Genomic DNA, 97,492 nt, shown 5'->3' with positions numbered 1-97,492 from the left:
TGTCTGCGGTGGCTAAGCGCGTCGATGACACCCAGACCAGCCTCGGCAATACCAATGCCATGGTGAACAGGACTTCCGAGGCTGTGACCGACCTGAACAATGTGGCAAGTGCCTCGGAAGTGGTCAGAGTGCAGATCACAGCAAATGGCATCCGTCATGCTGCCGGGTTTGCTGTCGGCATCGAAAACAAAGGCGGCGTGGTCCAATCGACGTTCGCAATACTGGCGAGCCGCTTCGCAATACTCAGCCCCTCGGGCGATAGCCTCTCGGCACCGTTTGCGGTACTGGGCAACCAGACGTTCATCGCCGACGCCTACATTCGCGATGCCAGCATCACCAACGCCAAGATCGCGGATGCCAGTATCAGCAATGCCAAGATTGCAGATGCCTCGATCTCTGCTGCCAAGATCGGCGTGGCTGAAATAGACACGCTGCGTATTCGAGGTAACGCGGTGACTGTCCCTATCAGCTATAGCATCGGCGGCTCTGTAACTGGAGCTGGTCGGGGTCAGTGGATGGACATACTCAATGTGTCCATTCCCATGGATACGGCTGGTTATGTGTTTGTGACGTTCAACTGTGGCCAGTTCTACACAAGTGGTGTGAGGACCTCGGAGTTCACATTGGAGATAAGCGGTGTGACTCTTATGTTCTCCGGGGGTGCAGCGATAGAGACCACGCCTTCTTTATCAGGTGCTCTTGCGGTAGGGCCGGGCGTGCACGCGGTCAAGGTCAGATGGTATGGGGACGACCAAACTGTGAGCTTGGCCAACAGGACTATCTTTGTGATGGGAGCCAAACGATGAGCATGCCTGCAACATTCATCACCTACACCCCCTCGGGGGAGATCACCAGCGTGCTCAGCTGTGATGCTGTGATCGCGCCCCAGATTATCAAGGCCAACACGTCGCTGCCCTTCGTGCAAATCGTGGCTCCGGTCAGCCCGGAAGCGTACTACGCCCCCGGCGGAGTTCTCACGGCTCGCCCGGCCAGCACGGCCCACCTGGTGGGCGATCTCCTCAAGGGGGTGCCCGCTGGGGCGGTCGTGGTCATAGAAGGGCAGGAGTACACGGCGGACGGTACCGACATCGTGCTCGAGTTTGAGCACCCAGGCATCTATCTCATCAAGGTCGACGCATTCCCACAAAAAACCTGGGAGGGAGAGTTCATTGAAGATCAGGCATAGCAGCTGCCACCAGCAGCGGCGCCGGGAGGAATACCCTCCCGTTGAGGAGCAGCTGGACATGCTCTGGCACGCGATGGATCAAGGAGAGATCCCCAAGGCAGAGCCGTTCTACACGACCCTGCAGCAGGTCAAGCAGCAATACCCGAAGAACTGAACGCAACAACCACCTATGCCCGCTCTTGCGGGTTTATTTTTGTCTGGAGAAAACCCAATGCCTTATATCGCCATCAACGTCAGCAACGGCTACGACGTCACCAACTCGGTCCGCTACGCCACCCAGGAGGAGGCTGATGCTCGGGCCCGCGAGATCCTGACCCAGTCCCCTGGCGCCCAGGTTTACACCGCCCAGGTGCTGAAGGAGTACACGGCCAAGGTATCGATCACGGCAAAGGAGCCAGCCGAGCCGGCGCCGACCGACGAGACCGACACCGCCGCCTGACGGCCCGCTGCACCCACCAAGCCCGCCGCGCGCGGGCTTTTTCATTCCTGGAGAAAACCCATGACCGCACGCGGTGTACGCAACAACAACCCCGGAAACATCGACTTCAACCCCCGCAACGCCTGGGTCGGCCAGTTGGGCCTGGAGGAGGGCGTGCCCAAGCCGCGCTTCGCCCGCTTCGACTCCCCGGATAACGGCATCCGTGCCCTGGGCAAGCTGCTGATCAACTACCGCGGCAAGGACGGCATGCCCGGTGTCGGCGGCAAGGGCATCGATACCGTGCTCGAGACCATCAACCGCTGGGCGCCGAGCACCGAGAACGACACCCAGGCCTATGCGCGCGCGGTGGCCACCCGCATCGGCGTGCACCCCACGGCGCCGATCGACATCAGGAACCCGGCCACGCTGCGCGGAATGGTGCTGGGCATCATCGTCCATGAGAACGGCGGCAACCCGTACTCGGCGGCGGTAATCGACGAAGGCGTGCGGCGGGCGCTGGCATGACCTGGCCGGTGCGGCTGGGCCTGCTGGCCCTGGTGCTGGCGTCGTACTGGGGCGCCTACCAGCACGGCCGGACGGTGGAGCGCAGCCAGGCCCTGGCCGCATCGGCGGAGCGCGACAGCGGCGACCGCCTGGCCGAGGCCCTGGGCCAGCGCGATGCCCGCGAGGAAGAACAACGACGCGTCCAGGCGCAGGAGGAGGCGAGAGCCCATGCACACGAACAACACCAGGTGGCTGACGCTGGCGCTGCTGGCGCCGATGCTGCTGGCCAGCGGCTGCAGCACGACGCCGCCCAGCTCGCCGCCACCGTCAGTTGTGCCGGCCCGGATCCCGCCGCTATCGCCCGAGGCCAGGCAGCCACCCGCGCCGCCATGGTGCTCTCCGACCTGCTCGCACGGGCTGATGCTCGAGCGGGAGAGCTGGCGAAAGCGTATGACCAGGCCCGAATAGCAGGGCTGCAATGCGCTCAGGAGTACGACGGGCTTGGCAGTGGGACGGCTCGCTTGAAGCAGTGACTCTGCTAGCCTAGGTCCTATATGTGAACCCTGGGGCCTTCTCCTGTCATGAAAAAGACGTTCAATGGTCTGGTGCTGGCTGGTGAGAGCCTGATCCGCTGTGCGCTCATCGCTACCCGAGAGGTCAGAGCAGCCGAGGCCGCCGGCGCCTTGCCTGAAGAAGTCGCTCGCCTGCAGCTACTGGCAGATTCAGCTTATGAGGCGGCGGCCGGTTACCAATACCATGCGGCCGGGCTAGGTAAAACGACAATCCACTGACGGAGCAGGATCATGGGAGCAGGCAAGCAGGTTATGCCGGATCACCCTCTGTACCTCCAGGCCAAGGACGCCCATCGGGACTACCTGGAGGCGAAGGAGGGTGGAGAACCAGCGGCCACGGTCGAAAGGCTGCGGCTGGTCTATGAGGCGCAGATTAAGGCTGCGACTGACTATCACCTTCACGCTGGGACACCTACATTGTCTTTTCAATGAAGATCCAGTGGGTACAGCGCCCTCACGGTGTTCTATGGCCTTCCAGTGTCAGCTACGTCCGCGCAAGATAGTTGGCGAAAGCCTACTATGCTGCCAGAATAGGAGGCTTGACATGTGAGCGATCCTGTGGGGCTGCTCAGATCAATCGTGCATGCATATGGCTGGTTATAAATAGGAATATTATGTTCAGGGATTTCACGCATTTCGCATATCAATTGGCGTTTTTTACGGAAAAATGCTCGATACCTGCTGATGAATTTAGCGTGGACTGTAGGAAAAAGTTGAGTATTGGTAGTACTAATCCTACATTTATTCCGGATTTTCCTGGTCTCGCAGATGAGGTCCCCAGGTTACAAATCCAAAGTGATGTTGGTTACACTGTAACCCTAAGTAATGTAAGGGTCGATATTATAGTCGATCTTCCCTTTGGATTGAATGAGGCGGAAAGAAACAGGTTTTTAAGTAATGCTAAGATTTTGGCGGAAATCCTTGGGGGACATGAGTTCAAATTTTCTAGAATAGGCCTGGTCAAAAGATATTTGAAGACTATGGATAATCCTGGGCAATTCATCTCCCAGCACTTTGGTGGGCATGGTGGTCCTAGGGTTTACGATTTTTCGGTTAATGCAGTGGCGGAAACTGACTTACTTGGTCAGAGATGTAATAATGTGTTCAACTTTAGTGCTGCTACAATTAGAGGTACGGAGAAGGGTGTTGTTGCTTATCGTGATTTGAATACGGTTACTGGGCAAAAAGACCTATCATTGGATAGCGTTTTGGAATTCATAGTCGCTGCTGAAGTTGAGTTAAGCATTGAAAGTTTGGCGCGTTTTGTTGAGTCTTGATTATGAGAAGTTCTACCACAGGAAGTGATGCTTATACGACAGGGTCCTATACTACAGTATCTTCTGGTACAGGTTCTTCAACATTTAGTCCGGATGTTATAAGTCCGGTAAATAACACAGTGAGCACTGATGCTGGTGCTGTCAAGCCTGATGACTTAATGAAGTCTGTGGCCAAGGTTGCTGCCGCTAATGCTGAGCGTGTACTGAATGAGCGATTGACTTCCGCCAATCAGATGCAGGTAAGAGTATCTGACATGTTGAAAGAGGGAACTGACATGTTAAAGAACTCCAAGGCTTTGCTAGATGAGATAAATAATGGGTTGAGTAAGTCTACTGAAATGCAGGGTAGGCTGGAGGCTGATATTTCAAATATAAAAGGCAGTGCGGTTTCTGCTTTGTCAATATTTGTTTCTTTCTTTGCCTTCATTACTGTCTCGATTAATGTCTTTTCAAAAGCTGAGAGTGTAGTTTCTGCGTCGGCGCTGCTGTTGATATTTTGGTGTTTGCTGGTAGGGTTTAATGTGGTTATTGGTTGGCAATTTAATACTTTAAAAAATACCGGCATTGCATGGTTTTTACTGATGTTCGTTTCTGCATTATCAGTATTCGCTGTAATAGGAATGTACCATTTTTCTCCAGAAATGTTGAAGTTAACGAAAGCTGTTATTCAAAAGTGAGATATTAGCGCTGATGAAAACCTGAATGCTTGGTATGAAGTCGGAGTGGCATCGCTGGCTACCTAGAGGTGCTAAGGTGCTCGATTCTCCGTCAAAATAAAATCGACAAGTTATCCTTCAGTTCGATGGGATACCCAGCATAATGGCGTGAACAGATCGTGAATTACGCCATCTGCTGGCGTGTACTTCTGGTAGCTTTTTGAGACAAAAGTGAACGGCTGCGGGCGGCTCAACTTGTTGATTTTACTGGGTTTTTATCGTGACAGCTATGATTTAGGTTCCAGCGGCGCAAGCTGTAAGAGTTCGAGTCTCTTCGTCCGCACCATGTAAGTGCCTGATTTATAACAAGTTTTTCTCAGAGACCTGCCATTTGGGAGCGTTTTTGGGAGCAAATTGGGAATTTCAGGTAAAAAAAGGGCAGCCCATGAGGCTGCCTTTTTCGTTTCTGACGTCATGTAACGGCTGCTGATGCGAGGCTTGTAGCGAATCTCACATCCTACCGTTGCCGACTTCAGCCGCCGTCGAGCTTCAACGCGTGCTCGAGCATTCCCACCATCTGTGATGCGGTTCATGAGGTGGTCTCTGGTGTGCCAGTCTGGTCCGATCCCTTTCACGACCCCATGCGTGTGACCCACTAGGCTGACGCCGGCGGCTGCGGCTGCGGCTGCGGCTGCAGCATCGACGGAGACCGCCGCTTCGCCCGCGATCTGCTGGTTGCCGATCTGCGTGAACTTTACCCGTCTGGGTGTAATCGCCCTCATGGAAAATCGGGCCGGTAATACGGATACCGCCCGTTCTGGTCAGCCGGGTGGTGCCGCCGTTGGGCAGCACGGCATTGAGGTGATGAGCCATGCTGTCATATTCGATCACCGCGCCATCGCGGTAGGTGCGTCAGTGCAGGCCGGTGCGCTCGCCGTTGGCAGGGATGGCGTCGCTGAACAGGCCGGTCACGGCCACGCCATTGGCCAGTTGGCCGCTGGGGGTGAGCAGTAGCACCTGCTCACCTTCGGTCGGTGGATCCCATGGCTGGTCGGCGCCGGCGCGATCCGCGATCCAAGGCAGCCAGGCCGTGGTGAGGCTACCCGTACGAACTTTGACCCTGGGCGGCTGATGTTGCACCTCGGCGACAATGCCAAAGCGGATCAGGTTTTCCAGGAGGCGATGGAGTTTGGAAAGTTCGGTCATGGGGCTGATGATCGTGATCGGCGCGATCCTTTACAGCCTGATTGACCTGTGTGGACGTGAGCTGCAGGGCCTCAGGATTCAGCAGGTTCATCCTTGGCGGCGGGGATTTCGTTTTTCTTGAATTGTTTCCAGACATCGCCATCGAAAAACGTCATCGAGACGATCTGTTTCTGCAGCAGACTGATGGTGAACAGACTGCCGATTTCATCGGGCCTGCTGCTTTTCCCGATGCACCGATCTTCAGAGCCGTTACCCATCCCCGCGACATTGGCTTGCTCGACCTTGATGGCTTCGTAGACTTTTTCGTACGGGGTGGTGAATTCCACCGTGAGCCGGTCCTTGTCTCGAAAACCGCTGTAGATAGGGATGATCGAGAAGCCTTCGTCGATGTTGGAATCGTGGTCTTGGAGGTTGCCGAAGTTCTTGACCCAGCCGATGTAGACCTTGCGATCGTCCATGCTGAACATGTACAGCCGCCTCTTGGACAGCGAATCCAGCAGCTGCGCCTGGTGAGTGCTGGTGGGCAGCATGGTCTTGAGGATGAACAGGCGGGTCAGGTAGTCGGTTTTCAGGCCATGGCGGTAGCGCGTGATCTTGAAGCGGATCTGGGCCGCCAGGTAGGCATACGGCGGCCCGAGGACGATCGCCAAAATCAACGTCGTGAACATGTGCTTTTCGGCTTCCTTGGCGAAGCCGCGTTGGGCCAGCAGGTCGGCCAGCCCCCAGAATCCGCCGCTCGCCCATTCCAGCAGAAAGACTGCAATGATCCACGGTAGCGTCAGCACGATGCCGCGCATCGCGATGTGCAGGTACAGCGACTGACCCTCATACTTGGCAATGAGGGTCTTGTCGTAGAAGTTGTATTTGCAGTAGATGAAACCGCAGATGAGGATCGGAAGGACGAGAAGAAAACCCATGCGCTACCTGGTGATGCCGATCAATGAGAGTTCGAGATGGCAGCCTTGGCAACCTGGCAGGCTTTGGCGAATTCGGCATCACGAAGCGTGCTGAGGGTCGAAATCGAGACCGCGCCATGGTCGCTGACCTGCACCTGTTCGGCGACTTCGTTGAGCTGTCTGGCGATGGCCAACGACTCTTCGGACGGTTTCCAGACCGCTTGCAAAAGGGTTTCCCACACAGTTTTGTCGCTCATGCTAGAACTCCTCTGTTTCAGGCCTGGCCTGAAGGTCTGGCCTGAAGGTCTGCCGTTATATTAGCAGATGGGTGTCGAACAACGGCCAAGGCGAGCGGAGGGTAGCATACCCTGCACCCCCAAATAGACAGGTGATTCAGCAAGGTGTTGCGGATCGTTTCCAGCTCTTGGTCGGTGAAACCCAGCAACATTCGCCGCGCGTACTCCACCGGCGGCGCACCGCGTTGCGCACGGTCTCGCCAGCCTTGCTGGTGAACCTTGGTGATACGGGCGACTTGGCCGGTGAAGCCAACGGTCGCGCCCGCTGTGTCACCTCGCGCTTTCAGATGGGCTGCTGGAGCGTACCTGGCGCAAGGACTACGCCAATCACGGTGAAGCGATCAGGGATGTCACGGACTATATCGTGAGGTTTTACAACCAGAACCGACTGCACTCAACACTGGGCTATCTGCCGCCCAACCAGTACGAACGGCAAATGGCCTGAAAATCACCGATTGCGGTGTCTGGAAAAAGTTGACCAGCCCATCTGCCCTTGGGTCGGCAACCTGCACAATTTCGTTGATGCCCCCTTGCACTTCCGTGCGGCTGGTGGCAGTATTTCCCCACTCCTAGAGATCCGCCTCCATGCGGTTCATCAAAAAAACCGGCCGCCGAGCCGGTTTTTTTGTGCCTGCAAAACATCGCGCTCTACCGTCCTGCGCAATCCCCGTGTACACATCCGCTCCGACACTGTCAGGCCCGCCGGGCTATCGCAGTGCGTCGCCGTACGCGCTCGTCCTTCCCTCATGCAAGGTTGCACACCATGCTCAACGACTACCGTTGCGGCCATTGCGGCCGCCTGCTCGCCCGGGTGGGCGAGTTCACCGAGTTCCAGATCAAGTGTTCCCGCTGCCGGACCTTGAATCATGCGAAGGCCTCGAGCCTTGAGCCAGCGCCATCGAGCGCAGACGGAGCAGCCCGACTGCCCCTGACCACTCATCTATTCGAGGTAATACCCCATGGCTAATTCCAGCACCGGTCTCAACACCCTGACCAACATTCCCCTGTTGGGGATCAACCTGGGCTCCCATGCCAACGCACGGCAGATCGTGCCGGACGAGGCGGGCACCCATTACTTCTGGCCGACGCGCGACACCATCAGGTTGTGGGTCAAGCAGCGTGGCGTGCGTCTGATTCGCTTCCCGTTCGAGGTGCAGCGTGCCATCAACCTGTCCCATGAAGGCCTGCCTGGGCAGGGCGCCAGCCTGGACACCACCTTCGTCAGCAAATGGAAGGAAATGCTGGGCTGGATCCGCGAGGACTCCAATGGCGAGGCGAAGATCATCCCGGACCCTCACCACTACATGCGCCTGATGCGCTATGAAACGGCCAATGGTGCCTTGACCGGGCGCCTGCTGCCGGCCAATCAGGCCGGTAACCAGGGCAATCGGTGGAAGGCCACCGAGCCTGTCCTGATCAATGACAGCAACAGCATCAGTGGCGCGGCCTGGTCTGCCGTGCACCTGGCCAACTTCCACCAGAAGCTGGTGCAGGCGTGCGACGACCCGATGGTGCTGGGTTGGGGGCTGGGCAATGAACCCTACGCCCAAACCCTCCCTGGTGCCACGGACTACATCACGGTCGAGGACATGAAAACGCTGTACATCAACACCATGAACACCGTGTTGAGAAACCTGCGCAACAGCTCGCGCAAGCCTGTCTTCATCTGCGGTCTGCAATACGCCAGCGCGCGAAACTGGGAGAAATACTCCGGTGACCTGCAGGCGCGCATCGTCGATCCGGCCAATGCCATCGTGTGGGAGGTGCACGGTTATGGTGACGTCAATGACAGCTCCAGTGGCGCCTATGAGGGCGACAACACGAAGATCGCGGCCAACGTGTTCACCGAAAAAGTGTTCGGCCCGATGTTCACCTATGCCAGCGACCACAACATGGCGCTGTTCATCGGTGAGGTGGGTATCCCCAGTACCGACGCAGGTCGTACGGCCCTGAAGAACCTGCTGGACGTGCTCAAGGTGCAGAAGGTGCCTGCCACGCTGTGGATCACCGGTCCCGGCTCGGATACCGAGAAGATGAGCCTCGAGCGGGCCGATCAGGCGGCGACGGTCGCTCTGGTCACGCCGTACTTCTCCCAGCGCTTGAGTCACTGGAACTACTCGGCCTCGTAAAAGAGTAGGCGGAGCACCCTGATCAGGGGTGTTCCGCCCGCTGATCGGGCGCGCATCATCGATCCTTTTGCCCAGCACACCCGCGTCGATGCGGCGTGTGCTGGGCAAAGGCATCGACGTGGCCTGGCTGGCGCGTGGATGAAGTCGCATCGTCAGGGCCCGGCAGCCCGGCGAAGCGCTCGGACAGCCAGGCGTGCAGGCGCGTCACCGTGGGCGAGAGCTGCTTGCGATGCGGGCAGACCAGGCTCAAGGGCAGGGCGGGGCCTGGGTGGTCCGACATGAGCAGCACCAGGCGCCCGGCCAGTACGTCGTCGCTGACGTCCAGCCAGGACTTGTAGGTGATGCCTTCGCCAGCGACGGCCCAGCGCCGGGCGACGTCGGCGTCGTCGCTCAGCAGGGTGCCGCCGACCTGTACCGTCTCCGCGCCCAATCGCCACTTGTCGTAGAGGCGGCCCTGCTGCATGTACAGCAGGCACTGGTGGTCGCGCAAATCCTCGGGCGCATGCGGCTGCCCGTGGCGCGCCAGGTAATGTGGCGAGGCCACCAGCACCTTGCGGTTGCGCGGCGCCAGGGGCAGCGCGACATAGGAGGCATCGACGTCCAGGCCATAGCGAATGGCGATGTCCACGGGATCGCGGAACAGGTCCACGCGCTGGTCCGACAGCAAGAACCTGAGATGCAGCAGGGGGTGCTCGCGGCGAAAGTCCGTGAGCCAGGGCAGCAGCAGGTTGCGTCCCAGGTCGGAGGGCGCAGACAGTTGCAGGGTGCCTTGCAGCTGCGCCGGATCGCGTCGCAGGTCGTCGCGCCCGCGCTGGAGGGCCTCGAGCGCCGTAAGGGCCGAAGGCAGGTACTGTTCACCCTCGGCGGTCAGGCGCAGGCTGCGGGTGGTGCGGGCGAACAATCGTACATCCAGTTCGCGCTCCAGGCGCTTGACCGCTTCGGCCGCTTGGCCAGGCAGCAAGCCGGCCTCCAGCGCTGCTGCCGTGAAGCTGCCGAGCGCGGCGCTGCGAACGAAGATTTCCAGATCGTTGAAGCGGATCATTGTCATTCCCGGTGTGAAAGTGTTTGCGCCTCTGGCGCCTGTTTGACGAGCGACCTGGCAGTCATACTGCGTGGGTCAATCACATCACATTCAGCGACGAGTGCCTATGAAAGCCATCAGTTTCACCCAGCACGGCCTGCCCATCGAAGACCCTGAAGCTCTGCAGGACATTACGCTGCCCATGCCGACACCTGGCCCACGCGATGTGCTGGTCGAAGTGAGCGCGGTGGCGGTCAACCCGGTGGACACCAAGGTGCGGGCCGGTACTTTCACTCAAGAGCCCAAAATACTTGGCTGGGACGCGGCGGGCATCGTGCGTGAGGTCGGCGCCGAGGTGACCCTGTTCGTGCCGGGCGATGCCGTCTACTACGCAGGCTCGATCGCCCGTCCCGGCAGCTACAGCCAGTACCATGTGGTCGACGAGCGCATCGTCGGGCATCAGCCGCGTACCCTCGGCGCTGCCGAAGCCGCCGCGCTGCCACTGACCTCGATCACCGCCTGGGAGTTGCTGTTCGATCGCCTGGGCGTCGCCGAGGGCGGTGGGGAAGGGGATGTCCTGTTGATCATGGGCGCCGGCGGTGGCGTCGGTTCGATGCTGGTGCAACTGGCCCGACAGCTGACCCAGCTGACGGTCGTCGGGACGGCGTCGCGTCCACAGACCACCGAGTGGGTCCGCGAGCTGGGCGCCCACCACGTGATCGACCATGGCCAACCCCTGCTTCCCCAATTGCAGGCGCTGGGCATCGAGCACGTCAGTCACGTCGCGAGCCTGACCCATACCGACTACTACCTGCCGCAACTGATCGAGGCACTGCGCCCACAAGGTCGACTCGCAGTGATCGATGACCCGCAGGTGCTGGATGTCATGCCGCTCAAGCGCAAGTCGCTGTCGCTGCACTGGGAGCTGATGTTCACCCGCTCGCTGTTCGAGACGCCGGACATGATCCAGCAGCATCATCTGCTCGAGCGCGTGGCACAGCTGATCGATCAGGGTATCCTGCGCACAACGCTGGGCGAGCACTTCGGTGCCATCAATGCCGCCAACATGCGCCGCGCCCATGCGGTACTGGAAAGCGGCAAAGCGCGCGGCAAAATCGTGCTCGAAGGTTTCTGAGTCCAGAATGCGGCCTGGCTGGCGCCCTCGGCTCCGTCAGGTCTCACCTCGCTCGGCCCATAGAATCGAAGGAGTCTGCATGACCGAACACACCTCATCCATCGTGCTGCTGGCCACGCTCACGGCCAAGGCCGGACAGGCCGACGCACTCAAGGCCGCCTTGCTGGCGCTGGTCGAGCCGACCCGCGCCGAGCCCGGCAACCTGGATTACATGCTGTTCGAACGCCAGGATGTACCTGGCTGTTTCTACATGCGCGAGGCTTTCCTGCATCAGGAGGCCTTCGACGCGCACGTGGCCTCCGAGCATTTCCAGCGGTTTCTTGGGTGCAGTGAGGCGTTGCTGGCGGAGCCGCCGCACTTGGCCTTCCTGAATCCCGTGTCGTCACCGGTTCCCGCGCGTCCATGAAGACGGCGAATCTGTCGGTGCGACCTGCGGCTGCGAGCGTGTTCCCATGACCTTCATCATCGTTCTCTTGGCAGCCCTGGCGTTCGCGCTGGTGTGGTGGGGGCTCGCCGCGTCGCTGCGCCGGTCCGGGCGAGGGTTCGTCAGGCGTCATGTGATGGGCTGCCTGGCGGGTTGGATGGTGGCGTTTCTCGTGCTCGGGGTGGCCAGTCACCTGGGGGTGCTGGTGCTAGAGCCACCGGCTGTCGAAGCGTCCGGCCCCGAGGCTCCCTGAGGCTCGACGGCAGCCGCGCGAGCTGCCCCTTGCCAGCGGCCTGGAAACTGATAGATTCCGACCGTTTGAAATGCCGGCCCCAGGCCGGCCACAGGGGACTCACATGGACATCACTCAAGACACCAAGGCCTTGGCACTGCGCCGCTTCGCCGAAGCCCATCCCCAGTTGCGCGAGGAGATCGCCCAGTTGGACGCCCAAGAGCAGGCTCAGCAGATCGAATGGGCCTTCGAGGATGCTGCGGCCGAGCAGGGGCTGGAGCCGTGGGAACTGACCCTGCAACTGATCGCAGAATCGCCCGAGCAGCTGCAGGCCCTGCGCCTGAGCGTGCACCGTGAGGTGGCCGAGGCCCTGGGTGTCGACTGGGAAGCCTACTGCGAAGCCAATGACCTGGACTCGGTGGCGCCCTGACAGAACGGCCCGTCAGGACGACCTGTTCTGGGCGGGGCTGGCAAATGACTTCCCATGCGTTTCCTGTCGTTTCGGATGGGGTGACTTCTGGTTCGCGAGTCACTAGAATGCCTGCCCTTGATTCTGGAGTCGGGCTATCGCCGGCTAACGTCTGTGCAACGAGGAATATCCATGCAAGTTTCTGTTGAAAACACGTCTGCGCTCGAGCGCCGCATGACCATCGGCGTGCCTGCCGAGCGCATCGAGACCGAAGTCAACAAGCGTCTGCAGCAGACTGCCCGTCGCGCCAAGGTGCCTGGTTTCCGTCCAGGCAAGGTGCCGATGAGCGTGATTCGTCAGCGTTACGAAGAGGCCGCGCGCCAGGAAGCCCTGGGCGACCTGATCCAGGCCACCTTCTACGAAGCCGTGGTCGAGCAGAAGCTCAACCCCGCCGGCGCACCTGCCGTCGAGCCCAAGGTCTTCGAGAAAGGCAAGGACCTGGAATACATTGCCACCTTCGAAGTGTTCCCCGAGTTCACCGTTGCCGGTTTCGACTCCATCAACGTCGAGCGCCTCGAGGCCGAAGTGGCTGACGCTGACCTGGACAACATGCTCGAAGTGCTGCGCAAGCAGAACGTGCGCTTCGAAGCGGTCGAGCGCGAAGCGCAGAGCGAAGACCAGCTGAACATCGATTTCGTCGGCAAGGTCGACGGTGAGGCCTTCGCCGGTGGTTCGGCCACCGGTACCCAGCTGGTGCTGGGTTCGGGCCGCATGATCCCAGGCTTCGAAGACGGCCTGGTCGGCGCCAAGGCCGGTGAAGAGCGCGTGCTGAACGTGACCTTCCCCGAGGACTACCAGAACCTCGACCTGGCCGGCAAGGCTGCCGAATTCACCGTCAAGGTCAACAGCGTCTCCGCCCCTCAGCTGCCTGAGCTGAACGAAGCCTTCTTCGCCCAGTTCGGCATCAAGGAATCGTCCCTGGAAGGCTTCCGCGCCGAAGTTCGCAAGAACATGGAGCGTGAGCTGCGTCAGGCGATCAAGACCAAGGTCAAGAACCAGGTCATGGACGGCTTGCTGGCCGCCAACCCGGTCGACGTACCGAAGGCGCTGCTGGAGAACGAAGTCAACCGTCTGCGCGTGCAGGCCGTTCAACAGTTCGGTGGCAACATCAAGCCTGAGCAACTGCCGGCTGAACTGTTCGAAGAGCAGGCCAAGCGCCGCGTGGTCCTGGGCCTGATCGTCGCCGAAGTGGTCAAGCAGTTCGAGCTCAAGCCTGACGACGTTCGCGTGCGCGCCATGATCGAAGAGATGGCTTCGGCCTATCAGGAACCAGAGCAGGTCATCGCCTGGTACTACAAGAACGACCAGCAGATGAACGAAGTCCGCTCGGTTGTGCTTGAAGAGCAAGTTGTAGATACTGTCCTGCAGAAAGCTACTGTGACCGACAAGTCGGTCTCGTACGAGGAAGCCGTCAAACCAGCACAGGCACCTGCCGACGCTGAGTGATCGCCTTCTTTGTAGGAAGTCCACACAAGCCAGCCTTCGCGCTGGCTTGTGTGTTTTCAAGCCATGACTATTTGGGAGCGAGCGCAGGACATGTCCCGCAATTCTTACATTCAGCAGAGTTCTGACATCCAGGCCGCCGGCGGCCTGGTCCCGATGGTTGTCGAGCAATCCGCTCGTGGCGAGCGCGCCTACGACATCTACTCGCGCCTGTTGAAGGAGCGAGTGATCTTCCTGGTCGGCCCGGTCGAAGACTACATGGCCAACCTGGTGGTGGCGCAGTTGCTGTTCCTTGAGGCGGAAAACCCGGACAAGGATATCCATCTGTACATCAACTCGCCGGGCGGTTCGGTGACCGCAGGCATGTCGATCTACGACACCATGCAGTTCATCAAGCCTGACGTCTCCACCATCTGCATCGGCCAGGCCTGCAGCATGGGCGCCTTCCTGCTGGCGGCCGGTGCCAAGGGCAAGCGTCACTGCCTGCCCAACTCGCGGGTGATGATCCACCAGCCCCTGGGCGGTTTCCAGGGCCAGGCCACCGACATCGAGATCCATGCCCAGGAAATCCTCTCGATCAAGGCGCGCTTGAACGAGCTGCTGGCCTATCACACCGGCCAGGACCTGGAGACCATCAAGCGCGACACCGAGCGTGACAACTTCATGAGCGCCCAGCGCGCTGCCGAGTACGGCCTGGTCGACTCGGTGTACGACAAGCGACTGCTGGCATCCTGATCCCGGATGTCGGAGCGGGCAGGCGGTCCTCGCCTGCCTGCGGACTTGAAAAAGCCCGCAATTGCCTTCATCTTGTGTTGCAAGCCTACCGGATTGGATCGATCGAATGACTGACACCCGTAACGGCGAGGACAACGGCAAATTGCTCTATTGCTCCTTCTGCGGCAAAAGCCAGCACGAAGTACGCAAACTGATTGCCGGGCCCTCGGTATTTATCTGCGACGAGTGCGTCGACCTGTGCAATGACATCATCCGCGAGGAGGTGCAGGAAGCCCAGGCCGAGAGCAGCGCGCATAAATTGCCTTCGCCGAAAGAAATCAGCTCCATCCTGGACCAGTACGTCATTGGTCAGGAGCGAGCGAAGAAGGTGCTTGCCGTAGCGGTGTACAACCACTACAAGCGCCTGAACCAGCGTGACAAGAAAGGTGACGAGGTCGAACTCGGCAAGAGCAACATCCTGCTCGTGGGGCCTACTGGCTCAGGCAAGACGCTGCTGGCCGAGACCCTCGCGCGCCTGCTGAACGTGCCGTTCACCATCGCCGACGCCACGACCCTCACCGAAGCGGGCTACGTGGGCGAAGACGTCGAGAACATCATCCAGAAGCTGCTGCAGAAGTGCGACTACGACGTCGAGAAAGCCCAGATGGGCATCGTCTACATCGACGAGATCGACAAGATCTCGCGCAAGTCGGACAACCCGTCCATCACCCGCGACGTGTCGGGGGAAGGCGTGCAGCAGGCGCTGTTGAAGCTGATCGAAGGCACCGTAGCGTCCGTACCGCCGCAAGGCGGTCGCAAGCACCCGCAGCAGGAGTTCCTGCAGGTCGATACGCGCAACATCCTGTTCATCTGCGGCGGTGCGTTCTCAGGCCTGGAGAAAGTCGTCCAGAACCGTTCTGCCAAGGGTGGCATCGGTTTCGGCGCCGAGGTGCGCAGCAAGGAAGACGGCAAGAAGGTCGGTGAGTCGCTGCGTGAAGTCGAGCCCGACGATCTGGTGAAGTTCGGCCTGATCCCCGAGTTCGTGGGTCGCCTGCCGGTCCTGGCCACCCTCGACGAACTCGACGAGGCTGCCCTGATGCAGATCCTCACCGAGCCGAAGAACGCGCTGACCAAGCAGTACGCCAAGCTGTTCGAAATGGAAAGCGTCGATCTGGAGTTCCGCAGCGATGCCCTCAAGGCCGTCGCGCGCAAGGCTCTGGAGCGCAAGACCGGCGCACGTGGCCTGCGCTCGATCCTCGAAGGCATTCTGCTCGACACCATGTACGAGATTCCTTCGCAGAAGGATGTCAGCAAGGTGGTGATCGACGAGAGCGTCATCGAAGGCACCTCGCAGCCGCTGCTGATCTACGAGAACAGCGAAGCGCCTGCCAAGGCGGCACCAGACGCCTGAGTTCGTTGCATGCAGTGATAAAAAAGGGGCCTTCGGGCCCCTTTCTGCATTTCCTGACCAGAACGCTTGTAATTTTGCAGGGCTACCCCCACATTAGCCCCAAGCATCATTTCCACCGGATTCCGGCCGCAAGGCCGCTGTAGAGGCGCACTCATGAAGACAACCCTCGACTTGCCTCTCTTGCCATTGCGCGATGTCGTCGTGTATCCGCACATGGTCATCCCGCTGTTCGTGGGGCGCGAGAAGTCCATCGAAGCCCTCGAGGCGGCGATGACGGGCGAGAAGCAGATCCTGCTGCTCGCTCAGAAGAACCCTGCCGACGATGATCCGGGCGAAGACGCCTTGTACCGTGTGGGTACCGTCGCCACGGTCCTGCAATTGCTGAAATTGCCCGACGGCACTGTCAAGGTGCTGGTCGAAGGCGAGCAGCGTGGCGCCGTGGAGCGCTTCACCGAAGTGGACGATCACATCCGTGCCCAGGTCAGCCTGATCGACGAAAGCGAGGCTGCCGAGCGTGAATCGGAAGTCTTCGTGCGCACCTTGCTGTCGCAGTTCGAACAGTACGTCCAGTTGGGCAAGAAGGTACCTGCCGAGGTCCTCTCTTCGCTCAACAGCATCGATGAACCAGGCCGGTTGGTCGATACCATGGCCGCGCACATGGCATTGAAGATCGAGCAGAAGCAAGAGATCCTCGAAATCGTCGACCTGTCCACCCGGGTCGAGCACGTGCTCGCGCTGCTGGATGCCGAAATCGATCTGCTGCAGGTCGAGAAGCGCATCCGCGGCCGCGTCAAGAAGCAGATGGAGCGCAGCCAGCGCGAGTACTACCTGAATGAACAGATGAAGGCCATTCAGAAAGAGCTCGGCGATGGTGACGAAGGTCACAACGAAATCGACGAGCTCAAGAAGCGCATCGAAGCGGCCGGCCTGCCTAAGGACGCCTTGGCCAAGGCCCAGGCCGAGCTGAACAAGCTCAAGCAGATGTCGCCGATGTCCGCCGAGGCGACCGTGGTGCGTTCGTACCTCGACTGGTTGGTACAGGTGCCGTGGAAGGCTCAGAGCAAGGTGCGCCTGGACCTGACCCGTGCCGAAGAGATTCTCGATGCCGACCACTACGGCCTCGAAGAGGTCAAGGATCGCATCCTCGAATACCTTGCCGTGCAAAAGCGCGTGAAGAAGATCCGTGGGCCGGTGCTGTGCCTGGTCGGTCCGCCTGGCGTAGGCAAGACGTCGCTGGCCGAATCCATCGCGACCGCCACCAACCGCAAGTTCGTGCGCATGGCGCTGGGCGGCGTGCGTGACGAAGCCGAGATCCGTGGTCACCGCCGTACCTACATCGGTTCGATGCCGGGCCGTCTGATCCAGAAGATGACCAAGGTCGGCGTGCGCAATCCGCTGTTCCTGCTCGACGAAATCGACAAGATGGGCAGCGACATGCGCGGTGATCCGGCGTCGGCGCTGCTCGAAGTGCTCGATCCCGAACAGAACCACAACTTCAACGATCACTACCTGGAGGTCGATTACGACCTGTCGGATGTGATGTTCCTCTGCACCTCGAACTCGATGAACATCCCGCCGGCGCTGCTCGATCGGATGGAAATCATCCGTCTGCCGGGCTACACCGAAGACGAGAAGATCAACATCGCGGTCAAGTACCTGGTGCCCAAGCAGGTCAAGGCCAATGGTTTGAAGCCGGCCGAGCTGAGCATCGACACGACGGCGATCCGCGACATTATCCGCTACTACACCCGTGAAGCAGGCGTGCGTGGGCTGGAGCGCCAGATCGCCAAGGTCTGCCGCAAGGTCGTCAAGGAACACGCCGGGCAGAAGCAGGTCAACGTCACCGTCACCGGCGAGCAGCTCGAGCACCTGCTGGGCGTGCGCAAGTTCCGTTACGGGTTGGCCGAGCAGCAGGACCAGATCGGTCAGGTCACCGGTCTGGCCTGGACCCAGGTAGGCGGCGAGTTGCTGACCATCGAGTCGGTGGTCATCCCAGGCAAGGGCCAGCTGATCAAGACCGGTTCGCTGGGCGACGTGATGGTCGAATCGATCACCGCCGCGCAGACCGTGGTCCGCAGCCGGGCGCGCAGCCTCGGTATCCCCAGCGACTTCCACGAAAAGCATGACGTGCACATCCACATGCCCGAAGGGGCAACGCCGAAGGATGGCCCCAGTGCCGGTATCGGCATGTGCACGGCACTGGTGTCGGCGCTGACCCAGATTCCCGTGCGCGCCGACGTGGCCATGACCGGGGAAATCACCCTGCGCGGCCAGGTGCTGGCCATTGGCGGTTTGAAGGAAAAGCTGCTGGCAGCGCACCGCGGTGGCATCAAGACGGTGATCATTCCCGAGGAGAACGTGCGCGATCTCAAGGAAATCCCGGAAAACATCAAGGCCGATCTGCAGATCAAACCGGTCAAATGGATTGACGAAGTCCTGCAAATTGCGCTGCAATACGCGCCCGAGCCGTTGCCGGACGTGGCTCCCGAGATTGTCGCGAAAGACGAAAAGCGCGACAGCGATGCTAAGGAACGCGTCAGCACGCATTGATAAAGCTTCGAGCCGGATGACCTTCCCTGTGGCGAACCGCCCAGGTCGAAGAAGTGACATTTCAGTGTTCCAGGGTCATCCGGCGTCCGTGTATTCCATGCTTTCTTTACATACTTAGAAACATACTCATTAGAGAGATAAAGGGGATTTAGAGTGAATAAGTCGGAACTGATTGACGCTATCGCCGCCTCCGCTGATATTCCGAAAGCCGTCGCCGGTCGCGCATTGGACGCGGTCATTGACTCGGTCACCGGTGCCCTGAAACAAGGCGACGACGTCGTCCTGGTGGGCTTCGGCACCTTCTCCGTCAAGGAGCGTGCAGAGCGTACCGGCCGTAACCCGCAGACCGGCAAGGCGATCAAGATCTCCGCTGCCAAGGTGCCAGGCTTCAAGGCGGGCAAGGGTCTGAAAGACGCCGTCAACTGAGCCACGCCGCTCAAGGGGCCTGACCCGATCAGGCCCTGTCGCGATGCCACTCGGAGCATGATGCCGGGTAGCGCGCACGCTTCGAGAAGGCGCATCTTCGGATGCGCCTTTCTTCTATCAGGACTTTACCTTCACTCCACGGTCGTCAACGCAGTGGAACGGCCGTTTTGGGGGACGCATGCTGCAGAATATCAGGGACAATTCACAAGGTTGGATTGCCAAGGCCATCATCGGTCTCATCGTGGTGCTGATGGCACTGACCGGGTTCGATGCCATCTTCCAGGCCACCAACCACAGCCAGGATGCTGCCAAGGTAAATGGCGACACCATCAGCCAGAACGCACTCAGCCAGGCAGCCGACATCCAGCGTCGGCAGCTGATGCAACGCATGGGCAAGGACTTCGATCCGGCTCTGCTGGACGAAAAGCTGCTCCGTGAAGCCTCCCTCAAGGGGCTGATCGAACGCACGCTGCTGCTGCAAGGCGCACGCGACGCCGGGTTCTCCTTCACCGACGCAGCGCTCGATCAGGTCATCCTGCAAATGCCCGAATTCCAGGCCAACGGTGTCTTTAGTGCGGAGCTGTTCGACCAGTTCGTCCGCCGTCTGGGCTACACGCGCATGCAGTTCCGCCAGATGCTGGCCGAAGAGCTGCTGATCGGTCAGCTGCGCGGTGGGTTCGTCGCCACCAGTTTCGCGACTGCACCGCAGGTGGACGCGTTCGCACGCCTGGAGAACCAGACGCGCGATTTCGCCTCCGTGACCTTCAAGGCCGATCCTGCTGCCGTGCAGGTATCGGACGAGCAGATCAAGGCCCACTACGATCAGCACGCCAAGGAGTTCATGACGCCCGACCAGGTGGTGATCGACTACATCGAGCTGAAGAAGTCGGCCTACTTCGACCAGGTCAAGGTCGACGAAGACCAGCTCAAGGCCGCGTACGAGAAAGAAGTCGCCAACCTGGCCGAACAGCGCCACGCCGCCCACATCCTGATCGAAGTCAACGACAAGGTCAGCGACGAACAGGCCAAGGCGCGCGCCGAAGAGATCGCCGAACGCTTGAACAAGGGCGAGGACTTCGCCGCCCTGGCCAAGGAGTACTCTCAGGATCCGGGCTCGGCCAACAATGGGGGCGACCTGGGTCTGGCCGGTCCGGGCGTCTACGATCCTGCCTTCGAGGATGCGCTGTACAAGCTGTCCGACAACCAGGTCTCGGCGCCTGTGCGCACCAGCTTCGGCTACCACCTGATCAAGCTGCTGGGTGTCGAGGCGCCGGACGTGCCGACCTTCGCCAGCCTGCGTGACAAGCTGACCCGTGACTTGAAGTCCCAGCAGGTCGAGCAGCGTTTCGTCGAAGCGACCAAGCAGTTGGAAGACTCGGCGTTCGAGTCGTCCGACCTGGGCCAGCCTGCCCAGGACCTGGGCCTGAAAGTCCAGACGTCCGCGCCGTTCGGTCGCGAAGGCGGCGACGGCATCACGGCGAACCGTCAAGTGGTGCAAGCGGCCTTCAGCGAAGAAGTGTTGCAGGAAGGCAGCAACAGCAACGCCATCGAGCTGGACCCGGAAACGGTCCTGGTGCTGCGGGTCAAGGAGCACCGCAAGCCGGAGCAACTGCCGCTGGAGCAAGTCGCTGGCAACATTCGCGACCGCCTGGCCAAGGAGCAGGCGATCGCCGACCTCAAGAGCAAGGCCGATGCCCTGGTCAAAGGGTTGCGCGACGGTTCGATCAAGGCCGACGCGCCGCTCGAAGGGCAGACCTGGAGCGTGCGTGAAGCGGTCACGCGTAACCAGGAAGGCATCGACCCTGTCGAGCTGCAGGCGGTCTTCCGTCTGGCCAAGCCACAGGACAAGGCGAAGGCGGTCTTCGGCAGTGTCGTGCTCAACGACGGTCGCCTGGCCGTGTTGCAGCTCAAGGGTGTCAACGAAGGCGCTGCACCGACCGAGGCCGAGAAGACGCAGATGCGTCGTATCCTGGCTTCGCGTGCCGGTGAGCAGGACTTCGCGGCCTACCTCAAGCAGCTGGAAGCCAAGGCGGATATCAAGCGTTATTGAAACCGCGTTGTGACTGACTCAGGCCGCTCATGCGGCCTGAGTCGTTTCTGCCGTCAGTGCTGGGGACGTTCATGGGCATCCAGGCTGTCACGGGCGATCTGCCGGCCGAGGGCGATCAGCTCCGGTGCCTTGTAGAACTCGAAGAAGCGACAGACACGCCGGGGCACGTCGATCACCACGTCAGGCGGATAGCCGGCCATCTTGTACTGCGCCAGCGACGTTTGCATGACCTCGAAGCTCTGGTTGATCAAGTCCAGCAGGGAAGCCGGCCCCACGGCATCGACGACGAACGACCCAGTGGCCGACTTGGGCGCGCCTCGGTCGTCGCCGCTCGACGTCCGTGTGGCGACCCGACCTTCGGCCAGCCAGGGGTTGGTCGCTGCCAGGCCTTCGGCGATGATCTCGCGCTCGATCTGGATCAACTGCTCGGCCGGTTTGCGCCGGAAGGGCAGACGCGCGCCCAGCGACGTGACCAGGCTGTCGAAGCGTTGCCTGAAAGCCGCCGGTCGTTCGATGACCGGCAGTTGATAGGACGTGGGGTGGGTCGCGTTCAGATTGACAGCCACGATCAGGTCGCAATGGCTCGATACCACCGGCACGATGGGCAAAGGGTTGAGGATACCGCCATCGACCAGTACGCGGTTGCCCTGCACGACGGGTGTGAACAGGCTGGGGATCGCGGCTGAAGCGCGCATGGCCTGGTGCAGGCAGCCTTCCTGGAACCAGACTTCCTGTTGATGGGTCAGGTCGGTGGCCACGGCGGTGTAGGGGATGCGCAACTGTTCGATGTCGAGCTCGCCGACGATCTTGCGAATCTGGCCGAACACCTTGTCGCCGCGGATCGCGCCGAGACGAAAGCTCACGTCCACCAGGCGCAGCACGTCCAGGTAGTCCAGGCTTTCGATCCACTGCCTGTAGACATCGAGCTTGCCCGCTGCATAGATACCGCCGACGACGGCCCCCATCGAGCACCCGGCGATGCAGGCGATCTCATAGCCGCGTCGTTCGAGTTCTTCGATGACGCCTATATGGGCATACCCCCGGGCACCGCCAGACCCCAATACCAGTGCTACACGTTTGCCCATGTCCGCTCCCCACCCTGGTGTTTTTATGCACAATGCACCGCCGGTCGAGGCGCTTCAATCCCGATGTGTCTCAGCCTGTGAAAAGGCACTTTCCCGGCCTGTGGCCGTCGAACAGCCATCCACCCCAGACACCCGAGGACCCACCCATGAAAGCCTGGATCTGCTTGCCGCTGCTGGCCTTGGCACTGACCGGATGTGCCGGCAAGACGGCATACCGTGACAGTTGCGCCACCCAATTGGATGCGGCTTGGAAAGAGCTCGACATCGCCAAGGCCGAAGGGCTGGCGGGCACGGTCAGCTACTCCAAGGCGCTGTCGCTGTTGACCGGGGCCAAGACCCAGCAACAGTTCGAAGCCTTCCGCGGTTGTTCGCGCAAGGCCGAGAAGGCGCGTTTCTACATCCGTGAGTCCCGTGCAGGGCGTTGAGCCCAGGAGAGAATGCCATGTCTGCGATGCTCGATCATGTAGTGGCCCGTGTGCTTGCCGTGCACGTGCGCCTGCACGCCTGCCGGCAGCGTCTGCGCGCCGATACCGACAGCGAAGCCCTGCACGACCTGCGCACCAGCGTGCGTCGCCTGCGCAGCCTGTTGCGTCCCTTGCGTGGCTTGCCAGGTGTGCAGGAGTTGGAAGACGCTGCCAAGGCGCTGGGGACGTTGACGACGCCGCTGCGTGACCGCGAAGTGATGGGCGCAGAACTCATCGAACGAGGGCATCTGGCCGCCGGGCAGCGCCGCCTGGAGGGCAGGGCGCGGACATTCGCCAGCGTCGCCGACAGCGCGCCGTTGACGCGCACGCTGGCGATTCTGGATGCCTTTCCAGGTTTCCTGCGTGCCGCAGACCGTGAAGGCGTGGTCAGTGGCCTGCATCGACGGGTGGATGAGCGTCTGCGCAAGCAATGGCGCAAGCTCGAGAACGCCGTGCAGGATCCTGCCCATGATCGGCACCGCGTGCGCTTGTTGATCAAGCGGGTACGCTACGCCGAAGAGGCCTACCCGCAACTCGACCATGCAGGCAACGCACTGCGCCGTCTGCTCAAGCAGGGACAGCAGGATCTGGGGGAGTGGCACGATCGCGTGCAGTGGTTGCTCCAGGCAGACCAGCAGGCTGACCTGACGATGCTCAAGGCAGATTGGCAGCAGGAGCTGGAAGCGGCGCAACGGCGCGCGGATAAGACACTGATGCGCTTGGGCAAGGCCCTGAAAAAGCGTTGAGCGCAGCCAGCGGTTACCCTGGCTAGGCAGCTATCGGCACGCTACGGATGAGCGCCTCGGTCAGATGAGTGCTCAGCGGCGCTGCAGGGCCCAGCCAGCGCCCAGAGTGATCGCGCCCAGTGCCCCTTGCGAGGCGTCCATTCCCAATAGGCCGCTGAGGGCTAGCAGCGCACCGATCACGAACAGGGGCACGGCGATCTGGTGGGGGGCAGGGCTGACTGCCTCAGGTCGTGAATCCAGGCGTGCGTGCCAGCCGGCAAGTTCGAGCAGTCGTTTGGTCATGGGCATCTCCTCAAGGTTACCTGTTCAGCCTAGTGCGGTGCCTTGAGTCAGGCCAATCGAGCGTGGCTATGGCCGTTATAGGGTGAGTCGGCCGATGGCCTGGTGCAGCGTGCCGGCCAGGTCGGCCAGCGCCACGCTGTCGGTGGTCGAGGTGGTGGCCTGGCGCGTCGTGTCTTCGGTCACGTCACGGATACTGACCACCGCACGGTTCATCTCTTCTGCGGCCTGGCTCTGCTGCGCGGCGGCCACCGCGATCTGCGTGGTGTTCTCGCGCATCTGGGCCACGGCCCCGGCGATCTGGGCGAGGGCCGAACTGGCGTCCTGCGCCTGACGCACGCAGTCGTCCGCCTTGAGCGAGCTTTCCTGCATGAATTCCACCGCATCGCGTGTGCCTGCCTGCAGGGTGAACACCATGCCGGTGATCTGGTCGGTCGAGGCTTGCACACGTTTGGCCAGGTGGCGCACTTCGTCGGCCACCACGGCGAACCCACGCCCCAGGTCGCCTGCGCGTGCGGCCTCGATGGCAGCATTGAGCGCCAGTAGGTTGGTCTGTTCGGCGATGCTGTGGATGACGCTGACCACACCGTTGATCGTCTGGCTGTCATCGGCCAGTCGTCGAATCGTCTCGGCGGTCTGCTGCACACCGCTGGACAAGCCGGCGATCGCATCCTGCACACTGTCCACCACGGCCTTGCCGTTGACTGCCAGGGTATCGGTGGACTGCGACAGATCGCGGGTGGCCCCGGCATGCTCGGCAATGTGATGCACGGTCGCGGACATCTGATTGATGGCAGTGGCTGCCTGGTCGGTTTCGCCCTGTTGCCCCAACATGCCCCGACGCACCTCCACCATGCTGTCCGCGAGCCGCCTGGCGTTGGCGTCCAGTTCGCGTGCGGTGTGCGCGACGGTGCCGACCACCTGGTGATAGCTCGCCTGCATGGCATTGAAGGCCGCAGCCATCTGCCCGATCTCGTCACCGCCCGCCACCGGCACGCGTGCGCTCAAATCGCCCGTGTGCTGGGCCTGCAGCATGACGGCCTTGAGCGTGTCGAGTCGCCCGAGCAGGAAGCGGATCAGCAGTTGCGAAGCGGCGAGCATGACCAGCATCAGCAGGGTGACACACAGCGCATACTGCCCGGCGCGCGCCATCAGCAACTGACGCAGGCTCGGTACGTCGGCCAGCCAGGCTTGACAGCGTTCGTCCTGACACGTCACATAGGCGCCGACGTGCGGGTGGTTGCCCAGTACCCAGGCGCTGGGCAGCGTGACCCAGCCTTGTGCGGCAGTGGGCAACGCCAGTGTGCGCCCGGCCAGCGTCGGGGTTTCGCCTGTCGTCCAGACGACCCGACCGTGCTGCTCGGGCAGTGGCTGACCACGGGGCCATTGGCTCGCCAGCTCGGCCTGGGCATGCAGCGCCTGACGCAGCGAATCGATACGGCCTTGCTGCTCGGTATGGAGCGCGAACAGCACCAGCAGCAGCGTGGTAAAGAACGCCACCGCGTTGACGGCCCAGAATTTGTATTTCAAGGAAAGGTTGTCGAGCCGGACACGCATGGCAGGGGGTCTCTGAAGTGACGACAAGAGTATGGGCAAGGTGCCATCATCTTGCCCAAGCCCTGCGCCCTGGGCGTTGACCTGAATCAATCGATAGCCGGCAGCCCAAAGAAGGCGCGGGCACACGCGGTGCTCCGTTGGGCCAGTCGGGCAGGGGATTCACCTCGGTGACGCGCCACTTCATTGAGCACCTCCGGGAGAAAGGCCGGCTCGTTGCGTCCATGCTTGGGCTTGGGGCGCAGGCTGCGTGGCAGCAGGTAAGGCGCATCGCTTTCCAGCATTAACCGATCCTGGGGAATACTGCCGACCAACGGGTGCAGGTGCGTGCCACGGCGCTCGTCGCAGATCCACCCAGTGAGGCCGATGTGCAGGTCCAGGTCCAGGTAGGCGAACAGCGCCTGCCGCTCTCCGGTGAAGCAATGCACCACGGCGGCCGGCAGGTGGTCGCGATAGGCCTTCAGGATCGCCAGCATCCGTGCGCTGGCATCGCGTTCATGCAGGAAAACCGGCAAGCCCAGCGCCACTGCCAAGGCCAGTTGGGCTTCGAAGGCTTTCTCCTGCTGTGGCCGCGGTGAAAAGTCGCGGTTGAAGTCCAGGCCGCATTCACCGACCGCCTTGACCCTGTCGTGCTGCAGCAGTGCCCGCAGTCGACGCTCGCTGTCGACCGTCCACTCGCTGGCCTCATGGGGGTGGACCCCTGCCGTGGCGAACAGCCGTTGGCCGGTCTCGTCCCAGCGTTCGCACAAGGCCAGCGACTGTTCGCTGACCGGAAGGCTCGTCCCCGTCACGACCATTTGTACCACGCCCGCGTCGAGCGCCCGCTCCAGTACCTCGGCGTGGCGATCATCGAAGCTGCTGTGGGTAAGGTTGACGCCGATGTCGATCAGTTGCATGAATCCAGGCCTTTGAGAAGAAAAATGCGTGCGGGAACCGCGTTAGGCTAAGCCGCAAAGGGGCTTGTCGACAACCTGCGGACCCCGCCGCACACCTTCCCAGTGACGCACCGCGTGTCGGGTAACCTGAACCCGTGGGTGCAGATCCTCGAACTTGCTGGCATTGCCGAGGTCTCTTAGCCTTCATTCGACGACAATGGTCGCTTATGTCCGGGAGTTCGCGCCGCTGGACCTGTGAGTCACCTGCCACTGCCCTGCGAGGCGGTGTGTTCGCCGTGCTCATGGCGCTGATGGCGTTCCCTGCGCTGGCCCAAGTCAGTGGTCCTGCTCAGCACGCGACGCCCACCAAGGCGCGTGACCTGAAACAGGTGCAGACGAGCCAGGTCTTGCGTGTGCTGGTGAACCAGAGCCGCAACAGTTCAGGCCAGGTCAAGGGCGAGCCCGTGGGGGTCGAGTACCATCGGCTGCGTGCACTGGAGCACTACCTCAACGCGCGTCAGCCGGCAGGCCGTCCCGTCCACGTGAAAGTCATTCCGCGTGCCAAGGAGCAGCTGCTGGCTGCCCTGAAGCGCGGCGAGGGCGATCTGGCCGCGCCGGGTGAACTGCTCGATCCCACCCTGAGCCAAGGCCTTGCCGCGACGGTGCCTGTGACCGACGGGGTGATCTTGCAACTGGTCGGGCGCAAGGGTGGGCGCAGCTTCACACGTCTGGATCAGCTGTCGGGCAAGACCATCGCCTTGACCACCGGCAGTGCGGCAGGTCCCGTCCTGCGCGCGATCAACCAGGACCTTGCCAGGCGCAAGCGCGCACCCATCAAGGTCGAATGGGTCGACCCGAGCCTGGCGGTGGAGGATGTGCTGGAAATGGTTCAGGCGGGCATCTACCCGTTGACCATCGTCGAGCGCCCCATCGCGCAGCGGTGGGCACGGGTGATGCCTCGCCTGCGCCTGAACGGACGGCTGAAACTGGCGCCACCGCGCGCCATGCGCTGGTACGTGCGCCAGGATGCACCTGCCCTGCAGGCGGCGGTCGACGGCTTTCTGAAGGGCTACCAACCGCCCAAGAACCGGGATGCGTTGTTCGAGCGTCTGTACAAGCGCCAGTACCGTGTGCACGACCCACTGGCCCAGCGCCGTCGGCTGGAGACGGTACGTCCGGTGTTGCAGAAGCATGCGGCCGCCCAGGACATGGACTGGCTGAACCTGGCCGCCCTGGCCTTCAAGGAATCGACCCTCAACCCCGCCGCACAAGGGTCCGGGGGCGCCCATGGCCTGATGCAGATCACGCCGTCCGCCGCGCGACGGGTAGGGGTGCGCGACACCGCCACGGTGGATGGCAACGTCAAGGCCAGTGCGCGCTACCTCGCGTTGCTGCAGCGCACGTTCTTCTCCAGCAAACAGCTCAACGAGCGCGAGCGCATGGCCTTCACCCTGGCGGCCTACAACCTGGGTCCTGAGCGCGTCCAGGCCATGCGCGCCGAAGCGCGCCGGCGTGGGCTCAATGGCAACCAGTGGTTCTTCCAGACCGAGCGCATCGCCATGGAGCAGGTCGGCATGGGGCCGGTCAACTTCGTCAACAGCATCAACAAGTACTACCTCGCCTTCGATCGCGAGCGCTCCTCGCTCGAGCGCACCGTGCGCCGCTGAGTCAAGGCTTGTAAACCGTCGCAGGTCGCTCTAGCATAGCGATCGCGCCGATTTAAACAGCTACTTGCGGGGCGCGGGACACGCCACGTGCCAGTCCGAAATACCGCTAAAGCGCTGGTTCGGTGACGCCTCCCACCGCTGCCCAGCGAGATTGGCGAGGCGGAGAACGCATCATGAGTCATTCATCCAGCTGCCCACGCACCAGCGTCTGCCTGAGCCCCCTGGCCAAGGCCTCTCCCACGCGCACCCCACGTATCCTGTTGGGCGGCCATCACCAGCCGACCTTGCTGCGCCACCTCGACGGTCTGTCCCGGCGCAAGGGCCAGGCACGGGCGTTCCTGATCCAGTTCGCCGACGTCGGGCAGGACTTGTCCAGCCATGCGGACGATCAGTTCGACCTGGCGGTGGTGCAGGCGCCCGTGGGCCGCGAGGCCGGCGAGATCATCGGTCACCTGACCCGTATCGCGCGGCAAGGGTTGATCACCCGCGGCTGAGCCCGGTCGCGACTGTAAGGAGCCCTGTGTGAGCACCAACATCATCACCACCGCCGGTCATCTGGCCCTCAAGCAGGAGCTCGACCACCTGTGGCGCGTGTACCGCCCCGAGATCACCCAGAAGGTGGCCTGGGCCGCCTCGCTGGGCGATCGCAGCGAGAACGCCGACTACCAGTACAACAAGAAGCTGCTGCGCGAGATCGACCGCCGGGTGCGCTACCTGCGCAAGCGCCTGGAAGACGTCAAGGTGGTCGCCTACGCGCCGGAGCAGGAAGGCAAGGTCTACTTCGGCGCCTGGGTTGAGATCGAGAATGACGAGGGGCAGATCCTGACCTTTCGTGTCGTCGGCTACGACGAGATCCACGGGCGTAACGACTACATCTCCATCGACTCGCCCATGGCCCGTGCGCTGCTCAAGAAAGGGGTGGACGATGAAGTGGTGGTGCAGACCCCGACCGGGGAGGCGACTTGGTACGTCAATCGGATCTGGTACGACGTGCCATGAAGCGACGGTGATGCACACTGGGCCTCGGCGCCCAGCGTGCAGAGGGCTGGCGTCGCCCCTCAGGATTCTCGCAAGACGGTCAAGGGGCTGGCCGTCAATGCCCGTCGCGTGCCCACGATGCCCGCGGCGCCGACCAGAAGCGCACCGAACAGCGGCAGCGCCAGCAACCCCGGGTGCGGTGCCCAGGGCAGGGCGAAGGCGAAGCGGTACAGCACCAGGGTGATCAACTCGCAGCCGAGCGCCGCCAGCAGGCCGCTCACGGCGCCCAATAGTCCGAACTCGATGCGCCGAGCGGTCACCAGCAGCGTGCGTCTGGCGCCCAGAGCGCGCAGCAGGGCGCCCTGGCGAATGCGTTCGTCCAAGGTCGCTTGCAGGCCCGCGAACAGCACGGCCAGCCCGGCCGCCAGGACGAACAACAGGACGAACTCCACGGCCAGCGTCACCTGCTTGAGGATGCTGCGCAACTGCTCGAGCAAGGCATCGACTTGCAACAGCGTGACCGCCGGGAAGGCGCGCGACAGCGTCACCACGGCCTGATCGTGCCCGGGCGCCAGGTGGAAGCTGGTGAGGTAGGTGGCAGGCAGCCCTTGCAGGGTGTCGGGCTGGAAGATCATGTAGAAGTTGGGCTGGAAGTTGTCCCAATGCACCGAGCGCATGCTGCTGACCTGGGCCTGGCGCAGCTCGCCACCGATGTCGAAGCGCAGCACGTCGCCCAGCTTCAGCGCCAGGCTGCGGGCCAGTTCGGCTTCCACCGACACGCCAGGCACCGCGCCAGGCATCGGCGCGGCCTGCCACCACTGGCCTTCGGTCACTTCATTGCCGGCGGGCAGGTCGGCGGACCAGGTCAGGCTCAGATCGCGTTGGACGGCACGTCCGCCCGTGGAGTCCTCGGCCACGCGTTCGCGTACCGGCTGATCGTTGATAGCCACCAGGCGTCCCGGCATGACCGGGTAGAGCGGGGCAGCCGTGGCGCCGATGGAGGCCAGGTGCCGGACGAAGGGTTCGCGCTCTTCCGGCAGGATGTTCAGCGCGAAATGGTTCGGTGCGTCTTCAGGCAACTGCGCCTGCCAGTTGTCGAGCAACTCGCCACGCAGCAAGGCGACCAGGGCCATGGCCATCAGGATCAATCCGAAGGCCAGGGCTTGTCCGGCGGCCGACAGGGGGTGGCGCAGCAACTGGCCCAGGCCCAGTCGCCAGGCCAGCGGCGCATCGCCTAGCAGGCGACGTACACCGCGCAAGCCCAGCAGGAGCAGCCCACCGAGCAGCCCTGCCGCGACCAGGCCGCCCCCTAGCAGCGCGAACGTGAGCAGCAGGTCGAGGCTCAGCCGCCACATGATCAGGCCCAGGGCCAGCAGCGCCGTGCCGTACACCAGCCAACTGCTGACCGGCACCGGCAGCAGGTCACGGCGCAGCACGCGCAGGGGCGGGACGCGGCCCAGGGCAGCCAGGGGCGGCAGGGCGAACCCCGCCAACGCCACCAGCCCCGTGCCCATGCCTGCCAGGGCAGGGGCCAGGCCACCGGCCGGTACGTCAGGCGGCAACAGCCCTTGCAGCAATCGGAACAGTCCCAGTTGCGCCAACCAGCCGAGGAGGGCGCCTGTACACGCCGCCACCAGACCCAGCACGGCCAACTGCAGGCAGAACAGGCTCAACGCCTCACGACGCGAGAGCCCCAGGCAACGCAGCAGGGCACTGGCGTCGAGTCGTCGCGCCGCATAGCGGCTGGCCGACAGGGCGACGGCCACGCCTGCCAGCAAGACCGCCACCAGGCTGGCCATGTTCAGGTAGCGCTCGGCCTTGCCCAGGGCGCCGCCGATCTGCTGATTGCCATCGCGCGTATCGCGCAGGCGCTGGTTGGCGCCCAAGGTCGGTTCGAGCTGGGTACGGTACTGGCTCAGCGCCGTTGGGTCGCCACGCCACAAGTCACGGTAGGTCACACGGCTTCCGGGCTGGATCACGCCCGTGGCCTCGAGGTCCTTCAGATTGATCAGTACGCGTGGCGTCAAGCTATAGAAGTTGCCTGCGCGATCCGGCTCGTAGGTCAGGACCCGCGCAATGCGCAGCGTCTTCTGGCCAACGTCGATGCGCTCGCCGATGGCCAGGTCCAGGGCCGCCAGGAGACGGGCTTCCACCCACGCTTCGCCCGGCGCCGGGCCGCCCCCCGGCGTCTCCGGCGCATAGGGCGCTGCAGCACTGCGCACCTGGCCACGTAACGGGTAGGCTTCATCGACGGCCTTGATGCTGGACAGCTGAATACCCTGGTCCGAGGCCACCACGCTGGCGAACTCGACCACCTGGGCAGCGGTCAGGCCCGACGCACGCCCGATGCCCTGCTGTGTCTGCGTCGCTGGCGAAGACCCTTGCAGCACCAGGTCGGCCCCCAGAAACTCGGTGGCGCGCAGTTGCATGGCGCCATTGAGGCGCGCGCCGAAGTAACCGATGGCGGTGCTGGCGGCGACGGCCACCAGCAAGGCGAAGAACAGCACGCGGACCTCATGGGTGCGCGCATCGCGCCAGACCTGGCGCAGGGCCAGGCGGCACAGTCGAGAAAACGGAACCCCGCTCATCGTGGCGCCTGCTCGGTGACCAGTTGGCCGCCTTCCAGACGAATCGAGCGTCGGCAGCGTTGCGCCAGCCGCCCGTCATGGGTGACCAGCACCAGGGTCGTGCCGCGCTCCTGGTTGAGCTCGAACAACAAGTCGCTGATGCGTTCGCCCGTCTGGCTGTCCAGATTGCCGGTCGGCTCATCGGCGAACAGCACCGAGGGCTGTGCCGCGAAGGCCCGTGCAATCGCCACCCGTTGCTGTTCGCCTCCCGACAGTTGGCGGGGCGAGTGGGTCAGACGCTGCCCCAGGCCGACGCGCTCGAGCAAGGCGCGGGCCTGTTCGCGTGCGTCGCTGCGGCCTTCGAGCTCCATGGGCAGCATGACGTTCTCCAGCGCGTCGAGGCTGTCGAGCAACTGGAACGACTGGAACACGAAGCCGACATGCTCGGCACGCACCTTGGCCCGCTGGTCCTCGTCGAGCGGCCCCAGGTCATGACCGGCCAGCACCACCGTGCCGCTCGTTGGCTGGTCGAGGCCGGCCAGCAGCCCGAGGAGCGTGGATTTGCCCGAGCCCGAGGCCCCGACGATGGCCAGGCTGTCGCCCTGGTCGAGCGACAGGGACAGCGCGTGCAGAATGGTGAGGTCGCCTTCCGCGCTGGGGACCACTTTGCTAAGGTGCTGGGCAACGAGAATGCTGGGGACCATGGAGATTCCAATGCGAAGGTGGTGGATGAGTATCGGTCTTGCAGCGTGCTGCCTGGCCCAGAGCGCGATGGCCGGCACCGTCCTGGTGGTCGGTGACAGCATCAGTGCCGGCTTCGGCCTGGATCCTGAACACGGTTGGGTGTCCCTGTTGCGACAGCGGGTGCAGGCCGAGGGTTTCAAGGACCAGGTGGTCAATGCCTCGATCAGCGGTGACACCAGCGCTGGCGGGCAAGCGCGTCTGCCAGCCCTGCTGTCCAGGCATGCGCCGACCCTGGTGGTGGTGGAACTGGGCGGCAACGATGGCCTGCGTGGGCAGCCGCCCCGGCAGCTGGAGAAGAACCTGGGCCACATGATCGATGCGGCACGTGCCGCGGGCGCCAAGGTGGTGCTGCTCGGCATGCGTCTGCCGCCCAACTATGGCGTGCGTTATACCACGGCCTTCGCACGGGTCTACGAGGACCTGGCCCGGCAGAAATCGGTACCGCTGGTGCCGTTCTTCCTGGAAGGGGTCGGCGGGGTGCCGAGCCTGATGCAGGCCGATGGGATTCATCCTGCCCAGGGCGCTCAGCAGCGGCTGCTGGAAAACGCCTGGCCGGTGATAAAACCGCTGCTCTGACGCTTTTATCGGGGGCGGCTTTCGGCTAATGTGGCGCCCCCCGCTCTGGAACACCTTGATGCCGCGCCCTGCCTGGTCCCTTCATGCCTACCAGTTGATCGAGCCTGACGATCAGCTCGACCTGTTCGCTTGTCAGGAAGTGCGCGTGCACCTCATCGCTCGCCAGCTGGAACTGGGTGCACCGGTCGACCGTACGTTATGTGGAGGGCTGCTGCCAGCGCAGCCGCGTTGGTCGTCCGTCCCCCCGACGGTACACCGTGACAGCCGCCTGTGTCCGCTGTGCAAGGCCATTCTTGACGCCCAGCGGCGAGGCACGCGACCCGTCTGGCCGGAACTCTGACCGCCGTTGATCATCTCAATGGCTAACCTGGCCGTGTTCCATGCCGAGGGCTTGTACGCCGGTATACAATCGACGCTCTTGCCCTCCCTGACGAAGGATTTACCGGATGTTGCAGCAATTTCCCGCCGTCGCGCGTTGCCTCTCCCTGGCCGCCTTGCTGGCCACAGGACCTGCGGTGGCGTTGGAGTTACCGCTGCCGCCGCCTGGTGAGGACATCGTCGGCCAGGTCCAGGTGATCAAGGCCAAATACGAAGACACGTTCGCCGACCTTGGGACGGCCAATGACCTGGGCTACCTGGAAATGATCGCGGCCAACCCGGGCGTGGACCCCTGGTTGCCGGGCGCCGGCACTGAAATCGTGTTGCCGACGCGTTTCATCCTGCCTCCAGGGCCACGGGAGGGCATCGTGATCAACCTGGCCGAGTACCGTATGTACTACTTCCCCAAGGACGAGCCCGTCGTGCACACCTACCCGCTGGGGATCGGGCGCGAAGGATGGGGCTCGCCGATCGCGACGACCAAGATTATCGCCAAGACGCCCAATCCGACCTGGACCCCACCGGCCTCGATTCGCGCCGAACATGCCGCCGACGGCGATATCCTGCCGGCCGTGGTGCCGGCAGGACCCGACAATCCGCTCGGACCGTTCAAGTTCACCCTCGGGTTACCCGGTTACTTGATCCACGGTTCCAACAAGAAGTTTGGCATCGGCATGCGCACCAGCCATGGCTGTTTCCGCATGTTCAATAATAATGTACTGGAACTTTCCGAACGCGTACCGGTCGGCACGCCGGTGCGTATCATCAATGAGCCTTACAAGTTCGGCAAGCATGCAGGCGCCGTGTACCTGGAAGCGCACACGCCGCTGGATGACCATGGCGATCCTTCGGTCGTCGACACGCACACGGCATTGGTCAACACCTTGCTCAAACGTGACGACCTGACCCAGCACGTACGCATGGACTGGGACAAGGTGAGGGACGTGCTGGCTGCCGAAGATGGTCTGCCGGTCGAGATCGCCACACCCCTCGATGCCTCGCAGTCGACGGCGAAGGTATCGGACATACCTGACGAGCTACGCTGAAGGCGGTGTCGGTCCCTGGCGCTTGTCGGCGTGTGAACAGGTCGGCAAGCGATCCCAGTCGGCATGGCCTGGTCGAACGAGCCCAGGCCCGCCATGAAAAAAGGCCGGCCCCCTGTGGGGGTCGGCCTTTTTTCAATCCCTGAGGATGCTTACTTGCGGCTGGCTTTGTCCAGCATGCGCAGGGCGCGCTCGTTGGCTTCGTCAGCGGTCTGCTGAGCTTTCTGAGCAGCAGCCATGGCGTCGTCGGCTTTGCGGTAGGCTTCGTCGGCACGTGCCTGGGCGCGAGCGGCAGCGTCTTCGGTAGCGGTCAGGCGGGCTTCGCTTTCTTTGGTGTGGCTGCTGCTGCAACCGGTTGCCAGGACGGCGGCCAGAGCCAGAGCAGAGAATTTCAGAGCATTGTTCATCGTGTTCCCCTCAAGGACTTTAATCTAGTAAGTAGCCATCTCTCGCAAAAGAGAAACTGGCCGTCGTACATACTACTCATTACTTGTAGTAAGTAAACGGACATTGCGCAAGAAATGTGAAAAAAAGGGTATGTCCTCCAAGGCCTGTGTCGGTCACTCTTGGGGTGCCATGGTCGACGTCAAAAGCGTGCATAAAAACGCAACTTTTCCTGGAACCAACTTGCTCATTTCATGTCGGGTTTTGTTGGTCTTCCTACTGTCACTTTCTTTTCGTCTACATGGCCTGTTGATCGCACGGCTGACGTCATTCTGTCATTTCGAGAGGTTGCCGCTTGAGCAACCTCGTCCCACGCGCTTACTATCAGGAAAGCTTGCCCACTGCTGCTGGAACGACGCCTGTACGAAGCGTGATTTCCCGAGTGTGGTGCAGGTCGAATGCACAGTCGATCAAGAAAAGGTCTAGGCAAGGGCCTACTAGGAGTTGCAATGAACGAAGCGCTGACCATTCACCATGACCAGGCCGGTCATCAATTCGAAACCAGCGTGGACGGTCATCGTGCCTACCTGACGTACATGGACCTGGGCAAGCAGACCTTGGACATCTACCGGACCTTCGTGCCCAACGCGTTGCGCGGACGCGGCATCGCAGCGGCCCTCACCGAGCAGGCGTTGGCCTACGCCGAGCAGATGGGTTACACCGTCATTCCTTCGTGTTCGTACGTCGAGCGATACATGGAGCGGCATCAGCGCCAGGTGCACAAGACCTGATCGGCGCTGGCGTGACCTGAGCGTCCTCCAAGGCGCCCGGCAGGGCCGGACGCCTTCGCGCTCATCGGTATCAATCACTCACCGCGCTGACGATGCGGCAGTACATCCTTGAGCTTGTCGCGCATGCTGCGCAAGGCTTTTTCCGTCGCGGACCAGTCGATGCAGGCATCGGTCACCGACACGCCATACTGGAGCTCGGACAGGTCCTTGGGGATCGACTGGCAGCCCCAGTTCAGGTGACTTTCGACCATCAAGCCGATGATCGACCGATTGCCTTCGACGATCTGGTTGGCCACGTTGTCCATGACCAGTGGCTGCAAGGCCGGGTCTTTGTTGGAGTTGGCGTGGCTGCAGTCGACCATGATGTTGGCCTTGATCCTGGCCTTGGCCAGGTCCTGCTCGCACAGGGCGACGCTGACCGAATCGTAGTTGGGCTTGCCATTGCCGCCACGCAGCACCACGTGCCCGTAGGCGTTGCCCTTGGTGGTGACGATCGAGACGCCACCTTCCTGGTTGATGCCCAGGAAACGGTGCGGTTTGGAGACCGACTGCAAGGCGTTGATCGCCACGGTCAGGCCGCCGTCGGTGCCGTTCTTGAAGCCCACCGCCGAAGACAGACCCGAGGCCATCTCACGGTGCGTCTGCGATTCGGTGGTGCGGGCGCCGATGGCCGACCAGCTGATCAGGTCCTGCAGGTACTGCGGCGAGATCGGGTCAAGCGCTTCGGTGGCGGTCGGCAGACCTTTCTCGGCCAGGTCGAGCAACAGCTTGCGTCCGATGTGCAGGCCGTCCTGGATCTTGAACGAGTCATCCAGGTACGGGTCGTTGATCAGGCCTTTCCAGCCGACGGTGGTGCGCGGCTTCTCGAAGTACACACGCATCACCAGGTACAGCGTGTCGGATACCTCGTCGGCCAGCACTTTCAAACGTTCGGCGTACTCGTGCGCCGCGTCGATGTCGTGGATGGAGCAAGGGCCCACGACCACGAACAGGCGATGATCCTTGCCGTCCAGAATGTTGCGCACCACGTCGCGACCGGCCGTCACGGTCTGCAAGGCGCTGGCGCTGAGGGGGAGCTCCCGCTTGAGCTGATCGGGGGTGATCAGCGTCTCGTTGGAAGCGACGTTAAGGTCATCGATCGGTAAATCAGCCATCGTGTTACTCGTCAGGTCACGGGCGTCGGCCGCCAGCAAACCCCGTGCGGCCCAGCCGCTGGATTGTTCGAGGCGGGGAGCCGAACCTTATCGCGTTATACAGGGCGGAACAATGCTTCCAGGCACGGCGGCTGCGTTTTAGACGCATGGCCTTGCAGGCCTTGGCAGCCCGATCACTGCCTGGGAGCTACCCGCGTAACGTTCGGCGTGCATTGCCTGGCACGCGCATGCCGACAGGCCAAATGTCGACCCTGCGTCTACGCTCAAGCGTGCCCTGCCCAAGCGGCAGTCGAGGAGGTCGCATGGTCCGCTCCCTGCTGTACGCTACCGACCTGGGGGCTTACGCGCCCCTGGTGCTGCAACACGCACTGGCCCTGGCACGTGCATTCCAGGCCGAGTTGCATGTGGTTCATGTGGTGGAACCGATGGGGCGGTTCGCCGAGTCGCTGTTGCAGAGTTATCTGGATGAGCGCACCTTGGATCGGCTGCACAGCCAAGGCGTCGGTGTGGTCATGGCGAACATCGAGCAACAGGTGCTGGACACCTTCCGGCAGGAACTGGGCGAGACGGCCGACCTGGCGTTGATCAGGGCCGTGCGAGTGCGGCAGGGCGATCCGGCCCATGTCATTCTCGATCAGGTTCAACGTCTTGGCGTCGATCTGCTGGTGTTCGGCAGTCATGCCCAGCGCGACGATGGCGACGTTCCGGTCGGACGGACAGCTGCCCGGCTGGTGCAGCTGTCGCCCGTGCCGGTGTACATGGCGCCGCTGATGCGCCAGGTCGACCGTCGCATGGACCCACATGAACCGCCTGCTTCGCCGCCGACAAGAAAATAGTTCTATGTTGGCAGCGTTATCCCCTAATATGGTTATAAATCGTTGCCGGCAGCACGGCGGAGCACCGCCGATCCGAGGGATCTCTATGAAGCTTCAACAATTGCGCTACATTTGGGAAGTGGCGCATCACGACCTCAACGTCTCCGCGACTGCGCAGAGTCTCTATACCTCTCAGCCGGGCATCAGCAAGCAGATCCGTCTGCTCGAGGATGAACTGGGGGTGGAAGTGTTCGCGCGCAGCGGCAAGCACCTGACACGGGTCACGCCGGCCGGTGAACGCATCATCACCACGGCAGGCGAAATCCTGCGCAAGGTCGAAAGCATCAAGCAGATCGCCCAGGAGTTCTCCAACGAGAAGAAAGGCACGCTGTCCATCGCCACCACCCACACCCAGGCGCGCTATGCGTTGCCGTCGGTGATCAGTGGTTTCATCAAGCAATACCCGGACGTGGCGCTGCACATGCATCAGGGCTCGCCCATGCAGATCGCCGAAATGGCCGCCGATGGCACCGTGGATTTCGCCATCGCCACCGAAGGGCTGGAGTTGTTCGGCGACCTGATCATGATGCCGTGCTACACGTGGAATCGCTGCGTGGTGGTGCCGCAAGGGCATCCGCTGGCCAAGCTGCCGAAGCTGACCCTGGAGGCCGTGGCCGAGTACCCGATCGTGACCTACGTGTTCGGCTTCACTGGGCGTTCCAAGCTGGACGAAGCGTTCAGCCACCGAGGGCTGACGCCGAAAGTGGTGTTCACTGCCGCTGATGCCGACGTGATCAAGACTTACGTGCGTCTGGGGCTGGGCGTGGGCATCGTGGCCGGCATGGCCGTCGACGCCAAGCTCGACAGCGACCTGGTGGCCCTGGATGCGAGCGAACTGTTCGAGCCGAGCGTCACCAAGATCGGCTTCCGTCGCGGCACTTTCCTGCGTGGCTTCATGTGCGATTTCATCGAGACGTTCGCCCCGCACCTGACCCGCGAGGTCATGGCCAAGGCGATCCAGTGCCATAACAAGCAGGAGCTGGAGGCGCTGTTCGCGGGGGTGGAGTTGCCGGTGCATTGAGAGGGGCAGGCTAGACGCCGTGAGCTGTCGGGGCTGAACCCGCTAGGCGACAAGGGGGGCTTGTAGGGCTGATTTCATGGGCCCTGCGGGCCCAATCGCGGCCGGTCCGGCGCCCCGGCAGGGGCCGCTCCACCTGTACCGCATCGCCGATCTGCCAGCGTAGCGCAGTCTTTTGCAAGAGCGGCCCCTGCCGGGTGCCGGACCGGCCGCGCTGGGCCGCAAAGCGGCCCTGAACATCGCAACATCAGCACGGCACTCTGAACCTTCCAAAACCTCTCCACCCAATGCCGCTTGCCGCTTGCCGTCAGCTCCTGGCAATCAGGTTGCCCGCATGCAACCCGCACTCTTTCTGCGTCGACTCCTCCCACCACCAGCGGCCTTCACGCTCGTGCTGGTTGGGCAGCACGGGGCGGGTGCACGGCTCGCAGCCGATGCTGATGAAGCCCCGCTCATGCAGGCTGTTGTAGGGCAGCTCGAGCATGCGGATGTAACCCCAGACCTCGGCACTGGTCATCTGTGCCAGGGGGTTGAACTTGTACAGCGTGCGCTCGGGGGTGGAAAACGCCGCGTCGATCTCGATCACCGGCACATGGCTGCGGGTGCCAGGACTCTGGTCGCGGCGCTGCCCGGTCGCCCAGGCGCTGACGGTGGACAGCTTGCGGCGCAGAGGCTCGATCTTGCGGATCCCGCAGCATTCCCCGTGGCCATCGCGGTAGAAGCTGAACAGCCCCTTTTCCTTGACGAAGGGATCGAGCACGGCGCGGTCCGGGCTCAGGATATCGATGGACAACGCGTACTGCTCGCGAACCTGATCGATGAAGCGGTAGGTTTCCGGGTGCAGTCGACCGGTATCCAGGCTGAACACCTTGACCTGTTTGTTGAGTTTCCAGGCCATGTCGAGCAGCACCACATCTTCGGCGCCGCTGAAGGAGATCCACAGGTTGTCACCGAAATGCTCGAAGGCGAGCTTGAGGATGTCCTGGGGGGACTTGTCGGCATAGGTCGCGGCCAGGGCAGCGACGTCGAGAGGTTGGCTCATCAGGCGGTTTCCATGCGTGTAATGGCGCTGTGCGCTCGTAGTGCGCAAATGGTAACAAAATTACGCACGACGATGGACCCATGCCAGGCCCTACCTTGGTCTTCATGCCTGTCCTACAGGCCTTGCAGCGTCTCCATCAGCACGCGGACCTTGGCGATGGACTCCTCGTACTCGTCCTCCCAGCGCGAGTCGTCCACCACCGCGCCGCCGCCCCAGCAATTGACCTGGCCGTCCTTGACCAGCAGGCTGCGAATGGCGATCGAGCTGTCCATCTCGCCACGCACATCGAGGTACAGCAGGGAGCCGCAGTACAGCGCCCGGCGGGTCGGCTCCAGCTCGTCGATGATCTGCATGGCGCGGATCTTCGGCGCGCCGGTGATCGATCCACCGGGAAAGCTGCCGGCGATCAGGTCCAGCGCGTCGTGGCCGACGGCCAGCTGGCCCGTGATGCTGCTGACCAGGTGGTGGACGTTCGGGTAGCTTTCCAGGCTGAACAGCTCGGGGACCTTGACCGAGCCGACTGCACAGGTACGCCCGAGGTCGTTGCGCAGCAGGTCGACGATCATCAGGTTCTCGGAACGGTCCTTGAGGCTGGCCTGCAGCTCGGCGGCGTTGCGTGCGTCCTGCGCCGGGTCGGCCGCGCGTGGACGCGTGCCCTTGATGGGTCGGGTTTCCACTGCACCCGCGCTGACGCGCACGAAGCGCTCTGGCGAGAAACTCAGCAGCGCGCTGCCATCAGGCAGCCGTCGGTACCCGGAAAAGGGGGTTGGGCAGGCCCGGCGCAAGGCTTGGTAGGCGTGCCACGGATCCCCTTCGCAGGGCGCGCGAAAACGTTGGGTCAGATTGATCTGGTAGCAATCGCCGGCCTGGATATAGGCCTGCACCTGCTCGAAGGCCTGGCGGTACTGGTTGGCCTGAAGGTCGCCACGCATGGGCGCCAACAGGCGGAAGTGGCTGGGCGTCTGCGCAGCAGGCGTGTCGAACAGATCCACCAGCCGTTGGCGTTCCCGGGGCGCCATGCACGGGTGAAAGACCAGGTGGGTCAGGCGCCGCTGGTGATCGCTGACCAAGGCCCAGGCATACAAGCCGAGGTCTGCGTCAGGCAAGCCCAGATCGTCTCGGGCCAGTGCCGGCAACCGCTCGAGACGCCGCCCGAAATCGTAGCTCAGGTAACCGATCAGTCCCCCGACGAAGGGGGATTCGCAGCCCTCTGGCAACTGCGCGGGCCCCAGGGTCTGCAAGGCCGCGCGCAGACGCGCCAGGAAGGCATCGCCGTGTTCGTCGGCCAGGGGCTGGAACTGCTCCACGGGCCAGGCGCTGGCCAGGTCGAAGCGACCGCGTTCCGCGCCGGGGCGCGCACTGTCCAGCAGGATCGCCCCAGGCGCCTCGCGCAAACGGGCGAAATACACGGCAGGGTCGGGCTGGTAGGGCAGGGGATGAAGCGTACAGGTCGGCATGCGGATCGAAGGCGCTGAAGTCGAGGCAGCGATTGTAGTCGGCCCCGCCGTCGACGCCTAGGGCTGGCTCACAGGTCGATAGAGGGCACGTCGCGCGTTGGAGTGCAGCAGTCCAGGGCCTGAACCCGTCACGCCGGGTTTCTCCGACCGCAGAGCCTGTGGGAGCCGGCTTGCCGACGATGACGGCGGTGCAGACACCGCCATCGTTGCAGTCGCTGGGCAAAGCAGCTTTCGGACTGGGGCGCCACAGAGGCTCTGCTCAGGCGTGCGGCAGATGGCCGAACAGATTCTGCGCCACCTTCACCCGCTGCGCCGCATCCTCGTCGATACCGTCCCTGGCCAGGGCCTCGATGTGCGCCTCGATGGCATGGGTGCGCTGGGTCAGGCCGCAATCGTTGGCGATCTGGATGTTCAGCCCAGGCCGCGCGTTGAGTTCGAGGATCAACGGCCCCTTGTCCTGGTCCAGTACCATGTCCACGCCGATGTAGCCCAGCCCGCACAGCTCGTAGCAGCCTGCCGCCAGCTTCATGAAACCGTCCCAGTTGGGCAGTTGCACCCCGTCGACCGCGTTGGTGGTGTCCGGGTGCTTGCTGATGATGTTGTTCAGCCAGGTGCCGCGCAGGGTCACGCCCGTGGCCAGGTCCACGCCCACGCCGATCGCCCCCTGGTGCAGATTGGCCTTGCCGCCGGACTGCCGGGTCGGCAAGCGCAGCATGGCCATCACCGGATAGCCCATCAGCACGATGATGCGGATGTCGGGCACGCCTTCGTAGCTGATGCTCTTGAAGATCGGGTCGGGTGTGACCCGGTACTCGATCAGTGCACGGTCCCGATGGCCGCCCAGCGAGTACAGGCCGGTCAGGATGCTCGAGACCTGGTGCTCGATCTCTTCGTGGCTGATGATCTTGCCCGACACTGTCCGGTAACGGCCTTCGAAGCGGTCGGCGATCACCAGGATGCCGTCGCCCCCTGCGCCCTGGGCCGGCTTGATCACGAAGTCGGTGCGCCCGCCGATGATCTGGTCGAGCTTGTCGATGTCCTTTTCGGTCTCGATGACGCCGTACATCTCGGGCACATGAATGCCCGCGGCGAGCGCTCGCTCCTTGGTGATGATCTTGTCGTCGACGATCGGGTACAGATGGCGCTTGTTGTACTTGAGTACATAATCCGCGTTGCGCCGGTTGATACCCATGATGCCCCGGGCCTCCAGGGCTTTCCAGGTCTTGATCAGTCCGAACATCAGCTGTCAGCCTTTTTCAGGAAGGCCTTGAAGCGTACCAGCTCGGTCAGGCGGTAGCCGCGGTAGCGACCCATCGCCAGCATGAAGCCGACCAGGATCAGCAGTACCGCCGGGAAGGTGAAGACGAAGTAGACCAGCTCCGGCACCATCATCAGCAGGTGCGCCAGCGACGCGGCGAACAGCGTGCCGATGGCGACCTTCATGGCATGACCGCCGCCACGCTCTTCCCAGGTGATGGACAGGCGCTCGATGGTCATGGTCAGGATCACCATCGGGAACAGCGCTACCGACAGTCCGCGCTCCAGGCCCAGCTTGTGGCTGAACAGGCTGATCGCGGCGATCAGCACCACCACGAAGGTCAGCACCACCGACAGCCTGGGCAGCATCTGCAGCTTGAGGTGTTCGAGGTACGAGCGCAGCGACAGGCCCAGGGCGGTGATCACGGTGAACAGCACGATGCCGAAACCGAGCTGGGTCTCGCGGAAGGCCAGGGCGATCAGCACCGGGGTGAAGGTCCCCAGGGTCTGGAGGCCGATCAGGTTGCGCAGCACCAGGATCACCAGCACGCCGATCGGGATCATCACCATGATCATGAAGGTCTGCTGGGTCTGCAGCGGCAGCCCGTACAGCGAGTATTCGAGGAAGTCCGCGTCGGTGTTCTCGTCGGTCACCTTGGCCAGGCGGATGGCGTTCATCTCGCTGCTGCTCAGGCTGAAGGTGACGTTGACCTTGCGCCCGCCATCGACGGTGATCAGGTTGTCGTCACCGGTCCACCACAGCAGGCGGTCGCTCGGCAGGCCCTGTTCGCCAGTGTCGGGGTTGAAGTACAGCCAGTCGTTGCCGTTGAAGCTGCGCAGCCACAGCTCGGGCGTCTGGGGCACGTCGGCGACCAGGCGCACGGTGTGGACCTTTTCCATCGGCACGTGGGCGATGGACAACAGCAGGTCGATCACCTTGGCCTTGTTCAAGGGCGAGGTATCGCCGGCCAGCAACAGCTTGACGTTGTCGTCGTTGAGGTTGTTGACCCGCTTGATGGTTTCGCTGACGAAGGTCTCGACGTCGGCCGAATGCTGGCGGATCGGCGCCATCAGCGCTTCTGCGGCGATCTTCTCGGGGCCGTCCACCGCCAGGCTGTCACGGAAGGTCGGGCCTTTGGCAGTGGCCTTTTCCGTGCTGTAGCGCTTGGTCAACACCAGCCGGTAGTACAGCGTCTGGTTGCCGCTGGCACGGCGTGCCGACCAGGTCACCTTGCGGTTGCCGTCGGCGCGATTGACGCTGAACCCGTAATTGTTGGAGATGAAGCTTTCGGTGATGCTGACATAGTCGCGGTTCAGCGGCGGCACGAACATCTGCACCTTGACCGGGTCCTTGCTGCTGGCGACGAACTCGACCTTGGCGTCGATGTTCCACAGGTCGTCGGTCTCGTCTTCGGTCACCGGGATGCCGAGGACGAAGATCTGATAAGCCGTGACCGCCACGCCCAGCAAGACCAGGACGGTGATCAGGACTTTCAAGTGAAGGGTAAGAGAGCGCATCGGAATTACTCGGCGGTAGGAGCGACGATGGCACAGGCAGGTTTGCCGGCCGCGTATTTGAGGCTGGGATCGACCAGGGCATCGAAGTGCTTGAGCGCCTCGGCACCGATCAGCAGGGGGAACTGGAAGGCGCTACGGTCGGTGAGGTTGACCTCGATGGTGCGCCGACTGCGCCCCATGCACATGTCCAGTTCGATGACCGGCCGGGCGGTGTAGGCCTTGCCTTGCTCGGCGTCATAGTCGCCGGCCCGGCGCTTGATCTTGCTGACCCGCGCCAGGGGGCGCTCGATCGGGTGTGAATGGGCCGTGTCGATGGCCAGGTAGAAACGCACCCAGCTCTCGCCATTGCGCTTGAAACGCTTGATGTCACGGGCGCTGAGCGAGGCGGTCTTGGCGCCGGTGTCGAGCTTGGCGGCCACTTCGAGGTCGAGATCGAGCAGGCGGGCGTATTCGTTCAGACCGTAGACGGTCTTCTCCGCAGCCTGTGCCAGGGCACTGGGCACGATCAGGCAGAACAGCAATAGATAAGGCGTGAGTCTCATAATCCTGGCGCAATGCAATGCAGTGTTCGAATCAAGGCGAATGGCATGACTGCGCAAGCTCCTTCGTAGGTCCGTGGAGGCCTGAGGCTTCGACGAACGCTTCATCCCTAGACAGTAGGAGGCACGGCATTCTAGCACGCCGGTTTCAGGGCGCCAGCCGCGCGGCGTTCAGACCTTTACCGCAGGCGTAAGTTCTGTGTCCTGGAATTGTCGACAATGTTCTGGAGAGCTTTGACGAATACCTCGTATTGCGCTAGTTTCAAGGCATCTGTGATCCATGGTGTCGACACTATGTTGCAAACCGCGTCCCCCCACGTGCCTGACACGGAACAAGCCGAGACCTTGTCCGAACACGTCTTCCGGCGTATCCAGGCGGCGATCGTGCAAGGCGAGATCGCCCCGGGCAGCAAGATCTCCGAGCCTGAGCTGGCCCGTACCTACGGCATCAGCCGTGGCCCCCTGCGCGAGGCCATCCACCGCCTGGAGGGCCAGCGGCTGCTGGTGCGCGTGCCGCACGTGGGCGCGCGGGTGGTGTCGCTCGACCAGGCCGAGCTGATCGAGCTCTACGAGATCCGCGAGTCCCTCGAAGGCATGGCCTGCCGACTGGCGGCCGAGCGCATGAGCCAGGAGGCGATCGACGCGCTGCGCCAGGTGCTCGACACCCACGAGCGCGATGCCGCGTTCCAGGCCGGCCTGGGCTACTACCAGCAGGAAGGCGACTTTGACTTCCACTACCGGATCATCCAGGGCAGTGGCAACCAGACGCTGGTCAAGCTGCTCTGCGGCGAGCTGTACCAGCTGGTGCGCATGTACCGCATCCAGTTCTCGTTCACGCCCAACCGCCCGCGTCAGGCCTTCGCCGAACACCACCGCATCCTCGATGCGATCGCCGACCGCGACGGCGAACTGGCCGAACTGCTGATGCGCCGCCATATCGGCGGCTCCCGGCGCAACATCGAACGGCACTTCCAGAGCGCCGATACCCCGTCACGAGGTGAGTCATGAGCACGAAGCACACGCCCGGCCAACGCTTTCGCGACGCCGTCGCCGCCGAACGTCCCCTGCAGGTGGTCGGCACCATCAACGCCAACCATGCGCTGCTGGCCAGGCGCGCCGGTTTCCAGGCCATCTACCTGTCCGGCGGTGGCGTGGCAGCCGGCTCACTGGGTCTGCCGGACCTGGGGATCAGCGGGCTGGACGACGTGCTGACCGACGTGCGTCGCATCACCGACGTCTGCGACCTGCCGCTGCTGGTGGATGTCGACACCGGCTTCGGCGCCTCGGCGTTCAACGTCGCGCGCACCGTGCGCTCGATGATCAAGTTCGGCGCCGCTGCCCTGCACATCGAAGACCAAGTCGGTGCCAAGCGCTGCGGCCATCGGCCCAACAAGGCGATCGTGCCGCTGCAGGAGATGGTCGACCGGATCAAGGCAGCGGTCGACGCGCGCACCGACGACAGCTTCGTGATCATGGCACGCACCGACGCCCTAGCCGTCGAGGGGCTGGAGTCGGCCCTGGACCGTGCCGCCGCGTGCGTCGAGGCCGGCGCCGACATGGTGTTCCCTGAGGCGATCACCGAACTGCCGCTGTACAAGGCCTTCGCCGATCGGGTGCGCGCGCCGATCCTGGCCAACATCACTGAGTTCGGTGCCACGCCGCTGTACACCACCGACGAGCTGGCGTCGGTCGACGTCTCCCTGGTGCTGTACCCGCTGTCGGCCTTCCGGGCCATGAACAAGGCGGCCGAGAACGTCTATGCCGCCTTGCGACGCGACGGCACCCAGAAGCAGGTGCTCGACACCATGCAGACGCGCATGGAGCTGTACGACGCCATCGGCTACCACGCCTTCGAGCAGCAGCTCGACGCCCTGTACGCGCCGTCCGAAGACCGTTGAGCCCGATCCGCCACGATTCGCCTGTCATCCATAACAAATCCAACAATGGAGAACGTCCATGGCCGAAGCAAAAATACTCAGTGGGGCTGGCCTGCGCGGCCAGGTCGCCGGGCAGACGGCACTCTCGACCGTCGGCCAGGCCGGCGCTGGCCTGACCTACCGCGGCTACGATGTCCGCGCGCTGGCCGACCACGCCGAATTCGAAGAAGTCGCCTACCTGCTGTTGTATGGCGAGCTGCCCACCCAGGCCGAGCTCGACGACTACAAGCACGCGCTCAAAGGCCAGCGTGACCTGCCCCAGGCGCTCAAGGAGGTGCTCGAGCGTCTGCCCAAGGACACCCACCCCATGGACGTGATGCGCACGGGCTGCTCGGTACTCGGCACCCTGGAGCCTGAACGTACCTTCGATCTGCAGCACGACCGCACCGACCGGCTGCTGGCCGCGTTCCCGGCGATCCTGTGCTACTGGTACCGCTTCACGCACCACGGCACGCGCATCGACTGCACCAGCGACCAGGACACCCTGGCCGGCCACTTCCTGGCGCTGCTGCATGGCAAGGCGCCCGACGCGCTGCACGTCAAGGTGATGAACGTCTCGCTGATCCTGTACGCCGAGCACGAGTTCAACGCGTCGACCTTCACCGCGCGCGTCTGCGCCTCGACCCTGTCGGACCTGTACTCCTGCATCACCGCGGCCATCGGCACGCTGCGCGGGCCTTTGCACGGCGGCGCCAACGAGGCGGCCATGGCGTTGATCGAACGCTTCGCCTCCCCCGAAGAGGCGCGTGCCGAGTTGCTGAAGATGCTCGAGCGCAAGGACAAGATCATGGGCTTCGGGCATGCCATCTACAAAGAGTCCGACCCGCGCAACGAGGTGATCAAGGGCTGGGCCGAACGGCTCGCTGCCTCGGTGGGCGACCGTGTGCTGTTCCCGGTGTCCCAGGCGATCGACGCGACCATGTGGGAGCAGAAGAAGCTGTTCCCCAACGCCGACTTCTACCATGCCTCGGCCTACCACTTCATGGGCATCCCGACCAAGCTGTTCACCCCGATCTTCGTCTGCTCGCGCCTGACTGGCTGGGCGGCGCACGTGTTCGAGCAGCGCGCCAACAACCGCATCATCCGTCCTAGCGCCGAATACACCGGCGTCGAACAGCGCACGTTCGTGCCAGTCGAGCAACGCTGAGCCTGAGGGGCGCCGACGCCAAACCTGTGGAAGCTGGCTTGCCAGCGAATGCGCAAGCGCGGGCATCTCCGTGTCCAGCACCGACGCATTCGCGGGCAAGCCCGCTCCCACACGTGCGGCGCACGCCTTCCGATTACTGTGAGCGAGCCTGATCCCGCATGAATACCCACTACCGCAAGCACCTTTCCGGCACCGACCTTGACTACTTCGACGCCCGTGCTGCCGTCGAGGCGATCCAGCCCGGCGCCTACGCAGGGTTGCCCTATACCTCGCGCGTGCTGGCCGAGAACTTAGTGCGCCGATGCGCCCCAGCGACCCTCGAGGCCTCGCTGCGCCAGCTGATCGAACGCCGTCGCGACCTGGACTTCCCGTGGTACCCGGCACGCGTGGTCTGCCACGACATCCTCGGCCAGACCGCCCTGGTGGACCTGGCCGGCCTGCGTGACGCCATCGCCGACAAAGGCGGCGATCCTGCGCAGGTCAACCCGGTGGTGCCGGTGCAACTGATCGTCGATCATTCCCTGGCGGTCGAGTGCGGCGGCTACGACCCGCAGGCGTTCGAGAAGAACCGCGCCATCGAGGACCGCCGCAACGAGGACCGCTTCCACTTCATCGACTGGACCAAGCAGGCATTTCGCAACGTCGAGGTGATCCCGCCTGGCAACGGCATCATGCACCAGATCAACCTGGAGAAGATGTCGCCGGTGATCCACGCCGAGCACGGCGTGGCCTATCCCGACACCTGCGTGGGCACCGACAGCCATACGCCCCACGTGGATGCGCTGGGCGTGATCGCGATCGGCGTCGGTGGCCTGGAGGCCGAGAACGTCATGCTCGGGCGGGCCTCGTGGATGCGCCTGCCGGACATCGTCGGGGTCGAGCTGGGCGGGCGCCTGGCCGAAGGCATGACCGCCACCGACCTGGTGCTGGCGCTCACCGAGTTCCTGCGCCAGCAGAAAGTGGTCGGCGCCTACCTGGAGTTCCACGGCGAGGGCGCGCGGGCCTTGACCCTGGGCGACCGGGCGACCATTTCCAACATGGCCCCGGAGTACGGCGCCACGGCGGCGATGTTCGCCATCGATCAGCAGACCCTGGACTACCTGCGCCTGACCGGGCGCGAGGAGGCACAGGTGGCGCTGGTGGAAACCTACGCCAAGGTCGCCGGCCTGTGGGCTGACACCCTGAAGGACGTCGTGTACGAGCGCACCTTGCGCTTCGACCTGAGCCGGGTCGAACGCAACCTGGCCGGCCCGTCCAATCCCCATGCCCGTGTGGCCACCCGCGACCTGGCCGCCAAGGGCATCGCCGGTGCCTGGAGCGACCAGCCAGGGCAGATGCCCGATGGCGCCGTGATCATCGCTGCCATCACCAGCTGCACCAACACCAGCAACCCGCGCAACGTCATCGCTGCCGGGCTGCTGGCGCGCAATGCCAATCGTCTGGGGCTGACCCGCAAGCCCTGGGTCAAGTCCTCGTTGGCGCCCGGCTCCAAGGCGGTTCAGCTGTACTTGCGCGAAGCCGGACTCGAACACGAACTCGAACGCCTGGGCTTCGGCATCGTCGCCTTCGCTTGCACCACCTGCAACGGCATGTCCGGGGCGCTCGACCCGGTGATCCAGCAGGAGATCATCGATCGCGACCTGTATGCCACCGCCGTGCTGTCAGGCAACCGCAATTTCGATGGACGCATCCATCCCTACGCGCGCCAGGCGTTCCTGGCCTCACCGCCGTTGGTGGTGGCCTATGCGATCGCCGGCACCATCCGCTTCGACATCGAAAAGGACGTGCTGGGCGTGGTCGACGGTCGGCCGATCCGGCTCAAGGACCTCTGGCCCAGCGATGCCGAGATCGACGCGGTGGTGCGCGCGGCCGTCAAGCCCGAGCAGTTCCGTCAGGTCTACATCCCCATGTTCGCCGTCGAGTCGTTCAGCGGCCCGGCCGTGGCGCCACTCTACGACTGGCGACCGATGAGCACCTACATTCGTCGACCGCCCTACTGGGAAGGCGCCTTGGCCGGGGAGCGCACGCTGCGCGGCCTGCGTGCGCTGGCGGTGTTGCCGGACAACATCACCACCGACCACCTGTCGCCGTCCAACGCCATCATGGCCGACAGCGCGGCGGGCGAGTACCTGGCGCGCATGGGCGTCCCCGAAGAAGACTTCAACTCCTACGCTACCCACCGCGGCGACCACCTCACCGCGCAGCGCGCCACCTTTGCCAACCCCAAGCTGTTCAACGAGATGGTACGCAACGCCGACGGCAGCGTGCGCCAGGGCTCGCTTGCGCGCCTGGAGCCGGAAGGGCAGGTGATGCGCATGTGGGAGGCGATCGAGACCTACATGCAGCGACGCCAGCCGCTGATCATCATCGCCGGTGCCGACTATGGACAAGGCTCGTCCCGCGACTGGGCGGCCAAGGGTGTGCGCCTGGCCGGCGTCGAGGCCATCGTCGCCGAAGGCTTCGAGCGGATTCACCGGACCAACCTAATGGGCATGGGCGTGCTGCCCCTGGAATTCAAGCTGGGCGTGGACCGCAAGACGTTGGGCATCGATGGCAGCGAAACCTTCGACGTGCTCGGCCAGCGTACGCCGCGCGCGACGCTGACCCTGGTGATCAACCGCAAGACCGGCGAGCGCCTGGAGGTCCCCGTGACCTGTCGGCTGGACACCGCCGAAGAAGTCTCGATCTATGAAGCGGGCGGGGTGCTGCAGCGCTTCGCCCAGGATTTCCTGGAGGGCAATGCATGACTTACCCGGCGCAGTTGAAGATTCCCGCCACCTACATGCGCGGCGGTACCAGCAAGGGCGTGTTCTTCCGCCTGCAGGACCTGCCCGGGCCCGCGCAGCTGCCCGGCGCCGCGCGTGACGCCCTGTTGCTGCGGGTGATCGGCAGTCCCGACCCCTATGGCAAGCAAATCGACGGCATGGGAGGGGCCACCTCCAGCACCAGCAAGGCGGTGATCCTCTCGCCTGGCAGCCGCCCCGACCATGACGTCGACTACCTGTTCGGCCAGGTCTCGATCGACCAGGCCTTCGTCGACTGGAGCGGCAACTGCGGCAACCTGTCGGCGGCGGTCGGGGCCTTCGCTATCAGTGCGGGCCTGGTCGATGCCGCGCGCATCCCTCGCGACGGCATCGCCACGGTGCGCATCTGGCAGGCCAACATCGGCAAGACCATCGTCGCCCACGTGCCCATGACCCAGGGCGAAGTCCAGGAAACCGGCGACTTCGAGCTCGACGGCGTGACCTTTCCGGCAGCCGAGGTCCAGCTCGAATTCCTCGATCCTGCCGCCGACGACGATGGCCAGGGCGGCGACATGTTCCCCACCGGCAACCTGATCGACGAGCTGGACGTGCCGGACCTGGGGACCATCAAGGCCACCCTGATCAATGCCGGCATTCCGACCATCTTCATCGAGGCGGGCGAAGTCGGCTACACCGGCATCGAGCTGCAGGATGCGATCAATGGCGACGCCGACGCGCTGGCCCTGTTTGAGACCATCCGCGCCTGCGGCGCGGTGCGCATGGGGCTGATCGGCAAGATCGAGGAGGCCGCGAGACGCCAGCACACCCCCAAGGTGGCCTTCGTCGCACCGCCGCTTGGTTATGTAACCTCTAGCGGCAAGACCGTGCAGGCCGACGACATCGACCTGCTGGTGCGGGCACTGTCGATGGGCAAGCTGCACCACGCGATGATGGGGACCGCGGCGGTCGCCATCGGCACTGCTGCGGCCATCCCGGGGACGTTGGTGAACCTGGCGGCAGGCGGTGGGGAACGCAGCGCCGTGCGCTTCGGTCATCCATCCGGGACCTTGCGCGTCGGCGCCCAGGCACGCCAGGAGAACGGCAAGTGGAAGGTCACCCGGGCGATCATGAGCCGTAGCGCCCGCGTGCTCATGGAGGGCTGGGTACGTGTGCCTAGGGAGGGTTTGGCGGCGAGTGAGTAAGCGCACCACATTTGGATACGTTCGACACTCCGTACAGAAGATGATCGCTGTTCCTGTGCGAGCAAAGGGTGTCTGACGCTTCTTCGACCAGCTCGGCCAAATTCGATGCTGGGCTTGGTCGTCGCGGTTTTGCCTGATACAGGAAGGCATACCCCCCAAAACGTGCCCACGACCCACAATCACCTCCGCTTTCGCTTGTGGAGCGCTTCCGGGTGGTTCGGTTGTATCACTGTCCGGCAGGTGATCGGCAGTACGCGCTTCCTAGGCGTGATCTCCCGGAAGGCAGGCGTTTGGTAGCTTTGGCCAGCGTCATTCCACTTCAGCATCTCGAGCGCGAACACCTCACCCTCAATGGGCGATTCCTTCAGGCATGAGAAGGTTGCTGCGCGCCCGTGCAGCTTGTTGTACCGGCATGCCCCGGAGAACGGAATACTCCCACTTTAAATTAGTTGAAGGACTACATCTGTTTCGGAAGTTTTTCTCAAACAGCAACATCCACATCCTACCGATCGCGCAACGTTGATCCGCTAATGTCTACCCGCTAGGCCTGAGCTGACTGACAGCTTACAAAGCAATGCATATCTGCATAAATGGAGACGTGGCTGATGAAGAGGGAATTTACATCCGAGGACGTGAGGGTTTTGGAAAACGCTATTACGCCCAAAGAGCAAGTCAAGCTTGACGAAGCGTTCGCATGTGCTCTCTGGCGATATGACTGGCCGGTGAGTTCTACGCCTTTCGCGCGCCCCTGTTGGCACTTCTTTATTGCGGGTAGTAAGCGAGAATCATTGGCATGCTGTGAGGAGGAGTTGGAGGCAAATGAACGTTGGAGATTTCTTCTCGGCATCTGGAGGCGTCTGTGTGCTGTACATATGAATAACGTCAGGTTGATTGGCGTGTATGCGAATGGCCAGAGCTTTGGGCAAGACAGTCCGATTCATCGCGACAACTTGCCAAGCGAGCCGGGACAGACCGCAGTCCTTTTTTGCAACGGCTACTGGGCTACGACATGGGGAGGCGAGCTCGTGTTCTGCAATGATGCAAAGACTGACGTAAGTGCTGCAGTGCTACCAAAGCCAGGTCGGATTGCAATCTTCAATGGTGAAATGCCACACCGTGCGAAATCCCCAACCATAGAGTGTGATCGTCTTCGCATCACCATTGCATTCAAGACAGTATGTAAGGATCTCCGTCATGAGTGATAGGGTTGAGCTATTCGTCGCTGTAGTGGATAGGGTTGGACGGCCTGGGTTTCAAGCAGGCGCCGCCGCCGCAGTACATGATCAATTCAATACTGACAGTCAGGGCTTTTCACTGGTGGTACAAGGCGCTCAGACCACCAGTGCCGTCGCGGCTGTATTGTCGGTTGCGCAGATGACTGCAGGTGCGGTGCCATTTATCAATATCGTGACCAATACCCTTGCGGGCACAGTGACGTTCTTGAAAGTTGTTGCCGAGTACACGTCCAGTGAAAAGCTAAACGTAGGGGATGTTGTCAGCCTTGTAGGTAATGTTGCTGGTGTGGTTGCGAGTTTCGCAATATTGGCGGGTGCGCCTGGGGTTGCAGGTTTTTTTACGGTGGTAGCATTAGGCGCAACATTGGTTGGGGTGTACAATTCGGAACTCGCAAAGAATATTCGAGATGCAGTGGCCCCGATAATCGATTCTCTGAAGAATCACGATATGGCAAAAGAAGTCTCGACACCCGTGCTCGCGCCCAACCTCACTGTTACTGATCCGCAGTCCATAAAACATCATTTTAATGGGCTGATACGGGTCGTCACATGGCACCCCGAAACCATGGAAATAAAGTTAGATACTAGAGTGCTGGAGTCATATGTCATTAGCCCGCCGGCCATACCGCATGGCGGGATAAATATACCTGTAGCGCCACCTCTTGCCAATGGAGGAGGTAATACGATAACGATAGGCATCGAAAGCATCAACGGGCAGCCATCGGTCGGGCCAATGCCTTCAATCACTACTGTGGTAGGTGGAGGTCAAGACATGTATGCCTGCTGCTCTGCTCCTCAGCAAGATAAATACCGCTGAGTAAAATTCCATCAGGAGTGGCTTGTTGATGTTGACGTGGAAAACCTGGATTAAGATGATGCAGGCGTTAGAACCGCATAAGCGGGTCAGGTGCATGTTTTTTGCCGGTTGTGCTTTTCTTCTTTTCATACCTTTGTATTGGATGAACTGGGAGGAAGAGTCCGAGCCGATCGTTGCACCTTTGATGCGGATTTCAGCTGCTCTTGCATCTAAACCTGAAAAATGGGAATACGACAGGTCGATTCACACATTCAGGATTGCTTACAAAGATCCAGGTGGGCACGTGGTCAAGCGCCGAGTGTATGTGCGCAAGGGGCGTTATGATGCAGCCAATATCAATGCGGCTACGCCTTTGTTTGTGGAAGTTGAAAATGCACTGTCCGGACCAGTAGTCAGGAGCTTGTCGACAAGTGATGAAATATTGTATGACTCTGCGCTCAGGCAGTATGTGAACGAAACGATAAACTGGAAATACCTTGAAGGGATTGTGTTGTTTTCCTTGCTAGGGTTCGCTTCATTCGTCGCAGCGGGTGTGATGCATTGGCAAAACCGAAGACAGAGAGAGCAGTAGTCAGTGCTCGGCTCATAGCCCAGTGCCAGCCATTCAGGCCAATTGGGGCTGCTTTGCAACCCAGCATAGCTGCAAGCATGAACTCCGATAATCCAGGCTGACAAAAAGCCCCGGCATCGCTGCCGGGGCTCTGGTCTTGCAGGCTACGGCTTATGCCTGGACAACCGGGATGTTGGCGTTAGCTGCCGCCTCGCGGAACTCGGCGATCTGGTCGAAGCTCAGGTAGCGGTAGACGTCGGCTGCCATGCTGTCGATGTCCTTGGCGTACGCCATGTACTCCTCGACGGTCGGCAGCTTGCCGGTGATCGACGCGACCGCGGCCAGCTCGGCCGAGGCCAGGTACACGTTGGTGGCATCGCCCAGACGGTTGGGGAAGTTGCGCGTGGAGGTGGAGACCACGGTCGCACCGGTCTGGACCCGTGCCTGGTTACCCATGCACAACGAGCAGCCTGGCATTTCCATGCGTGCGCCGGCCTTGCCGTAGATGCCGTAGTAGCCTTCTTCGGTCAGCTGGTGGGCGTCCATCTTGGTCGGCGGAGCCAGCCACAGGCGCGTTGGAATGCCGCCCTTGACCTTTTCCAGCAGCTTGCCGGCGGCGCGGAAGTGACCGATGTTGGTCATGCACGAACCGATGAACACCTCATCGATCTTCTCGCCTTGTACCGAGGACAGCAGGCGCGCGTCGTCCGGGTCGTTCGGCGCGCAGAGCACCGGCTCCTTGACGTCGGCCAGGTCGATTTCGATGATCTCGGCGTACTCGGCATCGGCATCGGCCGACAGCAGTTCCGGGTTGGCCAGCCAGGCTTCCATGGCCTGGGCGCGACGCTCCAGGGTACGTGGGTCGCCGTAGCCTTCGCTGATCATCCAGCGCAGCAGGGTGATGTTGGACTGCAAGTATTCGGCGATGGCCTTTTCCGGCAGCTTGATGGTGCAACCGGCGGCGGAACGCTCGGCCGAGGCGTCGGACAGTTCGAACGCCTGCTCGACGGTCAGCTCGTCCAGGCCTTCGATCTCCAGGATACGGCCGGAGAAGGCGTTCTTCTTGCCCTTCTTCTCGACGGTCAGCAGGCCTTGCTGAATGGCATAGTAGGGGATCGCATGGACCAGGTCGCGCAGGGTGATGCCAGGCTGCAGCTTGCCCTTGAAGCGGACCAGGATCGACTCGGGCATGTCCAGCGGCATGACGCCGGTGGCAGCGGCGAAGGCCACCAGGCCGGAACCGGCCGGGAAGGAGATGCCGATCGGGAAGCGGGTGTGCGAGTCACCGCCGGTGCCGACGGTGTCGGGCATCAGCATGCGGTTCAGCCAGCTGTGGATGATGCCGTCGCCTGGACGCAGCGACACGCCGCCACGGGTGCGGATGAAGTCCGGCAGGGTGTGGTGGGTGGTGACGTCGATCGGCTTGGGGTAGGCCGCGGTGTGGCAGAACGACTGCATGACCAGGTCGGCGGAGAAGCCCAGGCACGCCAGGTCCTTCAGCTCGTCGCGGGTCATCGGCCCGGTGGTGTCCTGGGAGCCGACAGTGGTCATCTTCGGTTCGCAGTAGGTGCCAGGACGCACGCCCTGGCCTTCCGGCAGGCCACAGGCACGGCCGACCATCTTCTGCGCCAGGGTGTAGCCCTTGCCGGTGTCGACCGGTGCTTCTGGCAGCTTGAACAGGTCGGTGGCGCCCAGGCCGAGTTCGGCACGTGCCTTGTCGGTCAGGCCGCGGCCGACGATCAGCGGGATACGGCCGCCTGCGCGGACTTCGTCGAGCAGCACTTCGGTCTTGAGGGTGAAGGTGGTGACCAGCTCGTCGCTGTCGTGGCGACGAACTTCGCCCTTGTACGGGTAGACGTCGATCACGTCGCCCATGTTCAGGTCGGTGCAGTCGAACTCGATCGGCAGGGCACCGGCGTCTTCCATGGTGTTGTAGAAGATCGGTGCGATCTTGGTGCCGAAGCAGAAGCCACCGGCGCGCTTGTTCGGCACGTAGGGGATGTCGTCGCCGAAGAACCACAGCACCGAGTTGGTGGCGGACTTGCGCGAGGAGCCGGTACCGACCACGTCACCGACGTAGGCGACCGGGAAGCCCTTGGCGCGGACCGCTTCGATCTGCTTGAGCGGACCGACCGAACCGGGCTGCTCCGGCTCGATGCCGTCGCGGGCCATCTTCAGCATGGCCAGCGCGTGCAGCGGGATGTCCGGGCGCGACCAGGCGTCCGGGGCCGGCGACAGGTCGTCGGTGTTGGTTTCGCCAGGCACCTTGAACACGGTCAGGGTGTACTTGTCGGCGATGGCCGGACGCTTGGTGAACCACTCGCCGGCGGCCCAGGATTCCAGCACGGCCTTGGCGTGGGCATTGCCCGCCTTGGCTTTTTCGGCGACGTCATGGAAGGCGTCGAACATCAGCAGGGTGTGCTTGAGCTGTTCGGCCGCGACGGCGCCCAGTTCGGCGTCGTCCAGCAGCTCGACCAGCGTGGCGATGTTGTAGCCGCCCTGCATGGTGCCCAGCAGCTCGGTGGCGCGCTTGCGATCGATCAGCGGCGAGGCGGCCTCGCCCTTGACCACGGCCGACAGATAGGCGGCCTTGACGTAGGCGGCTTCATCGACCCCTGGCGGAACGCGGTGGGTGATCAGGTCGACGAGGAAGGCTTCTTCGCCAGCAGGCGGGTTCTTCAGCAGTTCGACCAGGCCTGCGGTCTGTTCGGCGTTCAGCGGCTGGGGCACGATACCCAGGGCGGCACGCTCTTCGGTATGTTTGCGGTAGGCTTCAAGCACAGTTATTTCCCTCATCAGTGGCCCCATCTGGGGGACCGGGACGCTCATCCGGGGTGTCCGGCGACCTTGCGCAAGACGGCCTTCTGGGCCGTGCAGCCAGGGCGGCAGGACACCCTCGCGGAAGCTGTTTTCAAAGTTTTACGCCTGCAGAACGGGGAGCTGATGAGGGCTGGCCCTGGACACGCCTGAGGTGCATGACCGGGCCAACGCCGTTCTACCGGATGACTGTGCTCGTGACGCTTTGAAAACAGCTTCCAACGGACATTGGTGCCTGGAAAAGGCGAATGGATTCTACGGTAAAAAGCGCCACAAGGTAAGGCGCAGCGCTCGACTTTAACCCGTGACCCCCGTTAGACAAAGGGCTAACATGGGTCGGTGTCCCGTTCTCAAGCCGTTGTCCTGCGATGTCCAATCAATCCATCAAGACCCCGTGCGTGGGGCTGTGCTCCACCGTCTACGGTGACCATGTGTGCCGTGGCTGCAAGCGTTTCCATCACGAAGTGATCCACTGGAACGGTTATGACGACGAGGCCAAGCGGGCGGTGTGGCTGCGTCTGGAAGCCTTGCTGGTGCAGGTGATGATGGCCAAGCTCGAAGTGTTCGACCGCGAGCGTCTGCGCGAGCAGCTCGAGCAGCGTTCGATCCGCTTCGTCGCCCACCAGTCCGAGTATTGCTGGGCCTACCAACTGATCGCCCGCGGGGCGCGGATGATTCGTGACCTGGAAGCCTATGGCATGGCGTTGCTGCCGGAGTTTCGTGACTGGGAACTGCCACGTCTGCGCGATGCCATCGACCGTGAGTTCTTCCTGTTGTCGGAGGCGCACTACGATCGCTACATCGCGCCGCTGTTCCTGCGCAACGAGGAACGCTAGCAGGCTTTTCCCCCTGCACTGGTTCGCCAGGCGCGCCTAGAGTCACTGCCCCTTCAGGCGATACGGTGCAGTGTCATGAGCGAATACGTCTTTGAACCCTTGCTGTGCTTCAATGCCAAGTGCTACTGGCAATTCGGTGAAGAGCCGCTTGGCGACCGCGAATTGCTCAAGTCGCGCGGCGAGCGGGTCAAACCTCTCTGGGTCGAGTTCAACGACTGGAACGGCGACGATGGCTGGCTGATGTCTGGCCGTGACTACCAACCAGAAGAAATCCAGTCCTTCCTGCACGATCAGTTGCCGTTCTTCGGTCCGCGTCAGCGCATCTACTGCGAGTATTTCTGGTTCGGCGTGTACAGCATCGGCGAGCTCTACGCCTATGAGATACGGCCTGCCTATGCGGGCATCAACATCGATCGCTGGCCTGAGCTGGAATATGTGCTGGACGTGAGCCGCAACGGCTACCTGGGGATGTATCCCACCGACACGCCGGCAGGTCGCTCGCCGTTGCACACGCCCCCCCAGGTCGAGGTGGCGATGCCGGACCCGCTGCCCCATGCGGGGCTCGATCTGCTTACCGATCCGTTGGTGGAAGGTCGGGGGCTGCTGTTCCTCTACCGCAAGGGCAAGGTCACGCCGCTCTGGACCCTCGATGGCCTGGACCCCAGTACACTTCAGGCCGGCGACGTGCGTACCGGACTCGAACTGTACGGGCCGACGGGACGGATCGTGCGACGGCTGATCGAGCAAGGCAGGGCCTACCTCAACGACCGTCGAGGCCACCGAGGCCGCCTGGCGATCCAGGTGATTCACGCAACCGTGCCGCCGCACCCCAAACCGGCAGCCGGCGTAGCCTGAAGATCGTGCGTTCAGTCGCCGGTGTATTCACAACCGCTGGTGCAGGTTTCATGGATCCTGACCTTGGACAGCTCCGGCAGCAGCGGTTTGACCTGGTGCCAGATCCAGTGCGCGATGACTTCGCTGGTGGGGTTTTCCAGGCCAGGGATGTCATTGAGGTAGTTGTGGTCGAGCTGCTCGTAGATCGGCTTGAACACCGCCTTGATCTCGGAGAAGTCGCGGATCCAGCCGGTGTGCGGATCGACCGGCCCGGTCAGGTGCAGGGCGACCTTGAACGAGTGGCCGTGCAGACGGCCACATTTGTGCCCCGCCGGCACGTTGGGCAGGCGGTGGGCTGATTCGAACGTGAATTCCTTGAAGATTTCCAAACTCGTAGACTCTGTAGAACCCATACGGGCGTGCAGTCTACCAGCATGACGGCTACAAGGGGCGCAGCCGGTCCCCGAGTCGCCCGGTGGCGATGAGCTCGAGCAGCTCGTCGCCCAGTCGTCGGCTCTCGTCGATGGCGGTGTACCAGTAGCGCTTGCGGCTCGCCGGATCGCCCATGAAGCGCTTGAAGTCGCTTCGGTCCGGCAGCTTGCCGAAGGGCAGGCGGGCCAGGTACTGCGGCGACGGCGTCAGCAGCACGACATTGCGTAGCCGCCAGGCGTCGCCCTTGCGCCACGGCAGGCCCTTGTCGAACCAGCCAGGGACGACCTTGTCGGTGAAGTGCGGGTAGAGCACCAGGTCGTCGCCCCGATAGGGCAGGTCCAGGTGATAGTCGAGCAGGCCGCCGTCACGGTAGGTCCCACTGCCGGCACCTGGCAGGTCGCGTACGCCTTGCATGACCATCGGGATCGAGCCTGAGGCCAGCAGGGCCTGGCGCAGGTTGGCCGGACTCAAGGGTACGCAGCGTGAAGGGAAATCCTCCAGGGCCTCCAACGGTGGCAGGGCCCGGCTGTCGTGCAGCACCAGGCGCTCGAAATGCCGCGCCAGACGCCCGCGCGCCAGCAGGTTGTCCGCCAGCACCGAGGACAGGCCCATGCCAAGCCGGGCGCGATGATCGTCGGCCAGCAGGCCATGGCTCTTGACCACCAGCACGTTGAGCCGGTAATCGGCATTGCTCAGGATGTGTCCGTCGCCGCCTTGCAGCAGCGCCTCGAGCATGTCCTCGCAGCGTCGACTGACCTCGGCGGGGGTGGTGCCTTTGGCGAAATCCAGTTCGGTGTACAGCGTGGCAAGTCGGCGCAGCCCTTCGACGGGGTCGACGAGGCAGGCGCTGGCGAAGCGCCAGGCGCCAATCGAGGCGCCGATCAAGGCGCGCGGGCGGGGCGCCGAAGGCAGCCAGTCGCCGAACAGCGCCAGGTCCAGGCCCTGGATGCCGAGCGGCTTGGGCCCGCCTGCAGCACCTGGCACGGTACCGACATCGCCTGCCCGCAGGCCACGTTCGCGAACGTGCGCCAGGGCACGCTGGCCGGCTTTGATCGTCAGGGCAGGGTAGGGGATGTGGATGGCGCTCATGGCAGACCTCGCGTGCAACGGGGTGGCCATTATAGGGAAGCCGGGCGCTGACGGCTGCGTTATCATGCCGCCGCTCGCTTCAGGTTGAGTTAAGCCGCAAGCCATAAGCTTGAGTCGTACCCAACACGAAGACCTCGATGGAGAGACCCATGAAAACGCTGACTGCCCTGCTGACCGCCGCCACGCTCGCCCTGGGGGCCAATGCGGCCTTGGCCAAGGACGTCCAGCCCGACGAAGTGGTCAAGCTGGTCAATGGCAAGACCGTCAAGTCGCTCGACGAACTCAAGGCGACGGCGATCGCCAAGCACCCCGGCTCGACGGCCACCGATTCGGAGCTCGAGAACGAATACGGCCGCTACATCTACAAGGTCGAATTGCGCGACGCCCAAGGCGTGGAGTGGGATGTCGACCTGGATGCCCGCACCGGTGACATCCTGAAGGACGAACGGGACAACTGATGAACGATCTGTCGCTGACGGCGCGCTGCCTGGTGCTGGCGCTGTCGGCTTGCTGCTCGCTGGCGGTGGCCCGCGACCTGGATCAGGACGAAGCCCTCGAGTTGCGACGCGAGGGCGTCATCCTGCCGCTGGAAAAGCTGCTCGAAGCGGCCCTCGCGCGCCACCCCGGCTCACGCCTGCTCGAAGCCGAGCTGGAAAAGGAGCATGGGCGCTACGAGTACGAGGTGGAAATGCTCACCCCCGAAGGTGTGGTGCGCGAAATCAAGCTCGATGCCAGCACGGGTGCGTTGCTCAAAGACGAGGAAGATGACTGAATGCGCTTGTTGTTGGTGGAGGATAACGTCCCGCTTGCCGATGAACTGACCGCGAGCCTGCAGCGCCAGGGCTACGCGGTCGACTGGCTGGCCGATGGTCGCGACGCGGTATACCAGGGCCAGAGCGAACCCTATGACCTGATCATCCTGGACCTGGGCCTGCCGGGCCTGCCGGGCCTCGAGGTCCTGGCGCAATGGCGTGCCGGCGGCCTGCTCGCGCCGGTGCTGATCCTCACGGCGCGTGGTTCCTGGGCCGAGCGCATCGAAGGGCTCAAGGCTGGCGCCGACGATTACCTGAGCAAACCCTTTCATCCCGAGGAATTGCAGCTGCGCATCCAGGCGCTGGTGCGCCGTGCACGCGGGTTGGCCAATCAGCCGCGCCTGGAGGCTGCCGGGCTGCACCTGGACGAGACGCGCCAGTGCGTGACCCGCGATGGGCTCGATGTCCAGCTGACCGCCGCCGAGTTTCGGTTGTTGCGCTATTTCATGCTGCACCCGCAGCAGATCCTGTCCAAGGGGCACTTGGCCGAACACCTCTATGACGGCGAGACCGAGCGCGATTCGAACGTGCTCGAGGTGCACGTCAATCACTTGCGGCGCAAGCTGGGCCGCAGCGTGATCGAGACCCATCGCGGTCAGGGCTACCGCTATGCCGGACACCGCGAATGAAGTCCATCCAGGGGCGTCTGAGCCTCGGGCTGGTCGCAGTGCTGGTGGTGGTGGGGCTGGGGTTCGCGCAATTGGGGCTATGGCTGTTCGAGGTCGGCTTGCAGCGTTACCTGGAGGCGGGCCTGCGCAAGGAAAGCGAGAACCTGCTGGTGGCCCTGATGCGTGGCCCGAATGGCCTGCAACTGGATGAGCGCCGGGTGTCGGCGGCGTACCAGCGCCCGCTGTCAGGCTATTACTTTCGCATCGATTTCGAGCAGGGCAGTTGGCGTTCGCGCTCGCTCTGGGACCTGGAGATGCCCAAGCCGGCTCAGCCGGGCCTGGAAAGCGGCCATCAATTGGCGCCGGAAGGTCAGCAATTGCTGGTGCTGCGCGCGGACTATCGGCGGCTGGGGCAGGACATCTCGATCAGCGTGGCGCAGGATTATTCGCCGGTGCGCGATGGGTTCAGGCGTCTCGAGCAGATCGGGCTGGGGCTGGGACTGGTGGCGCTGTTGTTGATCCTGGTGCTGCAGCGCGTGACCGTGACCCGCTCGCTGCGCCCGCTGGAGCGCGCTCGCCGACAGATCGCCCAGTTGCAACAGGGACGGCGCTCGCAGCTGGACGAGCAGGTGCCCAGCGAACTGGAGCCACTGGTGGCACAGATCAACCACTTGCTGGCCCACACCGAAGACAGCTTGCGGCGGTCCCGCAATGCCCTGGGCAATCTGGGCCATGCCTTGAAAACGCCGCTGGCGGTGCTGCTCAGCCTGGCGAGCAGTGAACGCCTCAAGGACCAGCCCGAGGTGCGTGCACAACTGCAGGAACAGCTCGAGCAGATCCAGCAGCGCCTGGCGCGCGAACTCAACCGCGCACGCCTGGCGGGCGATGCGCTGCCAGGTGCGCAGTTCGACTGTGACGCGGAATTGCCAGGGCTGCTCGCCACGCTGGGCATGATTCATGGTGAAGGGCTTGTCTTGTGCAGCGAGGTACCGCCTGGCCTGCTGCTGCCCTGGGACCGCGAGGACCTGCTCGAGCTGTTGGGCAACCTGCTGGACAATGCCTGCAAATGGGCCGACAGCGAGGTACGGCTCGCCATTGCACAGACGCCCGAAGGTTACCGGTTGTGGGTGGACGACGACGGCCCCGGCATCCCTGAAAGCGCGCGTCAGAGCGTCCTGGAGCGCGGGTCGCGCCTGGACGAGCAGGTCGATGGTCACGGGCTGGGTCTGGGGATCGTTCGCGACATCGTCGACGCCTGGGGCGGGCAGCTGACCTTGCAGGAAAGTCCACAGGGCGGATTGCGCGTGGACGTGCAGTTGCCCAGGCGGTAGCGGGGCTGTCTTCGGTGCTGCCATCGCTGGCGCGCCCCAAGGCGTCGTGGGCCTTTCAATGTCTTTGGAAAAAGCCCTGAGACAGGGTCATGGTTACATCCACAGCTTCACCGGCATGAGGCAGGCAAGCGCAGTCCTCCTGTGGGAGTCCGCCCGCCGCCTTGGCGCCGCGCTGTCGCGCAGAGAACATGGTGATGGTCGGCAGGATCCAAGGCTTTATTGCTAACCGAGTTTAGGGCCGCTTCGCGGTCGGTCCGGCCGCATCGCTGCAAGAAAGTTGCAGGCCAAGCGCATTTTTTTGAATTGGTCAGTGTCCAGGTGCGTTAGGCACAATGGCCTGCCGCGCTGCTGCAGCCTCCAGGGCGTCTCGGTCAAACTTCGTCAGGTAGTCCCTTCCTCCATGTTCTCCAGAACCTCAAACACCCGCTGGCAGCTGCCGCCCTCCCTGAATACACCGCCACGCGAATGGCTGCGTGCAGGTCTTGGCGCCGTACTGGGCCTGTTCCTGGCCGGCTGGTCATGCAGTCTGGCCTTCGGCCCCTCGATCGCCTTGCACCTGCTCGGCCCGTTGGCGGCATCGGCCGTGCTGGTTTTCGCCGTTCACTCAGGCCCTCTGGCCCAACCTTGGCCGGTGATCGGGAGCTATGCGCTGGCCGGCCTCGTCGGCCTGGCCATGCGCCAAGGCCTGGGCGATGCGCTCTGGGTCGCCGCCGCTGCGCTGGGCGTATCGATCCTGGTGATGTGCCTGCTGCGCTGCCTGCATCCGCCGGGCGGCGGGGTGGCAGCCAGCCTGGTGCTGGCCGACCCTGGGCTGGTGGCGATGGGTGATCGGGTGCTCGAGCCGGTCCTGCTCAACGCCGTGATCCTGGTCACGGTCGCGGTGCTCTACAATCGCCTGACCGGCGTGCGTTACCCCAAGGGCGCGGCGCCGCGCAAAGACCTTCATCATACCCACGACCCCCTGCCGACCGAGCGTGTCGGTGTCAATGCCGAGGACTTGGATCAGGCCCTGGAGGCGCTGGGCGAGTTCGTCGATGTCACCCGCGATGAGCTGGAACGGATCATCCTGGCCACCGAGCGACAGGCGCTGCAACGTAGCCTCGGCGGGCTCACGGCCGCCTCGGTGATGTCCCGTGACATCCAGGTCGCCACCCCTCGGACCAGCCTGGAAGAGGCCTGGCGGCTGCTGTCGAGCCACCGTCTTCACACGTTGCCGGTGCTCGATCAGGGGCGTCTCGTCGGCATCGTCAGTCTCAGCGATCTGGTCGGGCCCGCCATGGCTCGGGGCCGTTTCAGTTGGCGCGGCCTGCTGACGCGCCGTTCGGTGCGCCTGGCGCACATCATGAGTCGCCGGGTCGTCAGCGTCAGTGCCCAGCAGCCTTTGGCCTACCTGCTGCCACTGCTGTGCGAGCAGGGCCTGCATTGCCTGCCGGTGCTGGAAGGCGATGCGCTGGTCGGTGTGGTGACCCAGACCGACCTGATCGCTGGGCTGGAACGTCGTCTGCTCGATGCGCCGGCCCAGGTATCAGGCGAGCGGATCCCAGCGCTGTGACCAGTCGCTGGTGTCCTCGGCCACCTGGTGTCGCAGCAGATTCAGCGCGCACTGCAAGGCGTCGCTGTCGCGCTCGCGGGCATGCACCAGAAAGGTGGGGTAGGTGAACTCGGGTGCCTGCACGACCCGTTCGAACACACCGCTGTCCAGGTAGGCCTGCACCACGCGCGTACGAAAGTAACCGCTGCCACCCTGGTCGAGAATGAACTGCAAGGCCAGCGGTCCCAGGTTGAAACTCACGTCTGCCCGTGCGCATTCGGGCAGTGCGGCATCGTGCTGGCGGCGAAAGGCTTCGCCCCAGTCGACGTAGACATAGGGCGCCGGCCGGTCCTTGCGCTGAATCCGGACCAGCTTTTCTTCCATCAGTTGCTCTACCTGCAAGCCGGGTGCATAGCTCGGCTGATAGACCAGCACGGCATCGAGCAAGCCCATTTCGACCTTGCGCAACAACGACTCGCCATCGCTGACTTCGCTGCGAACCGCATGCTCCGGCAGCGCCTGACGCACTGCGCAGACCCATTCGAGCATCAAGGGTGTGCCCAGGCTGACCTCGCCGCCGATGTTCAGCACCGGTTGTCCGCCCGGCGCGCGTGGCAGGTCTCGGCGCGCGGCGTCCCACGTCTGGACCAGTTGATTGGCGTAACTCAGGAAGGCTTCACCGTCTGGCGTCAGGCGAGCGCCGCTGCGGCCCCGCACGAACAGTTGACAGGCCAGTTGCTGCTCCAGGCGCTGGACCCGTGCACTGATCGCGGTCTGCGACACGCAGAGGCGATCGGCGGCGGCGACCAGGCTGCCGCAGCGCGCGATTTCGAGGAAGGTCCGGGCTTGATCGATGTCCATGCTGAAGCTCGACGAGAGGGTTAGGAAGAAGGAGGGCGGCATTCAGGTGCTGCGGCCCCCGTTCGGGGTCACAGGCGCGCCGCCACCTGCTCGAAGGAGGGGCGCGAGGCGACCGCTGGCTGCTGGCAGTCCTGGGCCAGCTGACGCAGGTCGGGCGCCTCGGCGCCGGCCTGTTCGAGCAGTTCGTCGAGCAGGATGCCGAAGGCGCGGACTTCGAGACGTTCCAGGCCGTCGGCCAGGCCGTGTGGCGAGAACGCCGCCGCCCCGAAGTCGCCCAGCAGGCCTTGGCCTTCGTCATCGCACAGGATGTTGTGCGCGTACAGGTCGCCGTGGTTGAGGCCGCGGGCATGCAGGTGTGCGCCAGCCAGGGCTATGGTACGCGCCAGCCGGCGTAGGGCCGGCAAGCGCAAGGGCGGCCGGGCCGGGTAGCGATCACGGGTGCAACTGTCGAGGCTGGGCGGCCCGGCAAGGTTGAACCAGGCAGGGTCGATCAGCGGCATGACCAGCGCCGGTAGCCCCGTAGGGTGGTCATCGATGCGGCCGAGCAGGCCGGTCAGGCCTGCATGTTGCCCTGCCGCCAGGCAGGCCCGGACCTCGGCCAGCGGCGCGCCGTCACTGGTCAAGGCGCCTTTGAACAGTTTCACGGCGACTGGGGCTGGATCGTCGTCGAGGTGAGCGCGATGAATGACGCCCGAGGCGCCTCGGCCCAGCTCTTCCTCCACGGTCACACGATGCCAGCTGACCGAGCGACAGGCCTTGAGATCTGCCAGGGGCTCGGGTTCGCAAGGGTTGCCCGAGAACGCCAGCCAGGCGAGCCTGGGCAGGCCCAGCAGCCAACGGGGCAGGGCCGTCAGGCGGTTGCTGGCCAGGCGCAGCAGCTCGAGATGTTCGCAGCGTACCAGGGCCTCTGGCAGCTGGCTCAGGCGGTTGCCCGAAAGCATGAGCTTTTGCAGGTGCACGCAGTCACCCAGCGCGTCAGGCAGGGCCTCGAGCCGGTTTTCGGTCAGGATCAAGGCGCGCAAGGCGGGTGGCAGCGCACGACCGTCGACGTGTTCGATGAGGTTGTTGCGAAACCCGACGGTCTCGAGTCGCTGGCACTGGCCAACGCCCAGAGGAAGCTCGGTGAACAGGTTGTCCGAGCAGAACAGCACCTTCAAGTGCGTCAGGCGGTGCAGGTCGTGCGGCAGGCGCCTGAGCCGGTTGTTCGAGAGGTTCAGCACCTCCAGGCTGTCGGCCAGGCTGAAGATTTCCTGCGGGCATTCATCCAGGTCTTGGCTGAGGTCCAGGCGGGTCAGGCCGCGCAAGCGTCCGGCCTTGAGGTCGTCGAGGGTATGCATCGCCAATCATGTGCCATTCAATGCGAAGAGGCAGGCGATGATAGCGGCATTCGCTCGCGAAGGGGCAGGCAGCGCATGGACGGCAGGCGAGCCGGAGGTCGCACCACGGCCGCAGGTGGCGTAGGCTGAGGGCTTGTGCACACGGAGCCGACCCATGTCCGACCCTTACTCTCTGAACCGTTTCGTCGAAGCGCAGCAGCCGGTCTACGCACGCGTATTCCAAGAACTGCAGGCAGGCCACAAGCGCAGCCATTGGATGTGGTTCGTCTTTCCTCAGCTACAAGGGCTGGGGCGCAGCGAGATGGCTGCGCGCTATGCGATCTCAGGGCTGGAGGAGGCGCGCGCCTATCTGGCGCACGAGGTGCTCGGTCATCGTCTCAAGCGTTGCGTGACGACGTTGCTCCAGCACACCGACAAAAGTGCTCGACAGATCCTGGGTACGCCCGACGACCTGAAGCTGCGCTCGTGTCTGACGCTGTTCGACAGCGCCGACCCGGACGAGCCGCTGTGGCAACTGGCCCTGATGCAGTTCTTCGACGGCACGCCGGACGCCGCCACGCTGGGACGACTCGGTCGTTGAGTGGCTCAGGCCCTGCGTTCCAGTTGACGCTCGATCAGGTACTTGACGCTCAGGCGACGTTCCTTGAGGTGGCGAAGCGCCTCGTCTTCGTAGTTGCCCGCTGAAATCGATTCGGCGGCCAGCACCTGGTTGTCGATATCGATGTAGTCGTCGAGCAGCCGGTCCAGTTCCTTGTCCGTCTGACGACGCTGTTGCACGATCTCGCGAGGGTAGTGCAGGTCCTGATACAGGTCATGTGAAACCGGCATGGCAGTGCTCCTTGTGCGAATGACTGGGTTACCGTTTGAGCAGGCTACCTGGGGCGAGTTGAGCCAACCTGCCGCTGGACGCGACGAACGGTTGCGAGGGCACGCGTCAGGCCGCCAGACGATGGGAACGTCTCCCGCCGAAGATGGGAGGGCGCTGGGGCCTGCCCCTTTCATCCGGCATCCGTGAAGCGCGGCGGCGGACTAAGCCGCTGTTTTAAGAGATTTTTTTCGCTTGAGGGGTTCCCATCGCCCGATTTCCTTGGTACATTGCCGCTCATTCCCGCACAGCCAGTCACACATCGGTTGTCGGTGGATACAGGGGCGTCGCCAAGCGGTAAGGCAGCAGGTTTTGATCCTGCCATGCGTTGGTTCGAATCCAGCCGCCCCTGCCATTTTTTCTCCCTCTCGCAATTCTTTCGTTTCATACGTGAAGGCGTATCGAGACGTTTTGTCGTGTCTGCGATTCGAGTCAGGCAAGGTCGACGCCACGTCCGCCTGGCGTCGATGCCTGCGCTACCGAGGTAGCGCACCTTTCAGCCGCCGTGAGTCCCGAGCAATTCGCCGAGCGCCTTGGTCAAGGTGGTCGGTTGCACGGGCTTCTGCACCACCAGGCTGCCAGGCAGCTCCAGCCCTTCGAGATCGGCGTACCCCGTCAGGAACACCACAGGCAGGTGGGCATACCGTTCGCGCGCCGCTTGCGCCAGCTGGGCGCCGTTGAACTCGGGCATGGCGAAGTCGGTGAGCAGGACATCGATCTGCTCATCGAGCAGCGTCAGCGCGTGTTCGCCGCCTGTGGCTTGGCGCACCTGGTAGCCGTACTGGTGGAGCATTTCGCCGATCAGCTCGCGTACCCGATCGTCGTCGTCCACCAACAGGACCGTCCGGTCGCTGCCGATGAGGCTGGGCGCCAAGGTCGTCGCTGGGCCGCTGACCGGGGCGGCCTGTGGTTGCTTGACTGCCGGCAGGTAGACCGTGACCTCGGTGCCCTGGCCAGGCGCGGTGACGATGCGCACCCCACCGCCCGACTGCTTGGCGAAGCCGAATACCTGGGCCAGGCCCAGGCCCGAGCCCTTGCCGATGTCCTTGGTGGTGAAGAAGGGTTCGAAGACCTTGCCGACGATCTCTTCGCTCATGCCGAAGCCGGTATCGCGGATCGACAGGCTCACGTATTCCCCAGGCTCGGGTTCTTCGGGGCGTTGCGGCAGCGCCTCGATGTGCGTGTTGCGGGTGCTGAGGGTCAGCTGTCCCCCCTCGGGCATCGCATCGCGGGCATTGATGGCCAGGTTGAGGATGATCATTTCGGTCTGGGTCGGATCGGTCAGCGCCTGCCACAACAAGGGGTCGAGGTCGAGGCGAACCGAAATGCTGCCGCCGAGGGTCCGGCGCAGCAGCTCTTCCAGGCCGGCGAAGGTGTGGTTCAGGTTCACCGGTATCGGTTCGAGCCGTTGGCGTCGGGAGAAGGCCAGCAGCTGGGCGGTCAGCTTGGCGCCGCGCTCGCCGGCCTCCCGGATGTGCTGCAGGCGCGACATGGCCTTGGCCAGGTCAGGCTTGGCCAGGTCACGTTCGAGGAAGCTGGCGCCCGTCAGGATGACCGTCAGCAGGTTGTTGAAGTCATGGGCGACGCCGGCCGTGAGCTGGCCCACGGCCTCCAGGCGCTGCATCTGTTGCAAGGTCGCCTCGATTCGCTCGCGCTCGGCGATCTGCTCGCGCAGTCGCCGGTTGGCCTCGCCCAGTTCCAGAGTGGCTTCGCGTTCGCTGGTGATGTCGCGCGCCACGACATAGAGCAGATCGTCGTCCTGCACCACCACCCACGACAACCAGCGCTGCTGGCCGCTGGCGTGCTGCACGGGGCCGACGAAGCGCGCGCTGCCATTGCCTTGGCTGAGCGCGGCCAGCTCGGACACGAACATCTCCCGCGCGGATTCGGGGAGCACCGTCAGCAGGGAGGTCTCGGACAAGTGCGCGCGGGTGAGGCCGAGCACCGTTTCCCAGGCCGGGTTGAGCGCCACGGGCGTCAGGTCCTGCTTGAGCACCGCCGACAGGTCCTGGGACAGGTCCCACGCACGGTCGCGCTCACGGGTCCGGCGCTCCACGCGCTCACCCAGCATTTCGTTGAGCTGCTTGAGCGCCTGGGTGGCCAGGTGCTGCTGATGCACATCCTGCAGCACGCCGGAGAACCGCACGCACTGGCCGTCGACGAAACGCGACTGCCCGGTGCTCAGCAACCAGCGCGGCTCGTGCCCGCCATGCCCCATGACGCGGAATTCCACGCGGTAGCGCCCGCTGCCACTTGGTTGCAAAGCCTGCTCGACGGCCTGGCGCACGTGGGGCAAGTCCTCAGCAAACAAGCCTGCGTAGAACACCTCCAGGTTCACCGGTGCATCCAGTGCCAGGCCGAACAAGGCCCGGCAGCGGTCATCCCAGATCAGCTGATCGGTCTCCGGACGGAAGTCCCAGGTCCCCATGCCCGCGGCATCGATGGCGATCCGCGCGCGTGCCTCGACATCGGCCAGGGCTTGCTCGGCATGACGACGGCGTTGGCGCTCCTGCACTTCGGTCATCGCACGCCTGACAGCCTTGGGCAGCAGCGAGAGGTTCTTCTTCAGGACGTAGTCGGTGGCGCCGAGGCGGATCATTTCCACCGCGTGCTCTTCACCGTAGATCCCCGACAGGAAGATGAAGGGCACGTCGGGTGCCAGACGCTGAGCGATGGCCAGCACCTCGGTACCGGACGAGCTAGGCAGCACGCAGTCGCACAGCACCATGTCGAAGATGTCTTCGCGCAACGCACGCTCGGCGCCGACGTGGTCGAAGACGTGTCGAGCCTGGACCTGCAGGCCGTTTCGCTCCAGGCGCATCAGCGTCAGTTCGGCGTCCATCGAGCTGTCTTCGACCATCAACAGCTTGAGTGGCACCGACTGCGTGCCCACCGGGCTCAGTTGGGACCCCGACGCGGCAGGCGCAGCGATCCGGGAGGCGGCTCGTTGAGCACGGCCCAGAAGAGGCCCAGGTCGGAAATCGCCGCGACGAATTCCTTGAAGTCGACAGGCTTGACCACGTAGGCGTTCACGCCCAGCTCGTAGGCGCGTTCCAGGTCGGGCTCTTCGCGTGAAGAGGTCAGCATGACGGTCGGAATGCTGCGCAGCGCCGGCGTCTCGCGGACAATTTTCAACACTTCCAGGCCGTCGACCTTCGGCAGTTTCAGGTCCAGCAACATCACGGCGGGATTGCCGGGGTCACGGTCCGCGAACGCGTTGCGCTGGAACAGGTAGTCAAGGGCATCGGCGCCATCGCGAATGACGATGACTTCATTGGCCAACTGACTGCGTTCCAGCGCCAGCAAGGTCAACTCCAGGTCTCTGGGGTTGTCTTCGACCAACAGGATCGGTTTGAGCATGATGATGCGGTGTCCTCAAGCGTGCAGCGGTTGTCGGGGCAGCGAAAAATGGAACGTGGCCCCCTTGTCGATCTGGCCTTCGGCCCAGACCTCGCCATCGTGGCGTTCGATGATGCGCCGGACGCTGGCCAGGCCGATGCCCGTCCCCTCGAAATCTTCCATGCGGTGCAGGCGCTGGAAGACCCCGAACAGCTTGTTAGCATAGGTCATGTCGAAGCCTACGCCGTTGTCGCGGATGAAGAGCTCGGTATGGGTCGCACTTTGCCGATAACCGATCTGGATACGCGCCGGGGTGCGGCCTCGGCTGTATTTGACGGCGTTGGCGATCAGGTTCTGCAAGACCATCTTCAAGAAGGCCGGGTCGGCGATGACCTTGGGCAGCGAAGCGATCTGCCAGTCGATCTGACGGCCTTCGATATCGGGCGCCAGCTCGGCGCGGATGGTTTCGATCAGCGCATTGGGGTCGACGTCCGACAGGCGCAGGGCAGAGCGGCCCATCTGCGAGAAATTGAGCAGGTTGTCGACCAGGGTGCCGGCGAAGCGTGCCGCCTCCTCGATGTGCTGCAGGAAGCGCTGGCCGCGTTCGGTCAAGGTCTGTGCTTCCATCTCGCCCAGCAGCTCGGTATAGCCGGCGATGTGCCGAAGGGGCGCGCGCAGGTCATGGGAGACACTGTAGGAGAAGGCCTCGAGTTCCTTGTTCGAGCGCTTCAGCTCGCTGGCCAGCTGAGCCAGCTCCTCGGCCTTGCGCAGAACGATGCCGAGCACGGCGTTGCGCAGCTCCAGGCTGCTTTCAAGCACCAACGGATCCCACGGCTTGCTGAAGTCACGCACCTCTTCCTGCCAGCGCTCGAAGCTGTTGCGCGGATCCAGCGTGCCCTGCGGGCTGAGGTGTTTTTCCGGGCGTCCGGCCCATTCGACCGTACGTGCCTGCTCGGGCCTGAACCAGACCAGGTAGTGTGAGTGGATCTGCGAGATGGCCAGGGCCAGCACGCCGGCGGCATGCTCGCCCAGCTCTGGCAGCTCTTCGATGTCGCGGCGTACGTTGTCGGTGTGGAAGACGTTCTCGTCGCCTCGGCGCGACAGCCAATGGACCAGGGCGGTGATCTGCGCGGTGGGCGGCGTCTGCCCGACGACGTCGCAGCGGTCGGCGCTGATGATCGCGGCGCCCGAGGCGTCGGCGAACGCCAGCAGCACTTCGGGCAGCTCCAGCAGGCCCAGGGCCACGCTGTCATGGTCGGCCATGGACGACAGCATCTTGACGATGTGCTGGCGCAAGTCGAGCAGCTTGCGGGTGTTGGTGTGCGATTCGCGGGACTCGATCTGCAGCGACAGGACGCTGGCCAGCAATTCGCAGGCAGTGCGCGTCTGGAAATCCACCGTCCGCGGTTCATCGTGGTGACAGGAGATCAATCCCCACAGCTTGCCCTCCACCACGATCGAGAGCGACATCGACGCCAGGGTGCCCATGTTGCGCATGTAGTGCAGGTGCACGGGCGAGACGCTGCGCAACGAGGCGAAGCTGAGGTCGAGCGGCTTGCCGGTGCGTGGGTTGTTTTCAGGTACCAGGCGAGCGGGTTGGTAGTTGGCATCGCCGATCAGGCGGATCCGGTTGATGCGATACAGCTCGCGGGCCTGGCGCGGAATGTCCGAGGCCGGAAAGCACAAGCCCAGGTAGCGTGGATAGCCGGGTTCGGCTTCTTCGGCCAGGACCAGGCCATTGCCTTCGGCATCGAAGCAGTAGGCCTTGACCCGGCCAAAGCCGGTCAGGCGCTTGATTTCCTGGACGCTACGCGTCAGCAGGTCATGGGTGTCGCCCACCTGGTGCAGGCTGCCGACGAAGGCGCGGATCAGCCAATAGTGGCTGTTCTGCGAGACCATGCGCTTGCACGGTTCGAACTCGGCCAGCAGGACCTGGTCATGGCGATGAACCAGCAATTGCAGGAGATCGCCCGAGGCGCCCTCGGCGCACAGTCGCACGTTGCTGATGTGGAAGGGGAAGTTTTCCTGTTCCGGCATCTGCTCCAGGTTCAGCTCAAGGTCGAATTCGGCATCCAGAAACTGGCGTGCGTCCCGCCCGATCAGCGCGTGCGCCGACAGGCCCAGCCAGCGCTCGGCATTCTCGCTGGCTTGCAGAATGCTGAAATCGCTTTCGTCCAGCACGAGCAGGAAGCCTTGGGGCTGAATGCTGCCAGGTACGCGAATGGGCTCTTGGGCGCAGCGTTCGATGGCTTGCTGGAGAGAAGGGTCGGCGATGGTCAACGGTAACGCTCCCGGTCCGTCATACGAGATCGGACGTGTAGGCACATGGCATAAGGCTGTCTACGGTAGCAGAAAAGGGTCGTGATTACCGGCCCGGGATGCATACGAAAGCAAAAGCCTTCGCGGGTTTCATCGCTGCGCGCAGCGGTGCGCCCGAGGCGTGACGATCGGGCGCGAGGGCACTCCAGACATAGCTACCGCCCGGGCCCGGAAAGGGCTGCCCAGACTCGGCTCTCCTTGTACATGAGAGGCTTCGCCATGTCCGACCATCTTGCCCCGGCCACCAGTATCGATACCCTGATCGCCCGTCAATTGCCCGCCTGGTTTCGGTCGGCCTCGGCCGAGCAGCGCGCCGCCCTGCGCACGCACCTGCTTGCGCAGCAGCGGGCCCATACTCGGGCACGGCAGGTACTCGCGGCCATTCCCGCCTTGCCGGTGTTCGCCGAGGCCTTGCTGGCGCCGGTGCTCAAGCGTGAGCTCGAATGCCAGCTGGACGTGCGTACCAGCCAGATCAACGTGGTGGCTTACCTGCCCGAGGCCAGTGCCAGCCTCGGTCTGGCGCAGACCTACAAACGTCATGTCAGCCAGCAGAGCCTGCTGGCGGCGGCCTTGCACAACTTCGAGGCCAGCGAAACGGCCTCGGCTGCCTTCTCGTCCGAGACCCAGATCGTCGATGCGGCCCGCCAGCCTGTTGCCTTGAAGCCTGAGCGCTTCGCGCACTTGTGTCGAACGCTGGACATCGGTGGTCAGTACCAGCGTCAGATCAAGGCGGTGTTGACGCCCCAGGGCGCCGCGCGAGAGGGCGTCGAGCAAGTGCTGGAGGAGGCTTTCCGAACAGCCCTCGTCGCGGATGCCTGCCTGGCCCGGCTACGCGGTGGCCTCGATCAGGACAACTACCGACGCTTGTTGGCGTGGGCGGCATCCACGCCCGTGGTGCCGCCTGACGCCTGCGTACTGAAGGCACACGAGATACGGGTACTGGGTAAGCGGATCAACGGTGTGCTGGCCATCGAGGTTCGATCGGATGCCTCGCCAGACGCCCGCCTGGAGGCCATCATCGCCTGGATACCAGGCGATCCCATCGCTACCGTGTCCATGCATGCCTCCTGGCGTGCACTGTCGATCGCCCTGGCCGGACGCCTTGCGGTACCAGGCTATTCGGCGTTCTTCGAGCAGTTGCTGGGCAAGGAGGATCAACTGGCATTCGGCCGTACGCTGGCGCGCCTGTTGCGCGAGGAGACGTCCAGTACGCCTGCCGAGATCGATGGCAGGCATGAAGCGATCGCCGGCAATGCGTTCGTTCACTTGCGCCAGCGGCAGGTCGCTGCAATCCTGGCCGACGCCAAGGTGCTGGCCGTGCCGACCGGTGAAGAAGACCGCAAGGCCCGCGCCGCTCGACTGGAGAGCTATGTCGACGCCGGGCTCGATCTGCTGGGGCTGGCCAGCCTGTTCGTGCCAGGGATGGGCGTGGTGATGCTGGGCGTCGCGGCCGTCCAGTTGGCCAGGGACGTGTACGAAGGCTACGAGGACTGGGCGCTGGGTGATCGTGAGGCGGCCATGTCGCACCTGTTCAACGTCGCCGAGAGCCTCGTGAGCAATGCGCTGATCGCAGGTGCCTCTGTCGCCGTGGCGCGAGTGGCCCAGCGCGTGCGTTTCGTGGATGACCTCGCTCCTGTCGTTGGCGACTCTGGCGCGCTGCGCCTGCTTGATCCGAGCCTTCCCGGCTATGCCATTCAGGGGGCCGAAGCGGCGCCACACCACTTGCATGTGCGTCATGTGAGCACGCAGGCGGGCCTGCTAAGGCTCGAGCGTTCGCACGAGCAGGCGCACTGGCGAGTCGTCCACCCCCGGCGCAAGGGTGCCTATTCGCCACCGGTGGAGGGCAATGTGGCGGGTGGCTGGCGGCATGCGCTGGAGCAGCCCCAGGCGTGGAGCGATGTCGGTGAACTGGTGCGCCGCCTCGACAGCGAGGCGGCCCGGGCCAGCGACGAGGCGGTGCGCTTCGCAGTGCGTGTCACCGGCATGACCGAGGATCAGCTTCGCGGCCTGCACCTGGAAAATGCACCGGCACCTGCGCGGCTGCGTGACGCGTTGCACCGGTATGACGTGCACCTTCGATTCCCCGACGAGCGAGGTGCTGCGCTCGAAGCGCAGATAGCCGCGAGCCAACCGGTGGTGCAGGCTGCCGCACAGGTGCTCCGGCGTGACTTCCCAGGGCTGACGCCGCGATGCGCCAATGAACGGGTCGAACATGCGACCCAGGCACAGGTGCAGCGCCTGATGGACGAGCGACGTGTGCCGTTGGCGCTGGCCCAGCAAGCGCGTTGGGCGCTGCACGATGCGCGTCTGGACCGTGCGTGCGCAGGGCTGCTGATCCTCCAGATGGCGGGGCAGGACACGGAAAGGTTGGCATTGGGCCTCATCGAGGCGGTGGCGCCGTGGCCGGAAGGCATACGGATAGAGATTCGTCAGGACGCGCCGCATGGCGCCGTGATTGCCCAGTCGACCGCGACGGTCGACGCCGAGGCGAAGGTGATCGTCAGCAAGCAGGGCCGGTACGCGTGTGTGGATGCCCTGGGCGGCCTCGTGCCGGGCAGTCGCCAGGATGGCACGTTGAACGAGGCGCTCTTGCTGAGGCTCGACCCCTTGCAGAAGCTGTTGCTCGGCAAGGCCGATCTGACGGCGCCAGAGCTGGGTGAGCGTCTGGCCGAGCAGGCCAGCCGGTCACGTCTCGACGCGGCACGAGCGCTTGGCCTGGTGACCGAGCGCCAGAGGCTCAGGTCGCCGTCGCGGCTCGGCGACGGACGCGTCGGGTATCCGTTGAGTGGACGGGGTGAAAGCAGTCAGCAAGCGTTCGGCCGCGGCTTGCGCCAGCTTTACCCTACGTTTTCCACGGCGGACGTCGACGCGTTTCTGCACGAACTGCGCGGGCGGGGCATCGACCCCTGGAACTACCTGCATGAACTGCACCAGCAACTGGCCACCCTGCGTGCGGCCCTCGAGGCCTGGCAGGCCGAGCCTGGCACCTCGCTTCAAGCCCTTCGGCGGCATGAGGTGGCCGCGCGCATTCGTCGCTGCTGGCGACGCAAGCGTGGCGGTTACGATGGGGCACGGCTGGTCATCGAAGGCGAACGCGTCGGTGGTCTGCCGGCGTTGCCAGAGAGCGTCGACTTCGGGCATGTGCACGAGCTGGTACTGCGTGACATGGGCCTGACCCAGCTCCCTCCCTCGTTCCTGAGTCGCTTCACGAACCTGCGAATACTGGATGTACGCCATAACCGGTTGACGCGTTTGCCCGAGGGGCTCGACACGCTGGTGCACCTGAGGGAGCTGAGGCTGGGGAACAACCGGATCGTCTGGGACGCCGAAAGCGACCGGCGGATCGCCCTGCTGGCCCAGCTCCATCGCCTTGAGCTGAGCGGCAATCCGCTGGGGGTCATGCCCAGCCTTGCTGCCCTGCGCAACCTGCGCGATGTGTCGTTGCGCGATACCTTGACCGCACAGATGCCCACCTGGCCACGACAGCGGCCCTTCGTCGAGCAGGTCGACCTGCGTGACAACGCCATTCAGCAGTTGCGCACGTCATGGTCGCAATTTTCCCTGCGGCGTCTGTTCATGCACGACAACCCGCTCGACAGCGCCAGCATGGTCGAGATCAATCGAGCCAGCCAGGAGGGACAGGCCACGTCCGAGGCTCCGGATAGTGTCCAGGCCCATGTGCCTGTCAATGCAACCGCGCGCGATCACTGGCTGGGCGACTGGTCAGGCAGGGAGCGTGCCGAGCACCAGGGCATCTGGGACAGGCTGGAGGCTGAGCCAGGCAGCGAAGACCTGCTGCGCTTTTTCGCCGATCTGGGCCAGTCCAATGAGTTCAAGCGACAACCGAAGCGGTTGCGCGCGCGTGTGGCGTATCCTGCGTGCCTGCGAACGTGACAGCCAGGTCAGGGAAGCGCTGTTCCAACAGGCCGCCGGCCCTCGCACATGCGCTGACCGCGCACTGCTCATTCTCAGTCAGCTGGAGGTGCATACCCTCGTGGCCGAGTGTACGCAGGGTCAGACCGGGGCGCTGGCCACGCGAGCGCTGCTGAGGCTGGGGCGCTCGCTGTATCGACTCGACGAAGTGGACCGCATGGCGGCCGCTCATATCCAAAGGCTGCGAAGCGAGCCCTCGCCACGGCCCGTGGACGACACCGAAGTCATCATGGCTTACCGGGTCTACCTGGCCGGACCGCTCGGATTGCCCGAGCAGCCAGACTACATGTATTTCGGCTCGCACAGCCGAGTCACTGCGTCCGATATCAATCTGGCACGTACGACCATCCTGGCCACCGAGACCCACCGTGCGGTCGCAGAATCCCTGGTGCAACGCGATTTCTGGGTAGACCATCTGCGCCAGCGTTTCGGGCATCTGATCGAAGAGATGAACAGGCCGTTTCACCTGCGGCTCGAAGGGCTCGAGGGCTGGAGCACGCTGTTCGGCGAGCAGGCCTATCTGGACAAGGCCGAGCAGCTGGCTGGCGAGCGCCAGCAGGCCGAGCACAGGCTGTTGCTGACACTGACGCTGGAGGAACTAGAGCAGGCCCCACGCTGAGCCCCGTCGCTGCTTCGGCGCAGCGTCGTGCGTGCTGCGCTGGCGCGAAACGCTGAAGCCGTTGGAGGCGTGTCTGGATAGGCGTGGCCTCTGCCGTCAGCGGGCGCTCGAGGCGGCAGCCCTGGGGCCACGGTGGCGGCCCCAGGGTCATGTCAGCGACGACGGAACAGAGGCAAAGGCTCGTCGGTCGCGGCCTGGTAGGTCACCGAGAAATCCTTCAACCCTTCGAGCGCGGCCTCCGGATCCTTGTCGGCGCGTATCGCGAACGCATCGAACCCGCAGCGCGCCATGTAGAACAACTGGTCGCGCAACACGTCGCCGATGGCGCGCAACTCGCCCTTGTACTGATAACGGTCGCGCAATAGGCGGGCGTTGGAGTAGCTGCGTCCGTCCGTGAAGGCCGGGAAGTTCAGGGCGATGACCTGGAAGTGGTGCACGTCATCGCCGATCTCCTCGGCCTGTTCGTCGCTGTCCAGCCAGATGCCGAGGCCGCCGTCACGGGCTTTCAGGGCGTGGCCGTGGTCGCGCCACAGCTGCAACGGCACGATGTAGTCGTCGCAATTGGTCAGCTCGTCGAACGAGGCCTCCTTGGGCAGCAGGTGCCAGGTTTCGTCGACGATCTGCTGGTGCTTAATGATTCGCTGCATAGACGCGCTCCTTGAAGGGGTCGATGCCGATACGCTGGTAGGTATCGATGAAACGCTCGTCTTCGGTGCGTTTCTCGACGTACACGCCGATCAGCTTCTCGATCACGTCGGCCATTTCGTCCTGGGCGAAGGACGGACCGAGGATCTTGCCCAGGCTCGCATCGCGTGCCGCATTGCCGCCCAGCGAGACCTGGTAGAACTCCTCGCCCTTCTTGTCCACGCCGAGAATGCCGATGTGGCCGACATGGTGATGGCCGCAGGCGTTCATGCAGCCCGAAATGTTCAGGTCCAGCTCGCCGATGTCGAACAGGTAGTCCAGGTCGTCGAAACGGCGCTGGATCGATTCGGCGATCGGGATCGACTTGGCGTTGGCCAGCGAGCAGAAATCGCCGCCTGGGCAGCAGATGATGTCGGTCAGCAGGCCGATGTTCGGCGTGGCGAAGCCTTGTTCGCGCAGCTCCAGCCAGAGCGCGTGCAACTGCCGCTGCTCGACGTCGGCGAGGATGATGTTCTGCTCGTGCGAGGTGCGCAGGAAGCCGAAGCTGTAGCGCTCGGCCAGGTCGGCCACGGCATCGAGCTGCTTGTCGGTCAGGTCGCCCGGAGCCACGCCCGTGGGCTTGAGCGACAGGGTCACGGCCACATAACCGGGACGCTTGTGGGCGCGCGTGTTGCGTGAGCGCCAGCGGGCGAAACCGGGGTGTTCCTGGTCCAGCGCGGCGTAGTCGACGTCGCCCAGGGCCTGGTAGGCCGGGTCGACGAAGTGACGCGAAACGCGCTGCACTTCCGCTTCGGTCAAGGTGGTGGCGCCACCCCGCAGGTGGGCCATCTCGGCTTCGACCTTTTCGGCGAAGACTTCCGGTGTCAGGGCCTTGACCAGGATCTTGATGCGCGCCTTGTACTTGTTGTCACGGCGACCGTAACGGTTGTACACGCGCAGGATCGCGTCGAGGTAGCTGATCAGGTCCTGCCAGGGCAGGAACTCGTTGATGAACGCACCGACCACTGGCGTGCGGCCCAGGCCGCCACCGACCAGGACCCGGAAGCCCAGCTCGCCGGCGGCGTTGTAGACCGGCTCCAGGCCGATGTCGTGGACTTCGATGGCCGCACGGTCTTGTTTCGAACCGTTGATGGCGATCTTGAATTTGCGCGGCAGGAAGGCGAATTCCGGGTGGAAGGTGGTCCATTGACGGACGATTTCGCACCAGGGACGCGGGTCGACCACTTCGTCCTGGGCGACCCCGGCGAACTGGTCGGTGGTGGTGTTGCGCAGGCAGTTGCCGCTGGTCTGGATCGCGTGCATCTGCACGGTGGCCAGCTCGGCGAGAATGTCGGGGATGTCTTCCAGCGCCGGCCAGTTGAACTGCACGTTCTGCCGGGTGCTGATGTGGGCGTAGCCCTTGTCGTAGTCGCGGGCGATTTTCGCGAGCATGCGTGCCTGGGTGGCATTCAGCTGGCCGTAAGGCACGGCCACGCGCAGCATCGGGGCGAAGCGCTGGATGTAGAGGCCGTTCTGCAGGCGCAGAGGGCGGAATTCTTCTTCGCTCAGCTCACCGGCCAGGTAACGGCGGGTCTGATCACGGAACTGCTTGACGCGGTCCTCGATGATCCGCTGATCGTACTCGTCATATACGTACATAAAAGTCCTGTCTCAGGCTGCAGGCAGCTAATCGCGCGCACGGCCGCGCACTCCCGTTCGGAGCGGCGGGAAGATAGCATTTTGCGGATATGCGCTAAAGGGATGTTTTGGTATATGGAAAGAACCTTCAGGACTAAGGGAGGGGCGAGCGAGTTGCAAGTGGCTAGCTGCAAGTTGCAGGCAGATCGTCGGGGCTTGTGGGTAAGGTTCAGGTGAGAAGGTCGCCGTAGCGTGTAGCGTGCAGCTTTCTCCACCTCAAAAGACCTTGCTTGAGAAGTGGGCATTGTTGAACTTAACTCCCAGGGGCATGCATTCATACAATCACGAGAGGCAATGCCATGGGACATCCGACCAAGATGCGCAAGCCTGGAGCCAGTGTCGATACGTGGGCGATCGTGTGTTTGATCGTACTGGTGGTGGTGGCAGTGGTGTACTGGTTGAATTGAGCGAAGGCGTGGCGCACGGGCTGGACTGCACGATTGGCTGACAGATCAACGCAAACCCTTTGTGAGAGCGGGCTTGCCCGCGATGGCGTCCGGACCGTCGCCGCCTGCATCGCGGGCAAGCCCGCTCCCACAGGTCCGTGATCGCCTGTACTACTGCGATGTAACTACGGTGAGCGGCCCTAGTGTCGCGATCGGGTCTGAAGGGGCCATAGAGCCCCCTCGATACACCGTGCAGCTCCTGTCATTCCTGACGCTAGTTACCCTTCATACCCCAGGTTAGGCGCCAGCCACCGCTCGCTCACGCTCACGTCCTGCCCCTTGCGTGCGCTGTAGCGTTCGATCTGGTCCTTCTCGACCTTGCCCACGGCGAAATACTGCGCCTGCGGGTGCGCGAAATACCAGCCACTGACCGCCGCCGCCGGGAACATCGCGAAATGCTCGGTCAGGAACACGCCACTGGGGCCTGTCTCGCCGATCCCGGTGCCGTCGAGCAGGCGGAACAGGGTCTCCTTCTCGGTGTGGTCCGGGCAGGCCGGGTAGCCGGGCGCCGGACGAATCCCGCTGTACTGCTCCTTGATCAGCGCCTCGTTGTCGAGCTGTTCATCACGGGCATAACCCCAGTGTTCCTTGCGCACCCGCTCATGCAACCACTCGGCGCAGGCTTCGGCCAGACGGTCGGCCAAGGCCTTGACCATGATCGAGTTGTAGTCGTCGCCCTTGTCCTGGTAGGCCTTGGCGACCTCCTCGGCACCGATGCCTGCCGTGGTGATGAAGCCACCCACGTAGTCGGTGACGCCACTGTCCTTGGGGGCGACGAAGTCGGCCAGCGACAGGTTCGGCTTGTCGTCGGGCTTGATGGTCTGCTGGCGCAGGTGGTGCAGCGTGGCCAGGGTCTGGCCCTCGGCACCGTAGACCTCGATGTCGTCATCGGCGACCTGGTTGGCCGGCCAGAAGCCGAAGACCGCGCGGGCACTGATCAAGCGCTCGTCGATCAGCGTGTCGAGCATCTGGCGGGCATCTTCGTAAAGCGCCGTGGCAGCTTCGCCCACCACCTCGTCGGTCAGGATGCGCGGGAACTTGCCGGCCAGGTCCCAGGAGATGAAGAACGGCGTCCAGTCGATGTACTCGGCCAGCACCCGCAGGTCGATGTCGTCCAGGACGTGTACGCCAGTGAAGGTCGGTGCGACCGGCGCATGGTTCGCCCAGTCGAACCGGGGCTTGCGGGCGACGGCCTGGGCGTAGCTCAACCGCTCGGTGCGTGCACTGCGGTTGGCGGTGCGCTCGCGCACCTCCTGGTAGTCCAGGCGGGTCTTTTCGATGAAGCCCGGCTTGAGTTCCTTGGACAGCAGCTGGGTGGCCACACCGACGGCGCGCGACGCATCGGTCACGTAGACCACCGCATCGTTGGAATACTTGGGTTCGATCTTCACCGCCGTGTGCGCCTTGGAGGTGGTCGCGCCGCCGATCATCAGCGGCAGGTGGAAGTCCTGGCGCTGCATCTCGCGGGCCACATGGACCATCTCGTCGAGCGACGGGGTGATCAGGCCGGACAGGCCGATGATGTCGCATTTCTGCTCGCGTGCGGTCTGCAGGATCTTCTCGGCCGGTACCATCACGCCCAGGTCGACGATGTCGTAGCCGTTGCAGCCGAGCACCACGCCGACGATGTTCTTGCCGATGTCGTGCACGTCGCCCTTGACCGTGGCCATCAGGATCTTGCCCTTGGCCTCGGGCTTGTCGCCTTTTTCGGCTTCGATGAAGGGGATCAGGTGGGCCACCGCCTGCTTCATCACCCGCGCCGACTTGACCACCTGCGGCAGGAACATCTTGCCCGCGCCGAACAGGTCACCGACCACGTTCATGCCGCTCATGAGCGGACCTTCGATGACTTCGATCGGGCGCGCCGCCTGCTGGCGGCACTCCTCGGTGTCCTCGACGATGTAGGCGGTGATGCCCTTGACCAGCGCATGCTCCAGTCGCTTGCCGACCGGCAGCGAACGCCACTCCTCGTTCTCCACTTCCTTGGCCGCGCCGCCGCCCTTGTAGTCGTCGGCGATCGCCAGCAACGCATCGGTGCCTTCCGGCGTGCGGTTGAGCACCACGTCCTCGACGCGCTCGCGTAGCGCGGGTGGGATCTCGTCGTAGATTTCCAGCTGCCCGGCGTTGACGATGCCCATGGTCAGGCCGTTCTGGATCGCGTGGTAGAGGAACACCGAATGGATCGCCTCGCGCACCGGGTTGTTGCCCCGGAACGAGAACGACACGTTGGACACACCGCCCGAGGTCAGCGCGTGGGGCAGGTGGTCGCGGATGTAGGCGCACGCCTCGATGAAGTCGACCGCGTAGTTGTTGTGCTCCTCGATGCCGGTGGCCACGGCGAAGATGTTCGGGTCGAAGATGATGTCTTCCGGCGGGAAGCCGACTTCATTGACCAGGATGTCGTAGCTGCGCTGGCAGATCTCTTTCTTGCGCGCGGCGGTGTCGGCCTGGCCGACCTCGTCGAAGGCCATCACCACCACGGCGGCGCCATAGCGCTTGCACAGGCGGGCATGGTGCTTGAACTGCTCGACGCCTTCCTTCATGGAGATCGAGTTGACGATGCCCTTGCCCTGGATGCACTTGAGACCGGCCTCGATCACCTCCCACTTGGAGGAGTCGATCATGATCGGCACGCGCGAGATGTCCGGCTCGCCGGCGATCAGGTTGAGGAAGCGCACCATGGCCGCCTGGGAGTCGAGCATCCCTTCGTCCATGTTGATGTCGATCACCTGGGCGCCGGCCTCGACCTGCTGCAGGGCTACTTCGAGCGCTTCGGTGTAGTTCTCTTCACGGATCAGCCGGGCGAACTTGGCCGAGCCGGTGATGTTGGTGCGCTCGCCGACGTTGACGAACAGCGACTGGCGGTCGATGGTGAACGGTTCCAGGCCCGAGAGGCGGCAGGCCTTGGGAATGTCCGGAATGGCTCGTGGCGCATGGCGACCCACGGCCTCGGCGATGGCCTGGATATGCCCGGGCGTGGTGCCGCAGCAGCCGCCGATGATGTTGAGGAAACCACTGGCGGCGAACTCCTCGACCACTGCGGCCATTTCCGCCGGCGTCTCGTCGTATTCGCCGAAGGCGTTCGGCAGGCCGGCGTTGGGGTGGGCCGAGACATGGGTACCGGCCTTGGTCGACAGCTCTTCCAGGTAAGGGCGCAGGTCCTTGGCACCCAGGGCGCAGTTCAGGCCCACGGAAATCGGGTTGGCGTGACGCACCGAGTTCCAGAACGCTTCGGTGGTCTGCCCGGACAGCGTACGGCCGGACGCATCGGTGATGGTGCCGGAAATCATGATCGGCAGCTCGATGCCGTCCTCCTCGAACACCTGCTGCACGGCGAAGATCGCGGCCTTGGCATTGAGGGTGTCGAAGATGGTCTCGATCAGGATCAGGTCCGCGCCGCCCTCGATCAGGCCACGGGTGGCCTCGATGTAGTTCACCACCAGTTCGTCGAAGGTGACGTTGCGATAGCCCGGGTCGTTGACGTCCGGCGAGATCGAGCAGGTGCGGCTGGTCGGCCCGAGCACGCCGGCGACGAAGCGCGGACGGTCCGGGGTTTCCAGGGTCTTGGCGTCGGCCACCTGGCGGGCGATGCGCGCACCCTCGACGTTGAGTTCGTACACCAGCGATTCCATGCCATAGTCGGCCTGGGAAATCTGGGTGGCGTTGAACGTGTTGGTCTCGAGGATATCGGCCCCGGCGTCCAGGTAGGCCTTCTCGATGGCCGCGATCACATCGGGCTGGGTGAGCAGCAACAAATCGTTGTTGCCCTTCACGTCGCTTGGCCAATCGGCGAACCGCGTGCCACGATAGTCGGCTTCCTCCAGGCGATAGCTCTGGATCATGGTCCCCATGCCGCCGTCGAGGATCAGGATGCGCGTCTTGAGCGCGTGCTGGAGGGCGTGGTAACGAGCGCTGCGGTCGGACATGGGAACTACCTGGTCGGGCAAATATCAGAGGGGGCGGATCATAACAAAGGTGCGCGGTTTTTAGACGCTCCGCGCCTTTGTATGAATTGCGCTCATGTTCGACCGCTGTCATCCAGAGTCTTTTCTACCGTCATAATCTTTTTTTCAACAGGATGCCGGCCCATGGCGCACCGTTTACTTGTTCTTGCGCTGGCAACCCTGCTCAGCGGCGCCGCATTCGGACAAGCCCCTCAATCGAGTCCCACCATTTCCTACACCCGCGACATTCAACCGATCTTCACCGAGAAGTGCGTGGCGTGCCATGCCTGCAACGACGCGGCGTGTCAGCTGAACCTGGGGAGCGCCGAGGGCGTCGAGCGCGGCGCGTCGAAAATGCCGGTCTACCAGGGCGAGCGTAGCCAGGCGGCGCCGACCACGCGGTTGTTCGAGGACGCCCACGGTGAAGAGGCCTGGCGGCGCAAGGGATTCTATTCGGTGCTCGACGCCCAGGGTAGCCAGGCGGCATTGATGGCGCGGATGCTCGAGCTCGGACACCAGACGCCCCTGACCCCCAATGCCAAGATCCCCGATGACATCGCACTGGGGCTGAACCGGGAGAACATGTGCCCGATGCCGGTGGAGTTCGACGGTTACGTCGCCTCCCACCCGCGGCAGGGCATGCCCCTGGCCGTCACCGGTCTGAGCGACGCCGAGTACCAGACCTTGCAGCGCTGGCTGGCCGCCGGGGCACCGATCGACCACGATGCCATCGCGCCCAGTGCCATCGAGGCCCGGCAGATCGCGCAATGGGAAGGCCTGTTCAACCGCCCTGGTGCCCGCGAGGCGTTGGCGGCGCGTTGGCTCTACGAGCACCTGTTCCTGGCGCACGTGCATTTCGAGGGCGGTGAACCCGGCCATTTCTTCCAGTGGGTCCGTTCGCGCACGCCCAGTGGCCAGCCGGTCGATCCCATCGCCACGCGACGGCCCAACGACGCACCCGGCACCACGTTCTACTACCGGCTGCGACCGGTCCAGGGCGTGATCGTGCACAAGACGCACATCACCTACCCGATGAGTCCGGCCAAGCTGGCGCGGGTCGAGGCGTTGTTCTACGCCGGCGACTGGCAGGTCGACAGTGTGCCGGGGTACGGGCGGCAGCGCCGCGCCAACCCGTTCGAAACCTTCGCCGCGATTCCGGCGCGGGCGCGCTACCAGTTCATGCTCGACAACGCCGAGTACTTCGTGCGCACGTTCATCCGCGGGCCGGTCTGCCGTGGGCAGATCGCGACCGACGTGATCCGCGACAACTTCTGGGTGCTGTTCCAGGACCCGAACCAGGACCAGTACGTCACCGATGCCCGCTACCGGTCCCAGGCGACGCCCCTGCTGGCCATGCCTGGGCAGATCGACAACGTCACCAGCGTGCTGTCGCTGTGGCTGGCCTACCGTGACAAGCGCAACGCCTACGAGGCACTGCGCCGCGACACCTATGCCACGCTGCCTGCACCGGACTGGAACACCTTGTGGCGAGGCAACGAGGATGCCTTGCTGAGCATCTTCCGGCATTTCGACAGCGCCTCGGTGACCAAGGGGCTGATCGGTGACGTGCCGCAAACCTTCTGGCTGTTCGACTATCCGCTGCTCGAGCGCACGTACTATCAGCTGGCGGTCAACTTCGACGTGTTCGGCAACGTATCGCACCAGTTGCAGACGCGCTTGTACTTCGACCTGATCCGCAACGGCGCCGAGGTCAACTTCCTGCGCCTGATGCCGGCCACGAGCCGTGCCGACATGTTCAGCGACTGGTACCAGGACGGCGGCAAGGTGAAGAGGCTGTTCGACTACGAGGGCATCGACACCCAGACGCCGAGCGCACTGCACCTGCGAGCCCAGGATCCACGTCGCGACTTCGGCATGCAGCTGCTGCAGCGTTACGCGGCCATCGACGCCTCGCCCGACCCGATCAACCGGTGCCTGGGTGCGGCGTGCTACCGGCCTGGCATCGGCAAGGATTTCCAGTACGCCGAGCAGGCGCTGAGCCGCCTGGCATCGCGACCAGCCGGTGGGCTCAAGGTCATCGAGCGACTGCCGGAGGCCACCTTGCTGCGCGTCGAGGGGCAGGGCGGCCAGCGTGAGGTCTACAGCCTGCTGCGCAACCGCGCGCACACCAACGTGGCGTTCCTGCTGGGCGAGAGCTACCGCTACCAGCCAGCGCTGGATACCCTGACGATCTACCCTGGCGTCATGAGCAGTTACCCCAACTTCATGTTCAACGTGCCTGCCGACCAGGTGCCGGCCTTCGTCGAGGCCATGGAGGCAGCACGGGACGATGCCGGCCGGTTCGAGCGCATCGTCGAGCGCTGGGGCATCCGCCGCAGTCACCCCGAGTTCTGGCGCTATTTTCACGACATGGATCGCTACATCAAGGAGGTCGCGCCATTGGAGGCAGGGGTGCTGGACATGAACCGCTACGAGAACCTTTGATCGGTCCGGGGGAGCTTTTCGGGCAAGGCAGAGTCCCTAGAGGCGGGCGGCCTCTCTGGCGTCGGTAGGAACAGCGCCAGAGAAGGCCTGAATGCACCGACCTCAACGGGACATTTCATGCTGTATTCGCTTCAGGCTCTCCGGGCATTCGCCGCCTGGGTCGTGGTGTGCCATCACTTCATGCAGATCTTCTTCGATTTCCAGCCCAGCGGCCCCATGGGGCGCTTCTTCACCGAGCGCGGTGCGGTGGGCGTCGACATCTTCTTCGTCATCAGTGGGCTGGTGATCTACCTGTCGACCCGCGACAAGCCCATGGCCCCGCAACGGTTCATGCTGCTGCGCGTCCTGCGCATCGTGCCGGCCTATTGGTTCTACACCGGGCTCATGGCCCTGCTGTTGTTCAGCGCCAGCCGCTGGATGCCTCACCAGGTCTTCGACTGGCAGCACCTGGTGCTGTCGCTGCTGTTCATCCCAGCGGAAAACCCAGGGGGATACGGGCTGTACCCGACCTTGAACGTGGGCTGGACGCTGAATTTCGAGATGTTCTTCTACCTGCTGTTTTCCCTGGTGTTCCTGGTCCGTCAGCGCCTGCACCTGGTGCTGGTGGGCCTCGCCTTGCTGGTCGTCAGTGAGGGGTTGGCCCGGGCGGGCCTTGTGAGCCGGTTCTACAACAACGACATCATCTACGAGTTCCTGCTCGGAATCGGTATCGGTGTGCTCTATCAGCGTGGGCTGATTCGTCAGGGGGCGTGGTGGCCGCTGGCGGTCCTGACGGTCGCGTGCTGGGCCATCTATCACTTCGACGCCTCGCGGCGTCTGATGCATTGGGGGGTACCGAGCGCCCTGGTGGTGCTGGCCTTCATCGGGCTGGAGCGCTACTTCAAGGGCAGTCAGGTGCTCAAGGCGTTGGGAGATTGCTCCTACTCGGTGTACCTGATCCACGTGCTGGTGCTGTGGTCGGGCTGGTTCGTCAGCCAGCGGTTCGGCATCGATCCGTACCTGACGTTCGCCGTCTGCGTGCCATTGATCGGTGCAGCCTCCTGGTTGAGCTACCGATGGCTGGAATGCGGGGTCTATCGGCGAAGCAAGGCTTGGTGCGAGGCGCGTTTGCAGCCGACCGACGCCTTGGCGCTTTCCCGAGTCAAATACTAGGACTTTGTTGCATCGCCAGGTTGGCGTACACTGGAACGCAAGTCTGTGAGGAACCTACATGAGCGCAATAACCATTACCGACGCCGCCCATGACTACCTGGCCGATCTGCTGTCCAAGCAGAACACGCCCGGCATCGGCATTCGCGTCTTCATCACCCAGCCAGGCACCCAGTACGCCGAGACGTGCATCGCCTATTGCAAGCCGGGTGAAGAAAAGCCCGACGACGTCGCCGTGGGCTTGAAAAGCTTCACCGCGTACATCGATTCGATCAGCGAGCCGTTCCTGGAGGACGCGCTGGTCGACTACGCCACCGACCGCATGGGTGGGCAGTTGACCATCAAGGCACCGAACGCCAAGGTGCCGATGGTCAATGAAGACAGCCCGCTCAACGAGCGCATCAACTACTACCTGCAAACCGAGATCAACCCCGGTCTGGCCAGCCACGGCGGCCTGGTGAGTCTGGTCGACGTGGTCGAGGACGGCATTGCGGTTCTGCAGTTCGGTGGCGGCTGCCAAGGCTGCGGCCAGGCGGACGTGACCCTGCGTGACGGGATCGAGCGGACCTTGCTCGAACGCGTACCGGAACTCAAGGGCGTACGCGACGTGACCGACCATACGATGAAAGAGAACGCGTACTACTGAGTCTGTCGGCGCGGCACAGGGTCGCAGCCGGCGGCGAGGGGCGCACGTTCATGCAGTGCCCGCGCCGATGCCCGCTCGCCAGGTGCCTCACGTCCTGCATGGGCCTGGTAGCGCCAACGGGCCTGGTATCAAGCGCTTGCAGCGGCCCTGCGCGTGGTCTGTGGCATGACGGTGCCGCCTTTTCGAGCCCGCGTCAGCCTCAGCCCCCACGTGCTGGCGCGATGGCACAGGCATTGATCGGACAAGATTTTAATGAACCCTCGGCGTGTGCGGAGAACCAAAGAGGTACACGTACACCGGAGACTCATTCATGGAAATCGGAACGATCTGGATCATCCTCGCTGCGGTTCTCATCCTGCTTCAGATCTGGGCGATCTGGCACATCATCGGCAGCGATCGTCGCGCGGAGCGCAAGATGCTCTGGGTGGTGTTCGTGGTCTGGCTGCCCTTCATCGGTTTGATCGCCTGGGCCATTCGCGGCCCGCGCGCGGTCAAGGGCAAGGATGTGCTGGAAGAGAAGTAACCTCCATCCCGGGGCCGCGTCGCGGCCCTTCGTGTCTCTACCGTTCCGACGTTCCGACCATGGCCAGGGCCTTGGTCGCGATGTCGCGTGTCAAAGCATCGGCGCTCAGAGAGCGACCGAGCCGCAGCGCCTGGCCTGCCCACAGGTTGCCGAAGTCGCTGTTGCCCTGGGCATCGCCTGCGACGCGCAATGGCATCAGTGCGCCACCCGCCAGGGGAAACGCCGGTGCCAGCGGGCTCATGGGGCCCAGTTCGCGCATCACGCGATTGACGATGCCGCGTGCGGGGCGGCCGGTGAACAGGTTGGTCAACGCCGTCTCACTGGCCGAGGCACTGTCCAGTGCTCGACGGTGGGCCGTCGACACGTTCGCCTGCGGGCTGAACAGGTAGGCGGTACCGATCTGTACGGCCGAGGCCCCCAGCGCCAAGGCAGCGACCAGGCCGCGGTGGTCGGCGATGCCTCCGGCGGCGATGACCGGGACGCTCACTGCATCGACCACTTGAGGTACCAGGGCGAAGGTGCCGATCTGGCTGTTGACGTCTTCGCTCAGGAACATGCCCCGATGCCCACCGGCCTCGTAGCCCATGGCGATGATGGCATCGCAGCCATGGGCCTCGAGCCATCGTGCTTCCTCGACCGTCGTGGCGCTGGAGAGCACCTTGGCGCCCGTGGCCTTGACGCGCTGCAGCAAGGCAGGTGCAGGGAGGCCGAAATGGAAGCTCACGACCTCGGGACGGTGCGCTTCGATGACGGCGCAGCTGGCCTCATCGAAAGGCGCGCGGCTGGACACGGGCGTCGCGGCCGAGAAGTCGAGGTCAAGCTCTTCATAGTAGGGCTTGAGCGCCTGCTTCCAGCGCGCCTCGCGCGCCACGTCTGCCGTTGGCGAGCGGTGGCAGAAGAAGTTCAGGTTCAGCGGGCCCTGGCAGGCCGCCCTGAACGCGTCGATCTCCTGCTCGATCAGGGCCGGGCTCAGCATCGCGCAGGGGAGTGCGCCCAGTCCGCCGGCGTTTCCCACCGCGATGGCCAGTGCCGCGCCGCTCGCTCCGGCCATGGGCGCCTGGAGAATGGGCACATCGATGCCCAGCTGGTCGAGAAGACGGTGGTCTGGCCAGGTACGCATGGCAGGCTCCTCGCGTGATTACAGGGCCTTGCTGACGACGATGTCGCTGATCTGCTCGGCCTCGTCGCCGTGCAGCTTGCGCAGCGCTTCACGGGCCTGCTCGAGCGAGGCGTCGGTCATCAGCGCGAAATCCCAGCGGCGCATGCCGTCGAGCGTGTACTTGATCACATACTTGGTGGTCTGGGTCATGAGGCGTTATCTCAGTTGCGACGAGGAGCGACGGACGATCTTGATCTTATGGGTGAACGCCGGCTTGCGGGTTACCGAGATCGGCCGGGTGGTGACGGTGTCCAGGGTGATGTTCCAGAAACCCGTGCTCGGCACGGTGATCTTCGCCGGGAAACGATCGAACGCGCCACCGTGATAGGTATGACGGCCGCCATTCTTGAAGCTGCGGAAGTTGGCGTCGTTCATCAGGCGAATGTTGCAGCGCTGGGAGCACTCGATGACGACGATGTCATCTTCGTTGAGGTGCTCGCGCTGGTGGATGAATTTCATGAAGGGCTCCGCAAGGTAAAGGTTCTGCAAGCGCGCACGATACCACGATGTGCCGGGCGGTTGCCCTGCGTCATGGCAGGCGGACAAGTATCTGTGGCAGCGCCGGGAGCAAAACCGCCCGGTCACGGTCATAAGGGTTTTTGCGGAGAACTCGAATCCCATGAAGTGGATCGTCGCCGGTTTGGCACTCGCGCTGGGCGGATGCGCCAGCGTCTCGGAACTCGAACAGTCCCATGAAACGATGGACGTCATGTCGGGCAAGACGCCGCGGCAGTACGCCGAGTGCGTCAAGGCGCACCTGGCCAATGAACGGGGCCCGTTGCAGGAAGAGGTCAGGGGTGAAGGGCTGCGGCTGATCGTGCCACAGAAGCTCGCCGCGGGCGCAGGACCGGCTGCCTTGCTGGACATCGACAAGAAGGGTGAGGGCAGCAGCATCAAGGTGCACGAACGGCTGAGCAATTTCCCGCTGCGGCCCGGTGATGTGCGTCACGCGGCCACCGAGTGCATCTCGGGCACGTGACCGATGAGGGTACGCGCGTACCGGGTCGACCGAGACGCGCGAAAATATTTGCGCGCCCTAATGTTCAGCGGCCCATGGAACTATCTACACTACCAACGCCTCTATCACGAAATCGAACGAGCGCAGCCAGGCATCGTAGGGCGACCGATGCCTCATGAGACTGCGCCGATTTCACACCGCCGAGCCCCACTAAGGACGTATATGATCAAGAAATGCTTGTTCCCGGCTGCCGGCTACGGCACACGCTTCCTGCCTGCGACCAAAGCCATGCCCAAGGAAATGCTGCCGGTGGTCAACAAGCCGTTGATCCAGTACGGCGTCGAAGAAGCACTGGATGCCGGGTTGAACGAAATCTCCATCGTCACCGGTCGCGGCAAACGTGCCCTGGAAGACCACTTCGACATCAGCTACGAATTGGAAAACCAGATCAAGGGCACCGACAAGGAAAAATACCTGGTCGGTATTCGTCGCCTGCTCGACGAGTGCTCGTTCTCCTACACCCGTCAGACCGAGATGAAGGGCCTGGGCCATGCGATCTTGACCGGTCGTCCGCTGATCGGCGACGAACCCTTCGCCGTGGTCCTGGCCGACGACCTGTGCGTCAACCCAGAAGGCGATGGCGTGCTGACCCAGATGGTCAAGCTCTACAACCAGTTCCGCTGCTCGATCGTCGCCATCCAGGAAGTCGATCCGCAGGAGACCCACAAGTACGGCGTGATCGCCGGCGACATGATCCGTGACGACATCTTCCGCGTCACCAACATGGTCGAGAAGCCTAAGCCCGAAGACGCGCCGTCGAACCTGGCGATCATCGGCCGCTACATCCTGACCCCCGACATCTTCGACATCATCGGCGAAGTCGAGCCGGGCAAGGGCGGCGAGATCCAGATCACTGACGCACTGATGAAGCAGGCCCAGAACGGCTGCGTGATCGCCTACAAGTTCAAGGGCAAGCGGTTCGACTGCGGTGGCGCCGAAGGCTACATCGACGCGACCAACTTCTGCTTCGAGAACTACTACAAGACCGGCAAGGCTCACTGAGCCGGGTCGGGCAGCGGGTGAGGTTCGCCCGCTGCACCCAGTGACAACACACGCCACCTTCGGGTCGAGAAGAGGCGGTTCGGGCAAGAGGCAGTCGCGCGGGTCAAGGCCGGCGTGTACCTCGGGCCTTGCAACTGCCCACTCGATGACCCAAGGTGGCGTTTTCGTGAGAGGTGAGACGTGGCCTACGATTTTGATCTGTTCGTGATTGGCGCAGGGTCCGGTGGCGTGCGTGCCGCACGCTTCGCCGCCGGGTTCGGCGCCAAAGTGGCGGTGGCCGAGAGCCGCTACCTGGGAGGTACCTGCGTCAACGTCGGGTGCGTGCCGAAAAAACTGCTGGTGTATGGCGCCCATGTCGCCGACGAGCTCGAGCAGGCCGCCGGTTATGGCTGGACGCTCGAGGAAGGGCACTTCGACTGGGGCACCTTGATCGGTAACAAGAACCGCGAGATCGAGCGGCTCAACGGCATCTACCGCAAGCTGCTGGTCGACAGCGGCGTGACCTTGCTCGAAGGCCATGCCCGCCTCACCGGGCCGCACGAGGTGGAGGTCGACGGCCAGCGGCACACGGCCGAGCGCATCCTCATCGCCACCGGCGGGTGGCCGCAGATGCCCGACATCCCGGGCAAGGAACTGGCGATCAGCTCCAACGAGGCGTTCTACCTCGACACGCTGCCCAAGCGCGTGCTGGTAGTGGGCGGTGGCTACATCGCCGTGGAATTCGCCGGCATCTTCCATGGCCTGGGTGCCCGGACCAGCCTGCTCTACCGGGGCGAGCTGTTCCTGCGCGGGTTCGACGGCTCGGTGCGCCAGCACTTGAAGGAGGAGCTGGAGAAGCGCGGCATGGACCTGCAATTCAACAGCGACATCCAGCGCATCGACCGCCAGCCCGACGGCAGCCTCAAGGCGACCCTGAAGGATGGCCGGACGCTGGAGGCCGATTGCATCTTCTACGCCACCGGCCGCCGGCCGATGCTCGACAACCTGGGCCTGGAACACACCCAGGTCGAATTGGACGAGCGCGGCTACGTCAAGGTCGATGAGCAGTACCAGACCACCGAACCGTCGATCCTGGCGATCGGCGACGTGATCGGGCGCGTGCAGCTCACGCCCGTGGCCCTGGCCGAAGGCATGGCCGTGGCGCGTCGTCTGTTCAAGCCCGAACAGTACCGTCCGGTCGACTACCGGGGCATCCCCACGGCCGTGTTCAGTCAGCCACCGATCGGTACCGTCGGCCTGACCGAAGAAGAGGCACTGGACGCCGGACATGCCCTGAAGATCTACGAAAGCCGGTTCCGACCGATGAAGCTGACCCTGACCGACGTGCAGGAAAAGACCCTGATGAAGGTGGTGGTCGACGCCGAGACCGATCGGGTACTGGGTTGCCACATGGTCGGCCCGGATGCCGGCGAGATCATCCAAGGCCTGGGCGTGGCGCTCAAGGCTGGCGCGACCAAGCAACAGTTCGACGAGACCATCGGCGTGCACCCGACCGCAGCGGAAGAGTTCGTGACCTTGCGTACCGCTTCCCGCGAAGTGGGTGCCTCGAAACTGGCCTGAGACTCGCCTCGGTTGCCGGGAGTGAAAGGACGGCTCACCCATGACTACACCGTCGTGAGACTGGCTGTACGACCCTGTGGGAGCAACTGTCCGACCGCATGGGCTGATGTGTGGGCCCTGCGGGCCCAATCGCGGCACTGGGGCCGCTCCACCCGTAGTCACACCGCGATAAGGCAGGGCATTGCGGTCCGTGTGGGAGCGGGCTTGCCCGCGATGGCGTCCGATCCGGCGCCGCCTGCATCGCGGGCAAGCCCACATTCGCCGCGATTGGGTCCGCAGGGCCCGCGAAGGCTGTAAACCATGTCCTTCAGCATCAGGGAGGGGGTCTACGAAGAAACGGCCCGTGCGAAAGTCTCTCTGAAACGTTGCATGTCAGTGTCGTCGCCAACGCTGACACGCATCCAGTGCCGCCAGCTGGGCCAGACACGGCCCACCATGACACCTGCCGCTGCCAGGCGCTCGACCACCGGTTGTGCCGGCTGGCGCAGGTCGATCATGAAGCAGTTGGCCTGCGAAGCCGTGCAGCGCCAGCCTCGCTCGCCCAGCCAGGTAATGGTTTCTTCGCGCAAGCGCGTGTTGAGCGCCTTGCGCGACGGGACCAGCGCCTCGTCTTCCAGGGACGCTTGCCCTGCCAGCAGCGCCGATACGTTGGAAACGTTGTAGCCATCGTGAACTTCCAGCCGCTCGAGCAAGGGCGTTTGCCCGAGGGCCAGCCCCAGCCGTGCCCCGGCCAGGCCGTAGAGCTTGGAAAAGGTCTGAAGCACCAGCAGCTCCGGGTGGCGCGCGATCAGGTCGACGCAACTGAGGGCATCGCTGAAATGGATGTATGCCTCGTCGACCACCACCACGCACCCTTCCGGCTTGTCGCGTAGCAGGCGTTCGATGTCGGCGCGGGGCGTGAGCGTGCCGGTGGGGTTGTTGGGGTTGCAGACATAGATCAATCCAGCCTGGGCATCCGCTGCCAGCATCGCATCGACGTCATGCGCGTGCTGTCGGTTCAGGGCAACGGCATGTACCGTGGCGCCATGGCGCGCGGCGGCCTGGGCGGGCTCTTCGTAGGACGGGTCGGCCATCACCAGGCTGCGGGGTCCGGTGAACGCCAGGACGGCATGCTGCAGCGCCAGCCGGGAACCGCCGAAAACCTGCACCTGGCTGGCCTCAAGGCCCTGCTGTGCGGCATAGATGTCGATCAGCCGATACTGCGCGCCGTACGGGTAGCGCCCTGCCTGGACGATGCCGTCTTGCATGGCGCGCCGCGCCGCCGCGCTCGGGCCCCAGGGGCTTTCGTTGTAGTTGAGCAGAACCGGCGCAGACGGGCGCCTGTCGACGGACGGCGCCGACCAGGCCAGGCGCGGCAAGGTCGGCAGTACCAGGCCGAGCCCCATCAATGAGCGGCGAGAGAGGAAGGCCATGGTGCGCGTCCTTGTGTTCATGGGCTTACCCAGAAAACGAGGCAGGACGCGCTGGATTTAGGCACGGTCACGGTGCCGTCGACGTGGCATCCTCCTGGGCCGTGCCAGTCGCATGGCTGTTACCAGGATGCGCTCACGGTGCGTCGGCGCGCGTGTCCGACAAGGACGGTACCTCAGGGTGCAGCCGTGGCAGGGTGAACCGGAACGTGCTGCCCAGGCCGGGCAGGCTGCTGGCTTCGATGCTGCCACCATGGGCTTTGATGATCCCTTGGGTGATGTAGAGCCCCAGCCCCGTACCGTTCGGATTGCCCTCGCGGCCCGTCCAGTAGCGGTCGAACACGTACGGCAGCTGATCGACCGGTATGCCACGGCCCGTATCGCGCACGGTGAACGCGACGACGTCGCCGCTGGCCACTGCGCTGACCTGCACCACGCCTTCGGCATCGGTAAACTTGATGGCATTGCCCACCAGGTTCGACAGCACCTGGAACAAGCGCTCGGGATCGGCATCCACCCAGAGCCCTGGCTCGGCCTCGAAGGTGACCAGAACCGATTTGAGCACCGCCAGGGGCGACAGCAGTGTCTGCGCTTCCTCGAGGATCTGCGTGACGTCCAGCGCGGCCGGCGTGATCACGTAGCGCCCTGCCTCGATCTTCGAGGTGTCCAGCAAGTCGTCGAGCAGGGCGTTCATGCGGCTGGTGGCCTGTTGCATGGTGCCGATCGCCGAGGTGATGCGCCGCGAGGCATTGGAGCCGTCGCCGCTGAAGGCCTTCTGCATCATGCCGCACAGCATGCCGATCACCGTCATGGGGTTGCGCAGGTCATGCGAGACCACGGCCACCAGGTCATCGCGGGCGCGCACTGCCGCCTGCTCGCGCAGCACTTGGTGCGACAGGTCGATCTCCAGGGCCCAGCGACGCAGTTCGTTGGCGGCGAATCGATCGCCGTGGGACCACATGCGCGAAATGCCTTGCATCTCCACCTTCCACAGCTCGAACGACGTACGCGGACGCAGGCGTAGCGTGCCGTCGGACGGATCCAGGTGCATCGGCTTGCTCGGGTCGCCGCTCCAGGACAGCGTCTCCTTGACCTCCGGGCGAAACCAGAGGATGCCATTGGTGACGGGCTTGGGCAGGGTCAGGGCCAGTACGCCACTGGCTTGAAGCCGGTAGGCCCTGGCCGGTGCGAAGTGGCTGCCCAGCTCGTCGGTGTCGAACACGGGCATGGCCTGCTGCGCGATCCACTGGTGCAGTTCCCGGACCAGGGCCGGCTCGGGGCAACGCCCGGCCATGTGCAACTGCTGGTCCTCGATGATCGCCACGCCGTCGGCATCGACCAGTGCCATCAAGGCCTCGGTATGCTCGCCCAGCCCCTCGAACACCGTACCTGCGCTGTGGCGCATGGCCTGGGTCAACCCAGCCAGGTTATCGAGCTTGGACTCGCGCTCGGCGGACAGCTGCAGCGCCTGCATGGCACTGATCTGCAACGACAGCACCTGACCGATGGTCTTGCACGCGCCACGCAGGTCGCTGGGCACGTGCAGGGGGGTACGGTGGCCACAGGTGATCAGGCCCCAGAGACGACCTTCGCAGATCAGCGAGATGCTCATCGACGAGAGCACGTCCATGTTGCGCATGTACTGGCAATGGATGGGCGACACGCTGCGCAGCGTCGCGAAACTCAGGTCCAGAGGGGCCTCGGTGTCCGGCCTCAGGGCGGGCAGGACAGGCACTGGCGTGTAGTTGGCGTCCGGAATGATGCGCAGCCAGTTGCTCAGGTACAACTGACGGGCCTGGGCTGGAATGTCCGAAGCCGGGAAGAACAGGCCCTCGAACAGCTCCATGCCGGGCGAGGACGCCTCGGCAATCACCTGCCCATGGCCTTCGGCTTCGAAGCGGTAGATCAGCACGCGGTCGTAGCCGGTCAGTGCCTGCACCTCGTTGACCGCCAGTGCGTACAACGCGTCCAGGCCAGGGGCGGCGTGCAAGCGCTGCAGCAGGCGGTCGAGGTGGTGGTGTGGGTCACGTTTGCCCGGGGCCAGCACTTCGAGTTCGAGGATCAACAGGCCGTCATGGCGATGGACGAAGCCTTCGAAGCGCGTGCCGTTCACGTCCATGCGCAACGGTTGCAGGCGCTCGGCCAGGTTCAGCGCGACCAGCTCACGCACGTCATCGGCCAGCACCGGGCCAAGCACCTGGGCCAGTGGCCGGCCCAGAGCCTGGTCCACGGGAACGCCCAGCCGTGCCTCGACGTTCGCGCTGATCTGCACGATGTGCAGCGCAGGCTCGCTGAGCGTCATCAATACGCCGTGAGGCTGGATGGCGCCGGGGTACTGGATAGGCTCGTTGGCGCAATTGGCCAGGGCTTGTTCGAAGGAAAGGTTGTCCAGAAGGCTCACCGTGCTGTTCTTTCGGCCCTGTTCAGGGACGTGGGAAGAGTAGGAGGTCATGGTCGAAGGCGGAGTGCACATGAGCGCCTTCTCTCAAGGGTGTCGGGCAGTGGTAGGCATGGTGACGTGAACGGTCTTGCGCGAAAGGGCAAAAGCGTCGGGGACCGTCCTGGCTGACCTTGGCATCGTACAGCAATGTCGCCCATGATCAGATGCTTTTTCTGACGGCGTATCACAGGTCGTTTCTGCCCATGGCACACTGTCCCTCCCTCCCAC

General features: G+C 63.6%; 88 protein-coding genes, 2 tRNA genes and 3 pseudogenes. 58 read left to right on the top strand and 35 right to left on the bottom strand.

The window, feature by feature from the left end; genetic code table 11:
* The 9 genes from G7007_RS10955 to G7007_RS10915 all read left to right on the top strand — a co-directional run.
* Nucleotides 1-806: phage tail tip fiber protein (locus G7007_RS10955; RefSeq protein ID WP_181101720.1), on the top strand; the 806-nt coding region annotated here is incomplete at its 5' end.
* Nucleotides 803-1,186, top strand: coding sequence for a hypothetical protein (locus G7007_RS10950; RefSeq protein ID WP_181101718.1), 384 nt, complete (start codon nt 803-805; stop codon nt 1,184-1,186). The genes G7007_RS10955 and G7007_RS10950, both read left to right, overlap by 4 nt.
* Nucleotides 1,187-1,397: 211 nt before the next feature.
* On the top strand, nt 1,398-1,625 hold the full coding sequence (locus G7007_RS10945) for a hypothetical protein (protein ID WP_181101716.1): 228 nt from the start codon (nt 1,398-1,400) through the stop codon (nt 1,623-1,625).
* A gap of 60 nt (nt 1,626-1,685) precedes the next feature.
* Complete coding sequence (locus tag G7007_RS10940) at nt 1,686-2,129, top strand: structural protein P5 (RefSeq protein ID WP_181101714.1); 444 nt, start codon at nt 1,686-1,688, stop codon at nt 2,127-2,129.
* Nucleotides 2,126-2,641, top strand: coding sequence for a DUF2514 domain-containing protein (locus G7007_RS10935; RefSeq protein WP_181101712.1), 516 nt, complete (start codon nt 2,126-2,128; stop codon nt 2,639-2,641). The genes G7007_RS10940 and G7007_RS10935 overlap by 4 nt, the downstream gene beginning before the upstream one ends.
* Before the next feature lie 48 nt (nt 2,642-2,689).
* Nucleotides 2,690-2,899 (top strand): hypothetical protein, encoded by a 210-nt coding sequence (locus G7007_RS10930; RefSeq protein WP_181101710.1) that lies wholly within the window; start codon nt 2,690-2,692, stop codon nt 2,897-2,899.
* A 395-nt stretch (nt 2,900-3,294) separates the two neighbouring features.
* Complete coding sequence (locus G7007_RS10925) at nt 3,295-3,957, top strand: hypothetical protein (RefSeq protein ID WP_181101708.1); 663 nt, start codon at nt 3,295-3,297, stop codon at nt 3,955-3,957.
* Nucleotides 3,958-3,959: 2 nt separating this feature from the next.
* Nucleotides 3,960-4,634 carry a hypothetical protein gene (locus tag G7007_RS10920; protein WP_181101706.1) on the top strand — a complete coding sequence of 225 codons (675 nt, stop codon included), beginning with the start codon at nt 3,960-3,962 and terminating at the stop codon, nt 4,632-4,634.
* Between the two features lie 220 nt (nt 4,635-4,854).
* Nucleotides 4,855-4,959: transfer RNA gene (locus G7007_RS10915), tRNA-Leu, on the top strand.
* A gap of 243 nt (nt 4,960-5,202) precedes the next feature.
* On the opposite strand, the pseudogene G7007_RS10910 reads toward G7007_RS10915, so the two are convergent.
* From G7007_RS10910 to G7007_RS10895, 4 genes and pseudogenes are all read right to left on the bottom strand, one after another.
* A pseudogene (locus tag G7007_RS10910) lies at nt 5,203-5,819 on the bottom strand (phage baseplate assembly protein V).
* Between the two features lie 71 nt (nt 5,820-5,890).
* On the bottom strand, nt 5,891-6,736 hold the full coding sequence (locus G7007_RS10905) for a hypothetical protein (protein ID WP_181101704.1): 846 nt from the start codon (nt 6,734-6,736) through the stop codon (nt 5,891-5,893).
* A gap of 20 nt (nt 6,737-6,756) precedes the next feature.
* Nucleotides 6,757-6,972 carry a hypothetical protein gene (locus tag G7007_RS10900; protein WP_181101702.1) on the bottom strand — a complete coding sequence of 72 codons (216 nt, stop codon included), beginning with the start codon at nt 6,970-6,972 and terminating at the stop codon, nt 6,757-6,759.
* Between the two features lie 17 nt (nt 6,973-6,989).
* A complete protein-coding gene (locus G7007_RS10895; RefSeq protein WP_181101728.1) occupies nt 6,990-7,298 on the bottom strand; it encodes a phage virion morphogenesis protein in 309 nt (102 codons plus the stop codon).
* An 8-nt stretch (nt 7,299-7,306) separates the two neighbouring features.
* Here G7007_RS10895 and G7007_RS10890 point away from each other — a divergent pair.
* The 3 genes and pseudogenes from G7007_RS10890 to G7007_RS10880 all read left to right on the top strand — a co-directional run.
* Nucleotides 7,307-7,456, top strand: a pseudogene (locus tag G7007_RS10890) (IS3 family transposase); the annotation flags it as partial.
* 318 nt (nt 7,457-7,774) lie between these two features.
* A complete protein-coding gene (locus G7007_RS10885; RefSeq protein WP_181101700.1) occupies nt 7,775-7,978 on the top strand; it encodes a Com family DNA-binding transcriptional regulator in 204 nt (67 codons plus the stop codon).
* Nucleotides 7,971-9,140 (top strand): cellulase family glycosylhydrolase, encoded by a 1,170-nt coding sequence (locus tag G7007_RS10880; RefSeq protein ID WP_181101698.1) that lies wholly within the window; start codon nt 7,971-7,973, stop codon nt 9,138-9,140. Before G7007_RS10885 ends, G7007_RS10880 begins: the two co-directional genes overlap by 8 nt.
* 55 nt (nt 9,141-9,195) lie before the next feature.
* Here the strand turns inward: G7007_RS10880 and G7007_RS10875 are convergent, their stop codons facing one another.
* Nucleotides 9,196-10,182, bottom strand: coding sequence for a LysR family transcriptional regulator (locus G7007_RS10875; RefSeq protein ID WP_181101696.1), 987 nt, complete (start codon nt 10,180-10,182; stop codon nt 9,196-9,198).
* A 106-nt stretch (nt 10,183-10,288) separates the two neighbouring features.
* Here G7007_RS10875 and G7007_RS10870 point away from each other — a divergent pair, with 106 nt between their 5' ends.
* The 10 genes from G7007_RS10870 to G7007_RS10825 all read left to right on the top strand — a co-directional run bounded on the left by G7007_RS10870 (nt 10,289) and on the right by G7007_RS10825 (nt 21,015).
* Complete coding sequence (locus G7007_RS10870) at nt 10,289-11,296, top strand: zinc-binding alcohol dehydrogenase family protein (RefSeq protein ID WP_181101694.1); 1,008 nt, start codon at nt 10,289-10,291, stop codon at nt 11,294-11,296.
* Nucleotides 11,297-11,375: 79 nt separating this feature from the next.
* Nucleotides 11,376-11,702 (top strand): putative quinol monooxygenase, encoded by a 327-nt coding sequence (locus tag G7007_RS10865; RefSeq protein WP_181101693.1) that lies wholly within the window; start codon nt 11,376-11,378, stop codon nt 11,700-11,702.
* Nucleotides 11,703-11,748: 46 nt separating this feature from the next.
* Complete coding sequence (locus G7007_RS10860) at nt 11,749-11,973, top strand: hypothetical protein (protein WP_181101691.1); 225 nt, start codon at nt 11,749-11,751, stop codon at nt 11,971-11,973.
* 103 nt (nt 11,974-12,076) lie between these two features.
* Complete coding sequence (locus tag G7007_RS10855) at nt 12,077-12,382, top strand: DUF6388 family protein (protein ID WP_181101689.1); 306 nt, start codon at nt 12,077-12,079, stop codon at nt 12,380-12,382.
* Nucleotides 12,383-12,553: 171 nt separating this feature from the next.
* The gene (gene tig, locus G7007_RS10850) at nt 12,554-13,867 is read left to right on the top strand and encodes a trigger factor (RefSeq protein WP_181101687.1); all 1,314 of its coding nucleotides are present in this window, start codon (nt 12,554-12,556) and stop codon (nt 13,865-13,867) included.
* A gap of 90 nt (nt 13,868-13,957) precedes the next feature.
* Entirely contained in the window at nt 13,958-14,599 is a 642-nt protein-coding gene (gene clpP, locus G7007_RS10845; protein WP_060393099.1) for an ATP-dependent Clp endopeptidase proteolytic subunit ClpP, read from the top strand.
* 106 nt (nt 14,600-14,705) lie between these two features.
* Entirely contained in the window at nt 14,706-15,989 is a 1,284-nt protein-coding gene (gene clpX, locus G7007_RS10840; protein WP_181101685.1) for an ATP-dependent Clp protease ATP-binding subunit ClpX, read from the top strand.
* Nucleotides 15,990-16,142: 153 nt separating this feature from the next.
* On the top strand, nt 16,143-18,539 hold the full coding sequence (lon, locus tag G7007_RS10835; protein WP_181101683.1) for an endopeptidase La: 2,397 nt from the start codon (nt 16,143-16,145) through the stop codon (nt 18,537-18,539).
* A 153-nt stretch (nt 18,540-18,692) separates the two neighbouring features.
* On the top strand, nt 18,693-18,965 hold the full coding sequence (gene hupB / locus G7007_RS10830) for a nucleoid-associated protein HU-beta (protein ID WP_181101681.1): 273 nt from the start codon (nt 18,693-18,695) through the stop codon (nt 18,963-18,965).
* Nucleotides 18,966-19,143: 178 nt separating this feature from the next.
* Entirely contained in the window at nt 19,144-21,015 is a 1,872-nt protein-coding gene (locus G7007_RS10825) for a SurA N-terminal domain-containing protein (protein WP_181101679.1), read from the top strand.
* Nucleotides 21,016-21,068: 53 nt separating this feature from the next.
* Here G7007_RS10825 and G7007_RS10820 read toward each other — a convergent pair whose 3' ends face one another.
* Nucleotides 21,069-22,100 (bottom strand): patatin-like phospholipase family protein, encoded by a 1,032-nt coding sequence (locus G7007_RS10820; protein WP_181101677.1) that lies wholly within the window; start codon nt 22,098-22,100, stop codon nt 21,069-21,071.
* Between the two features lie 146 nt (nt 22,101-22,246).
* On the opposite strand from G7007_RS10820, the gene G7007_RS10815 reads away from it, so the two are divergent.
* Complete coding sequence (locus tag G7007_RS10815; RefSeq protein WP_060393105.1) at nt 22,247-22,525, top strand: hypothetical protein; 279 nt, start codon at nt 22,247-22,249, stop codon at nt 22,523-22,525.
* Between the two features lie 17 nt (nt 22,526-22,542).
* Nucleotides 22,543-23,310, top strand: a complete 768-nt coding sequence (locus G7007_RS10810; RefSeq protein ID WP_181101675.1) for a CHAD domain-containing protein — start codon at nt 22,543-22,545, stop codon at nt 23,308-23,310.
* Between the two features lie 72 nt (nt 23,311-23,382).
* Here the strand turns inward: G7007_RS10810 and G7007_RS10805 are convergent, their stop codons facing one another.
* The 3 genes from G7007_RS10805 to G7007_RS10795 all read right to left on the bottom strand — a co-directional run bounded on the left by G7007_RS10805 (nt 23,383) and on the right by G7007_RS10795 (nt 26,039).
* A complete protein-coding gene (locus tag G7007_RS10805) occupies nt 23,383-23,592 on the bottom strand; it encodes a hypothetical protein (protein WP_181101673.1) in 210 nt (69 codons plus the stop codon).
* Nucleotides 23,593-23,667: 75 nt separating this feature from the next.
* Nucleotides 23,668-25,146 carry a methyl-accepting chemotaxis protein gene (locus G7007_RS10800; protein ID WP_181101671.1) on the bottom strand — a complete coding sequence of 493 codons (1,479 nt, stop codon included), beginning with the start codon at nt 25,144-25,146 and terminating at the stop codon, nt 23,668-23,670.
* 86 nt (nt 25,147-25,232) lie between these two features.
* Nucleotides 25,233-26,039: a TatD family hydrolase gene (locus G7007_RS10795; protein ID WP_181101669.1), complete on the bottom strand. Its 807-nt coding sequence runs from the start codon at nt 26,037-26,039 to the stop codon at nt 25,233-25,235.
* A 281-nt stretch (nt 26,040-26,320) separates the two neighbouring features.
* Here G7007_RS10795 and G7007_RS10790 point away from each other — a divergent pair, with 281 nt between their 5' ends.
* The 3 genes from G7007_RS10790 (at nt 26,321) to greB (ending at nt 28,684) form a co-directional block, all read left to right on the top strand.
* Nucleotides 26,321-27,685, top strand: a complete 1,365-nt coding sequence (locus G7007_RS10790) for an MltF family protein (RefSeq protein WP_181101726.1) — start codon at nt 26,321-26,323, stop codon at nt 27,683-27,685.
* Between the two features lie 173 nt (nt 27,686-27,858).
* A complete protein-coding gene (locus G7007_RS10785) occupies nt 27,859-28,179 on the top strand; it encodes a hypothetical protein (protein WP_181101667.1) in 321 nt (106 codons plus the stop codon).
* Nucleotides 28,180-28,207: 28 nt separating this feature from the next.
* Complete coding sequence (gene greB, locus G7007_RS10780; protein ID WP_181101665.1) at nt 28,208-28,684, top strand: transcription elongation factor GreB; 477 nt, start codon at nt 28,208-28,210, stop codon at nt 28,682-28,684.
* Between the two features lie 59 nt (nt 28,685-28,743).
* Here the strand turns inward: greB and G7007_RS10775 are convergent, their stop codons facing one another.
* A complete protein-coding gene (locus tag G7007_RS10775; protein ID WP_181101663.1) occupies nt 28,744-31,251 on the bottom strand; it encodes an ABC transporter permease in 2,508 nt (835 codons plus the stop codon).
* Entirely contained in the window at nt 31,248-31,934 is a 687-nt protein-coding gene (locus tag G7007_RS10770; RefSeq protein ID WP_181101661.1) for an ABC transporter ATP-binding protein, read from the bottom strand. Before G7007_RS10770 ends, G7007_RS10775 begins: the two co-directional genes overlap by 4 nt.
* A gap of 10 nt (nt 31,935-31,944) precedes the next feature.
* Between G7007_RS10770 and G7007_RS10765 the strand changes: the two genes are divergently transcribed.
* The 3 genes from G7007_RS10765 to G7007_RS10755 all read left to right on the top strand — a co-directional run bounded on the left by G7007_RS10765 (nt 31,945) and on the right by G7007_RS10755 (nt 33,974).
* The gene (locus tag G7007_RS10765) at nt 31,945-32,550 is read left to right on the top strand and encodes an arylesterase (protein ID WP_181101659.1); all 606 of its coding nucleotides are present in this window, start codon (nt 31,945-31,947) and stop codon (nt 32,548-32,550) included.
* Between the two features lie 58 nt (nt 32,551-32,608).
* Nucleotides 32,609-32,890 (top strand): hypothetical protein, encoded by a 282-nt coding sequence (locus G7007_RS10760; RefSeq protein WP_181101657.1) that lies wholly within the window; start codon nt 32,609-32,611, stop codon nt 32,888-32,890.
* A 106-nt stretch (nt 32,891-32,996) separates the two neighbouring features.
* Complete coding sequence (locus tag G7007_RS10755; RefSeq protein ID WP_181101655.1) at nt 32,997-33,974, top strand: L,D-transpeptidase family protein; 978 nt, start codon at nt 32,997-32,999, stop codon at nt 33,972-33,974.
* A gap of 149 nt (nt 33,975-34,123) precedes the next feature.
* Here the strand turns inward: G7007_RS10755 and G7007_RS10750 are convergent, their stop codons facing one another.
* Nucleotides 34,124-34,378, bottom strand: coding sequence for an Lpp/OprI family alanine-zipper lipoprotein (locus G7007_RS10750; RefSeq protein ID WP_181091169.1), 255 nt, complete (start codon nt 34,376-34,378; stop codon nt 34,124-34,126).
* 486 nt (nt 34,379-34,864) lie between these two features.
* Between G7007_RS10750 and G7007_RS10745 the strand changes: the two genes are divergently transcribed.
* Entirely contained in the window at nt 34,865-35,146 is a 282-nt protein-coding gene (locus G7007_RS10745) for a GNAT family N-acetyltransferase (RefSeq protein ID WP_181101653.1), read from the top strand.
* A gap of 74 nt (nt 35,147-35,220) precedes the next feature.
* Here G7007_RS10745 and G7007_RS10740 read toward each other — a convergent pair whose 3' ends face one another.
* Nucleotides 35,221-36,300, bottom strand: coding sequence for a 3-deoxy-7-phosphoheptulonate synthase (locus G7007_RS10740; protein ID WP_181101652.1), 1,080 nt, complete (start codon nt 36,298-36,300; stop codon nt 35,221-35,223).
* Nucleotides 36,301-36,602: 302 nt separating this feature from the next.
* On the opposite strand from G7007_RS10740, the gene G7007_RS10735 reads away from it, so the two are divergent.
* Entirely contained in the window at nt 36,603-37,136 is a 534-nt protein-coding gene (locus tag G7007_RS10735) for a universal stress protein (RefSeq protein WP_181101650.1), read from the top strand.
* A gap of 85 nt (nt 37,137-37,221) precedes the next feature.
* On the top strand, nt 37,222-38,196 hold the full coding sequence (cysB, locus tag G7007_RS10730) for an HTH-type transcriptional regulator CysB (RefSeq protein WP_181101648.1): 975 nt from the start codon (nt 37,222-37,224) through the stop codon (nt 38,194-38,196).
* A gap of 304 nt (nt 38,197-38,500) precedes the next feature.
* Here cysB and G7007_RS10725 read toward each other — a convergent pair whose 3' ends face one another.
* The 5 genes from G7007_RS10725 to rloA form a co-directional block, all read right to left on the bottom strand.
* On the bottom strand, nt 38,501-39,235 hold the full coding sequence (locus G7007_RS10725) for a phosphoadenylyl-sulfate reductase (RefSeq protein WP_181101646.1): 735 nt from the start codon (nt 39,233-39,235) through the stop codon (nt 38,501-38,503).
* Nucleotides 39,236-39,348: 113 nt separating this feature from the next.
* A complete protein-coding gene (gene pabB, locus G7007_RS10720; RefSeq protein WP_181101644.1) occupies nt 39,349-40,692 on the bottom strand; it encodes an aminodeoxychorismate synthase component I in 1,344 nt (447 codons plus the stop codon).
* A 259-nt stretch (nt 40,693-40,951) separates the two neighbouring features.
* The gene (locus G7007_RS10715; RefSeq protein WP_181101642.1) at nt 40,952-41,932 is read right to left on the bottom strand and encodes an alpha-L-glutamate ligase-like protein; all 981 of its coding nucleotides are present in this window, start codon (nt 41,930-41,932) and stop codon (nt 40,952-40,954) included.
* Entirely contained in the window at nt 41,932-43,467 is a 1,536-nt protein-coding gene (rloB, locus tag G7007_RS10710; RefSeq protein WP_181101641.1) for an osmotic stress tolerance membrane protein RloB, read from the bottom strand. Before rloB ends, G7007_RS10715 begins: the two co-directional genes overlap by 1 nt.
* A 5-nt stretch (nt 43,468-43,472) precedes the next feature.
* Complete coding sequence (gene rloA, locus G7007_RS10705; protein WP_181101639.1) at nt 43,473-44,009, bottom strand: retropepsin-like aspartic peptidase RloA; 537 nt, start codon at nt 44,007-44,009, stop codon at nt 43,473-43,475.
* Nucleotides 44,010-44,300: 291 nt separating this feature from the next.
* Here rloA and G7007_RS10700 point away from each other — a divergent pair, with 291 nt between their 5' ends.
* The 8 genes from G7007_RS10700 (at nt 44,301) to G7007_RS10665 (ending at nt 53,659) form a co-directional block, all read left to right on the top strand.
* Nucleotides 44,301-45,014, top strand: a complete 714-nt coding sequence (locus G7007_RS10700) for a GntR family transcriptional regulator (protein WP_181101637.1) — start codon at nt 44,301-44,303, stop codon at nt 45,012-45,014.
* Nucleotides 45,011-45,904 carry a methylisocitrate lyase gene (prpB, locus tag G7007_RS10695; protein ID WP_181101635.1) on the top strand — a complete coding sequence of 298 codons (894 nt, stop codon included), beginning with the start codon at nt 45,011-45,013 and terminating at the stop codon, nt 45,902-45,904. The genes G7007_RS10700 and prpB overlap by 4 nt, the downstream gene beginning before the upstream one ends.
* Before the next feature lie 58 nt (nt 45,905-45,962).
* Nucleotides 45,963-47,090: a bifunctional 2-methylcitrate synthase/citrate synthase gene (gene prpC, locus G7007_RS10690; protein ID WP_181101633.1), complete on the top strand. Its 1,128-nt coding sequence runs from the start codon at nt 45,963-45,965 to the stop codon at nt 47,088-47,090.
* 158 nt (nt 47,091-47,248) lie between these two features.
* Nucleotides 47,249-49,837: a Fe/S-dependent 2-methylisocitrate dehydratase AcnD gene (gene acnD, locus G7007_RS10685; protein ID WP_181101631.1), complete on the top strand. Its 2,589-nt coding sequence runs from the start codon at nt 47,249-47,251 to the stop codon at nt 49,835-49,837.
* Nucleotides 49,834-51,036, top strand: a complete 1,203-nt coding sequence (gene prpF / locus G7007_RS10680) for a 2-methylaconitate cis-trans isomerase PrpF (protein WP_181101629.1) — start codon at nt 49,834-49,836, stop codon at nt 51,034-51,036. The genes acnD and prpF overlap by 4 nt, the downstream gene beginning before the upstream one ends.
* Before the next feature lie 590 nt (nt 51,037-51,626).
* Nucleotides 51,627-52,238 (top strand): 2OG-Fe(II) oxygenase, encoded by a 612-nt coding sequence (locus tag G7007_RS22375; RefSeq protein WP_308852294.1) that lies wholly within the window; start codon nt 51,627-51,629, stop codon nt 52,236-52,238.
* Nucleotides 52,231-53,088, top strand: a complete 858-nt coding sequence (locus tag G7007_RS10670; protein WP_181101625.1) for a hypothetical protein — start codon at nt 52,231-52,233, stop codon at nt 53,086-53,088. Before G7007_RS22375 ends, G7007_RS10670 begins: the two co-directional genes overlap by 8 nt.
* 28 nt (nt 53,089-53,116) lie before the next feature.
* Nucleotides 53,117-53,659 (top strand): hypothetical protein, encoded by a 543-nt coding sequence (locus tag G7007_RS10665; protein WP_181101623.1) that lies wholly within the window; start codon nt 53,117-53,119, stop codon nt 53,657-53,659.
* A gap of 150 nt (nt 53,660-53,809) precedes the next feature.
* Here the strand turns inward: G7007_RS10665 and acnB are convergent, their stop codons facing one another.
* Complete coding sequence (acnB, locus tag G7007_RS10660) at nt 53,810-56,419, bottom strand: bifunctional aconitate hydratase 2/2-methylisocitrate dehydratase (RefSeq protein ID WP_181101621.1); 2,610 nt, start codon at nt 56,417-56,419, stop codon at nt 53,810-53,812.
* Nucleotides 56,420-56,823: 404 nt separating this feature from the next.
* On the opposite strand from acnB, the gene G7007_RS10655 reads away from it, so the two are divergent.
* Together G7007_RS10655 and G7007_RS10650 are read left to right on the top strand one after the other, a co-directional pair.
* The gene (locus G7007_RS10655; RefSeq protein ID WP_181101619.1) at nt 56,824-57,291 is read left to right on the top strand and encodes a DUF1289 domain-containing protein; all 468 of its coding nucleotides are present in this window, start codon (nt 56,824-56,826) and stop codon (nt 57,289-57,291) included.
* Nucleotides 57,292-57,366: 75 nt separating this feature from the next.
* Nucleotides 57,367-58,146: a hypothetical protein gene (locus G7007_RS10650; RefSeq protein ID WP_181101617.1), complete on the top strand. Its 780-nt coding sequence runs from the start codon at nt 57,367-57,369 to the stop codon at nt 58,144-58,146.
* A gap of 11 nt (nt 58,147-58,157) precedes the next feature.
* On the opposite strand, the gene queD is transcribed toward G7007_RS10650, so the two are convergent.
* A complete protein-coding gene (gene queD, locus G7007_RS10645; protein ID WP_181101615.1) occupies nt 58,158-58,514 on the bottom strand; it encodes a 6-carboxytetrahydropterin synthase QueD in 357 nt (118 codons plus the stop codon).
* Between the two features lie 52 nt (nt 58,515-58,566).
* Complete coding sequence (locus G7007_RS10640; protein WP_181101613.1) at nt 58,567-59,646, bottom strand: patatin-like phospholipase family protein; 1,080 nt, start codon at nt 59,644-59,646, stop codon at nt 58,567-58,569.
* 149 nt (nt 59,647-59,795) lie between these two features.
* On the opposite strand from G7007_RS10640, the gene G7007_RS10635 reads away from it, so the two are divergent.
* The 5 genes from G7007_RS10635 to G7007_RS10615 all read left to right on the top strand — a co-directional run bounded on the left by G7007_RS10635 (nt 59,796) and on the right by G7007_RS10615 (nt 63,949).
* On the top strand, nt 59,796-60,104 hold the full coding sequence (locus G7007_RS10635) for a PepSY domain-containing protein (RefSeq protein WP_181101611.1): 309 nt from the start codon (nt 59,796-59,798) through the stop codon (nt 60,102-60,104).
* Nucleotides 60,104-60,418 (top strand): PepSY domain-containing protein, encoded by a 315-nt coding sequence (locus G7007_RS10630; RefSeq protein WP_060393138.1) that lies wholly within the window; start codon nt 60,104-60,106, stop codon nt 60,416-60,418. Before G7007_RS10635 ends, G7007_RS10630 begins: the two co-directional genes overlap by 1 nt.
* Nucleotides 60,419-61,087, top strand: a complete 669-nt coding sequence (locus G7007_RS10625) for a response regulator transcription factor (protein WP_181101609.1) — start codon at nt 60,419-60,421, stop codon at nt 61,085-61,087. It abuts the gene before it with no gap.
* A complete protein-coding gene (locus G7007_RS10620) occupies nt 61,084-62,397 on the top strand; it encodes a sensor histidine kinase (protein WP_181101607.1) in 1,314 nt (437 codons plus the stop codon). Before G7007_RS10625 ends, G7007_RS10620 begins: the two co-directional genes overlap by 4 nt.
* Before the next feature lie 400 nt (nt 62,398-62,797).
* Nucleotides 62,798-63,949, top strand: coding sequence for an HPP family protein (locus G7007_RS10615; protein ID WP_181101605.1), 1,152 nt, complete (start codon nt 62,798-62,800; stop codon nt 63,947-63,949).
* On the opposite strand, the gene G7007_RS10610 is transcribed toward G7007_RS10615, so the two are convergent.
* Together G7007_RS10610 and G7007_RS10605 are read right to left on the bottom strand one after the other, a co-directional pair.
* Complete coding sequence (locus G7007_RS10610) at nt 63,923-64,789, bottom strand: LysR family transcriptional regulator (RefSeq protein WP_181101603.1); 867 nt, start codon at nt 64,787-64,789, stop codon at nt 63,923-63,925. The two genes, G7007_RS10615 and G7007_RS10610, sit on opposite strands and share 27 nt — an antisense overlap.
* A 68-nt stretch (nt 64,790-64,857) precedes the next feature.
* Entirely contained in the window at nt 64,858-66,126 is a 1,269-nt protein-coding gene (locus tag G7007_RS10605) for a leucine-rich repeat-containing protein kinase family protein (RefSeq protein WP_181101601.1), read from the bottom strand.
* A 154-nt stretch (nt 66,127-66,280) separates the two neighbouring features.
* Here G7007_RS10605 and G7007_RS10600 point away from each other — a divergent pair, with 154 nt between their 5' ends.
* Nucleotides 66,281-66,706: a DUF1810 domain-containing protein gene (locus tag G7007_RS10600; protein ID WP_181101599.1), complete on the top strand. Its 426-nt coding sequence runs from the start codon at nt 66,281-66,283 to the stop codon at nt 66,704-66,706.
* A 5-nt stretch (nt 66,707-66,711) separates the two neighbouring features.
* On the opposite strand, the gene G7007_RS10595 is transcribed toward G7007_RS10600, so the two are convergent.
* Entirely contained in the window at nt 66,712-66,954 is a 243-nt protein-coding gene (locus G7007_RS10595; protein WP_181101597.1) for a hypothetical protein, read from the bottom strand.
* A gap of 317 nt (nt 66,955-67,271) precedes the next feature.
* Here G7007_RS10595 and G7007_RS10590 point away from each other — a divergent pair.
* Nucleotides 67,272-67,346, top strand: a tRNA-Gln gene (locus tag G7007_RS10590).
* A gap of 141 nt (nt 67,347-67,487) precedes the next feature.
* Here G7007_RS10590 and G7007_RS10585 read toward each other — a convergent pair.
* The 3 genes from G7007_RS10585 to G7007_RS10575 are packed head-to-tail and all read right to left on the bottom strand — an operon-like array spanning nt 67,488 to nt 72,610.
* Nucleotides 67,488-69,851, bottom strand: coding sequence for a response regulator (locus tag G7007_RS10585; protein WP_181101724.1), 2,364 nt, complete (start codon nt 69,849-69,851; stop codon nt 67,488-67,490).
* Nucleotides 69,852-69,889: 38 nt separating this feature from the next.
* Nucleotides 69,890-70,351: a response regulator gene (locus G7007_RS10580; protein WP_181101595.1), complete on the bottom strand. Its 462-nt coding sequence runs from the start codon at nt 70,349-70,351 to the stop codon at nt 69,890-69,892.
* Between the two features lie 15 nt (nt 70,352-70,366).
* On the bottom strand, nt 70,367-72,610 hold the full coding sequence (locus tag G7007_RS10575) for an ATP-binding protein (RefSeq protein ID WP_181101593.1): 2,244 nt from the start codon (nt 72,608-72,610) through the stop codon (nt 70,367-70,369).
* A 243-nt stretch (nt 72,611-72,853) separates the two neighbouring features.
* Between G7007_RS10575 and G7007_RS10570 the strand changes: the two are divergent.
* A pseudogene (locus G7007_RS10570) lies at nt 72,854-77,201 on the top strand (NEL-type E3 ubiquitin ligase domain-containing protein).
* A 152-nt stretch (nt 77,202-77,353) separates the two neighbouring features.
* On the opposite strand, the gene G7007_RS10560 reads toward G7007_RS10570, so the two are convergent.
* The 3 genes from G7007_RS10560 to metH all read right to left on the bottom strand — a co-directional run bounded on the left by G7007_RS10560 (nt 77,354) and on the right by metH (nt 83,895).
* A complete protein-coding gene (locus tag G7007_RS10560; protein ID WP_181101587.1) occupies nt 77,354-77,848 on the bottom strand; it encodes a DUF934 domain-containing protein in 495 nt (164 codons plus the stop codon).
* Entirely contained in the window at nt 77,832-79,484 is a 1,653-nt protein-coding gene (locus G7007_RS10555) for a nitrite/sulfite reductase (RefSeq protein WP_181101585.1), read from the bottom strand. Before G7007_RS10555 ends, G7007_RS10560 begins: the two co-directional genes overlap by 17 nt.
* A 703-nt stretch (nt 79,485-80,187) precedes the next feature.
* Nucleotides 80,188-83,895 carry a methionine synthase gene (metH, locus tag G7007_RS10550; RefSeq protein WP_181101583.1) on the bottom strand — a complete coding sequence of 1,236 codons (3,708 nt, stop codon included), beginning with the start codon at nt 83,893-83,895 and terminating at the stop codon, nt 80,188-80,190.
* Between the two features lie 162 nt (nt 83,896-84,057).
* Here metH and G7007_RS10545 point away from each other — a divergent pair, with 162 nt between their 5' ends.
* The 4 genes from G7007_RS10545 (at nt 84,058) to G7007_RS10530 (ending at nt 88,676) form a co-directional block, all read left to right on the top strand.
* Nucleotides 84,058-86,358, top strand: a complete 2,301-nt coding sequence (locus G7007_RS10545) for a fatty acid cis/trans isomerase (protein ID WP_181101572.1) — start codon at nt 84,058-84,060, stop codon at nt 86,356-86,358.
* Between the two features lie 117 nt (nt 86,359-86,475).
* Complete coding sequence (locus G7007_RS10540) at nt 86,476-87,510, top strand: acyltransferase family protein (protein WP_181101570.1); 1,035 nt, start codon at nt 86,476-86,478, stop codon at nt 87,508-87,510.
* Nucleotides 87,511-87,568: 58 nt separating this feature from the next.
* Complete coding sequence (nfuA, locus tag G7007_RS10535) at nt 87,569-88,153, top strand: Fe-S biogenesis protein NfuA (protein ID WP_060393154.1); 585 nt, start codon at nt 87,569-87,571, stop codon at nt 88,151-88,153.
* A gap of 310 nt (nt 88,154-88,463) precedes the next feature.
* Entirely contained in the window at nt 88,464-88,676 is a 213-nt protein-coding gene (locus G7007_RS10530) for a PLD nuclease N-terminal domain-containing protein (RefSeq protein WP_060393155.1), read from the top strand.
* 37 nt (nt 88,677-88,713) lie between these two features.
* On the opposite strand, the gene G7007_RS10525 is transcribed toward G7007_RS10530, so the two are convergent.
* Genes G7007_RS10525 through G7007_RS10515 form a run of 3 tightly spaced genes read right to left on the bottom strand, consistent with a single transcriptional unit; the run spans nt 88,714 to nt 90,294 of the window.
* Nucleotides 88,714-89,796 (bottom strand): NAD(P)H-dependent flavin oxidoreductase, encoded by a 1,083-nt coding sequence (locus G7007_RS10525; protein ID WP_181101568.1) that lies wholly within the window; start codon nt 89,794-89,796, stop codon nt 88,714-88,716.
* An 18-nt stretch (nt 89,797-89,814) separates the two neighbouring features.
* Nucleotides 89,815-89,985 carry a hypothetical protein gene (locus tag G7007_RS10520; protein WP_181101566.1) on the bottom strand — a complete coding sequence of 57 codons (171 nt, stop codon included), beginning with the start codon at nt 89,983-89,985 and terminating at the stop codon, nt 89,815-89,817.
* A gap of 6 nt (nt 89,986-89,991) precedes the next feature.
* Complete coding sequence (locus tag G7007_RS10515) at nt 89,992-90,294, bottom strand: DUF1883 domain-containing protein (RefSeq protein ID WP_060393157.1); 303 nt, start codon at nt 90,292-90,294, stop codon at nt 89,992-89,994.
* Nucleotides 90,295-90,454: 160 nt separating this feature from the next.
* On the opposite strand from G7007_RS10515, the gene G7007_RS10510 reads away from it, so the two are divergent.
* From G7007_RS10510 to gorA, 3 genes are all read left to right on the top strand, one after another.
* Nucleotides 90,455-90,814 carry a hypothetical protein gene (locus G7007_RS10510; protein WP_181101564.1) on the top strand — a complete coding sequence of 120 codons (360 nt, stop codon included), beginning with the start codon at nt 90,455-90,457 and terminating at the stop codon, nt 90,812-90,814.
* 201 nt (nt 90,815-91,015) lie between these two features.
* Nucleotides 91,016-91,855, top strand: coding sequence for a UTP--glucose-1-phosphate uridylyltransferase GalU (galU, locus tag G7007_RS10505; protein WP_060393159.1), 840 nt, complete (start codon nt 91,016-91,018; stop codon nt 91,853-91,855).
* Between the two features lie 180 nt (nt 91,856-92,035).
* Complete coding sequence (gene gorA, locus G7007_RS10500; RefSeq protein WP_181101562.1) at nt 92,036-93,415, top strand: glutathione-disulfide reductase; 1,380 nt, start codon at nt 92,036-92,038, stop codon at nt 93,413-93,415.
* Nucleotides 93,416-93,741: 326 nt separating this feature from the next.
* Here gorA and ptaA read toward each other — a convergent pair whose 3' ends face one another.
* On the bottom strand, nt 93,742-94,827 hold the full coding sequence (gene ptaA / locus G7007_RS10495; RefSeq protein ID WP_181101560.1) for a pyoverdine biosynthesis transaminase PtaA: 1,086 nt from the start codon (nt 94,825-94,827) through the stop codon (nt 93,742-93,744).
* Nucleotides 94,828-94,960: 133 nt separating this feature from the next.
* Entirely contained in the window at nt 94,961-97,225 is a 2,265-nt protein-coding gene (locus tag G7007_RS10490) for an ATP-binding protein (protein ID WP_308852293.1), read from the bottom strand.
* Between the last annotated feature and the right edge of the window lie 267 nt (nt 97,226-97,492).

This window comes from Pseudomonas entomophila (assembly GCF_013523125.1).
GTDB lineage: Bacteria > Pseudomonadota > Gammaproteobacteria > Pseudomonadales > Pseudomonadaceae > Aquipseudomonas > Aquipseudomonas entomophila_B.
Note: the sequence above shows the minus strand (reverse complement) of the source record. Positions and strands in the feature narration are given on the sequence as shown.

What these genes read in the sequence shown, in the direction of transcription:
- G7007_RS10510 (WP_181101564.1), top strand. Translation starts at nt 90,455, where the DNA reads ATGAAGTGGATCGTCGCCGGTTTGGCACTCGCGCTGGGCGGATGCGCC.
- clpP (WP_060393099.1), top strand. Translation starts at nt 13,958, where the DNA reads ATGTCCCGCAATTCTTACATTCAGCAGAGTTCTGACATCCAGGCCGCC.
- G7007_RS10745 (WP_181101653.1), top strand. Translation starts at nt 34,865, where the DNA reads ATGAACGAAGCGCTGACCATTCACCATGACCAGGCCGGTCATCAATTC.
- G7007_RS10795 (WP_181101669.1), bottom strand. Translation starts at nt 26,039, where the DNA reads ATGCAACTGATCGACATCGGCGTCAACCTTACCCACAGCAGCTTCGAT.
- G7007_RS10930 (WP_181101710.1), top strand. Translation starts at nt 2,690, where the DNA reads ATGAAAAAGACGTTCAATGGTCTGGTGCTGGCTGGTGAGAGCCTGATC.
- G7007_RS10770 (WP_181101661.1), bottom strand. Translation starts at nt 31,934, where the DNA reads ATGGTCCCCAGCATTCTCGTTGCCCAGCACCTTAGCAAAGTGGTCCCC.
- G7007_RS10925 (WP_181101708.1), top strand. Translation starts at nt 3,295, where the DNA reads ATGTTCAGGGATTTCACGCATTTCGCATATCAATTGGCGTTTTTTACG.
- G7007_RS10790 (WP_181101726.1), top strand. Translation starts at nt 26,321, where the DNA reads ATGGCGCTGATGGCGTTCCCTGCGCTGGCCCAAGTCAGTGGTCCTGCT.
- prpF (WP_181101629.1), top strand. Translation starts at nt 49,834, where the DNA reads ATGACTTACCCGGCGCAGTTGAAGATTCCCGCCACCTACATGCGCGGC.
- G7007_RS10900 (WP_181101702.1), bottom strand. Translation starts at nt 6,972, where the DNA reads ATGAGCGACAAAACTGTGTGGGAAACCCTTTTGCAAGCGGTCTGGAAA.
- G7007_RS10545 (WP_181101572.1), top strand. Translation starts at nt 84,058, where the DNA reads ATGGCGCACCGTTTACTTGTTCTTGCGCTGGCAACCCTGCTCAGCGGC.
- G7007_RS10610 (WP_181101603.1), bottom strand. Translation starts at nt 64,789, where the DNA reads ATGGACATCGATCAAGCCCGGACCTTCCTCGAAATCGCGCGCTGCGGC.
- ptaA (WP_181101560.1), bottom strand. Translation starts at nt 94,827, where the DNA reads ATGGCCTTCCTCTCTCGCCGCTCATTGATGGGGCTCGGCCTGGTACTG.
- galU (WP_060393159.1), top strand. Translation starts at nt 91,016, where the DNA reads ATGATCAAGAAATGCTTGTTCCCGGCTGCCGGCTACGGCACACGCTTC.
- G7007_RS10820 (WP_181101677.1), bottom strand. Translation starts at nt 22,100, where the DNA reads ATGGGCAAACGTGTAGCACTGGTATTGGGGTCTGGCGGTGCCCGGGGG.
- G7007_RS10640 (WP_181101613.1), bottom strand. Translation starts at nt 59,646, where the DNA reads ATGAGCGCCATCCACATCCCCTACCCTGCCCTGACGATCAAAGCCGGC.
- G7007_RS10865 (WP_181101693.1), top strand. Translation starts at nt 11,376, where the DNA reads ATGACCGAACACACCTCATCCATCGTGCTGCTGGCCACGCTCACGGCC.
- G7007_RS10800 (WP_181101671.1), bottom strand. Translation starts at nt 25,146, where the DNA reads ATGCGTGTCCGGCTCGACAACCTTTCCTTGAAATACAAATTCTGGGCC.
- G7007_RS10870 (WP_181101694.1), top strand. Translation starts at nt 10,289, where the DNA reads ATGAAAGCCATCAGTTTCACCCAGCACGGCCTGCCCATCGAAGACCCT.
- G7007_RS10905 (WP_181101704.1), bottom strand. Translation starts at nt 6,736, where the DNA reads ATGGGTTTTCTTCTCGTCCTTCCGATCCTCATCTGCGGTTTCATCTAC.
- G7007_RS10750 (WP_181091169.1), bottom strand. Translation starts at nt 34,378, where the DNA reads ATGAACAATGCTCTGAAATTCTCTGCTCTGGCTCTGGCCGCCGTCCTG.
- G7007_RS10775 (WP_181101663.1), bottom strand. Translation starts at nt 31,251, where the DNA reads ATGAGCGGGGTTCCGTTTTCTCGACTGTGCCGCCTGGCCCTGCGCCAG.
- G7007_RS10785 (WP_181101667.1), top strand. Translation starts at nt 27,859, where the DNA reads ATGAGTCATTCATCCAGCTGCCCACGCACCAGCGTCTGCCTGAGCCCC.
- G7007_RS10700 (WP_181101637.1), top strand. Translation starts at nt 44,301, where the DNA reads ATGTTGCAAACCGCGTCCCCCCACGTGCCTGACACGGAACAAGCCGAG.
- pabB (WP_181101644.1), bottom strand. Translation starts at nt 40,692, where the DNA reads ATGCCGACCTGTACGCTTCATCCCCTGCCCTACCAGCCCGACCCTGCC.
- G7007_RS10810 (WP_181101675.1), top strand. Translation starts at nt 22,543, where the DNA reads ATGTCTGCGATGCTCGATCATGTAGTGGCCCGTGTGCTTGCCGTGCAC.
- rloA (WP_181101639.1), bottom strand. Translation starts at nt 44,009, where the DNA reads ATGAGACTCACGCCTTATCTATTGCTGTTCTGCCTGATCGTGCCCAGT.
- G7007_RS10725 (WP_181101646.1), bottom strand. Translation starts at nt 39,235, where the DNA reads ATGAGCCAACCTCTCGACGTCGCTGCCCTGGCCGCGACCTATGCCGAC.
- G7007_RS10525 (WP_181101568.1), bottom strand. Translation starts at nt 89,796, where the DNA reads ATGCGTACCTGGCCAGACCACCGTCTTCTCGACCAGCTGGGCATCGAT.
- G7007_RS10715 (WP_181101642.1), bottom strand. Translation starts at nt 41,932, where the DNA reads ATGTTCGGACTGATCAAGACCTGGAAAGCCCTGGAGGCCCGGGGCATC.
- G7007_RS10880 (WP_181101698.1), top strand. Translation starts at nt 7,971, where the DNA reads ATGGCTAATTCCAGCACCGGTCTCAACACCCTGACCAACATTCCCCTG.
- G7007_RS10655 (WP_181101619.1), top strand. Translation starts at nt 56,824, where the DNA reads ATGTCCAATCAATCCATCAAGACCCCGTGCGTGGGGCTGTGCTCCACC.
- G7007_RS10540 (WP_181101570.1), top strand. Translation starts at nt 86,476, where the DNA reads ATGCTGTATTCGCTTCAGGCTCTCCGGGCATTCGCCGCCTGGGTCGTG.
- G7007_RS10520 (WP_181101566.1), bottom strand. Translation starts at nt 89,985, where the DNA reads ATGACCCAGACCACCAAGTATGTGATCAAGTACACGCTCGACGGCATG.
- G7007_RS22375 (WP_308852294.1), top strand. Translation starts at nt 51,627, where the DNA reads ATGGAGACGTGGCTGATGAAGAGGGAATTTACATCCGAGGACGTGAGG.
- G7007_RS10920 (WP_181101706.1), top strand. Translation starts at nt 3,960, where the DNA reads ATGAGAAGTTCTACCACAGGAAGTGATGCTTATACGACAGGGTCCTAT.
- lon (WP_181101683.1), top strand. Translation starts at nt 16,143, where the DNA reads ATGAAGACAACCCTCGACTTGCCTCTCTTGCCATTGCGCGATGTCGTC.
- prpC (WP_181101633.1), top strand. Translation starts at nt 45,963, where the DNA reads ATGGCCGAAGCAAAAATACTCAGTGGGGCTGGCCTGCGCGGCCAGGTC.
- G7007_RS10580 (WP_181101595.1), bottom strand. Translation starts at nt 70,351, where the DNA reads ATGCTCAAACCGATCCTGTTGGTCGAAGACAACCCCAGAGACCTGGAG.
- G7007_RS10620 (WP_181101607.1), top strand. Translation starts at nt 61,084, where the DNA reads ATGAAGTCCATCCAGGGGCGTCTGAGCCTCGGGCTGGTCGCAGTGCTG.
- G7007_RS10595 (WP_181101597.1), bottom strand. Translation starts at nt 66,954, where the DNA reads ATGCCGGTTTCACATGACCTGTATCAGGACCTGCACTACCCTCGCGAG.
- G7007_RS10945 (WP_181101716.1), top strand. Translation starts at nt 1,398, where the DNA reads ATGCCTTATATCGCCATCAACGTCAGCAACGGCTACGACGTCACCAAC.
- G7007_RS10665 (WP_181101623.1), top strand. Translation starts at nt 53,117, where the DNA reads ATGTTGACGTGGAAAACCTGGATTAAGATGATGCAGGCGTTAGAACCG.
- G7007_RS10755 (WP_181101655.1), top strand. Translation starts at nt 32,997, where the DNA reads ATGTTGCAGCAATTTCCCGCCGTCGCGCGTTGCCTCTCCCTGGCCGCC.
- G7007_RS10555 (WP_181101585.1), bottom strand. Translation starts at nt 79,484, where the DNA reads ATGTACGTATATGACGAGTACGATCAGCGGATCATCGAGGACCGCGTC.
- G7007_RS10735 (WP_181101650.1), top strand. Translation starts at nt 36,603, where the DNA reads ATGGTCCGCTCCCTGCTGTACGCTACCGACCTGGGGGCTTACGCGCCC.
- G7007_RS10530 (WP_060393155.1), top strand. Translation starts at nt 88,464, where the DNA reads ATGGAAATCGGAACGATCTGGATCATCCTCGCTGCGGTTCTCATCCTG.
- clpX (WP_181101685.1), top strand. Translation starts at nt 14,706, where the DNA reads ATGACTGACACCCGTAACGGCGAGGACAACGGCAAATTGCTCTATTGC.
- G7007_RS10515 (WP_060393157.1), bottom strand. Translation starts at nt 90,294, where the DNA reads ATGAAATTCATCCACCAGCGCGAGCACCTCAACGAAGATGACATCGTC.
- tig (WP_181101687.1), top strand. Translation starts at nt 12,554, where the DNA reads ATGCAAGTTTCTGTTGAAAACACGTCTGCGCTCGAGCGCCGCATGACC.
- G7007_RS10760 (WP_181101657.1), top strand. Translation starts at nt 32,609, where the DNA reads ATGCCGCGCCCTGCCTGGTCCCTTCATGCCTACCAGTTGATCGAGCCT.
- metH (WP_181101583.1), bottom strand. Translation starts at nt 83,895, where the DNA reads ATGTCCGACCGCAGCGCTCGTTACCACGCCCTCCAGCACGCGCTCAAG.
- rloB (WP_181101641.1), bottom strand. Translation starts at nt 43,467, where the DNA reads ATGCGCTCTCTTACCCTTCACTTGAAAGTCCTGATCACCGTCCTGGTC.
- G7007_RS10600 (WP_181101599.1), top strand. Translation starts at nt 66,281, where the DNA reads ATGTCCGACCCTTACTCTCTGAACCGTTTCGTCGAAGCGCAGCAGCCG.
- G7007_RS10765 (WP_181101659.1), top strand. Translation starts at nt 31,945, where the DNA reads ATGCGAAGGTGGTGGATGAGTATCGGTCTTGCAGCGTGCTGCCTGGCC.
- G7007_RS10815 (WP_060393105.1), top strand. Translation starts at nt 22,247, where the DNA reads ATGAAAGCCTGGATCTGCTTGCCGCTGCTGGCCTTGGCACTGACCGGA.
- G7007_RS10560 (WP_181101587.1), bottom strand. Translation starts at nt 77,848, where the DNA reads ATGCAGCGAATCATTAAGCACCAGCAGATCGTCGACGAAACCTGGCAC.
- G7007_RS10940 (WP_181101714.1), top strand. Translation starts at nt 1,686, where the DNA reads ATGACCGCACGCGGTGTACGCAACAACAACCCCGGAAACATCGACTTC.
- G7007_RS10605 (WP_181101601.1), bottom strand. Translation starts at nt 66,126, where the DNA reads ATGCATACCCTCGACGACCTCAAGGCCGGACGCTTGCGCGGCCTGACC.
- G7007_RS10805 (WP_181101673.1), bottom strand. Translation starts at nt 23,592, where the DNA reads ATGACCAAACGACTGCTCGAACTTGCCGGCTGGCACGCACGCCTGGAT.
- G7007_RS10825 (WP_181101679.1), top strand. Translation starts at nt 19,144, where the DNA reads ATGCTGCAGAATATCAGGGACAATTCACAAGGTTGGATTGCCAAGGCC.
- G7007_RS10635 (WP_181101611.1), top strand. Translation starts at nt 59,796, where the DNA reads ATGAAAACGCTGACTGCCCTGCTGACCGCCGCCACGCTCGCCCTGGGG.
- G7007_RS10950 (WP_181101718.1), top strand. Translation starts at nt 803, where the DNA reads ATGAGCATGCCTGCAACATTCATCACCTACACCCCCTCGGGGGAGATC.
- G7007_RS10855 (WP_181101689.1), top strand. Translation starts at nt 12,077, where the DNA reads ATGGACATCACTCAAGACACCAAGGCCTTGGCACTGCGCCGCTTCGCC.
- G7007_RS10670 (WP_181101625.1), top strand. Translation starts at nt 52,231, where the DNA reads ATGAGTGATAGGGTTGAGCTATTCGTCGCTGTAGTGGATAGGGTTGGA.
- G7007_RS10630 (WP_060393138.1), top strand. Translation starts at nt 60,104, where the DNA reads ATGAACGATCTGTCGCTGACGGCGCGCTGCCTGGTGCTGGCGCTGTCG.
- G7007_RS10740 (WP_181101652.1), bottom strand. Translation starts at nt 36,300, where the DNA reads ATGGCTGATTTACCGATCGATGACCTTAACGTCGCTTCCAACGAGACG.
- G7007_RS10615 (WP_181101605.1), top strand. Translation starts at nt 62,798, where the DNA reads ATGTTCTCCAGAACCTCAAACACCCGCTGGCAGCTGCCGCCCTCCCTG.
- acnD (WP_181101631.1), top strand. Translation starts at nt 47,249, where the DNA reads ATGAATACCCACTACCGCAAGCACCTTTCCGGCACCGACCTTGACTAC.
- G7007_RS10885 (WP_181101700.1), top strand. Translation starts at nt 7,775, where the DNA reads ATGCTCAACGACTACCGTTGCGGCCATTGCGGCCGCCTGCTCGCCCGG.
- G7007_RS10875 (WP_181101696.1), bottom strand. Translation starts at nt 10,182, where the DNA reads ATGATCCGCTTCAACGATCTGGAAATCTTCGTTCGCAGCGCCGCGCTC.
- G7007_RS10650 (WP_181101617.1), top strand. Translation starts at nt 57,367, where the DNA reads ATGAGCGAATACGTCTTTGAACCCTTGCTGTGCTTCAATGCCAAGTGC.
- G7007_RS10935 (WP_181101712.1), top strand. Translation starts at nt 2,126, where the DNA reads ATGACCTGGCCGGTGCGGCTGGGCCTGCTGGCCCTGGTGCTGGCGTCG.
- cysB (WP_181101648.1), top strand. Translation starts at nt 37,222, where the DNA reads ATGAAGCTTCAACAATTGCGCTACATTTGGGAAGTGGCGCATCACGAC.
- G7007_RS10585 (WP_181101724.1), bottom strand. Translation starts at nt 69,851, where the DNA reads ATGGTCGAAGACAGCTCGATGGACGCCGAACTGACGCTGATGCGCCTG.
- prpB (WP_181101635.1), top strand. Translation starts at nt 45,011, where the DNA reads ATGAGCACGAAGCACACGCCCGGCCAACGCTTTCGCGACGCCGTCGCC.
- G7007_RS10625 (WP_181101609.1), top strand. Translation starts at nt 60,419, where the DNA reads ATGCGCTTGTTGTTGGTGGAGGATAACGTCCCGCTTGCCGATGAACTG.
- nfuA (WP_060393154.1), top strand. Translation starts at nt 87,569, where the DNA reads ATGAGCGCAATAACCATTACCGACGCCGCCCATGACTACCTGGCCGAT.
- G7007_RS10860 (WP_181101691.1), top strand. Translation starts at nt 11,749, where the DNA reads ATGACCTTCATCATCGTTCTCTTGGCAGCCCTGGCGTTCGCGCTGGTG.